The 110709-nt window shown below is 45.1% G+C and carries 102 protein-coding genes and 3 pseudogenes (1 of these 105 only partly in view); 40 read left to right on the top strand and 65 right to left on the bottom strand.

Annotation, left to right across the window (positions count from 1 at the left end; all coding sequences use genetic code 11):
• Window positions 1-261: the start of a pimeloyl-ACP methyl ester esterase BioH gene (bioH, locus tag IUA53_RS19690; RefSeq protein ID WP_196897666.1), read on the bottom strand. Its footprint begins 549 nt before the window's first position; 261 of the gene's 810 nt are visible here — the first part of the coding sequence; its start codon is at window positions 259-261; its stop codon lies off the left edge, out of view.
• 311 nt (window positions 262-572) lie between these two features.
• Between bioH and IUA53_RS19695 the strand changes: the two genes are divergently transcribed.
• A complete protein-coding gene (locus IUA53_RS19695; protein WP_231401206.1) occupies window positions 573-1076 on the top strand; it encodes a ComF family protein in 504 nt (167 codons plus the stop codon).
• Here the strand turns inward: IUA53_RS19695 and IUA53_RS19700 are convergent.
• Window positions 1048-3681, bottom strand: coding sequence for a M14 family zinc carboxypeptidase (locus IUA53_RS19700; protein ID WP_196897667.1), 2634 nt, complete (start codon window positions 3679-3681; stop codon window positions 1048-1050). The two genes, IUA53_RS19695 and IUA53_RS19700, sit on opposite strands and share 29 nt — an antisense overlap.
• Before the next feature lie 114 nt (window positions 3682-3795).
• Between IUA53_RS19700 and nfuA the strand changes: the two genes are divergently transcribed.
• From nfuA to IUA53_RS19720, 4 genes are all read left to right on the top strand, one after another.
• Window positions 3796-4374, top strand: a complete 579-nt coding sequence (nfuA, locus tag IUA53_RS19705) for a Fe-S biogenesis protein NfuA (protein ID WP_044058540.1) — start codon at window positions 3796-3798, stop codon at window positions 4372-4374.
• A 339-nt stretch (window positions 4375-4713) separates the two neighbouring features.
• On the top strand, window positions 4714-5406 hold the full coding sequence (locus IUA53_RS19710; RefSeq protein WP_044449090.1) for an aspartate/glutamate racemase family protein: 693 nt from the start codon (window positions 4714-4716) through the stop codon (window positions 5404-5406).
• A gap of 34 nt (window positions 5407-5440) precedes the next feature.
• The gene (locus IUA53_RS19715; RefSeq protein ID WP_044058543.1) at window positions 5441-6055 is read left to right on the top strand and encodes a class I SAM-dependent DNA methyltransferase; all 615 of its coding nucleotides are present in this window, start codon (window positions 5441-5443) and stop codon (window positions 6053-6055) included.
• Window positions 6056-6144: 89 nt separating this feature from the next.
• Window positions 6145-7041, top strand: coding sequence for an AraC family transcriptional regulator (locus tag IUA53_RS19720; RefSeq protein WP_196897668.1), 897 nt, complete (start codon window positions 6145-6147; stop codon window positions 7039-7041).
• Between the two features lie 8 nt (window positions 7042-7049).
• Here IUA53_RS19720 and IUA53_RS19725 read toward each other — a convergent pair whose 3' ends face one another.
• Window positions 7050-8315, bottom strand: a complete 1266-nt coding sequence (locus tag IUA53_RS19725; RefSeq protein WP_196899631.1) for an MATE family efflux transporter — start codon at window positions 8313-8315, stop codon at window positions 7050-7052.
• A gap of 174 nt (window positions 8316-8489) precedes the next feature.
• Between IUA53_RS19725 and IUA53_RS19730 the strand changes: the two genes are divergently transcribed.
• Complete coding sequence (locus tag IUA53_RS19730; protein WP_196897669.1) at window positions 8490-9617, top strand: polysaccharide deacetylase family protein; 1128 nt, start codon at window positions 8490-8492, stop codon at window positions 9615-9617.
• Window positions 9618-9639: 22 nt separating this feature from the next.
• Here IUA53_RS19730 and IUA53_RS19735 read toward each other — a convergent pair whose 3' ends face one another.
• Genes IUA53_RS19735 through IUA53_RS19760 form a run of 6 tightly spaced genes read right to left on the bottom strand, consistent with a single transcriptional unit; the run spans window position 9640 to window position 14099 of the window.
• Window positions 9640-10227 (bottom strand): GNAT family N-acetyltransferase, encoded by a 588-nt coding sequence (locus IUA53_RS19735; protein WP_196897670.1) that lies wholly within the window; start codon window positions 10225-10227, stop codon window positions 9640-9642.
• Window position 10228: 1 nt separating this feature from the next.
• The gene (locus IUA53_RS19740; RefSeq protein WP_196897671.1) at window positions 10229-10876 is read right to left on the bottom strand and encodes an SCO family protein; all 648 of its coding nucleotides are present in this window, start codon (window positions 10874-10876) and stop codon (window positions 10229-10231) included.
• A complete protein-coding gene (gene cyoE, locus IUA53_RS19745) occupies window positions 10873-11787 on the bottom strand; it encodes a heme o synthase (RefSeq protein WP_044058548.1) in 915 nt (304 codons plus the stop codon). The genes IUA53_RS19740 and cyoE overlap by 4 nt, the downstream gene beginning before the upstream one ends.
• Window positions 11780-12844: a COX15/CtaA family protein gene (locus tag IUA53_RS19750; protein WP_196897672.1), complete on the bottom strand. Its 1065-nt coding sequence runs from the start codon at window positions 12842-12844 to the stop codon at window positions 11780-11782. The genes cyoE and IUA53_RS19750 overlap by 8 nt, the downstream gene beginning before the upstream one ends.
• A 9-nt stretch (window positions 12845-12853) precedes the next feature.
• Window positions 12854-13399 carry a hypothetical protein gene (locus IUA53_RS19755; protein ID WP_044058549.1) on the bottom strand — a complete coding sequence of 182 codons (546 nt, stop codon included), beginning with the start codon at window positions 13397-13399 and terminating at the stop codon, window positions 12854-12856.
• Entirely contained in the window at window positions 13392-14099 is a 708-nt protein-coding gene (locus tag IUA53_RS19760) for an SURF1 family protein (protein WP_196897673.1), read from the bottom strand. Before IUA53_RS19760 ends, IUA53_RS19755 begins: the two co-directional genes overlap by 8 nt.
• 32 nt (window positions 14100-14131) lie before the next feature.
• Between IUA53_RS19760 and IUA53_RS19765 the strand changes: the two genes are divergently transcribed.
• Complete coding sequence (locus IUA53_RS19765; RefSeq protein WP_044058550.1) at window positions 14132-14341, top strand: DUF2909 domain-containing protein; 210 nt, start codon at window positions 14132-14134, stop codon at window positions 14339-14341.
• Between the two features lie 12 nt (window positions 14342-14353).
• Here IUA53_RS19765 and IUA53_RS19770 read toward each other — a convergent pair whose 3' ends face one another.
• The 6 genes from IUA53_RS19770 to IUA53_RS19795 all read right to left on the bottom strand — a co-directional run bounded on the left by IUA53_RS19770 (window position 14354) and on the right by IUA53_RS19795 (window position 22118).
• Window positions 14354-15235 carry a cytochrome c oxidase subunit 3 gene (locus IUA53_RS19770; RefSeq protein ID WP_196897674.1) on the bottom strand — a complete coding sequence of 294 codons (882 nt, stop codon included), beginning with the start codon at window positions 15233-15235 and terminating at the stop codon, window positions 14354-14356.
• A gap of 21 nt (window positions 15236-15256) precedes the next feature.
• The gene (locus IUA53_RS19775) at window positions 15257-15844 is read right to left on the bottom strand and encodes a cytochrome c oxidase assembly protein (RefSeq protein ID WP_044058552.1); all 588 of its coding nucleotides are present in this window, start codon (window positions 15842-15844) and stop codon (window positions 15257-15259) included.
• Between the two features lie 18 nt (window positions 15845-15862).
• On the bottom strand, window positions 15863-17476 hold the full coding sequence (gene ctaD, locus IUA53_RS19780; protein WP_044058553.1) for a cytochrome c oxidase subunit I: 1614 nt from the start codon (window positions 17474-17476) through the stop codon (window positions 15863-15865).
• A 9-nt stretch (window positions 17477-17485) separates the two neighbouring features.
• On the bottom strand, window positions 17486-18562 hold the full coding sequence (gene coxB / locus IUA53_RS19785; RefSeq protein WP_156026871.1) for a cytochrome c oxidase subunit II: 1077 nt from the start codon (window positions 18560-18562) through the stop codon (window positions 17486-17488).
• A 678-nt stretch (window positions 18563-19240) separates the two neighbouring features.
• On the bottom strand, window positions 19241-19867 hold the full coding sequence (gene lexA / locus IUA53_RS19790; protein WP_044058554.1) for a transcriptional repressor LexA: 627 nt from the start codon (window positions 19865-19867) through the stop codon (window positions 19241-19243).
• Between the two features lie 139 nt (window positions 19868-20006).
• A complete protein-coding gene (locus IUA53_RS19795) occupies window positions 20007-22118 on the bottom strand; it encodes a TonB-dependent receptor (protein ID WP_196897675.1) in 2112 nt (703 codons plus the stop codon).
• Window positions 22119-22341: 223 nt separating this feature from the next.
• Between IUA53_RS19795 and IUA53_RS19800 the strand changes: the two genes are divergently transcribed.
• Window positions 22342-22824 (top strand): GNAT family N-acetyltransferase, encoded by a 483-nt coding sequence (locus tag IUA53_RS19800; RefSeq protein WP_044449103.1) that lies wholly within the window; start codon window positions 22342-22344, stop codon window positions 22822-22824.
• A 125-nt stretch (window positions 22825-22949) separates the two neighbouring features.
• A complete protein-coding gene (gene plsB / locus IUA53_RS19805) occupies window positions 22950-25397 on the top strand; it encodes a glycerol-3-phosphate 1-O-acyltransferase PlsB (RefSeq protein WP_196897676.1) in 2448 nt (815 codons plus the stop codon).
• 91 nt (window positions 25398-25488) lie between these two features.
• Here plsB and ilvA read toward each other — a convergent pair whose 3' ends face one another.
• Both ilvA and ilvD read right to left on the bottom strand, forming a co-directional pair.
• On the bottom strand, window positions 25489-27027 hold the full coding sequence (gene ilvA, locus IUA53_RS19810) for a threonine ammonia-lyase, biosynthetic (protein WP_196897677.1): 1539 nt from the start codon (window positions 27025-27027) through the stop codon (window positions 25489-25491).
• Window positions 27024-28874, bottom strand: coding sequence for a dihydroxy-acid dehydratase (gene ilvD, locus IUA53_RS19815; protein ID WP_044058558.1), 1851 nt, complete (start codon window positions 28872-28874; stop codon window positions 27024-27026). Before ilvD ends, ilvA begins: the two co-directional genes overlap by 4 nt.
• A 541-nt stretch (window positions 28875-29415) precedes the next feature.
• Between ilvD and IUA53_RS19820 the strand changes: the two genes are divergently transcribed.
• Together IUA53_RS19820 and IUA53_RS19825 are read left to right on the top strand one after the other, a co-directional pair.
• Window positions 29416-30030, top strand: coding sequence for a trimeric intracellular cation channel family protein (locus tag IUA53_RS19820; protein ID WP_044059151.1), 615 nt, complete (start codon window positions 29416-29418; stop codon window positions 30028-30030).
• 90 nt (window positions 30031-30120) lie between these two features.
• Window positions 30121-31635: a YifB family Mg chelatase-like AAA ATPase gene (locus IUA53_RS19825; RefSeq protein ID WP_044058559.1), complete on the top strand. Its 1515-nt coding sequence runs from the start codon at window positions 30121-30123 to the stop codon at window positions 31633-31635.
• Here IUA53_RS19825 and ilvY read toward each other — a convergent pair.
• Window positions 31632-32504 carry an HTH-type transcriptional activator IlvY gene (ilvY, locus tag IUA53_RS19830; RefSeq protein WP_044058560.1) on the bottom strand — a complete coding sequence of 291 codons (873 nt, stop codon included), beginning with the start codon at window positions 32502-32504 and terminating at the stop codon, window positions 31632-31634. The two genes, IUA53_RS19825 and ilvY, sit on opposite strands and share 4 nt — an antisense overlap.
• A 155-nt stretch (window positions 32505-32659) precedes the next feature.
• On the opposite strand from ilvY, the gene ilvC reads away from it, so the two are divergent.
• A complete protein-coding gene (gene ilvC / locus IUA53_RS19835) occupies window positions 32660-34138 on the top strand; it encodes a ketol-acid reductoisomerase (RefSeq protein WP_196897678.1) in 1479 nt (492 codons plus the stop codon).
• Between the two features lie 76 nt (window positions 34139-34214).
• Here ilvC and IUA53_RS19840 read toward each other — a convergent pair whose 3' ends face one another.
• Window positions 34215-35462 (bottom strand): multidrug effflux MFS transporter, encoded by a 1248-nt coding sequence (locus tag IUA53_RS19840; protein WP_052364490.1) that lies wholly within the window; start codon window positions 35460-35462, stop codon window positions 34215-34217.
• A 592-nt stretch (window positions 35463-36054) separates the two neighbouring features.
• Here IUA53_RS19840 and IUA53_RS19845 point away from each other — a divergent pair.
• Together IUA53_RS19845 and IUA53_RS19850 are read left to right on the top strand one after the other, a co-directional pair.
• Window positions 36055-37875, top strand: a complete 1821-nt coding sequence (locus IUA53_RS19845) for an autotransporter assembly complex protein TamA (RefSeq protein ID WP_196897679.1) — start codon at window positions 36055-36057, stop codon at window positions 37873-37875.
• Window positions 37872-41615 carry a translocation/assembly module TamB domain-containing protein gene (locus IUA53_RS19850; RefSeq protein ID WP_196897680.1) on the top strand — a complete coding sequence of 1248 codons (3744 nt, stop codon included), beginning with the start codon at window positions 37872-37874 and terminating at the stop codon, window positions 41613-41615. The genes IUA53_RS19845 and IUA53_RS19850 overlap by 4 nt, the downstream gene beginning before the upstream one ends.
• 66 nt (window positions 41616-41681) lie before the next feature.
• Here the strand turns inward: IUA53_RS19850 and IUA53_RS19855 are convergent, their stop codons facing one another.
• Together IUA53_RS19855 and IUA53_RS19860 are read right to left on the bottom strand one after the other, a co-directional pair.
• Window positions 41682-42260: a hypothetical protein gene (locus tag IUA53_RS19855; RefSeq protein ID WP_196897681.1), complete on the bottom strand. Its 579-nt coding sequence runs from the start codon at window positions 42258-42260 to the stop codon at window positions 41682-41684.
• Window positions 42253-42759, bottom strand: a complete 507-nt coding sequence (locus tag IUA53_RS19860; RefSeq protein ID WP_196897682.1) for an RNA polymerase sigma factor — start codon at window positions 42757-42759, stop codon at window positions 42253-42255. Before IUA53_RS19860 ends, IUA53_RS19855 begins: the two co-directional genes overlap by 8 nt.
• Window positions 42760-42984: 225 nt before the next feature.
• On the opposite strand from IUA53_RS19860, the gene IUA53_RS19865 reads away from it, so the two are divergent.
• Window positions 42985-43257 carry a hypothetical protein gene (locus tag IUA53_RS19865; protein ID WP_196897683.1) on the top strand — a complete coding sequence of 91 codons (273 nt, stop codon included), beginning with the start codon at window positions 42985-42987 and terminating at the stop codon, window positions 43255-43257.
• A gap of 14 nt (window positions 43258-43271) precedes the next feature.
• Here the strand turns inward: IUA53_RS19865 and IUA53_RS19870 are convergent, their stop codons facing one another.
• Genes IUA53_RS19870 through proB form a run of 3 tightly spaced genes read right to left on the bottom strand, consistent with a single transcriptional unit; the run spans window position 43272 to window position 45772 of the window.
• Complete coding sequence (locus IUA53_RS19870; protein WP_196897684.1) at window positions 43272-44207, bottom strand: D-2-hydroxyacid dehydrogenase; 936 nt, start codon at window positions 44205-44207, stop codon at window positions 43272-43274.
• On the bottom strand, window positions 44200-44649 hold the full coding sequence (locus tag IUA53_RS19875; protein ID WP_044058567.1) for an acyl-CoA thioesterase: 450 nt from the start codon (window positions 44647-44649) through the stop codon (window positions 44200-44202). Before IUA53_RS19875 ends, IUA53_RS19870 begins: the two co-directional genes overlap by 8 nt.
• A 22-nt stretch (window positions 44650-44671) precedes the next feature.
• Window positions 44672-45772, bottom strand: coding sequence for a glutamate 5-kinase (gene proB / locus IUA53_RS19880; protein ID WP_196897686.1), 1101 nt, complete (start codon window positions 45770-45772; stop codon window positions 44672-44674).
• Between the two features lie 193 nt (window positions 45773-45965).
• Here proB and IUA53_RS19885 point away from each other — a divergent pair, with 193 nt between their 5' ends.
• From IUA53_RS19885 to IUA53_RS19900, 4 genes are all read left to right on the top strand, one after another.
• Complete coding sequence (locus IUA53_RS19885; protein ID WP_081869543.1) at window positions 45966-48431, top strand: M1 family metallopeptidase; 2466 nt, start codon at window positions 45966-45968, stop codon at window positions 48429-48431.
• A complete protein-coding gene (locus tag IUA53_RS19890) occupies window positions 48421-48960 on the top strand; it encodes a DUF6702 family protein (protein ID WP_231401208.1) in 540 nt (179 codons plus the stop codon). The genes IUA53_RS19885 and IUA53_RS19890 overlap by 11 nt, the downstream gene beginning before the upstream one ends.
• A 140-nt stretch (window positions 48961-49100) precedes the next feature.
• The gene (locus IUA53_RS19895) at window positions 49101-49373 is read left to right on the top strand and encodes a hypothetical protein (RefSeq protein ID WP_044058569.1); all 273 of its coding nucleotides are present in this window, start codon (window positions 49101-49103) and stop codon (window positions 49371-49373) included.
• A gap of 112 nt (window positions 49374-49485) precedes the next feature.
• Complete coding sequence (locus IUA53_RS19900) at window positions 49486-50898, top strand: ABC1 kinase family protein (RefSeq protein WP_196897688.1); 1413 nt, start codon at window positions 49486-49488, stop codon at window positions 50896-50898.
• Window positions 50899-50925: 27 nt separating this feature from the next.
• On the opposite strand, the gene IUA53_RS19905 is transcribed toward IUA53_RS19900, so the two are convergent.
• Window positions 50926-51234, bottom strand: a complete 309-nt coding sequence (locus IUA53_RS19905; protein WP_196897690.1) for a DUF6482 family protein — start codon at window positions 51232-51234, stop codon at window positions 50926-50928.
• Window positions 51235-51594: 360 nt separating this feature from the next.
• Here IUA53_RS19905 and IUA53_RS19910 point away from each other — a divergent pair, with 360 nt between their 5' ends.
• From IUA53_RS19910 to IUA53_RS19940, 7 genes are all read left to right on the top strand, one after another.
• The gene (locus IUA53_RS19910) at window positions 51595-52452 is read left to right on the top strand and encodes a DUF3014 domain-containing protein (protein ID WP_196897692.1); all 858 of its coding nucleotides are present in this window, start codon (window positions 51595-51597) and stop codon (window positions 52450-52452) included.
• Window positions 52439-53017, top strand: coding sequence for a DUF1285 domain-containing protein (locus tag IUA53_RS19915; RefSeq protein WP_044449120.1), 579 nt, complete (start codon window positions 52439-52441; stop codon window positions 53015-53017). Before IUA53_RS19910 ends, IUA53_RS19915 begins: the two co-directional genes overlap by 14 nt.
• A 177-nt stretch (window positions 53018-53194) precedes the next feature.
• Window positions 53195-54475: a metal-dependent hydrolase family protein gene (locus IUA53_RS19920; protein WP_231401340.1), complete on the top strand. Its 1281-nt coding sequence runs from the start codon at window positions 53195-53197 to the stop codon at window positions 54473-54475.
• A 9-nt stretch (window positions 54476-54484) separates the two neighbouring features.
• A complete protein-coding gene (locus tag IUA53_RS19925) occupies window positions 54485-55075 on the top strand; it encodes a YqaA family protein (protein ID WP_196897696.1) in 591 nt (196 codons plus the stop codon).
• A 111-nt stretch (window positions 55076-55186) separates the two neighbouring features.
• Window positions 55187-55681 carry a hypothetical protein gene (locus tag IUA53_RS19930; protein ID WP_231401209.1) on the top strand — a complete coding sequence of 165 codons (495 nt, stop codon included), beginning with the start codon at window positions 55187-55189 and terminating at the stop codon, window positions 55679-55681.
• 23 nt (window positions 55682-55704) lie between these two features.
• Entirely contained in the window at window positions 55705-55887 is a 183-nt protein-coding gene (locus tag IUA53_RS19935) for a hypothetical protein (RefSeq protein ID WP_196897698.1), read from the top strand.
• Window positions 55888-55969: 82 nt separating this feature from the next.
• Complete coding sequence (locus IUA53_RS19940) at window positions 55970-56767, top strand: DUF1206 domain-containing protein (protein WP_044058576.1); 798 nt, start codon at window positions 55970-55972, stop codon at window positions 56765-56767.
• 60 nt (window positions 56768-56827) lie between these two features.
• Here IUA53_RS19940 and tusA read toward each other — a convergent pair whose 3' ends face one another.
• From tusA to rph, 3 genes are read right to left on the bottom strand one after another with little or no spacing between them, the layout of a single operon-like run.
• The gene (gene tusA, locus IUA53_RS19945; RefSeq protein WP_196897700.1) at window positions 56828-57085 is read right to left on the bottom strand and encodes a sulfurtransferase TusA; all 258 of its coding nucleotides are present in this window, start codon (window positions 57083-57085) and stop codon (window positions 56828-56830) included.
• On the bottom strand, window positions 57075-57716 hold the full coding sequence (gene pyrE, locus IUA53_RS19950) for an orotate phosphoribosyltransferase (RefSeq protein WP_044058577.1): 642 nt from the start codon (window positions 57714-57716) through the stop codon (window positions 57075-57077). The genes tusA and pyrE overlap by 11 nt, the downstream gene beginning before the upstream one ends.
• 9 nt (window positions 57717-57725) lie before the next feature.
• Entirely contained in the window at window positions 57726-58439 is a 714-nt protein-coding gene (gene rph / locus IUA53_RS19955) for a ribonuclease PH (protein ID WP_044058578.1), read from the bottom strand.
• Window positions 58440-58706: 267 nt separating this feature from the next.
• Between rph and IUA53_RS19960 the strand changes: the two genes are divergently transcribed.
• Together IUA53_RS19960 and IUA53_RS19965 are read left to right on the top strand one after the other, a co-directional pair.
• On the top strand, window positions 58707-59570 hold the full coding sequence (locus tag IUA53_RS19960) for a YicC/YloC family endoribonuclease (protein WP_044058579.1): 864 nt from the start codon (window positions 58707-58709) through the stop codon (window positions 59568-59570).
• A gap of 100 nt (window positions 59571-59670) precedes the next feature.
• Window positions 59671-59834 (top strand): annotated as a pseudogene (locus tag IUA53_RS19965) (AAA family ATPase); the annotation flags it as partial.
• 286 nt (window positions 59835-60120) lie between these two features.
• On the opposite strand, the gene IUA53_RS19970 reads toward IUA53_RS19965, so the two are convergent.
• The 3 genes from IUA53_RS19970 to IUA53_RS19980 are packed head-to-tail and all read right to left on the bottom strand — an operon-like array spanning window position 60121 to window position 62773.
• On the bottom strand, window positions 60121-61125 hold the full coding sequence (locus tag IUA53_RS19970; RefSeq protein WP_196897702.1) for a YecA family protein: 1005 nt from the start codon (window positions 61123-61125) through the stop codon (window positions 60121-60123).
• A gap of 18 nt (window positions 61126-61143) precedes the next feature.
• Window positions 61144-62493, bottom strand: a complete 1350-nt coding sequence (locus IUA53_RS19975) for a type II toxin-antitoxin system HipA family toxin (RefSeq protein ID WP_196897704.1) — start codon at window positions 62491-62493, stop codon at window positions 61144-61146.
• A complete protein-coding gene (locus IUA53_RS19980; RefSeq protein WP_044449140.1) occupies window positions 62483-62773 on the bottom strand; it encodes a helix-turn-helix domain-containing protein in 291 nt (96 codons plus the stop codon). The genes IUA53_RS19975 and IUA53_RS19980 overlap by 11 nt, the downstream gene beginning before the upstream one ends.
• Window positions 62774-63199: 426 nt before the next feature.
• Between IUA53_RS19980 and IUA53_RS19985 the strand changes: the two genes are divergently transcribed.
• The 4 genes and pseudogenes from IUA53_RS19985 to IUA53_RS20000 all read left to right on the top strand — a co-directional run.
• Entirely contained in the window at window positions 63200-63385 is a 186-nt protein-coding gene (locus IUA53_RS19985; protein WP_196897706.1) for an integrase arm-type DNA-binding domain-containing protein, read from the top strand.
• A 489-nt stretch (window positions 63386-63874) separates the two neighbouring features.
• Window positions 63875-64165 (top strand): helix-turn-helix domain-containing protein, encoded by a 291-nt coding sequence (locus tag IUA53_RS19990; protein ID WP_044449143.1) that lies wholly within the window; start codon window positions 63875-63877, stop codon window positions 64163-64165.
• Window positions 64166-64170: 5 nt separating this feature from the next.
• Window positions 64171-65529: a HipA domain-containing protein gene (locus tag IUA53_RS19995; RefSeq protein WP_196897708.1), complete on the top strand. Its 1359-nt coding sequence runs from the start codon at window positions 64171-64173 to the stop codon at window positions 65527-65529.
• Between the two features lie 202 nt (window positions 65530-65731).
• Window positions 65732-68216 (top strand): annotated as a pseudogene (locus IUA53_RS20000) (DEAD/DEAH box helicase family protein); the annotation flags it as partial.
• Between the two features lie 119 nt (window positions 68217-68335).
• On the opposite strand, the gene istB reads toward IUA53_RS20000, so the two are convergent.
• Both istB and istA read right to left on the bottom strand, forming a co-directional pair.
• Window positions 68336-69082 (bottom strand): IS21-like element helper ATPase IstB, encoded by a 747-nt coding sequence (gene istB, locus IUA53_RS20005; protein WP_015066349.1) that lies wholly within the window; start codon window positions 69080-69082, stop codon window positions 68336-68338.
• An 8-nt stretch (window positions 69083-69090) separates the two neighbouring features.
• Window positions 69091-70629: an IS21 family transposase gene (istA, locus tag IUA53_RS20010; protein WP_272965909.1), complete on the bottom strand. Its 1539-nt coding sequence runs from the start codon at window positions 70627-70629 to the stop codon at window positions 69091-69093.
• Window positions 70630-70823: 194 nt separating this feature from the next.
• On the opposite strand from istA, the pseudogene IUA53_RS20015 reads away from it, so the two are divergent.
• Window positions 70824-71516: pseudogene (locus tag IUA53_RS20015) on the top strand (DUF3427 domain-containing protein); the annotation flags it as partial.
• Window positions 71517-71584: 68 nt separating this feature from the next.
• Here the strand turns inward: IUA53_RS20015 and IUA53_RS20020 are convergent.
• Window positions 71585-72376 carry a TetR/AcrR family transcriptional regulator gene (locus IUA53_RS20020; protein ID WP_196897713.1) on the bottom strand — a complete coding sequence of 264 codons (792 nt, stop codon included), beginning with the start codon at window positions 72374-72376 and terminating at the stop codon, window positions 71585-71587.
• Window positions 72377-72497: 121 nt separating this feature from the next.
• Between IUA53_RS20020 and IUA53_RS20025 the strand changes: the two genes are divergently transcribed.
• Both IUA53_RS20025 and IUA53_RS20030 read left to right on the top strand, forming a co-directional pair.
• The gene (locus IUA53_RS20025) at window positions 72498-73691 is read left to right on the top strand and encodes an MFS transporter (protein ID WP_196897715.1); all 1194 of its coding nucleotides are present in this window, start codon (window positions 72498-72500) and stop codon (window positions 73689-73691) included.
• Window positions 73691-74857, top strand: coding sequence for a serine hydrolase (locus IUA53_RS20030; RefSeq protein WP_196897717.1), 1167 nt, complete (start codon window positions 73691-73693; stop codon window positions 74855-74857). Before IUA53_RS20025 ends, IUA53_RS20030 begins: the two co-directional genes overlap by 1 nt.
• Window positions 74858-74875: 18 nt before the next feature.
• Here the strand turns inward: IUA53_RS20030 and IUA53_RS20035 are convergent, their stop codons facing one another.
• The 3 genes from IUA53_RS20035 to IUA53_RS20045 form a co-directional block, all read right to left on the bottom strand.
• A complete protein-coding gene (locus IUA53_RS20035; protein ID WP_196897719.1) occupies window positions 74876-76375 on the bottom strand; it encodes a tryptophan halogenase family protein in 1500 nt (499 codons plus the stop codon).
• Window positions 76362-77948 carry a tryptophan halogenase family protein gene (locus IUA53_RS20040; protein ID WP_196897721.1) on the bottom strand — a complete coding sequence of 529 codons (1587 nt, stop codon included), beginning with the start codon at window positions 77946-77948 and terminating at the stop codon, window positions 76362-76364. The genes IUA53_RS20035 and IUA53_RS20040 overlap by 14 nt, the downstream gene beginning before the upstream one ends.
• Window positions 77949-78047: 99 nt before the next feature.
• A complete protein-coding gene (locus IUA53_RS20045; RefSeq protein WP_044058583.1) occupies window positions 78048-81047 on the bottom strand; it encodes a TonB-dependent receptor in 3000 nt (999 codons plus the stop codon).
• A gap of 430 nt (window positions 81048-81477) precedes the next feature.
• Between IUA53_RS20045 and IUA53_RS20050 the strand changes: the two genes are divergently transcribed.
• From IUA53_RS20050 to IUA53_RS20065, 4 genes are all read left to right on the top strand, one after another.
• On the top strand, window positions 81478-82818 hold the full coding sequence (locus IUA53_RS20050; protein ID WP_196897723.1) for a GH1 family beta-glucosidase: 1341 nt from the start codon (window positions 81478-81480) through the stop codon (window positions 82816-82818).
• A gap of 22 nt (window positions 82819-82840) precedes the next feature.
• Window positions 82841-84385 (top strand): MFS transporter, encoded by a 1545-nt coding sequence (locus IUA53_RS20055; protein WP_196897725.1) that lies wholly within the window; start codon window positions 82841-82843, stop codon window positions 84383-84385.
• 47 nt (window positions 84386-84432) lie between these two features.
• Entirely contained in the window at window positions 84433-85434 is a 1002-nt protein-coding gene (locus IUA53_RS20060) for a LacI family DNA-binding transcriptional regulator (RefSeq protein WP_044058586.1), read from the top strand.
• A 94-nt stretch (window positions 85435-85528) separates the two neighbouring features.
• A complete protein-coding gene (locus IUA53_RS20065) occupies window positions 85529-85999 on the top strand; it encodes a nuclear transport factor 2 family protein (RefSeq protein ID WP_196897727.1) in 471 nt (156 codons plus the stop codon).
• Window positions 86000-86048: 49 nt separating this feature from the next.
• Here the strand turns inward: IUA53_RS20065 and IUA53_RS20070 are convergent, their stop codons facing one another.
• From IUA53_RS20070 to IUA53_RS20080, 3 genes are all read right to left on the bottom strand, one after another.
• On the bottom strand, window positions 86049-86690 hold the full coding sequence (locus IUA53_RS20070; protein WP_044058587.1) for an OmpA family protein: 642 nt from the start codon (window positions 86688-86690) through the stop codon (window positions 86049-86051).
• 231 nt (window positions 86691-86921) lie between these two features.
• Window positions 86922-88115: an HD-GYP domain-containing protein gene (locus IUA53_RS20075; protein WP_196899635.1), complete on the bottom strand. Its 1194-nt coding sequence runs from the start codon at window positions 88113-88115 to the stop codon at window positions 86922-86924.
• A 58-nt stretch (window positions 88116-88173) separates the two neighbouring features.
• Window positions 88174-88512 (bottom strand): MGMT family protein, encoded by a 339-nt coding sequence (locus tag IUA53_RS20080; protein ID WP_196897729.1) that lies wholly within the window; start codon window positions 88510-88512, stop codon window positions 88174-88176.
• A 100-nt stretch (window positions 88513-88612) separates the two neighbouring features.
• Here IUA53_RS20080 and IUA53_RS20085 point away from each other — a divergent pair, with 100 nt between their 5' ends.
• Window positions 88613-89203 (top strand): tRNA-uridine aminocarboxypropyltransferase, encoded by a 591-nt coding sequence (locus tag IUA53_RS20085; protein WP_196897730.1) that lies wholly within the window; start codon window positions 88613-88615, stop codon window positions 89201-89203.
• On the opposite strand, the gene IUA53_RS20090 is transcribed toward IUA53_RS20085, so the two are convergent.
• The 25 genes from IUA53_RS20090 to rpmH form a co-directional block, all read right to left on the bottom strand.
• Window positions 89200-89799: a glutathione S-transferase family protein gene (locus tag IUA53_RS20090; RefSeq protein ID WP_044058590.1), complete on the bottom strand. Its 600-nt coding sequence runs from the start codon at window positions 89797-89799 to the stop codon at window positions 89200-89202. The two genes, IUA53_RS20085 and IUA53_RS20090, sit on opposite strands and share 4 nt — an antisense overlap.
• Window positions 89800-89835: 36 nt before the next feature.
• Window positions 89836-90798: a hypothetical protein gene (locus IUA53_RS20095; protein ID WP_196897732.1), complete on the bottom strand. Its 963-nt coding sequence runs from the start codon at window positions 90796-90798 to the stop codon at window positions 89836-89838.
• A 66-nt stretch (window positions 90799-90864) separates the two neighbouring features.
• Window positions 90865-91848: a hypothetical protein gene (locus tag IUA53_RS20100; protein WP_196897734.1), complete on the bottom strand. Its 984-nt coding sequence runs from the start codon at window positions 91846-91848 to the stop codon at window positions 90865-90867.
• 221 nt (window positions 91849-92069) lie between these two features.
• Window positions 92070-92483 carry a F0F1 ATP synthase subunit epsilon gene (locus IUA53_RS20105; protein WP_044058593.1) on the bottom strand — a complete coding sequence of 138 codons (414 nt, stop codon included), beginning with the start codon at window positions 92481-92483 and terminating at the stop codon, window positions 92070-92072.
• 59 nt (window positions 92484-92542) lie between these two features.
• The gene (atpD, locus tag IUA53_RS20110) at window positions 92543-93928 is read right to left on the bottom strand and encodes a F0F1 ATP synthase subunit beta (RefSeq protein ID WP_044058594.1); all 1386 of its coding nucleotides are present in this window, start codon (window positions 93926-93928) and stop codon (window positions 92543-92545) included.
• Window positions 93929-93961: 33 nt separating this feature from the next.
• Window positions 93962-94822: a F0F1 ATP synthase subunit gamma gene (gene atpG / locus IUA53_RS20115; RefSeq protein WP_196897735.1), complete on the bottom strand. Its 861-nt coding sequence runs from the start codon at window positions 94820-94822 to the stop codon at window positions 93962-93964.
• 57 nt (window positions 94823-94879) lie between these two features.
• Window positions 94880-96421, bottom strand: a complete 1542-nt coding sequence (gene atpA, locus IUA53_RS20120) for a F0F1 ATP synthase subunit alpha (protein ID WP_044058596.1) — start codon at window positions 96419-96421, stop codon at window positions 94880-94882.
• A 13-nt stretch (window positions 96422-96434) separates the two neighbouring features.
• Entirely contained in the window at window positions 96435-96968 is a 534-nt protein-coding gene (atpH, locus tag IUA53_RS20125) for a F0F1 ATP synthase subunit delta (RefSeq protein ID WP_044058597.1), read from the bottom strand.
• A gap of 14 nt (window positions 96969-96982) precedes the next feature.
• Complete coding sequence (atpF, locus tag IUA53_RS20130; RefSeq protein WP_014951452.1) at window positions 96983-97453, bottom strand: F0F1 ATP synthase subunit B; 471 nt, start codon at window positions 97451-97453, stop codon at window positions 96983-96985.
• Between the two features lie 45 nt (window positions 97454-97498).
• Window positions 97499-97720: a F0F1 ATP synthase subunit C gene (atpE, locus tag IUA53_RS20135; RefSeq protein WP_012520222.1), complete on the bottom strand. Its 222-nt coding sequence runs from the start codon at window positions 97718-97720 to the stop codon at window positions 97499-97501.
• Between the two features lie 104 nt (window positions 97721-97824).
• Complete coding sequence (atpB, locus tag IUA53_RS20140) at window positions 97825-98658, bottom strand: F0F1 ATP synthase subunit A (RefSeq protein WP_044058598.1); 834 nt, start codon at window positions 98656-98658, stop codon at window positions 97825-97827.
• 71 nt (window positions 98659-98729) lie between these two features.
• Window positions 98730-99125, bottom strand: a complete 396-nt coding sequence (locus IUA53_RS20145) for an ATP synthase subunit I (protein ID WP_044058599.1) — start codon at window positions 99123-99125, stop codon at window positions 98730-98732.
• A 206-nt stretch (window positions 99126-99331) separates the two neighbouring features.
• Window positions 99332-100210 carry a ParB/RepB/Spo0J family partition protein gene (locus IUA53_RS20150; protein ID WP_196897737.1) on the bottom strand — a complete coding sequence of 293 codons (879 nt, stop codon included), beginning with the start codon at window positions 100208-100210 and terminating at the stop codon, window positions 99332-99334.
• Between the two features lie 44 nt (window positions 100211-100254).
• Window positions 100255-101049 carry a ParA family protein gene (locus tag IUA53_RS20155; RefSeq protein WP_044058601.1) on the bottom strand — a complete coding sequence of 265 codons (795 nt, stop codon included), beginning with the start codon at window positions 101047-101049 and terminating at the stop codon, window positions 100255-100257.
• Window positions 101050-101060: 11 nt separating this feature from the next.
• On the bottom strand, window positions 101061-101696 hold the full coding sequence (gene rsmG / locus IUA53_RS20160) for a 16S rRNA (guanine(527)-N(7))-methyltransferase RsmG (protein WP_044058602.1): 636 nt from the start codon (window positions 101694-101696) through the stop codon (window positions 101061-101063).
• Between the two features lie 50 nt (window positions 101697-101746).
• Complete coding sequence (gene mnmG, locus IUA53_RS20165; protein WP_196897739.1) at window positions 101747-103648, bottom strand: tRNA uridine-5-carboxymethylaminomethyl(34) synthesis enzyme MnmG; 1902 nt, start codon at window positions 103646-103648, stop codon at window positions 101747-101749.
• Between the two features lie 662 nt (window positions 103649-104310).
• Window positions 104311-105132, bottom strand: coding sequence for an ATP-binding protein (locus tag IUA53_RS20170; protein ID WP_044058604.1), 822 nt, complete (start codon window positions 105130-105132; stop codon window positions 104311-104313).
• Window positions 105133-105136: 4 nt separating this feature from the next.
• Window positions 105137-105808 carry a DnaT-like ssDNA-binding domain-containing protein gene (locus tag IUA53_RS20175; protein WP_044058605.1) on the bottom strand — a complete coding sequence of 224 codons (672 nt, stop codon included), beginning with the start codon at window positions 105806-105808 and terminating at the stop codon, window positions 105137-105139.
• Window positions 105805-106242: an FMN-binding protein MioC gene (gene mioC / locus IUA53_RS20180; protein ID WP_196897741.1), complete on the bottom strand. Its 438-nt coding sequence runs from the start codon at window positions 106240-106242 to the stop codon at window positions 105805-105807. The genes IUA53_RS20175 and mioC overlap by 4 nt, the downstream gene beginning before the upstream one ends.
• A gap of 3 nt (window positions 106243-106245) precedes the next feature.
• Window positions 106246-107634, bottom strand: a complete 1389-nt coding sequence (gene mnmE, locus IUA53_RS20185) for a tRNA uridine-5-carboxymethylaminomethyl(34) synthesis GTPase MnmE (RefSeq protein WP_044058607.1) — start codon at window positions 107632-107634, stop codon at window positions 106246-106248.
• Between the two features lie 3 nt (window positions 107635-107637).
• Complete coding sequence (locus tag IUA53_RS20190) at window positions 107638-108120, bottom strand: YajQ family cyclic di-GMP-binding protein (RefSeq protein ID WP_044058608.1); 483 nt, start codon at window positions 108118-108120, stop codon at window positions 107638-107640.
• A 65-nt stretch (window positions 108121-108185) separates the two neighbouring features.
• Window positions 108186-109847 carry a membrane protein insertase YidC gene (gene yidC / locus IUA53_RS20195; RefSeq protein WP_196897743.1) on the bottom strand — a complete coding sequence of 554 codons (1662 nt, stop codon included), beginning with the start codon at window positions 109845-109847 and terminating at the stop codon, window positions 108186-108188.
• Between the two features lie 10 nt (window positions 109848-109857).
• Window positions 109858-110106 (bottom strand): membrane protein insertion efficiency factor YidD, encoded by a 249-nt coding sequence (yidD, locus tag IUA53_RS20200; RefSeq protein WP_196899637.1) that lies wholly within the window; start codon window positions 110104-110106, stop codon window positions 109858-109860.
• Entirely contained in the window at window positions 110091-110450 is a 360-nt protein-coding gene (gene rnpA, locus IUA53_RS20205; protein ID WP_044449170.1) for a ribonuclease P protein component, read from the bottom strand. Before rnpA ends, yidD begins: the two co-directional genes overlap by 16 nt.
• Before the next feature lie 16 nt (window positions 110451-110466).
• Entirely contained in the window at window positions 110467-110601 is a 135-nt protein-coding gene (gene rpmH / locus IUA53_RS20210; protein WP_014290886.1) for a 50S ribosomal protein L34, read from the bottom strand.
• Between the last annotated feature and the right edge of the window lie 108 nt (window positions 110602-110709).

Below are 110709 nucleotides of genomic sequence, written 5' to 3' on the forward strand. Positions count from 1 at the left end.
GCCAACCACGATACTTTGAGGGGGCATTAAAGGTGCGACCATTTCACTTAAGTTAGCCACCGTATAGGGCGTGGGTACATGCGCGGCATTTTCACCAAAACCGGGCAGATCGATGGTGGTAATTCGGAAATCGGCACTTAAATAGGGAATAAATGAGGTGAATGCGCCACTGTTCATTCCCCACCCATGAAGGAAAACCAGATCTTTTCCTGTGCCTAGAGTACGGGTGACAAGCGGAGTGTTTGTATGCAAATCTTTCACTGTATACATCCTTAAACTGTTGCAAGACGCGACTTAGGAGCAAGTCTATCTGCGCGTTGACCCAATTCTTTAAAGCTCGTGTTGCGTCCATTAAACGTGCTTTAAATGTTTCCTGCTTACTATGCTATCAGGCAAGTCCCACGCCAGTATGTCAGTGGTGTGAAGATGACATATTTTCTTTTGATACCCGCAAGTATAAAGAAAATTTACTGTCCTTTGGTCTTATCAGTCGGCATGTGCGGCACTGCCGCTACCAACGACTTTGCGTGTATGGCTTGTACACACCGCCTCTTTCAAGCCTAATTCACTTAATGAAGTTTCGCCATTCTCTCACCGCAAGCCAAGAGATTGGCAGGCTGTTTGTCGACAAATGGCAACAGCATACTGGGCCAAAACCAGATTTGTTATTACCCGTTCCTCTAGGCGCGCGGCGCTTTGCTCAGCGGCAATTTAATCAATCTGCTGTACTGGCTTTATACATAGGGCGCAAGCTAGGTATACCGGTGTATCAGCACTGGGCAATTCGTCAAACAGATACCGCCCAACACTTACTCGACAAACAAGCCCGTTACGTCAACGCGAAACACAGTTATGCACTGACAAAACATGGAATAGATGGCTATGTAAGCGAACCTAGCGCCGTGCTTCGGGTCGCCATTGTTGACGATGTTATCACCACGGGGATAACGGTGGATAGGTTAGCTGGTTTATTAAGCGCCCGTTACCCTCACCTAAATATTGAAGTATGGGCAGTGGCGTTTACACCACCGCCTAAAAGCCATTTACTTAATGTAGAAAATGGGATTGGTAAATAGCATTACTAAGCATCTTATTCGTGCCATACCAGTACCCCCTAAATTGGGTGTTATCCACAAAGCCAATAATCAGCCCTTTCCCTTTATTGGTGGTGACTACCGCGGGGGTCTTTGCGATGAGTTTCACTATTGGGTCTGCGCTAAACCCCGCCATTAACGGCGCTTCGGTGTAACGGGCAGGCGTGGTAAACGGTGAGTAGTGATTGTCGATGATCATATTGCTGGTTTTAAACATGGCCAATGTTTCACCTGTATAACCAAAAAACAGAGGGTGACTGGTGTCTATTTCTGCTTCGTATACCGCACCAGCTACCAACTTTTGTGCGCCATGAGACGCCCTGTCTTTGTAAGACAAACCTTCTTCTTTAAAGAGATTATCAATTTCCTCACGCAGTAAAACATCGATGTTTAACCAACTATTCGCGGAAAAATACCGTAGCGCTGATTTTTGACCTATCAGTACCCCGCCTTGTTTCACCCAGTCGATAAGGATGTCCTTGGTATTCTGAGACAATTCGAAGCGACCACTTGGAAATAGAATATGAGTGTAATCCCCTTGCAGCGCTTGAAGAAGATTTCGTTGCTCAATAATGGTGGTGGGTAGGCCAACACGAGTATCAAAGTAATGCCACATTTCACCGACTTCATACTCACGGGTTCCCTTTCCACCCACTATTAACACTTTGGGCATGCTGATAGGTGAAATCCCGCGACTTCCCAGATCGCTCCCTGCAGGCGTTAAACCACTTTTGATGCCATATACACTCATGCCAAGGGGTTGCGCCTTTTGTTTAATGAGTGAAACCAAATTGTTGGGCTGCTTTAAGCGCGCTGGGCCTGCTGGAATAACAATACTGCCTGGCGGGAACTCTACCTCCCCACTAAATTGCGTACGCGCGGTGAAACTGTTCTGGCTACTGCGAACTTTTACACCAGCCTCGAGTAAAGACTGCAGTAGTGCAGGTGCATAGTAATCGTGCCAAGAAAACGCGTAGGCATACGCGTTGCTGTCAAACTTAAGCATTGGATTAGCCTGCACGAGTTTAGCGTTAGCATCCCATTTGACGCTACTGCTTTGACGGCGGGTAACAGGGGTGTAATCAACATTAAATGCCAGCGCAATATGCCAACTAGAGACATCATAAAAGGTGTTATCCTCAAACGAGGTTTGGGTTGAAAATAGCGATTTAACTAAGCGATATTGGTATTGCTCTAATGGAATATAAATGGCGCGATTGGCTTGAAAGGTTTGACTGTCCACTGTGACATCACGGGTAACAACATGAAACACAACCTGGTGTTGTGATAGTAATTCGGTAAGCGCACTAAATCTGCCTAAATCGTCAGGCATGGCCAACAGGTAGCCACCTAACTTGTCTTGCTTTGCCAATTTTTGTGCTTCACCCACAAAGCTGCTCTGGTATTGCAATAGCGCCGGTTTGTTGGCAACGGCCCCAGCAAAGGTGCTAAGCGATGTGGTGACCTGGTTTGCAATTGTGTCGGCGAACGCAAGATTGCCATTTATCGACGCTTGAAGATGGCCCCTTGACCTTGCCTGTTCAAACAAAATCCCCACACTGCCATGAAGATCAGGGTATGTAGAGCCTTTACCTGCGTAAAAATCGTCGTAGGCTTCTTCGGTAAAATACAGCTCGTTTTGACCGTCTAAAGCGCGAGCGTGAAACGACGCAAGTGCTTCGGTGAGGGTTACGTTGGCGTCTGGCGTTAGCGGGTTTTTTCTAGCGCGTACACCAGGCTGAAAGAAATAGCTGCTGTTCGTGCCCATTTCATGAAAATCAGTTAACACATGGGGGCGCCAGCGATGAAACTGTGCAATACGTGCCTTAGATTCCGGGTGCGCCAGTAATAACCAGTCTCGATTTAAATCGAACCAATAGTGATTGGTTCTTCCCGATGGCCAACCTTCGTTATGCTCCCGGTGCAAACTATCAGCCACCAGTTGGGTGCCCTTATGCATATTAGCCCATTGTGCAAAACGAGATAGGCCGTCGGGGTTGAAAGAAGGGTCAAGCAACACAACATTATTGGTTAGCAAAGTATCAATGGCTTCGCCTTGGGCAGCGGCTAAGTAATAGGCTACCGCCAGCGCGGCATTTGAACCGGAGGGTTCGTTGCCGTGAATGCTATACCCCATGTATAGAATGAGGGGGGCGTTTTCACTGGGCTCTGAGCCTGACGCGAGTTGTGATAAGTGACGTTGTCGAAGGGTTTCTATCTCAGCGTGATTGTGTGGCGCAGTAATGGTTAACAGGAGGAGAGGCCTGTTTTCATGCGTACGACCCATCTCTTTGATTGTCATACGGTCAGAGGCGTCAGCAAGTACATTAAGGTAATGTACGAGTTGGTCATGCCTAACATGCCATTCGCCCAATTGCATACCCAGTACAGATTCTGGGGTAGGAATTGCCGGGTTATAGTCGACATTTTCAGGAAGATAATCGAGTACGGGACGTCCTCCCGTATCTACGTCGATATCAATGGCATAGGAGGGTAACGAGGTTACCATTAGTAAACTAAAAGCCGCGCCAATTAGAGACGCACTGCGTAGTAGGGTAAGAGCAGCGTGTGAGAATGAAGCTAACATAGCGTTCCCGTCTTGTTGTTTTGCTAGTACATCGAAAACAAAAAATACTTGACTGATTTACTCAAGTTAATTTGTTATCATAGATAAAATTTTAATCGTATGTAGGACTTGCTGATGATCACTATATCAGAAGATGCTCAGGCTCACTTTGTAAAATTACTGAGTAAACAAGAGCCTGGCACAAATATTCGCGTATTCGTCGTAAACCCAGGCACATCAAGCGCAGAGTGCGGTGTGTCCTATTGCCCACCTGACGCGGTGGAAGAAAGCGACACGCGCCTTGAATTTAACGGCTTTGACGCCGTAGTAGATGAAGAAAGTGTTCCTTATTTAGACGAAGCGGAAATTGACTACGTTACAGACCAAATGGGCTCTCAACTGACCCTGAAAGCACCTAACGCTAAGGCACGCAAGGTTGCTGACGATGCTCCGCTAGTTGAGCGTATCAACTACATGATAGAGTCTGAAATTAACCCGCAATTGGCCAGCCATGGCGGACAAGTCATGTTGGTAGAAGTGACTGAAGAAGGCTATGCCATCTTACAATTTGGCGGCGGTTGTAACGGCTGCTCAATGGTAGATGTCACCTTAAAAGACGGTATTGAAAAACAAATGCTAGAACACTTTGCCGGTGAGCTTAAAGGCGTGCGAGATGCAACAGAGCACGAAGCTGGCGAACACTCTTATTACTAACCGCCATTCAGCGCAATGAGAGACGTAAATACAAGCTGGCAACGTTTTAAAATCGGGCTATCGATTTTCGTTGTCGGCGCTGTATGTTTGCTGCTTTTAAGCCAATATCACATTGTTATATACCTATTTTCTCTAGCCACATTGTTTATTGGCTTTGCCTTCGCCATGTATGGCTATGTAGGTATTTTTCTCTCTCGTTTTTCCTCCTTAAAAAGTAAAAAGCCCCCTGATGACATTTAACAGTTTCTCACGTATCGTAAATATCCCTTATTGATAAAGCGTGCTCTTTGACGGCCAATTCCCCTAGCCCTTGAGCCATCGCAAAGAGGAAGGCCACCAATGAAAACACTTGGATTAATTGGCGGGATGAGTTGGGAGTCTACCGTCTCGTATTATCAATTTATCAATCGCGGAGTGAATCACCAATTAGGTGGCTTACACAGCGCTAAACTTTGTCTTTACAGTGTCGACTTTGCCGATATTGCGCGATACCAGCACGATGGGAATTGGAAAGGTGCTGCTGATATTCTCATTAGTGCAGCGAAAAGCTTGGAAGCCATGGGTGCTGAGGGAATCGTTATTTGTACCAATACAATGCACAAGGTGGCTAACATTGTACAGAACGCGATAACCATACCATTACTTCATATTGCAGATGCCACCGGCGAAAAGCTGAAAACCGATGGCGTCAAACATGTAGGGCTATTGGGGACAGCGTTTACCATGTCAGAGCGCTTTTATTCCTCACACCTCACTGATAAATTCGATTTAAATGTTCTTACCCCAACGACAGATGAGCAAACAACTGTTCATGAAATTATCTACAATGAATTATGTAAAGGTGTCGTTTGCGAGGCCTCCAGAAATTGCTATATCGAGATTATAAATAACTTAAAGCAACGAGGCGCGGAGGCAATCATTTTGGGATGCACTGAGATTGCTTTACTGATTTCTCAGACCGATACCCCACTGCCTTTGTACGATACCACGCAAATTCATGCGGATGCGGCAGTGGCATTCGCCATCACTTAATCGACTTATGCTTTGAAGGAAGCAAGGACACCCCATGAGCCCAGAAGAAACTGGACAAGCCTATAATAGTATTACCCACTTATGGACGTCTGAGGAATTTAATCGCAGCAATGGCATGAACGCATTAGAGCAAGCGCTAGCCTATTTACCCCAGCTCCCTAAAGATGCGAAAGCCCTTGATGTTGGTTGCGGCTGCACCTGCCGCTTTTATCCGCGCCTGGCTGAACAAGGATTATCGATAGAAGGCATAGATGTGTCATCTGGCATGCTTGCCATTGCACAAAAAAACTACCCCGAAGCCACCTTCACCCACGCCGATATTTGTACCTATCCCCTCAAGCCAAACACTTATCACTTTATAATGGCCTGGGATAGCATTTGGCATGTCCCGTTAACTCAACAACCGCCATTAATTAAAAAGCTGAGTGATGCATTGGCGCCTAATGGCGTGTTTATTTTTAGTTTTGGCGGCGTTGAAAGCGCGGGTGAACACTACGATAATTATATGGGCCCTAGGGTTTACTATGCTTCTCTTGGGATTCATGGTTTTATTGAACTAGCAATGCAAACAGACTGCATCATTAAACACCTCAATGTGGGAAAAGGGGATGAACCTCACAGTTTTATAGTGCTTCAACGTAAATCTTAGCAAAATCGGTAGGGCAAGGCGCTTAAAATTGGGTTAGTTTGATACTGGTTTAGTCATTCACCTAACTGAGTAGCGAATAAGTACTTTTTATGAATCCCCTATTTCAACGACTGGTTAACGTTGCCGAAGCCATAGAGAGAGAGCCATCTCTTGCCAGTGATTTACAGGCCCTTAGCGACGTTGCAGCATTATCCCCCTTTCATTTGCACCGGCTTTTTGCCTCGCACTTTAATCAAAACATAGGGGCTTATGGCAGGAAAGTACGGGTATATCGCGCCGCTTATCAGTTGGCATTTCGAAATGACATTCCTATTTTAACCGTGGCGTTAGATGCTGGCTTCTCAAGTGCAGAAGGTTTCGCCCGCGCGTTTAAGAAGCTTTTCGACGTCGCGCCATCCACATTTCGAGCACAACCTCAATGGGAGTTACTGCATCAACGCTTTACTCCTTTATCATCCCTTACCGTCCATAGAGGAAACCCCATGAATAACCCACCGTTCTCTGCTCAACAGGTCAACGTTCAACACTTCCCTACCATCCCTATTGCCGAATGGGTACATCAAGGCCAACCCAATTTAGTGCTGAAGACCGTAAAATCCTTCATTGACTGGCGCAAACAGGAAACCTTACCGCCCTCTGCTTATCGCACCTTCAACGTGCTTTATGATGACCCTAATGCCACCCGCGACGAAGACTATCGTTTTGGCGTTGCATGTGAAATTCCGCAAGAAAAGACGATTGATCACAGCAACATTGAAAAAAAACACATTCCAGCTGGCCTGTGCGCGACAGTGAGGCTTATCGGCGATGACAGTCAAATTGGATCCTATGTGCATGAATTATATGCCTCGTGGCTGCCTAGTACCCTTTTTGTTTTGCGAGACTTCCCAATATTTATAGAGCGTGTCCGCTTTTACCCAGAGGTGGGGGCAGCCGATGCTATTACCGACATCTACTTACCCATAGAAGAAGCACAATCGAAGTAAGTTTTTCGTTATTCAGTCAGGCGTTGGCGTTTGTCTAAGCGAGCAAACACCCACGCTAAGCTGATACCTCGGGCAAACAAAAAGCCCAACAAGGCATACCATAAACTGATATTGCCAAGTGCTTGAGTTACGTACCAAAGAGGGAAGAAAACCCCTAACGCGCTAAATATCATGGTATTTCGCATCGCTGCCGCCTTGGTCAATCCGACAAAAACGCCATCGTAAAGAAAGCACCAGTGAGCAAGCAGGGGTAAAACGATCATCAGCGGTAAATAGGCGACTGCTTGAGAGACCAAGTGCGTATGCGTAGTAAGGGCACCAATAATAGATTCACCCGCCACGTAAAAAGTCATCGCGTAGAGAATCGCAAATAGGCTTGACCACACTAGCCCTTGATAGGTTCTGCGTTTTATTTCACGGGCATTATGTGCACCTTTTGCCTCGCCAACTAGCGCTTCTACAGCATAAGCAATACCGTCTAGCCCCAACGCAATAAGCACGAAAAATTGCATCAATATGGCGTTAGTGGCGGCTGCCGTCTCGCCAAATCTTGCGCCTTGAATAGTAAGAAACGCCAAACAGCCTTGCAGTGCTAAATTTCTTAGCAGCATGTCGCCATTTAGTTTCATGAGTATTTTTCGGGCGGCTTTGTTGAACCAAGAGGGCTGAGGAGTAATGCCCAGGGTGAGTTTCATTGCCACAATTAAGGCGAGAATCGCCATGGTGTACTCTGCCATTACGCTCGCTAGAGCAACACCGGACACCGACAAATCAAACCCGTACACAAACAGCATGTCTAACCCTGCATTGAGAAGGTTCCCCACCACTTGGATGGCCAGCACGGTACGTGTTTTTTGTTGCCCTACTAACCATCCAATAAGGGCTAAGTTCAACATGGCGGCTGGTGCGCCCCACACCCGTACATTGAAGTAAGCGGTTAAGTGGCCCTGTACATCATCGGCCGGATTAGAGAGCGCGATGCCCGCGTGCAAAACAGGCATCTGCAGCGCCCACAGCATTAAGCCTAAAAGCGCCGCAACCAGTGCGGTTTGCCATAACACTTTGGCCGAGGCTAGCTTTGCATTTTGCTGACCTTTAGCCTGCGCGCTAAGACCTGTAGAAGACATGCGAAGAAAGCCACACACCCAGTAGATTTGCGTAATAATCAGCGCCCCTACAGACGCGCCCGCTAGCATAGCGGTAGATTGCATATGACCAAGCACAGCAGTATCCACTAAGCCTAACAAAGGTGTGGTAACATTCGCGATGATCATAGGCACGGCCAATGCAATAAGGCGGGTATTGTCTTGCCAAAAGCGCTTTTGTTGGCGCGGTGTTTGCTGTTGAATTTGCTGAGCATGTTGCTCAGTCTTTTGGTTTTGGTGCATTAACCTTGTGCCCAATAGCCCTTATCCGGTAAGGGTGAGAAAATTAAACAGGAATAAAAAATGAAGTGTATCACGCTCTTTTCTCTCTGCGCTTGTCTTCGTTCAACCTACGCCATACTGATATTACTGCTTGCTAGTACTACTGCAGTGTCAGCCGCAGATACGCCCGACAACAGTGTGTTAAAACACAATACCGTGATATTGCTTTATCATCATGTTTCAGAAGAAACGCCCGCGAGTACCAGTATTAGTCCCGATACGTTCGAGTCACATATGGCGTACCTCAGCAAGCACCATACTGTAATCGCATTAACCCAAGCCGTTGATGCCATTACTGGCGGTGCCAGTTTGCCTGAGAACAGCGTGGTAATTACATTTGACGACGGCTATGCGAATATTTTACATAATGCCCATCCAATTTTAGCCAAATACGGATTTCCGTACACCGTATTTATAAATCCAAACGAAATAGGGGCTCATCGTCAGCAGCTAACTTGGCAACAGGTCGACGCTATGCACAACGAAGGCGTCACCTTTGCGAATCACACGCTAGATCATATTCATATGTTGGATAACAGCCAAACAAATACACACTGGCTAGCAGATGTTTGGCAAAATGTTGAACAGGCAGAAGCCACTTTAAAAGACAAAGTAGGCGTCTCACTTCAGTATTTAGCATACCCTTTTGGTGAATTTAACGAACCGCTAGCAGCTCAAGTCAAACGCGCAAATTATATAGGCTTTGGCCAGCATTCAGGCGCAGTAGGCCCGTTAAGTGACACCAGCGCTTTACCTCGCTTCCCTGCTGCCGGCCCTTATTCCAATCTTGCCACGTTAAAAACCAAGTTAAAAAGTATTGCCATGCCGGTGGTTAATAGCACCGTGGTGAATCCAGCGTTAACGTCTCACACTCCGCCGGCATCAGTGACATTAACCATTGGCAATGCAGATACGGGGTTAGATATTGCTTCAGATGTCAGCATTACACAAACACAGTGCTTCTTTGGTGGAGAAAAAATCTCGACAAAAACCAGCTCAAATAAAATTACCTTTTACCTAGAAACTCAATTGCCCACCGGGCGCTCGCGAGTGAACTGTACTGCCCCTTCAAAGGCTCACAGAGGCAGATATTACTGGTATTCTCAGCCCTTTTTTGTGGCTAACGAACAGGGACGTTACCCGGATTAAGGCGACACAGTCGACAGTAAAGCTACACGTTTAAAGAAAAGCGAACAAAGCCACTATTTACCGCCAATTCGCTAAAATTAAGCCGTTGATAGAAGCGAATGGCGGGAATGTTCGACAACTGCACATCCAACACGATTGTCTGTTTTTTCAGTGTGCGCGCGTGAGTAAGCATGTGCGCTATCATAAAGCGGCCGATACCTGTTTTTCTATGCGCTGTATCCACCGCGATATGCCCAAGCATGAGTTCATGTGGTGTGGGCGGAACTAGCCCAACAGACACCGCTTGATTGCGCATGAGTACAAGCATAGATTCATCGAGGGAGTAAAAGGTGGTAATGCTGTCTAAGGTGGCGCGGTCAAATGCGCTCCCTAGCTTGGTATGCCAGGCCGTTACCACACCGACAACGTTATTATCCTTCACAGCTACCCAATGGTTTTGACAACCATACTGGCCTTGCGCTTTACACCATGCATGATGCAGAAAAGCGCGCGTCTTTTCCTCGTCTTCGTCGCCGAAGATAGAGACTAATAATTCGTATGCGGCCGACAGAATTAGAGGTACAGCCGATGCCGCGTCTGTTGGCACGCCCTTTCTTATAGTTAATGTCATACTACTTTGTAGAGGTAATTACAGGCATATCAGCAAGTATTTGCTGTGCATCACTAATTGATAACGTGCCAATTTCTCGTTTAGGTTTAAAACGACCCAGCACTTCTCCGGTTGGGTTAACAAGTACAACCGACGCACTGTGATCCACCAGATAATTAGGATTATCTGTACTCTCAGCTATAGCGTACATCATGCCAAGGCTTCTCGCGAAAGGAAATAAATCTTTGTGTTCACCTGTAAGCCCAATAAAGTCTTTATTGAAGTAACGAACATAATCGTTAAGACGTGCAGGCGTGTCTCGCTTAGGATCCACAGAGACAAACACAACCTTGATAGGGTGAGTCGTATCTAACGCTTGTAGCTGAGGATAAATGCCATTTAATTCGGCCATTGTGGTGGGGCAAATATCTGGGCAAAAAGTATAACCTAAAAACAACAAGGTCCATTGCCCTTTCAAATTCTCTTCTGTAAAGGGAGCTTCATGGGTGTCGAGCAGCGAAAAAGGGGCAACCGTACGAGGCGTGGGATAAGGCTGAAAATACTGAACTTGCTTCACATCGTGAGATGGCGGGGCAATATATATTGCCCCTATAATGCCTGCAACCAGTGCAAAAAATGCAACAATTCCTACGAAAATGCGTTGATTCATAAACTTAATGGTACATAGTGATCCAAGAGTAATATCACAAACAATACCATGAGATGAATAATAGAAAACCTAAAAGTTTGCATCGCCGTTTGGTTAGTCGGTGCAAATTTGAGTTTTAACGCGTAATACAAGAAACCGCCATTAAGCATAGTTGAGCCAATTAAATAAATGAGGTCACTCATGCCGATTAAATATGGCAGTAAGCACACAAGGCTCAGCAGCACTGTGTATAAAAGGACAGAGGTTTTGGTAAATGCGACGCCATGGGTGACGGGCAACATGGGAATCTTCGCTTTCGCGTAATCCTTCTCCCTATGGATGGCTAATGCCCAAAAATGTGGTGGTGTCCAAGTAAACACAATAAGCACCAACAACAGAGCATGCGAATGCACTTCGCCGGTCACCGCCGTCCAACCTAACAAAGGTGGGGCGGCACCCGCCAACCCACCAATAACGATATTTTGTGGAGTAGCACGCTTCAGAAACATGGTGTATACAAAGGCGTAGCCCACTAAGCTTGCGAGTGTTAGCCAGGCAGTTAACATATTGACCCATAACGCTAAAATGGCGAACCCAACCACTGCCAAACATACCGCAAACACTAACGCGTTAGGAATACTCACTTTTCCTTTCGCCACTGGACGGTTAAAAGTTCTTGCCATCATGCTATCAATGCGATGGTCCACCACATGGTTAATGACTGCCGCCGATGCCGACAGCATCCCAATCCCTAATAAACCCGCTAAGAGCACAGTGGTCTCTACCCATTGAGGCGTGGCCAAGCACATCCCCACCAATGCCGTTAACAAGAGGAGCATAACCACATTGGGTTTCGTTAATTCGTAATAGTCGCGCCAAGTGGCGGCTTCGTAGCGTGCTGAACGTGATGATATAGATAAAGATTTAGCCATAATGACCTCGTAGCCTACCGGCGTTTAACGAATAAGAAGAAGACGGACGTGAACTGAATAAACGATGACTAGCCTGTAAAGTGTGAACTTTCCACGTTAATCCCACTAAACAGAGCAACAAAATAGCGGCCACAGCATTGTGTGCCACCGCCACAAAAAGGGGTAAACTCAATACGACATTACTTACCCCTAACGCCACTTGAGCACAAAGCGCAGTTAGCATTACGCCTACGCCTTTTTTTAACTGCCCTGAAGCACTGTGGCGCAAACAAAGTATGGCGAAGAGCAATAAATAGGCAGAGGTGATGAGTGCGCCTGCGCGATGAACAATATGCATGGTCATCCTTTGCCCATAGTCGTGCGCACCGTATTCATAATTATCAGCTTCCGGAATCGTATAGGCACCTGAAAAATCCAGACGCTGCTGCCAACCGTCTTCACATATGGGCATATCGGTACATGCTAACGCAGCGTAGTTCGCAGACGTCCACCCGCCCAATGCAATTTGAGCAACGAGAATCATCACAGCCAGTGCACTGGCGAAGCCTAACTGGCGCAATCCCTTGGGCTGAGTCACTCGGCGATGTTCGCCGGAAGAGGGAAGGCGCAAGTAAAGTAAATAGAGACAAGCAATGACACTAAACCCCCCTAATAAATGGCCCATGACCACCACGGGTAAGAGATTCAGGGTGACTGTCCACATACCTAACACCGCCTGAAAGGTAACCAAAGCTAGCAGGAGCAAGGGTAACTTAACCGGTGTGCCTTCCTTTCGCTTAATCACCGCCAGTGTGGCAATGGCTAAAATGCACAACCCCAATGCCCCCGCAAAATAACGATGAATCATTTCATTCCACGCTTTATGCGTTTCCACTGGGCGATGGGGAAACGCCTGATTGGCGGCATCAATTTTCGCCTCCGAGGTCGGTACGGTCAAATGACCGTAACACCCCGGCCAATCAGGACACCCCAATCCAGCATCAGTCAAACGGGTATAGGCACCCAATACAATCACTACCGCGGCCAAAAACAAACTAAATAGCACTAATTTTTTCATAGTCTTCACCTAGCCAATACGTGAAAGCTTTAGCAACTTTTTCATGTCGGCCAGTATGTTGCGACTCTCCATAACCGCCACGTCTTTATCGTCATCCATTTGGTATAGCAACACCGCATTGTTTAAGGTATCGACTATATATACCTTGCTATCGAGTAGTGGCGTGTCTGGTTTTTCAGAGAGTGGCTTAACCACAACATTGGGGTAATCCTTTGCCCAATCGAATGAGGTGGTATCGCTGTTGGCCGTGACAAATACCACGGGTTCTGCGCGACTAGACTCCCGCCCTAATGCAAGCCACACTTGATTGATACTAAAAAGCGCGTTCTTACATGCTTGATCGCAGTCAGTGGGCAACACATACACGAGTCGCCACTTAGGTTTACTGTCCTGCACCATGCTAGAAACATTAATGGTAGGTTGTAATAACTGCCCTTTGTTAGTGGCTGCTTGCTCAAACCAGCCGTGGTCTAAAGCCAGCTTTGCCAGAACTACAGGAAGCACAAACACAGTCACCATTAGGATGAGGGTTTTCTTTGACGCTTTATTACTCATGGCTTGATTCCTTTTTAACAATAGCAAGGCCACCCACCACTACCGCTGCAACTGCAAGGGCAAACCATTGAATGGCATAACCAAGGTGTTTTTCTGGAGGCATGACAACAGGTGTGTAACGACGCAAAAAGACGCTATCTTCACCGGTTAACTCGATAACATAGGGTTGCAGTTTTCTGTCTAGCATCTGCTGAATCCGCGGTATAGACACTTGCTGCACCAGCGCGGGAAAGGTTTGATTAACAGAAGCTGGGTCGCGTACAAAGGGATTAAGACTCGGCTCACTAACTTTCCCTCTTAAATGAGACTCACCTGCCGCCACCTCCACGATAGGTAGAGTACGGGTTAAATTCGGTGCTGCCACCCAGCCAAAATTCACCAGTATCCAGCCCACATTGGTCAGTACCGGGGCAATCACATCAAACCCAACTTGACTATCAACCACTTGATTATCCACCAAAATAAGATGCTGGTTATCGACGTTACCGGTGAAATTAACGTCCACATCTCGGGGGTCGTTCAGCTGCAAGGCGGTTAATAAACCAACGGTTTCTTTTTGTTGCTTTTCCGTTATGCTATCCAAACGTTGTTGCTTTTGAGCCATGCGCTGTAACTGCCAAAAACCCAGAGAACTCAACGCAATGACGACAATAAGAATAAACGTTGCAGCAAGCCAAATCCCGGGAGTACGTTGTGTCATCAGCAACTCCTCCCGCTTACTGAGAGGTCATAATGCTGATTAAAATTGTGTTATTTGCTTTAGTTCTATACATGGTGGTAAACCTCTTTTTAGCGATGCGGGTCATGATTAAAAATGACCACAAAAAAGGGCCAATGAGCAAATACATTGGTCGCAGAGTGCTCACGTCAGCCATTATTGTGATTGTTATCTTGCTGGCCATAAGCACCGGATTAATTACGCCAAACCCTCGTCCTTATTAAGGACGTATAGCGCTACAGCACATACACAAACAAGAAGAGCATGACCCACACCACATCGACAAAATGCCAATACCAACTGCCTGCTTGAAAGGCGAAATGGTTTTCAGGGGTAAAGTGCCCTTTAAGCACACGGAAAAACAGCACAATAAGTATTAGAGTACCCAAGGTAACGTGCATGCCATGAAAGCCTGTAAGCATAAAGAAGGTATTGCCATAAATGCCCGACTGAAGGGTAAGCCCAAGATCACGATATGCGTGGATATATTCTTCAACTTGCAGGAACAAGAAACCCATCCCCAATAAAATGGTAATACCCAACATGACGGTAAGCTGCTTGCGTTTGTTTTGTTCTAAACCCACATGTGCAAAATGTAAGGTTATGGAGGACACCAGCAAAATGACCGTATTAATGGTAGGCAAGCCAGCGGCACTCATGCGCTCTGTGGTTATGCCACCAGGGGTAGTCGTTAAGGGCCACATAGCTTCAAAAGTAGGCCACAATACTTCATTGGTCATGGCATTGTTTGATGCGCCTCCCAGCCAGGGCACAGCAATAAAACGTGCATAGTAGAGCGCGCCGAAAAATGCAGCAAAGAACATGACTTCCGAGAAAATAAACCAACTCATACCTTGGCGATAGGAACGGCCCAGTTGATCGCTGTACAGGCCTGACATAGACTCATCAATTTGGTTTTTAAACCACCCCACCAACATCACCAATAATACGGCGATGCCAGCAAGTAAAATATGCCCACCGTAACCCGACTCACCTTTGGTTGATTCAATCACATAGTTTCCCGCCCCTACCGCAATGAGGAAAAGGGCAACTGCACCTACTATAGGCCAAGGGCTTTGCGCAGGTACGTAATATTTTTGATACTCTTGTTGCATCATGCTCTCCTTATCTCAGCTTAGTTACTTTCCAGTTTCAGGCTGAGGGACAATAAAGGGGTTCTGTTTTGGTTTGAGGTCGCCCGCTCTGGCGGTGACGTCATAAAGGGTGTATTGCAACGTAAAATAGGTAATGTCTTCTGGGAGTTGAGGATCCACATAAAACTGCATGGGCATATACGCCTCTGCCCCGGCTTCTAAAGGTTGTTGATTAAAGCAAAAACATTCCGTTTTGTTTAAATACAAGGCCGCGGTGCCAGGCGACACAGAGGGAATAGCTTGCGCGACTATATTTGTTGAAGCGGGATTTCTTACATAGAAATTAACGGTACTCAATTCCCCCGGATGAACGTTTACCCGAGCGGTTTCAGCTCTGAATTCCCACGGCATACCCGTATTAGTCCGAGTGATAAACTCCACCGTGACGTGACGGTTTTCATCTATTTCTATGGACTGATAAGAGGCTGCTGAGTTCTCCGTTTTACCATTAATGCCAGCAATATCACAAAATACATCGTAGAGGGGGACTAAGGCGAAACCAAACCCAAACATACCAACCACAATAATCAGTAATTTAACGACCATTTTGTTGTTTGCGTTTGCCTGAGTCATGATTTCGCCCCTCTCGTCTTATTTCACTGTGGGAGGTGTTTCAAACGTGTGATAAGGCGCTGGAGATGGGATTTCCCATTCTAGTCCTTCGGCGCCTTCCCATACTTGGTTTGACACAGGCTCACCTTGTTTCTTACAAGCCTTAATTAGCAGGGCCAAGAAAATAAGCTGTGACAAACCAAAGGCGAAGCCCCCTAAGCTAATCCACTTATTAAAGTCTGCAAATTGCAATGCATAGTCGGGTATACGGCGGGGCATACCTGCCAAACCTACAAAATGCATAGGGAAAAAGAGCACATTGACGGAAATTAAAGAGCACCAAAAATGCCATTTCGCCAATCCTGTGTCGTACATTTTGCCAGTCCATTTCGGCAGCCAGTAATACACCGCCGCCATGATGGAAAACACAGCTCCCGTCACAAGAACATAGTGGAAATGCGCTACCACGAAATAGGTGTCGTGATACTGGAAATCCACAGGCGTAATAGCCAGCATTAGCCCAGACAAACCACCGATAGTGAACAACACGATAAACGCAATGGCGAACATCATCGGTATTTCGAAGGTAAGTGACCCACGCCACATAGTGGCCACCCAGTTGAATACTTTAACGCCGGTGGGCACCGATATAAGCATAGTGGCGAACATGAAAAACATTTCCATGTAGACTGGCATACCCGTGGTAAACATATGGTGAGCCCAAACCACAAACGACAGTAGCGCAATGGAGGCTGTCGCGTAGACCATAGAGGCATAACCGAAGAGTTTCTTGCGAGAAAACGTCGGTACTATCTGCGAAATAATGCCAAATGCAGGCAAAATCATAATGTAAACTTCTGGGTGACCAAAGAACCAGAAAATGTGCTGGAACATAACGGGGTCGCCACCGCCGGCTGCATCGAAGAAACTTGTACCGAAAAACTTATCCGTTAGTACCATGGTAACAGCGCCTGCCAGGACTGGCATCACAGCAATCAACAGAAAGGCGGTGATAAGCCAAGTCCATACAAACAAAGGCATTTTCATCCAAGTCATGCCCGGCGCGCGCATATTGAATATGGTAACAATCACGTTAATCGCACCCATAATGGAGGAGATACCCATGATGTGTACCGAAAACACAAACAAGCCCGTTGAATCGTTGCTGTAAGTGGTAGAAAGTGGTGCGTAAAACGTCCATCCAAACGCAGGACCACCGCCTTCCATAAATAGTGAACTTAACAGAATTAAGAAGGCACCCGGAAGTATCCAAAAACTCCAGTTATTCATGCGTGGTAACGCCATATCTGGAGCACCAATCATCATAGGTATTAGCCAGTTTGCCAAACCGGTAAATGCCGGCATGACAGCCCCAAATACCATGATGAGGCCATGAACTGTTGTCATTTGATTAAAGAAGTTCGGTTCTACAATTTGTAATCCAGGCTGAAATAACTCAGCGCGGATCACCATGGCCATGGCCCCGCCGACTAAAAACATAATAAAAGCGAACCACAGGTATAAGGTACCTATGTCTTTATGGTTGGTGGTAAATAACCACCTCGTTATTCCTTTAGGGATGTGATCATGGTGATCATCGTGTGTGTCAGTCGCCGCAGAACCCGGCGCGATAATATCGGTAGCTTTACTCATCATGCGCTCCTAGTTTCCGTTGGCCACGTCGTTAACATCTTTAGCTTGCACCATATCCCCAGTGTTGTTCCCCCATGCATTCCTCTCATAGGTCACCACCGCAGCAATATCTTTTAAGCTCAACATTTTTCCGAACGCCTGCATGGCAGTACCGGCTTTTCCATGCAGCACGATATTGATATGTCCTTCTTGATCTTCCAGAGCCATCTTACTGCCCTTGAGGGCGGGGAATACGCCAGGTAAGCCTTCACCATTAGGCATATGACAAGCGGCACATGTGGCGTTATATACCCGCTCTCCCTCTCGCATAAGCTCATCCATAGACATGTTCATAGACAACAAGCGTTGCTCTTCTTCTTTTGCTCGAATTGCCATGGCCTCTTGTTCGGCCATCCAGGCATCGAACTCTTCGGGGGGCTTAGCAATAACCACTACCGGCATGTAGCCATGGTCTTTTCCACACAGTTCCGCACACTGACCACGGTATATGCCTGGTTCATTCACTTTTGCCCAAGATTCGTTAATAAACCCTGGGTTAGCATCTTTTTTAACGGCAAAATCAGGCACCCACCAAGAGTGAATGACATCGTCGGAGGTAATTAAGAAACGGACTTTTTTCCCTGTAGGGATAACAAGAGGGCGGTCCACCTCAAGTAAGTAGTTTTTACCTTTATCAAACTTGTTTTCTATTTGTTCCCGCTGGGTCGCCAGCAGAGAATAAAACTCCACATCTCTGTCTTGGTATTTGTAGTGCCACTTCCATTGAGAGCCTGTAACGACGACTGTCAAATCGGCCTCGCTGGTATCTTCCATAGCAATCAGGGTTTTGGCGGCGGGAACCGCCATGAAGATAAGAATGAGAAAAGGCACTATGGTCCAAGCAATTTCCACTTTGACATTCTCATGAAAGTTGGCTGGCTTGGCACCGCGAGATTTACGGTGTAGGTACATAGAGGCAAACATAACACCAAACACCACCACCGCAATTGCCACACAGATGAAAAACATCAACATGTGTAAGTCGTAAACCTGGCCGCTAATGTCTGTGGCGCCGTAACGCAAATTAAGAGAGGAGTTTTCACTCATCTCGCTGTCGGCAAATATAGCAGTAGAAAACAGTATACTGGGTATACTTGCCCCCAGCGCGACCAGTCGGGTTATGTGTCGTTTCACTCAGCACCTCCGTAATGGCAGAATTTTTGACGCAACATGTGCGTGCGTTACCCCTGCCTCGTGGTTTTTTGTAAACGAACTCTATCTTTCACTACTTTCCAATCACACAATGATTGTAAAATTAAGTTAGAGCCATTGTTATTATTTTGTTAATCACAGTATAAGAATTGCGCAATAAAACCGCTACGTCTAGTCTTTTCTCAGAAAAAACCATTAAATTGCTCATTTATTGATCAGCAAGATAGGTAAAAACCCGTTGTGCGGGCGAGGTGGAAAGGCGTTTAGGGCAACGTTAAAAGGCTGTTTGAAACGGCTATTTAGAACAAGTTGTTTTTCAAGAAAGGCAAACATAAACTCAGCAATCAGACACTAACAGCATTTATGTGGATGTTTTCAAACATAAACCGAAGACATTCAGGCGGAAGGTATAGAAAATGAAAATAGGCACATTTCCCATGCTTTTCTTTTTCTGTGTGTACGCGTACTCAAAGTACAAAGCGGTGTTTGATTAGGGTGTTATCCACCAATCGCAATGAGATAGGTAACAAAAAAGCGACCTAAAGGTCGCTTTTTCATCAAACAGGATGAATCTTACATCCAGTCAGCATTTCTAATTACGCCAACGGCAATACCTTCAATAGAGAAAGGTTCAGAGGCAAGATCGACTTTTATGGGTGAAAACTCTTCGTTTTCAGCATGCAAAAGCACTTCACGACCGCGTTTTTCAAGACGCTTTACCGTAACATCTTCATCCACTCTGGCGACCACAACCTGGCCATTGTGCACGTCGGTGGTTTTGTGCACGGCAAGTAAATCACCGTCCAAAATACCGATATCCTTCATACTCATGCCATTAACACGCAGTAAAAAGTCGGCCTGAGGCTGAAATAACGCAGGGTCTACTTTGTAATGAGACTCAATGTGCTCTTGCGCAAGAATAGGCTCACCCGCAGCAACACGACCAATAAGGGGAAGCCCTGCTTCTTCTATCGATTCTTCTTCAAGAGGAATATTTAATTTTATTCCTCGAGACGTACCAGGAAGAATTTCGATGACCCCTTTACGAGCAAGGGCTTTCAAATGTTCTTCAGCTGCATTCGCTGAACGAAACCCCAACTGACGTGCAATTTCTGCACGGGTTGGCGGCATGCCAGTTTCTTGCATGGTAGTTTTTATAAGCTCAAGAACTTCCGTTTGTCTAGCTGTGAGTGGGCGCATAAAAGACCTGTCTGTCTATACAGTTCCTGTAAGTATATACACCTACATATAAATGGCAAGCAGCAAAACAAATTAGTGGCATGATCAAAAAAGGCAACCTCGTCACTGAGGTTGCCTTGTTGAAGGGGCTAACCGATGATTAAAAGCTGTACTGTAAACTAATACGTGCGTTTAACGGTTCACCCGTTGAGATGTTGTTATCGTTATGTGCTGATGGGAAGTAATCCTCATCAAACAGGTTTTCTACGTTAAGTTGGAACTTCAAGTCCTCGCTATAGTTGTAATACACAGCCGCATCAACCCGAGTGAAATCAGGCAGAGTAACACTGTTACTTAACGAGGCGTATTGCTCAGATTGATAAATTACCCCTAAGGCAACCCGCCACTGTGTGTTCACTTGATACTGGTTCCAAACGGTAAGCATATGCTCGGGTAGCTGCGCAAGATCTCGGTTTGCAAGTTCACCGTCACTAATACGACCCATTTCTTGCCCATCTAGATTGCTATACCCTGCATTGATAGTCCATTTTTCACTAAGCGAACCCACCACCTGAATTTCGTATCCCGAGGTTTCAGTACCGGTCAGTATTGACGCTTCTGGATTGTTAGGATCCTGCGCTGTGCCGTTTTCTCGTTCCACTTCAAACGCAGCAGCGGTCACGCTTAAACTGTCTGATACATTCCACTTCACACCAATTTCTTTATTTTCAAATTCTTCAGCGTCTAAGGCTTGAGAAGTAAGCGAAAGGGTTAAGAATTGATCTCCCGAGCGTGGCAGAAACGATTTGCTATAGCTTGCGTACAAAGACACTGATTCGGCTGGCTTATAAATCACACCGGCTCGAGGAGATACCTGAGAGTCTGAGCTCGTTAATAATCCATTGTTACCATCGTCCGCGCCATTATTCACTTCGATGGTATCCACTACATCTATGTCAAAGTTGTCATAGCGTAGGCCAGCAACCACGATCCAGTGATCACTGAGCTTGATTTCATCTTGCAAAAATACTGAGGTAAAAGTGACATCTGAGGATCTGTCGCGAACCGCATCGGTTAACGTCATCTCTGGAATCACTAGTGGATCAGAAAACCCAAAGGTTACCTGATCATCTTGGCTATCAGCGAAAAACGCATCTCGACGATCGTTAGCGGTTTCTTGATTACCATATTCCACACCGGTTAACACCGTATGCTCTATGTTACCTGAGGTGATTTGACCAATTAAGTTCACTTGCACTAGCGCATTTTCACGCGCAGTGGTGTCGCGATAACCATCGAGAGTGACGGTACCCGCTTGATCGTCAAAATTAACCGGATAAAGATTTTGGTACGCTTTGTCATAATCGGCAAATTGCACAGAGCCGTTAAGATTCCAGTTTTGAGAAAGACTGTGATCAACGCGAACCCTTGCTATATGTGCTTCAAGCGTCGTATTGTTAAAGTCAGGATCACCAAAATATGTGTTGTCGTAACCTTCTAACGGCGCACCATTAAGTGACGGAACGCCCCGGTCCACCAATCGGTCATCATTAACGTATTCATAAGACGCGACTACACGAGTATCTTCGCCCGCATGCCATGTGTAAGTAGGGTTAAACGCGTAACGCTCGCCGTCTTTGAAGTCGCGATGGTTATCAATGGCATCGAACACGCCGTTAAATCGAAACGCATTTTTTTCGTCGATCACCTTGTTGGTATCAACGCTAATTGACCCTGCAGAAAACGTATCAATCCCTGCTGACAAGGTGGTGAAGTTTTCTTGGGTGTCGGCCACCTTAGTCACACGGTTAACCACACCACCGCCGCCGCCACGGCCAAACAATAACGCATTGGCACCGCGTAATATTTCTACACGCTCTAAGTTATAAAGTGGGCGAAAATACTGAACATCATCACGTAAGCCGTCCACAAAAAAATCTGCTGTCGTATTTTGACCTCGAATCGTGACTTGGTCCCGATGATCTTCGCCTAACCCAATGCTCACGCCAGGTGTGTACTGCATTACATCTGAAATACTAAATAACGCTTGCTGCGCAATTTGCTCAGCGCTTACGACAGATACTGATTGAGGTACATTTATCAGTAAGGTTGGCGTTTTTACTGCGGTAGCCACCTGCTGACCAAAGAACGCGCCTCTTACGGTAATACGTTCTACGCTTTCTTCTTTACTGTCGGTTTCGTCAGCCAGTGCCACGTTGCCATATAAGGCCAATAACACAGCGGCAGAAATTGCTTTGGTGCTAAGTTTCAAGAATGTCTCCCCAATGCTCAGATGAACATAAACGTTTTTATTAAAGTGTTGATGACGCGAATGATAATAGTTATTAATAACAATTAAAAGTACATTTAGCAAAAGTTAAACTAATTTATATATTGATGCCATCTCACACGTCTGGGCGATACCGTGGCATACGTACGCCAAGGCCATTTTTCATGCTATATTTGCGCAATGATAAGAATACCCTCAACAATCTATGCTACGTTTTCATAGTTACACTGATGCACATGCCCCGTATTTCGACGCCATAAATCGACAATGGATAACCGAAATGTTTGTGCTAGAAGCCATAGACGAGCAGGTTATCAGCGACCCTGCTACCTACGTTATTGCGCCGGGCGGGCATATTTGGTTCGCAGAACATCCTGACCTTGGCATAGTAGGCACCTGTGCATTGATGAAAAAAAGTCCAGGGGTCTTCGAACTTACTAAGATGGGCGTGGTCGGTACTGCTAGAGGATTAAAAGTCGGTGAGGCGCTGTTACAGCATGTATTGAGTCAGGCTCCTTCAATTGCTTACAACACCCTTTTTCTTCTCACCAATAGAAAGTGTGAGGCGGCTATCCACTTGTACGAAAAACTAGGATTTAGACACTGCCCAGATATTATGCAACGCTTTGGCGCAGCGTATGAGCGATGTGATGTAGCCATGCGTTATACAACGCCCAAAACAGCCTAACATTCGTGACGAAAATAACCGTCTATACTGAGCCTTGTATCGCCGTCGCCTAGGTTGGGAATGCGTGTATTTCCTTAAGGTGTGATACACTTTCTCCGTTTTAATTTCATAGGATCACTTAATTCATGTCGTGGATGCGAAAAGTCCTTTTATCGGTATTTCATTATCCTGTTAAATTGTTAGTAAAAGCGCACAGTATTCCCGTCAATGTGGAGACCGAGCTTGGCATAGATAAGGGCAAGCCCATTGTTTACTTGTTGCCGACTAACTCAGTCACTGATCAGTTGGCTTTAAAAATGTCTACACAAGCACTCGGACTCCCCGTGCCCACAGACACATTAACACTAGCAGGCCGCGAATATCCGTCTACCTTATTTTTACGCAAAACGCCGCCAATCTTTAGAAGCGCGGCAAAAGACACGGGAATTGAGGATGTATTTACCGACCTATTCCACCTTCATCGCGATCATGAAAACCTTGACCTTCAGGTGGTTCCCGTTTTTGTGTCTTGGGGCAGAGCTCCGGGCAAGGGCAAACCAGGCCTAAGCGATTTAATTGCCGATAATGCCGCAGCAAGTTGGCTACGAAAACTATTCATCGTGTTGTTTTTAGGCCGCGATAATTTTATTAATTACTCAAAGGCCGTATCTGCCCGTGCCATGTCTAATCAGCACGGTAGTGATCAACGAATAGCCCACAAACTTGTTAGGGTAGCGAGTACTCACTTTCAAAGAAAACGTCAAAGTATGACAGGGCCTACGTTACTTGAACGTCAAGAATTAAACAATAGCGTTTTAGGGTCTGATGCGGTACGTCGCGCCATGGCAGAAGAGTCTCGCAGCAAAAAAATCAGCCATGAACAAGCCAAAGCGCGCGCACAATCTTATGTGACAGAAATCGCCGCTGATTATCGAGAGGGGCTCATTCGCTTCGGCGACCGCTTGCTAACGCGCATTTGGAACAAAATTTACAACGGTATTAGTGTTGGTCACGCTGAGCGCATACGCGAACTCGCCGCCAATGGCCACGAAATTGTCTATGTTCCCTGTCACCGAAGCCACATGGACTACCTGCTACTCACCTACGTTATTTACCACGAAGGCATGGTAACACCGCATATCGCCGCGGGGATCAACCTTAACTTCTGGCCAGTAGGTAAGGTTTTTCGACGAGGTGGCGCCTTCTTTTTGCGTAGGAGCTTTGCTGGCAATAAGTTGTATACCGCCGTGTTCAGAGAATATTTAGAATTGCTATTTAACAAAGGCTATTCGGTAAAATATTACCCTGAGGGCGGTCGTAGTCGCACAGGCCGTCTTATCCCTCCCAAAACCGGCATGCTCGCCATGACAATTCAAGCCATGCTGAAAGGCGTCAACCGGCCAGTCAGTATCGTACCTGTCTACATTGGCTACGAAAACGTCATGGAAGTCAAAAGCTACCTTAACGAATTAAAAGGCTCGAAGAAGAAAAAAGAGTCGAATTGGCAGGTGTTTTCAGCCATTAGAAAACTGAAAAACTACGGCCATGGATACGTTAATTTTGGTGAGCCCATTCAGCTAAATCAGTTCTTAGAGAGCCACGTACCCAACTGGCGAGATTGCAGAAATGCTGAACCTGAGAAAAAGCCAGCCTGGCTCACCCCAGCGGTTAACGAGTTGGCTAATAATGTGATGACGCGGATTAATCGTGCGGCGGCGTTAAACGGAATGGCGTTGTCGTCTCTGTGCTTATTGTCATCGAAAACTCACACAATGAGTGAAGCTGAGCTGAAACAGTCTATGGGCGATTTTGTTGCCCTGTTTAACACTGTGCCATTTAGTGACGATGCAACTATCCCAGACCTCAGTGTTGACGATCTTTATGCTGAAACCATGAAGTTAGGACGGTTTGATATTAAAGAAGACGACTACGGTCGACTCATTAGCCCTCAACCTAAGTCGGCAATTTACCTCACCTACTATCGCAACAACATTCTGCATTTGTTTGCATTGCCAGGATTGATAATGGCCTGCGTATTTGCCCATAAAGGCACATCGAAAAATGCAATATTGCAGCTTATTGCGGCACTTTACCCTCTTTTACAACGAGAGCTTTTCTTGCATTTATCACAAGACGAAGCGCTTTCACACACCGATGCGTTAGTGACAGCTTTGCTGGATTTAGGGTTGTTGCGGCAAAAAGGTGATGATTTGCTGCCTCCCGGAGCGCAACAAAAGCAATTTCATTCCGCATGGCTATTGAGTCGCTGTATGCAGGAAACCTTACAACGCTATGCGGTGGTGTTAACTATCTTAGATAGAGAAAAGACGATTAGTCGCTCCACCCTTGAACGCACAAGTAAACAAGTTGCAGAGCGCTTATCAACATTATATGGCTTAAGCTCCCCTGAGTTTTACGACAAGAACGTACTGTCTAGCTTTATTTCAGCCCTTAAAGACAATCACTGGCTAGATTCCGCTGAAGACGGTAGCTTAAAGTATTCGGAAGAATGTGAAGGCTTACGAGAAGATGTCATGGCGCTAATTTGGCCTGAAATGGCCCAGCACTTAGAGAATGTGGCATTCCATCATTGATGTTGTAAAGCGTAGATGAGTGCACTTTGTGTCGCCCCAGGGTAAACAATGCTTAACCTGGAACGGCACAAAGTGCAAAAAATATTACACCCTAATTGGGTTGTGAAAGGAAAAACTGATAAGCAGGGTCGTTGGTCACTTCCTCTACCTTGTAACCCAGCTCAGCCACATGGGTATTGAAAGCGTCACGACTGTCTGGCGCAATATCGAACCCAGCCAACACTAAGCCCTCTGCCGCACCATGGTTACGATAATGGAACAATGTGATGTTCCACTGTTCACCTATGGTACTCAAAAAGTTGAGTAATGCGCCTGGTCGCTCGGGAAACTCAAAACTAAATACTTGTTCATTCAAAATGGTCGGGGGTCTGCCACCGACCATATGCCGAACATGCAATTTAGCCAGTTCATTGTCTGTTAAATTAAAACAATCGTAGCCTTTCGTCGCGAGGTCAGTTTGTAACGTGGCAAACTCTTGCTGCCCGCCTTTTAACTTCACGCCAACGAATATGTGAGCTTCACTGTCACTGGCATAGCGATAGTTAAATTCAGTAATCGCTTTAGCACCAACACACTCACAAAATTGCTTAAAGGCGCCTTTTTTCTCTGGGATTTTAACCGCAAACACGGCTTCTTTTTGCTCGCCTAATTCGCAGCGCTCCGACACATAACGCAATGTGTGGAAGTTGATATTCGCGCCGCATAAAATGCCGCCAAGCTTCTTGCCTTTTAGGTTATGCTGTTTCACGTATTTACGGATTGCCGCCACAGACAAAGCCCCGGCAGGTTCAGCGATAACTCGGGTGTCATCAAAAATATCTTTAATTGCGCCGCAAATTTCGTCGTTAGTCACAGTGAGGGTTTCATCAACAAGTCGGTTGCATAAACGAAAGGTTTCTTGCCCCATCACTTTCACCGCTACACCATCAGCAAAAATACCAACACTGTCTAACTCGGTGGGCTGTCCAGCTTCTTTTGCTTTGATAAAGCACGCCGACTCTTCTGATTCTACCGCAACTATTTTTATACTCGGCTTTAACTGTTTAAGATAAACCGCAATTCCGGCGGCCAATCCACCGCCACCCACAGCAACAAATAGAATGTCTAAATTTGGGTTTTGCTCAAGTAATTCCCGGGCGACCGTGCCTTGACCCGCAATAACGTCGGGGTCATCAAACGGCGGTACAAACGTGTACCCATGAGTGTCGCATAAATGCTTCGCATGGCTACTTGCTTGGTCGAAGCTCGTGCCATGCAGTACCACATTTACATTGTCACCACCGAAACGTCGCACGGCATCTACTTTAATATCTGGGGTGGTTTGCGGCATAACGATGGTGGCTTTTATGCCTTTCATCTTGGCACTATAAGCCAACCCTTGTGCGTGGTTACCCGCAGAAGCCCCAATCACCCCAGCATCTAGTTGCGCTTGTGATAGCGAACATATGCGGTTATACGCACCACGCAACTTAAAGCTCTTTACCGGTTGTTGATCTTCCCGTTTTAGAAAGACGTCATTACCCAATTCTGCCGACAAAAGTGACATGTAGGATAACTCACTGGCCACGGCCACTTCATAAACAGGTGCCAGCAGTATCTTTTTTAGATAGTCGTGATCGCTGACGGTCATAGGTTCTCCAATTTCGTCACATCACGCACAGCCCCTTTATCTGCACTTGTCGCTAGGGCCGCAAATGTTTTCAACGAGGTAGACACTTCACGGACACGGTTTTTCGGGCGCCAAGGTTTTTCACTGGCTTCCATTTTCGCTCTTCGTGCTGAAAGCTCTTCATCGCTTATGGCAATGTTGATGCTACGATTTGGAATATCAATTTCAATCTTATCGCCATCTTCCACTAAGCCAATACCACCGCCACTGGCTGCTTCAGGCGAACAGTGTCCAATAGACAAGCCACTGGTGCCACCACTAAAGCGACCATCAGTCACTAAGGCACAGTGCTTACCAAGGCCTTTAGATTTCAGGTATGACGTGGGATAAAGCATTTCTTGCATACCCGGTCCGCCACGAGGGCCTTCATAACGAATGAACACCACATCGCCAGCTTTCACTTCATCACCTAAAATGCCTGCCACAGCGTCATCTTGGCTTTCGTAAATGCGCGCTGTGCCGTTGAATTTCAAGATAGATTCATCAACACCAGCTGTTTTTACGATACAACCATCTTCGGCCAAATTACCGTATAGCACGGCAAGTCCACCTTCTTGGCTGAAAGCATGCTCAATGGAGCGAATACAACCATTTTCTCTATCATCATCCGCGGTATCCCAGCGGCAATCCTGACTGAATGCCTGAGTGGTTCTAATACCCGCAGGACCAGCACGGAAAAACTTAATGGCGTCTTTATTCTCAGGGTTGGTGATATCCCAGTCGCTAATAACCTCTGTAAGCGGCTTACCCAGTACGTGCTGAACGTCGGTATTTAATAAACCCGCTTTGTGAAGCTCACCTAAAATACCTAAAACACCACCGGCTCGGTGCACATCTTCCATATGGTATTTTGGCGTAGATGGCGCAACTTTGCATAGATGAGGCACGCTACGTGAAAGACGATCGATATCATCCATAGTGAAAGGCACTTCCCCTTCCATTGCTGCGGCCAACAAATGCAAAATAGTATTGGTTGAGCCACCCATTGCAATATCGAGGCTCATGGCGTTTTCAAAAGCACTAAAATTGGCAATATTTCTTGGCAACACGCTTTCGTCATCGTCACCGTAGTAACGCTTACACAATTCTACAATTTGCTCTCCGGCTTTTTTGAACAAGCTTTCACGATCGGCATGGGTTGCCAACATTGAGCCATTACCAGGCAGCGAAAGGCCAAGCGCTTCCGTTAGGCAGTTCATTGAGTTTGCGGTAAACATCCCTGAACATGAACCACAGGTAGGGCAGGCAGAACGTTCGATTTCATCGGTGTCGGCATCGCTAACTTTATCGTCAGCAGCGGCCACCATTGCATCCACTAAATCGAGCTTAATAAGCTGATCAGATAACTTTGTCTTTCCCGCTTCCATGGGGCCACCTGACACGAAAATAACCGGAACATTCAGACGCATGGATGCCATCAGCATTCCCGGCGTTATTTTGTCGCAGTTCGAGATGCAAACAATTGCATCCGCACAGTGTGCATTTACCATGTACTCAACGGCATCAGCTATGATTTCACGCGAAGGTAAACTATACAGCATACCGCTATGCCCCATTGCAATACCGTCATCTACGGCAATGGTATTAAACTCTTTCGCGACACCGCCGGCCGCTTCAACGCTTCGAGCAACCAATTGCCCCATATCTTTAAGATGAACGTGTCCCGGCACGAACTGCGTGAATGAATTCGCGATAGCGATAATGGGCTTTCCGAAATCAGAATCTTTCATACCAGTGGCGCGCCATAACGCGCGCGCTCCTGCCATATTTCTACCTTGGGTAGTGGTTGCAGATCGTAACTTGGGCATAAATCCTTCCCGTTTTAAATAAGCTTAAAAATGTATTTGTTCGACAGTGTCGTCAACATCTCAGTTGTTTGCTATTGGTGCGTATAACCCCATTAATGGGTTATGAACAAGATGAGCGAGTATCATAGCTTGTTCAATGACGTCTTACTTCTTTAAACGCTATGAGACAATATGCCTACGCGCCGACGTACATAATAGCGATATAACATGAGTGACTAGACTATGCTTAGCACTGTCGCAATTAAATGTTTTAGGTCGTTCACGATTGAGTAAAAGCGAGAATACAAGGTAGCAAATTCATGCTAAACCTTTCTTTCGCATAACTAATTTGACGAGTAATAACAGCGTCCTTTTGCTATTACTTAAATGAATGGTTGCTCATTAGGGCTTATGGCTTTTACCCTGAAATTACAGTGCGCTTTTTAACGTCTGTATTGTAACGGCAAGAAATAGCATGAAAGTAGGGCCAAAATCAAGTATTTTGCGGCCTTTCGCCTATATCTATGGGCAAATTAACAAGAAGAAAACGGTAAATAATAAGATGATAGATTGGTTTCATTGGGCGAATCTGGCGGGTGTGGCAGTATGCGCCATCTCAGGCACCTTAATGGCATATCAAAAGCGAATGGACGGATTCGGCGTTATTGTACTTGCCAGTGCCACCGCAATTGGCGGCGGCACACTAAGAGACATGATGCTAGATGTTCCCGTCTTTTGGATTGCCGACACCGATTACCTTTACACCACATTAATTGCCGCTTTTATTCCTATCATTTGGTTGCGAGTGAGCCCTAGATTCCCTTATCACTATTTGCTTATTGCAGACGCATTTGGCTTAGCGCTTTTTAACGTAGTCGGCATTGAAAAAGCATTAGCCAACGACACCGGTATTGCGGTAGCCATTGCTATGGGCACCATTACCGGGGTTTTCGGAGGCCTATTGCGAGACGTCATTTGCCGAGAAGTTCCCTTGGTATTGCACGGTGAACTTTACGCGACCACCTGCATAGTAGGCGGCGTTGTGTATGGCCTAGCAGCCTACTTTGGTTTTGCCACCCAATGGTGTGGTATTGCTGCACTCTCCACCACCGTATGCTTTCGCCTAGGTGCCATGCGATGGCATTGGGAAATGCCCGTATTTAATAGAGAGCATTAAACGGGTTACCCCCTAAAATACCATCCGAAGTACAGTATTAACTGACGCCCAACTTACATACATTACTCTTCTTATTAAGGAGAGTTGTTAATGAGTATGGCAGTTGTAAAAACCTTCGCAGGGCAGGGTGTGTCTGCCCCAGAGGTCTCAGTAGAAGTACACTTGGCAAACGGTTTGCCTGCCTTTCAATTGGTGGGCATGGCAGAAACCAGTGTCAAAGAAGCTCGCGAGCGCGTACGCAGTGCATTAATAAACAGTGGGTTTGACTTTCCCGCCAAGCGAATTACGGTCAACCTCGCGCCAGCGGATATTCCTAAATACGGCGGACGATTCGATTTACCTATTGCCGTAGGTATATTAGTGGCTTCAGGATACCTTCCTGATACCTGTTTATACGATATCGCCTTAGTGGGTGAGCTAGGCTTAAACGGCGAAATAAAATCCGTAGGCGGATTAATTCCTATTTTAATGGCCAGCGCCCATGAAGGGCTGCCGCTTATTTTTCCAGGGGTAAATGATGTAGAGGCTGCCATGGTTTCTTATGCCACGCGCTTTCCCGCGTTTGATTTACTCTCAGTCTACGAGCACCTCGCCAAAAACACACGCTTACAAGAAGGGCAGCCTTATAAAGAACCTAGTCGTGCTAGCGAGATTAAGGGCTGGGATGACATAATAGGTCAAGCACAGGCCAAACGCGCCCTAATCATTGCGGCCGCAGGCGCGCATAATCTACTTATGGTAGGCCCTCAAGGTACAGGAAAAAGTCTTTTAGCCAGCCGCCTACTTAGCTTACTCCCTCCGTTGTCAGAACAAGAAGCGTTAGAAGTTGCCGCGATACACTCGGTAAAAGGCGAAACCATAAAACCCACAAACTTCAAAACACGAAACATGCGTTCGCCTCACCATACAAGTTCTGCAGTAGCCCTCACCGGCGGAGGTTCGCACCCGATTCCGGGTGAAATTTCGCTAGCTCATCATGGCGTTCTGTTTCTAGACGAATTACCTGAATTTGGGCGAAAAGCATTGGATGTGCTGCGGGAGCCCCTTGAAACCGGTGATGTACATATATCCCGCGCTTCAGGAAGCGCCACGTATCCGGCTAACTTTCAATTAATTGCAGCAATGAACCCCAGTCCCACTGGCGATATTGACGACAACCGGCTTACGCCTCAACAGCAACTCAATTATTTGAATCGCCTCTCTGGTCCATTGCTCGATCGCATCGATATTCAAGTTGAAGTTCCCAGGCTTGCTAGCTACGACTTGTCGGTACCGATTTCACAACACGATGATTCCATTCATCAGGCAAAAAAACAGGTTATGGATGCCCAATCTCTACAACTGACACGCCAAGGAAAAACCAATGCTCAGCTTAGTGGCGCGGAACTCGCTACCTTATGTCAGCTAAACGATACCGATTTGCGATTTTTACAAGCAGCAGCCAAGCAGCTCAATCTTTCTATGCGAGTGTTTCATCGTACGTTAAAAGTAGCACGCACTATTGCAGATATAGAAGGGCAAACACAGGTGCTTCGGCCGCACTTAAGTGAAGCATTGGGCTATCGGGCCTTAGACAACTTAATCAAACAGTTAAGCAGTCATTAACCACGAGGTATAAAATCCAGCTTCAAAAATGCATCAATAAGCGGTTCTTGCTGCTTATCTTGCAGGCAGCATAGACCTAGCGCATAAGGCTCTATATCTTCTACAGCAATCTGGGTCACGAGACTTGCCATACTCGAGTGATCAAGCACCACTTTGGGCACAAAACCAATACCACATTCTAACGCCACCATACTAACAATGGCTTCATTGCCCCCCACTGATGCGTACACATTCGGCCTAACACCATGTTCGGCAAACCAATGGTAAGCAATACGTCGGGTAGGGCCATGCTCAGGCATAATCACTTGATGTTGTGTCCAGTTTATTTGCGCCAATTGGGTGAGCCGCCACTCTCTCGGCGCAATAAGCACTAGAGGTACATTGTCGAGTGGAGAGAAGTACAAATCAGTGGGCAAATCAGGCGTATGAATGGCTATTGCCAGATCACATTGCTTCTGCTTAATTTTTTCAATAGACAATGCCGGGTCACCTGTTATTAAGCGGATATCCACACCGGGGTGTTGCTGTCTAAATTGCCGTAAAATGGCGGGTAAGTGGCTTTGGCTAGCGGTGACTGAACAGAAAAGACTAATCTCACCTTGCAGCGCTTCCGTATCTTCTTTTAAATCTGCTTTTAATTGTTGCCAATCCTTTAACGCCTGCGTAGAGAAAGACAGCAACTTATGACCACTGTGGGTTAATGCCACTTTGCGGTTGTCTCGCTTAAACAGAGTACACCCTAATTCGTCCTCAAGCCTTTGTATCACGCGGCTTAGCGTAGATGGGGAAACATACATTGCCTCAGCGGTATCGCCGAAATGTAAGCTTGTGGCAAGGTGCTTAAACAACTGAAGACTACGAAAATCCATAGCATTTCACTTTTTGCAATATTATCTTGCAAATATATCATTTTCCAAAACAAAATAAATCCCTTAATCTCTCCATCAAGTCGTCATAGACGAGGTAATCAACGCCACGGTTGGACGTTGATAATGACGAAAATGAATGTTGTTCGGAAATTTTTATGGCTAATTATTTCAACACCCTGTCACTTCGCCAGCAGCTAGATCAATTAGGCCGCTGCCGTTTCATGGCACGCGAAGAATTTGCTGACGGTTGTCAGTTTTTAAAAGGCAAAAAAATCGTAATCGTAGGTTGCGGCGCGCAAGGTCTTAATCAAGGTCTAAATATGCGTGATTCAGGGTTAAATGTTTCTTATGCGTTGCGTCAAGCAGCGATCGATGAGCAACGAGACTCTTACAAACGTGCTACCAGCAACGGCTTTACCGTTGGCACGTATCAGGATCTTATTCCTGAAGCTGATTTAGTTTACAACTTAACCCCAGATAAGCAGCACGCTAGCGTAGTAGAAGCCGTCATGCCGCTTATGAAGAAAGGGGCTACCTTGGGCTACTCTCACGGTTTCAACATTGTTGAAGAGGGTCAGCAAATTCGTAGCGACATTACCGTGGTAATGTGTGCGCCGAAAAGCCCAGGTTCTGAAGTACGTGAAGAATATAAGCGTGGCTTCGGTGTACCAACATTGATTGCTGTACACCCAGAAAATGACCCTGAAGGTAAAGGTTGGGATCAAGCCAAAGCACTAGCAAGTGCAACAGGCGGTGACCGCGCAGGTGTACTTGAGTCATCATTTGTGGCTGAAGTGAAATCTGACCTTATGGGTGAGCAAACCATCTTATGTGGTATGCAACAAGTTGCAGCGGTGCTTGCTTTTGAAAAAATGGTTGATGATGGTATTGACCCAGGCTATGCAGGTGCACTTATTCAGTATGGCTTAGAAGCGATTACTGAAGCACTTAAGATTGGCGGTGTTACCAACATGATGGACCGTCTTTCAAACCCTGCAAAAGTGAAGGCATTTGAGCTTTCTGAGCAGCTAACAGATTTACTTCGTCCGTTGTTTGAAAAGCACCAAGACGACATTATCAGCGGTGAGTTCTCTCGCACTATGATGGAAGATTGGGCAAACGGCGACGCAAATCTACTTAAGTGGCGCGAAGAAACCGGTGAAACCGCGTTTGAAAATGCCCCCACTTATGAAGGCGAAATCAGCGAGCAAGAGTTTTTTGACCACGGCATTCTATTAGTTGCCATGATCAAATGTGGTGTAGAAGTGGCCTTTGACGTGATGGTTGAAGCAGGCATTTTACCTGAGTCAGCGTACTACGAGTCACTACATGAAACACCACTAATTTCAAACACAATCGCGCGAAAGCGCTTGTATGAAATGAACGTAGTAATTTCTGATACCGCAGAATATGGTAATTATTTGTTTGCTAACGCAGCCATTCCAATTTTGCGCGAGAAGTTTATGCCTACTATTGATACTTCAGTTATCGGCAAAGGCTTGTCAGCTACTTCTAACCAAGTAGAAAACAAGCGCCTTGTAGATATTAACGAAGCCATCCGTTCACACGGTGTGGAATCGGTAGGTAAAACCTTACGTGGCTACATGACTGACATGAAAGCCATTATAGGTTAGGACAGTTTCTGTCGTTAGGTGCTTAACTAAGCCCTCTTGCCCGACCATTTTGGTCGGGCTTTTTTATGCCTAATGCTTATACGTGACCTTCACGCACTTTTTCCGCAAAGCGCACGGCAACATAAGACAACGCAAAAAACACGCTAAAACCATAGCCTATTGGCAGCAAATTTCCCGCCAAAAAACTATCGACAAAAAGCGCAATTGGCACTGAGAACAAGCTAGAAAAAGAGCCAATAATAGCCGCCCCTAAACCTGCCATTTCGCCAAGAGGTTGCATAGCCATGGCATTCAAATTACCAAACAGAATTCCCACAAAAAAGAACCCCACGAACATAGTAGAAACCGTTAACCATAAAGGTGGCAAGCCATCGAAGATGAGTAACAACGCCAAATAGACACAGGCAAACCCATTTGCCCCTTTCAGGGCAAAGCGACATAGTCTTCGCATCCCAAACTTCATCACCATTTTACCGTTGAAGTAAGAGGCAAGGCCGATGGAAAACGCTAAGGTTGCAAAAATATAGGGAAACATATCTCCTACATTATAAAACACCTGAAAAATGGTTTGAGACGCACTCAAGTACGCCAGAAACGCACCAAATATACACGCCATAGCAAAGGTGTACCCCATTACCTCAGGGTGGGTAAGAATAAAGCGAGATGAAGCAATGAACTGTTGTACTGAAAACGGTTTACGTTTACTCCGTGGCAGTGTTTCACCTTGTCGAGTGAAAAACCAAGCCCCGGTAAGCGAAGCAACCACTAAGAACAAAGTGAAAATATGGAACCATGAAGATAAGTCCATCACAGTTTGTCCGATAATGGGGGCTAACATAGGCACAAGAATAAACACCATCATAATAAATGACATTACCCGCGCCATGGCGTCCCCCACATAAAGGTCTCGAATAATCGCCATAGATGCTATTCGCGGGCCCGATACGCCAAATGCTTGAATCACTCTGCCAACCAACATGGTTTCTAAATTAGTAGCGGACATGCATACAAAGGTGCCTAACGCAAAAATACACAAGCCGACTAAGATGGTCAGTCGCCTACCGCGACTATCTGAGAATGGCCCAAAGAACATTTGACCCAAAGCCATCCCTACAAAGAAAAAAGTCACAATTAAATGGGTGTGATGCGCCTCTTCTACATTTAATGACTCGCCAATTTGCAACAATGCCGGCAGCATAGCGTCGATACTGAGGGCAACCAATGAAGTCAGTGATGCCATTAATGCGACAAACTCAATCAAACCTAACACCGGACGTGTGCCATGGCGTGCTTGTTCTACAGATTTATCACTGATATTTGACATAAGGTCTCACATAACGAAATTGAAGGCTGCCCAGAGTTTTACGTAAAGTGACATAATGCTGGATGACTAAGGCAGTAATAAGGGTGAGGATTTTAACGCAATTTAGCGCAAAAAGCCGCCAGTAATACAACCACTTGTCGTGTTAACTAACGGCCTCAACGGTTTGACCTAGGCGCATTGCACCTAGCTAAGTATTACATAAGTAATAAATTGCTTTTTATTTAAGATGTTTAGATAGAAAAGCATCCATTTCTTCAAAAAACGCGTGTCGGTTTCTTTTGATTGAAGTCATTCTATCGAAACCTTCGTTAAAAACTAACACCAGTCAATTGGCCCCGTTACGGTGATCTTGTAAATTTTTACGTGATGTTGATCCCTAATAAGGGGGTAATAACTAAAAAGCGGGTAACACAGGGAAATTGGCTTCGTCGCAACGTTTAATTTGCTGACCTTAGCAGGCTAGGGCTTAGGAAGGGATGTGCTATCATGAAGTGACGCGATATCATTGTTGATACCTGTAGCATTTGCATCGCCACAAGCGATGTTCACTGACCGAACTCACTATTTGCGCAAGAAGGAATTGCATTTCTAGATGCCACCGCACTTATCTTCGTTCTACATTATAACTTACACCCATACTATTTCGTGGTGTCGTTCCGTTTGTTCTTTAGCAAAACCTATTTTCCTGAGTGCGTTTCTTATTCTTTTACCGTTAAATGTCTACGCAATTTCCTATTCAATAAAAGGCGTAAAGCAAGATGCTATAAAGGACAATATTCGCCTGCATCTTAATAACCTAGACGTTGAAACTGCCCTTTTGGACGACCCTTTTTGGCAAGATGAAGTTAAATCAACAATAAGCACGGCCGTTGAGCCCTTTGGGTATTACAACAGCGACGCTGAAATTACTATTGACGGCAACGACAAAGTGGTTGTTACCGTCACACTTAACAGCCCACTCATTGTGGCAAATGTCACTCGTGAGATTATCGGTAAGGGGCGAGACGACCCAGCGTTTAGGCAACGCTTTAATGGGTTTAGCCTCAAGCAAGGCGATGTACTTCACCAGCCTACATACACTTCATTTAAGTCTTCTATGTTTAACTATGCGTTATCCCACGGATATTTTGACTTTCACTGGCAGGCTACCCGCTTAGATTTAGTGCGCGAAAACAAAGAAGCCAATATTCTAATAATTGCGCAAAGTGGCCCTCAATATCAATTCGGCCCTTTAATCTTTGTCGGCGAAGACAAAGCAAAAGACATAATTCAACGGCTAGCCCCTTTTTCAGAAGGCGAGCCCTATTCTTCAGCCGCTTTGACTGACTTTAATCGCAAACTAAATCAGTCTGGTTACTTTAACCGAGTTATCGCGCGGCCCGTCGTCAGTGAAGCCGAGGGCTTATTGGTGCCCATTGAGGTCTCACTCGCCCATAGACCAAAAGACGCGTTTAATGTGTCAGTAGGCGCAGCAACAGATACGGGCCCTAGGGTACGTTTAGGTTGGGAGCGTCCGTGGGTAAACGACAAAGGCCACTCCGTGAGTGCGGATATCTTTATCTCTGCACCAGAGCAGTCTATTACTGCAGACTACCGAATTCCACGACGCAATATTACCCGCGACTACGTCAGTATCGAAGCCGGTTATCAATTCATTGATTACACCAATACATCCATAGAAAGTGAAACGCTCTCGCTATCTGCCCATCGCTACTGGCAATATGACGAATCACCTTGGCAGCACGACTTTTCAATCACTTACTTGCAAGAAACCTACAATGAAGGCGATGAAATTGATACCACGACCTCGCTCATCATGCCCGGCTACGCCATTAATTATCTTGAGAAGGATAACGATTTACTCATTAATTTCGCGCGCTACTTTAAGTTCTCTACCCAAGTTGGTAGAGATAACGCCGGTTCAGATATTAATATTGTTAAGTCCTTTGCCGAAGGCATGTTTATCCATACGCTCAACGAGAATCACCGCTTTACCGTGCGCGCTGAAATCGGCGCCATAAAAGCCAACGACTTCTCCCAGGTACCAACGTCTATTCGTTTCTATGCTGGGGGCGATCAGAGTATTCGCGGGTTTGAATACAGAGATATTTCACCTAAAGACGAAGTTACCGACCCTGAAACGGGGGAAACCTCCATTGAGTCCATTGGCGGAAAATACCTGGCTACCGCAAGCGTAGAATACGCTTACCGTGTGGCTGAAAATTGGCGAGTGGCCGCCTTTACCGATGCAGGCACTGCAACAAACGATACGAGCACTTCACTCACCTACAGTGTCGGGTCGGGCTTTCATTGGTTGTCTCCAATCGGCCCTGTTCGCGTGTATGTGGCCCGGGGCTTTTCTCCAGACGAAACCACCTGGAGACTGCACCTGATGTTGGGGCCTGAACTATGAGGAAGCGTACCACTACGGCTATTTTACTGACACCGGTCTTTCTTCTGGTTCTGATATACGGGTTACTGATTAGCCCATTAGCCGGCCCAATGATAAAGCTTATTGCGAATCAATTTGTTGCTGGTCTCAGTGTTGAAAAAATGGAGGGCGGGCTAGCTGACTCGCTGTCGTTTCAACAAGTAGATTACCGCAATGAACAATGGCATGTACATCTAGAAAAAGCAGACTTAGATGCCACGTGGCGCTGTTTATTTGAGCCCCGTGTGTGTATCAATAATATATCCATAAACGGGCTGACCGTCACACAACTAGGTTCTGCCCCTGCGCAACCCCAAAAGAGCAATGCCCCCTTTAGTTTGCCGCTGCCCATCGACATAACGCAGGGCAACATGGAGAACTTTACCCTTACGTTACCCGACCAAACCATTAGCATCGGCACCCTTGCGCTCTCCCAAGTGCAAGGCGATCGTGAGATTAGCATTGATGAAATTGCCTTAGACACCGTGGTTGTGACGCTACTCACCCAAGAGGAAGAAACTGCCGCACCCAAAACATCCACACTTCCGACGCGTTACTCTCTTTCGTATTCTGCGCCTCAGTTACCCACATTAAGTAGCCCTATTCCGGTCAGTATCAACGGGTTTGAAATGACTCAAGCAACACTCATTCAAAAGGGCGATACTGATGAGATTCAAACCTTACAGGTTGTATCTTTCGACGCTTTGTCGTTTGAACAGAGCCAGCTGGTGTTACGGTCACTCTATCTATCCCACCCGCGCGGAAAGGTAAGCGGCAACATTCACACAACACTGTCTGCAAATTTCCCCCTTGAAATAGATCTACAGGGCGAAGGTTACTTAGGCGATAACACCCAAGAACAGGTGTTTGAATTAAGCGCTTCTGGCGCCCTTGATGACTTGACAGTAGAGGCTTCCACCGAAGGTGAATTTAATGGTGTGTTGTCGTTAAACACAAACCTATTAAGTGACCAGTTACCCGTTTCTTTTTCTGCAAACTGGCAAACACAACCTATCCCCACCCTGAAAGGGGGCACCTTGCATGACGGCGAGGTGGTGCTAGAAGGCACCATGGGTAATTACCTACTTAAAGGAAACGGGGGAGCTACCCTTCCTGATGTGGGTAATGTCCCAGTGGCGCTTGATGTGGTGCTGAAGAGGAAAAATATTTTCGTCAATCAAGCCGAGGTTAGCGCCCTAGGCGGGAGTTTACGTAATACAGGCACCTTGCACCTTGGTGACGCTATATTCTGGGAAGGTGAAACTCAACTAACCGAAATTTCTGCTACTGATTTTTCACCTTATGCCCCAGAGTCGCTATCAGGGCAATTCGAAAGCATTATGCAATGGTCTCCAGCCGGATTAGAAATGAGTATTCGCAACTTAAACGTAGAAGGGCGATTACAGCAAAAGCCGTTGTCTATGGCTGGCGCGTTTGTGTATTCAGGATCAAACGATTTAGCGGTGGCTAACCTCACCATGAAGCAGGGCAGTAACGAAGTGGCTGTGACCGGACAGGTGCTAAACAATCGCTATTTAAATGCAGATATCCACGTTAATGTTGCTGCGATTTCAAGCTTGTACCCTGATGTATCAGGCACGATAAAGGGAAATGTGGTTGCCAGAGGCCCGTGGAACAACCCCAATGCAACTGGCTCGCTGGCCTTTAACGATATTAACGTCGCTAGCCAACTGTCAGCTCCCTTGTCACAGCAAGGGCCGTTAAACGGTGAATTAGAAATAAGTGGCCGCTATACCGACCACACCCTTAATGTAAACCTCATTCTTCCAGATCATGAAGCGGACATTCGCCTAAAAGGACAATGGCAAAACCACGTTTGGCGCGGGCAACTAGAAAGTAGCGCACTAAAACTGGCAAATACTGAATGGCAGTTAACCAGCCCTTTTGCGCTATCAGTAGGTACCAGCCCACTAAAAGCCGATGTCAGTAGCCATTGTTGGGCATCGCGGGGCAATGGCGAACTGTGCATCGATGCTGTGCATTACCAAGACAATACAGCGAAATGGCACGTGTTTGCCAAGGCATTACCGGTTGGTCTGTGGGCAAACGAGCTAGCCCCAGACATTGTCTCAGCGCCCTCTAAAGCAACTTTGTCTTTTAATTCGAAAGGGCAATACGCCCCGCAAGACCCTATTGACGCCACTTTTGATGTTTCCCTTTCTTCTGCAGATTGGCAGTTGGGTGTTTCACGCCCGCTCACTATAAGGGTTAATAACATCACCACCACAGGTACCTTTAAGCAAGGACAGTTACAATCGCAGTCACTGATCACCAGTGCAGACTTAGGCGAGGCCGAGCTTAACTTTAACGCCAATGTACTGGGCGAAGAAAAAGACATCGATGGCCAATTGACGCTCAAGAACATAGATGTTGCGCCGCTGAAGCCTTTGTCTCCGGCCATCCGCACCCTAACGGGCGTGCTCAATGGTGAAGTAGATATTGGCGGAAATTTAGCCTCTCCTACCCTAAATGGTGAAATGCAAATAAACAACGGAGCCATTGATATTCAAGACACACCGGTCTCGTTGGAAAACTGGCAACAACGCATTGTATTAAATAATCAACAAGCAGATTTCAATGGCAGCTTTATTCTTGGTGGCGGGGAAGGCGCGCTTAATGGCAACCTAAGTTGGCAAGATACGCCGTCGGTTAACTTCAACCTTAAAGGCAGTAAATTTGAAGTTCGCCAGCCTAATATGCGCTTGCGGGTGTCACCCGATATTACAGTGAACGCTAACGCTGAGCGGGTAGATATTACCGGTAGTGTGAATATACCTTGGGCAAGAATCGAAGTGGAGTCACTGCCAGAAAGTGCGGTTTCTCCTTCCAAAGATGTTCATCTTCGAGGTGAACCGCCAAAAGAAGAGCCACTTGATATTGTACATGCGTCTGTCATGGTGAATATTGATAAGGCCAAAACCAAAGAAGTGAAGTTTGAGGCTTTTGGGCTAAGTGCAAGTTTGTATGGTGGCGTAAAAGTGAATACCCAACCCGCGCTGGTGGGCTTTGGCGACTTGCAAATTCTAGATGGCCTTTATAGCGCCTATGGCCAGCAATTGGTGATTCAAACCGGTGAAATCCAATTTAATGGCCCGCTAGACCAACCTTTACTGCTGGTAGAAGCTATTCGAGACCCCGATAAAACCGACGATGACGTTATTGCCGGTATTCGTATTGATGGGGCAGCAGATGCGCCCAGCATCAACCTGTTCTCTGAACCCGCAATGGATCAACAAAACGTTTTGTCGTACTTGCTTACTGGGCAAGGCGCAGATGCCTCCTCTGGTAGTCAAGACCCTAACTATGGAGCCATACTCTTAGGCCTTGGCCTATCTAATACTAAAACCTTGACCGGTCAAGTGGGTGAGGCGCTAGGTATTGATGATTTTAGTTTAAGTACAAACGAGTCAAAACTGTCCGTAACAGGGCAAATTAATCAACGCCTTTCTGTAGAATACAATGTGGATGTAGGATTAAGTAACAATGACACCAGCTCTACACTCAGACGTAGACAAGACCCGCCGGATTTAGCATTACGCTATCAACTTTTGCCTCGCCTATTCTTAGAAGCCGTGCAAACCACCATTGAAGATCAATCAGAATTTGCATTAGATTTATATTACGAATTCTTCTTAGGGGAAAGTCAGGTACTGCCGGATAGCGATAACGAGGCCGAACAAGACGACAGTAAAAACGAGTAGTCACTAATCGGCCTAGAGCATCACTATGGCAAGCCAGCGTTCGTTTGCTGGCCATAGTGTATCCCCTTAGTATTGGCTGCTTCGCATGGTTTTCAGCCCATCTAATTGACGCCTAAATCGCTGTTCTCTTTTTGCTGCCCAAATATACCACACCCCCATGATAAAGGCGGTCGCGGCAAGCACCCCAAACATAAAGGACAACTTCGATGTGCTCACATCGTCAACAACATACTGCAATGCCATGGTTAGCATCACCAACACCATTGAAATCCATGTAGAGTGTTTGGTAATGATGGCGATACGTACGTTGTTTTTAATTTGTTTGGTCAGTACGTCCAAGTGATCCAAGGTTGACACATTTCGTGAAAACGCGGCAACACGCCTAAGCCATAGCTGATAAATTAATAGCGGCAATGCAATAACACCAACAGTAAGATTCACCGCCTTCACAGTAAAGGACAGTTCGCTCCAAAAGTGATAAAGCAGGAACAATGCTGGAATAAAAGCACCGATATCAACAGCCATATAAAGCCGTTGCTTTTTCCGCTGACTCATAAAGCCTTGTTTCACTGCCGCCAAGTCTATGTCGTTCACAGTTTGCGCTTGCCACAGCGATGATAACTCGGTGTGCACTTGCTCAGACATTAGATACCTCCTGCAGAATACGTTGCTTTGCTCGTTTTAAAATGACACCCACGTGGTTTTTAGTTAACCCACAAACATCCCCAATTTCGTCGTAGCTAAGCCCCTCTAAAGACAAGGTAAGTACTTGCCTTGGTTGAACGGGCAGCCCACGTACCGCATTGAGTAATTGCCCCAGTGACTGATGGTGACTGATGGAGATCTCAGGAGAGCATTGTTGACTCACGTATGCTTCTGCGCCTTTGTCTTGGTCGTCGTAGGGATGGGTATCTACGCGCTTCACTTGCTTGGCGACATGGGACACCGCTCTATTATGCGCAATTTTTAAAATATAGGTTTTCACACTGCTATCACCTTTAAATCGCGACAACCCTTGCCAAACCGCAATAGCAATCTCTTGTAAGAGTTCTTGCTGCATTGCTTCATTGGCTTCATAACTATTTGCAACACGACCCAGTAAGGCGCCGTATTGCGCAAATACATCCTCAAACCCTTGGCCCAACGTTCCATTTCCCCATAACCACTAACCGATTGGCGCAGCACATCATTTCGATTCTACGCCTTGCCTATTCTTGTTTTCATTGACCGCTTGCTTACTAGAGTCTGCGCGTTGAATAAAAAATTACATCTAAACAGAAAGTCACTGTAATTTTTTCTTCGTATCAGCGACTAGCTTAGTAAATCCGAACACACACTGAGTTCATTACCACAGCATGAGGATAACCAAATGTCGACACTAAGCCTTTTAATGTTATTTAGCGGTATTGCCACCATTGCGCTCATCGCATGTTATTTGGATGCAAAATTTCAATGGCGATTGCATGATTGGTTGAACGGACGATGCGATAACCCCTTCATATCCTCAGAAACCAAAACACTAAAGGCATGCATACAGGAAAAAGATGAGAAAATTGATGCCCTTACCCAGCGCATTGAGACGCTTGAAGCCATAGTGACAGAGCCCGCCTATGAGCTAAACAAGAAAATCAATGCACTGTGACAGTAAGCCCCTCGTTAAGCGATAAATGCAGCGAGATGCTCCACCACTTTATTAAGTAAACGCTGGCGTGACGCATTGGCTATCCAGGCGTTGTGGGGAGTAATCAATAAGTTAGGCAACGAAGCTTGCATCAATGGGTGATTTTCAGGTGGAGGCTCTACCGTTAATACGTCTAATGCCGCGCCGCCAATGGTCTGAGCTTTTAATGCTTGAAGGAGTGCGGCTTCATCAATAAGGCCACCACGGGCGGTGTTAATTAAAAAGCAGGTCGGTTTCATCAACGATAAAGTGTCACGGTTAATGAGCTTCTCGGTGTCACGGGTAAGCGGGCAGTGTAAGGAAACCACATCAGCCTTAGGTAACAGTGTGTTTAATGAAGGCCGCGTGTCATTAGGGTTTCCAGGGCGCGCGGCAATACTCACTTGCATTCCCAATGCTTCAAATAAACCTTCTACTCGCTTCCCCAGTTCACCGTGCCCCACAATAACGGCATGCTTTCCCGCAAGCTCCATCACGTCGTACTGGGACAAACAAAAGTGAGGCGATTTCGACCAGCGTCCCGCCTTTATATCCCTTTGGTACTGGCTGAAATTCGTGGCCAAATTCAGTAACAACATGAGGGTATGTTGGGCAACACTATCGGTACCATAGCCTTCCACATTCTGAACACGAATGCCGTTTGTCTTGCAGTACTCCAGGTCGATATTATTGGTGCCCGTGGCCGTCACCCCGATGTACTTTAGGTGCGGCGCATGACATAAACTGGCGCCCTCTAATTGCACCTTGTTGACCAATATAATGTCTGCGTCAGCAATACGTGCTAGCAAGTTTGCTTCAGACGTCTGCTGATAACATGTCAGCGATAAATTAAGCTGATTGAGCGCGCGGGTATCGAGAGAGTCGAGTCCAAGGGTTTCTGCATCTAAAAAGACACTACGCCACTTAGACATTCTCAATGCTCTCGTCAAAAATAGCCGCTAACGCTTCTTTGGTATTCACAGGAATAGGCACCGCTTTGTCAGACAAACGTTCAACAAAAACATGTACAAATTGACCGTGCGCTACTCGCCGCTTGGCTTCCCCAGCGTAAACACTCAATCCGTAGGTGACTGAACTTCTACCTACCTTAATGACCCGCACGCCGACAAAGATTGTTTCTGGGTAGGAGGCTGGCGTTATGTATTGACACTGACTGCTCACCACATAGGCCACAATATTGCCTTTGTGAATATTTAAGCCACCTTCTTCAATTAAAAAGCGATTTACCGCGGTATCGAAAAAGCTGTAATACATCACATTGTTAATATGGCCGTAGGCATCATTGTCTTGCCAACGTGTGGCAATTTCTACGTGATAAGGATAATCGCTAAGCGATGGGGTTATGTCAGTCATCGTAGGCTTTTCTTCCCTTTTGCTATTTGAGTAACACGAGGTCGTCTCGGTGAACTACCACATGGGCTGTTTCATACCCTAACACATCAGCAATCTGAGACGATTTTTTTCCTTTAATAAGGGCTAAATCTCTACTGTCGTAAAGTGATAACCCTTTCGCCAACACCTTTCCAGTGCACCATATTTCTATGGCATCCCCTTGGTTGAATGTCCCCTCAACCCCGGTTATACCCGAGGGAAGCAATGAAGCCCCTTTTTCTACAAGTGCACGCATTGCCCCTTCATCCACGTTAATAGTGCCACAGGTTTTTAACGTATGAGACAACCAAAGCCGTCGTGCCTTTTTCGGTGTTTGCGTGGCCTTAAACAACGTACCTAGTACTTCACCTTTCAGCAAGCTATCGAAGGTGTCGGCCTTTTTGCCATTAACAATGAGGGTTTGAATGCCACTGGTGGTGCTTTTATCTGCTGCTTGAATTTTTGTGCGCATTCCCCCTGTACCTACGGCAGTACCAGCGCCCCCGGCTAATGCGTAAATGGTTTCATCGATATGCTCAACGGTTGGGATCAGAGTGGCGGAGGCATCTTTACGGGGGTCGGCCGTATACAGGCCGTCAATGTCAGAACAAATAATTAGCGTATCAGCTTGGGCGACGAGCGCGGTATAAGCGGCAAGATTGTCGTTGTCTCCCACTTTAAGCTCGTTCACCGCCACGGTGTCATTCTCGTTTACAATAGGAATGGCTTTGTGGTTAAGAATTTCTCGAAGGGTATTTTTAATGTTCACGTAACGGGTTCTATCACGTAAATCATCTGCCGTAAGAAGCACTTGCGCACAGGGGAAGTCGAAGAAACGTTGCCAATTCGCCATCATCTGCATCTGCCCAATAGCGGCCATCGCCTGTTTTTCAGCAATAGAAGCATTGTGGTTGACTTTTACTTTACTTCGACCCGCGGCCACACTGCCAGACGACACTAAAATAACGTCTTTTCCAGCGCGGCGACTGGCTGTAATAAAACGCGCTAAATCTAAAATATAACGGGCACTGCACTGATCGCCATCGGGGGCTATCAACGCACTTCCCACTTTAATGACAGCTCGCTGCCAGGTAAAACGGTTCATAGGCGATGGGAAATAAATAAAAGTGGAATAAGAATACGACAGTTAAATCATGAAACAAAAGAAATGTTACAGATTTTTTGCGTTAAAACAGGGGTAGTTTACGATCAAAAACTAGGATTCACCGATCCACCCTTATATACTAAAGATTGTTATTGTATAACAATTCTAATTTACAATGTTGCAAGGAAACTGCATGAACAAGCACAAACGACACTTTTTCTGGCTAGCGCCAGTTCTGTCTATGCTGATATGTCTTCCCACAAGCGCCGCAATAAAACAAACAAAAGGCGACTTTGAAGATAAATTCCGTCAGCTAGACGAAGTTTTACCTACCCCTAATGTATACCGTAATGCTGCTGGTGAACCTGGCCATGAATATTGGCAGCAGCAGGTTGACTACAAAATTGACGTTAAACTTTTAGAAGACAAGCGTCGAATTGAAGCTAGTGAAACCATTACGTATCACAACAATTCTCCAGATACACTGAAATACCTTTGGATTCAGTTAGATCAAAACAAATTCCGTGACGACTCGATGTCCGCGCTTACCACCACCTTTGGTGGTATAGGCAACCGTGGGCCAGCGACGCAATCTGCAAGTGGAAGCGCCCCAGCCAAGCTAAGCATGGGTGCATTACGCCGTCAGCAATTCGTTGAAGACAACGAACTGGGTTACACCATTTCTCGTGTAGAAAACAAATCAGGCACCGACCTACATCACGTAGTAGTGGGTACCTTAATGCGTGTTGACTTAGCCAAACCATTAAAGCCAGGTAAGAAAGTTACCTTTGATATCGATTTTGCATTCAACATTGTTGAAGAAGATGCCGTATCTGCCCGTGCAGGTTATGAACACTTCCCTGATGATGAGCGCGAAGGTGGTAATGATATCTTCTTGCTAGCACAATGGTTTCCGCGCCTTGCGGCGTACACCGACTATGAAGCATGGACCAACAAAGAATTTATTGGCCGTGGTGAGTTCACACTAGAGTTCGGTAACTATGAAGTTGACATCACCGTTCCTGCTGATCACATTGTTTCATCTACAGGCGTACTTCAAAACCCGAAAGACGTACTAACAAAAACACAGCGTGATCGCCTTAAAAAAGCAGAAAAAGCTGACCGTATTGTTTTTGTTGTCACGCCAGAAGAAGCCATTGAAAACGAAAAAGAAGGCACATCTAAGTTAAAAACCTGGCGTTTTAAAGCAGAAAACGTCCGTGATTTCGCTTGGGCGTCGTCACGTAAGTTTGCTTGGGATGCCCGTGGTTACCAACAAGGTGGAGACACTCAACCTCTTGTTATGGCCATGTCTTTCTACCCGAAAGAAGGCGGAGAGCTATGGCAGAAGTACTCTACTGAGTCGATTATCCATACCATGGAAGTGTATAGCCGCTTCAGCTTCGACTACCCCTATCCCGTTGCACAGTCAGTTAACGGCCCAGTAGGTGGAATGGAATATCCAATGATTACCTTTAACGGCCCACGCACCGAGCTTCGTGACGATGGTTCTCGTACCTATTCATTGGCAGAAAAGCGTTTCCTTATTGGTGTTGTTATTCACGAAGTAGGGCATATCTACTTCCCTATGACGGTAAACTCTGATGAACGTCAATGGACTTGGATGGATGAAGGCCTCAACAGCTTCCTAGATGGTGTTGCTGGTCGTGAATGGGATCCAACCATTCCATGGGGTGTTGAGCCTCGTGACATTACAGGCTACATGAAGTCTCAGACTCAAGTGCCTATTATGACGCAATCTGACTCGGTTTTACGTTTAGGTCCTAATGCCTATACAAAACCAGCAGCAGCATTAAACATTTTGCGTGAAACCATTCTTGGCCGTGAGTTGTTCGACTTTGCGTTTAAAGAATATGCACAACGTTGGATGTTTAAGCGTCCTACGCCATCCGATTTTTTCCGCACTATGGAAGAAGCTTCGGGTGTTGACCTTGATTGGTTCTGGCGTGGGTGGTTCTACACCACTGATCACGTAGACATTAGCTTAGACAGCGTATACAAGTTGCGTCTAAATACAGAAGACCCAGATATTGATTTCGCCCGTGAGCGCGAAGCTGAAATGGACAAACCTAAATCACTTACCGATATTCGTAACAAAGAAGAAGGTAAAAAGCTTTGGGTTGACCGTTTTGAAGATATCAGCGACTTCTATGACGAAAACGACCGTTACACTGTAACCAACAAAGAGCGTAACAAGTACCGTAGTTTCTTAAAGAAACTTGAACCTTGGGAACGTGAAGCGTTTGAACGTGCTGTTCGTGAAGACAAAAACTACTACGTACTGGATTTCAGTAACAAAGGTGGTTTGGTTATGCCTATTATCCTAGAGCTAGCCTTCACTGATGGTACTACGGAAGAAATGCGCATTCCTGCTGAAATTTGGCGCCGTACACCAAAAGCCGTTAGCAAGCTTATTGTGACGGATAAAGACAAAGAGCTAGTTAGCGTAACCGTTGACCCACACTGGGAAACCGCTGATGTAGACGTGGAAAATAACCATTACCCTCGTCGTATTATTCCATCACGTATTGAAGCTTATAAGTCTAAGCCTCGCAGCACTTACGAGTACCGCGATTTAATGCATGATGTAAAAACAGAGCTGAAGACAGATGATGACGAGGAAAGCGATGACAAGTAAGTTATCGGCTTTTCGTAAGACACAGCGCTTATTTGCGCTGTGTCTTATTGTTTTTGGTTTTTTCGCGGGTACCGCACAAGCACACCAAATTAAAGCGGCTATTACCACAGTACTGTTTAATCCACGAACAGAAAACATTGAAGTAATGCACCGCTTTAATTTGCATGATGCAGAGCACGCTGTGAAAGCCCTGTTCGATAAGCACGCTGACATTATGGATGATGCTAAGACTCAGCAAGATTTCGCTGACTATGTGAGTAAGCACTTCGCGCTGTTAAACAGCGAAGAAGTGCCCTTGGCGTTAACCCAAGTGGGTTTTGAAGTAGAAGGTAAGCACTTTTGGGTTTATCAAGAAACGGCTCAACCACCTGAGATAGAAGGGCTTAAAATACGTCATGATGCACTTCGTGACTTATGGCCTTCACAAGTTAACACCATCAACGTAGAAGGTAACGGGCCTCTTAAGACCCTTACCTTTACCGACAACGTGACCTTGCTTGAAGTTAGCTTTAACAGCGAGCACCATTAATAGTGATCATTAAATAATTGTAAGGTGCGGGCGCCTCCCGCCCCTTATGGTTTTCTGGCTTTCTACTCCTGAAGTCTTATTTCCTTTCTTTGATTTGTCATTTAACGTAACTGTAGGATTATCGAACAGACGACGATTTTATGGCGACGAATACAACTGAAGCTCCATTCTCAAACCGCAAAAATAGTATATGGGTTACCTTAAGCGGTGCCATGGCACTCACTTTTGTTTCCATGCTGTTTTTACCTAATAGTGGTGCAGGTGAAGGAATGGTGGCAACTTATTCATCAATGTTGTGGTGCGGAATCTTTGGCGCATCGCTAGCCCGTTACTTAAGTCACAGCGGCTGGATTGGTTTTGCCATAGGCAGCGTAGTGGGTTTTACGCTTCAACTCGTTTCACAGCTTATTTAAACTTTTTATCCGCTTCATCCAACAATAAATGTCTGGCGTATACACTAGGTAAATCGAACTAGGCGCATCTTGCATCTAGCCATTTGTCGACAACAAGGTATTTCGCCCGCCCATGACGGATAAATTTAACGCTAACGCCAGTCACCCTAATACAACGCAGGATGATAAAGCAGCTAGGCCCACAAAAGCGGTGCCTTCATCTCGACTAGGTCGAGTGAGCAGGCTTGGATTTCTCGCCACCAAAGTGGCGGGTAATGTAGTCGCTAAGGGTGCCGAACAATGGTTAAAAGGTGAAAAGCCCGCCTTATCCTCTTTACTGCTAACCCCCAAAAACATCGCCAACATTGCCGATGAGTTAGCCAGTATGCGTGGCGCCGCCATGAAACTTGGCCAACTTATCTCTATGGATACGGGCGACTTCCTCCCTCCCGAATTGGCGAATATTCTGGCGCGGTTAAGAGACGACGCCGATCCCATGCCAAAATCACAACTCGTCGAAGTGTTAAATGAAGCGTGGGGAAACGATTGGCAAGATAAGCTTCTGTATTTTTCATTTGCCCCCGTGGCCGCAGCCTCTATTGGTCAGGTACACAAAGCCATTACGCTTGATGGCGTAACACTCGCCATTAAGGTGCAATACCCTGGTGTGAAAAAAAGTATTGATAGCGATGTGGATAATGTGGCTACGCTTATTAAGCTCACCGGGTTAGTCCCGTCTTCCCTAGACATACAACCGCTACTTGAACAAGCCAAGCAACAATTACATCAAGAAGCCGACTATAGCCGCGAAGCTAACATGCTTACCCGCTACCGCTCAGCGCTAAGCCATGCCGATAGCGAGAATGTACTAGGAGATGAAGCTAGCAGTGAGGCTCCCAGCCGATTTATTGTGCCCCAGGTTTACGAGTCACTCACCACTAATACGGTACTGGCAATGGATTTTGTAAAGGGAGAAGCTGCAGACGTGCTGTTGTCACAACCCCAAGAGATGCGTGATCAAGCGATGACCCAATTGATGGCGTTGTTCTTTCAAGAAATCTTTGAGTTCAAGTTACTTCAAAGTGACCCTAACCTAGCTAACTACTTATTCGATACGCAAACTCAGCGCTGGGTATTACTCGACTTTGGTGCCACTCGCGATATCCCTGACAACATTGCACAGGGCTACCAGCAACTGTTAAAAAGCGCGGCACTGAATAACGCCGATATGATGCGCGAAGCGGCTTTAGATATTGGGTTAATTCATGCAACGCATTGCCAGCAACAACAAGAGGCCGTGGTGAATATAGGTTTAGAGGCCTGTGAAGCTATTCGAGTATCGGGGGCCTACGATTTTGGAAAGAGCGATCTTATCGCCCGGTTGCATGACAAAGGCATGGCATTAACGAATGAACATGATTTTTGGCACACGCCACCTATTGACGCTCTTTTTATTCACCGAAAACTAGGCGGCCTGTATTTATTAGCAAAGCGCTTGGGTGCGCGGGTGAATATGCAAGACGCCGCGGCAAAGTGGCTGGTATAGCAAAGTGAGCAATTCGAGTACGCTGATTTAATAAGGCAATGCCATACTGAATGGCAGCGCCATTTGCTCGGCGCTTTTAGGCGGGTTACCAATCATTTCGTCATAGGGTGAGTCGTGCTTCATCACGGCGGTTTTTACCGTGCAATGAGCAAACGCTTCTCGGATATGACTGGTACTAAAAAAACGCATAGGCTTATCTAGCTTGTCGTACACCATACCGCTTTTATCCCCAACCGTGAGATAGACTAAGTACACATTCATTTCGTACGATTGCACTTCAAGGTAGTCTATTTCCCACGCAGCGTGTTCAATATTTGTGTAAGGGAATTTGATCATACTTGCCTCTGTAGCCGCCTTATCACCACATGTTCGTAAGCGTTTTATTACACGCCCTACTTAATTACGTTACAGTGCGTTATCGGGTTCAAAGACAGTGCTTATATTTCTCGAAGTCAAAGACTCATCGCGCTGGCGCACGGCATGATTTGCTGTATCGACGTCATCCTCCCCCCTAGCACTATGTAAATGCACGTAAATACGGAATAATTTCGATCGATTTAGGGTCATAGTTCGTTCAAAGAGGGACAAAAAAAGAAAATTACACGATGAGAAGTATATTTCTCTTGCTTGAATTTCAATTTTTGGGTGTTATCTCTGATAGTATAAAAGAAAGGACAATTTTTCAGCGGAGACATTATGAGCGAAACCTCAGAAAAACGTACGTTGGTTCCCCATTTTCTCATTATTGGGGTGATCATTGTGATCATACTGGCCATAGTATTTTGGCCAACAGAAGACGAATCTCCGGTAGCGCCAGAGCCTGAAGTGATTCAGCCCGAGCTTGAAGTGCCAGAAGAACCCGAGGTATTTGAAACTCGACCTACTCCGCCTCCCGTGGAATTGGAAGAAAAAGATGAAGTAGAGCCATTACCAGAACCTGAGCCTACAGAGCCAGAACCGCTGGATGTGAGCGACCCCGCCATTAAGGCATCGTTACGGGATATTTCTACCGCCAACGATAACAGTGTTAATCGCATGCTGGTTAACGAAGGTCTACTGCAGCGTTTTGTGGTAACCGTCACTAATTTAGCAAATGACGAAATGGCACCTAATCATCAACTACTTAATCCACCAGAGCAGTCGTTCCGCGTATATTCGCAGGCGGGCAAGCAATGGATTGACGCCGCTAGCTACAAGCGGTATACCCCCTATGTAGATATGCTGGAGTCATTCGACAATCAAGCGTTACTTAGTGTGTATAACCTGTACAAAGACGACGTACAAAATAAATATGCGGAAATAAGTGATGAGCCTGACCAAGATTTCAATGAGGTACTTTTAATGGCGATTGACGAATTGCTAGATACTCCAGAAGTCCCTGTACCTGTCGAAGTTTATACTGACTCTGTTGCCTATAAGTATGCTGATTCTCGTCTAGAAAACCTTAACGAGCCTCAAAAGCAACTGCTTCGAACCGGCCCAGACAATATGCGTCGTATTAAAGCGAAGTTACGAGAGTTGAAAACCTTGATTCAAGCAGATGGATCTCAGTAGATTTCAGCAACAATTGAAGGGCGCGTCTAGCGAGGCGCGCGCACTTCCGCCAGTCGATAAATGGGATCCTCCTTTTTGCGGTGATATTAACCTTGAAATAGCGCTGGACGGACGTTGGTTTTATGAAGGCAGCCCTATTGGTCGAGCCAGCTTGGTTCGCCTATTCTCAACCGTGCTTAAACGAGAAGGTGACAACTACTTCTTAGTCACCCCAGTAGAGAAAGTGGGGATCCGCGTCGAAGATACCCCATTTATTATCGTAGAATGGGAAAACAATGGTGACACCTTAGTGTTTACCACACAAAGTGGCGACACCATCCCTCTTACCGACCTATCTCAAATTGAATTACGTGTTCCCCCTAGCGCGCTTAGAGACGACAACGCCACAGCTATTCCTTACCTTTGCGTAAGACGAAACCTGTGGGCGCGGCTACACCAGAATGTTTACTACCAATTATTGGCACAGGCGAAAGAAGTCAGGAAGAAAGAGAATAACACCACAATAACGCAATTTAGCCTAGACTCCGCCGGCAAGCAGTTTGTCATAGGTGAAGTAACGTCGTAAGCCCGCCTCGGCCACCCTTGCAACTAAGAAACATAAGCACAATCAACGACGCCCCATCTCGAAAACCCCAAGAATTCATTCACGTTTTTCCACTTCTCTTTTGCCTTCTCCTGCTGCCTCATTTACATTAGCTGTACAATATACATTCAATCATTAAGAAGAATACTTATGAAAAGCATGCCGTTCACCTTGCTATACGCTGCTATTAGTGCACTTTCATTTAACGTAAGTGCAGACACTGTGATTCATGCAGGCAGTGTTTTTACCGGTACGTCAGATACCTTAAAACACCAGGTCACGATTGTCGTTAACGGCAACAAGATTGAAGCCATTGAGGAGGGTTTTACTCCCCCATCACAAGGCGATACCCTCATTGATTTAAAACATGCCACCGTATTACCTGGTTTAATGGATATGCATGTCCACTTGTCTTCCCAGCACGGCGGACCACAAACATACCTTGAACGTTTCTCGTTAAATGAAGCTGACTATGCGCTGCGCGCGGCTAATTACGCAAAGATAACGCTGGATGCAGGCTTCACCACTGTGCGTAACCTCGGCGACAGCTACCATGAAACTGTGGCGTTAAGAAACGCCATTAATAAAGGTTATGCGGTTGGCCCTCGAATTTATACTGTAGGCAAATCTATAGCCACTACTGGCGGGCACGCGGATCCTAGTAATGGCATGTCACACATGATTAGGCCTGATGTTGGACCAAAACAAGGCGTAGTGAACGGCGAAGTAGAAGCAAGAGCAGCGGTTCGTTCTCGATATCAAGATGGCGCCGACCTTATTAAAATTACTGCCACAGGCGGAGTATTGAGTGTGGCAAAAAGCGGCCAAAATCCACAGTTCATGACAGACGAACTGGGCGCCATTGTAGACACTGCAAAAGACTACGGCATGACAGTGGCAGTGCATGCGCATGGAAAGGAAGGGATGAAACGCGCTGTCATTGCAGGTGTAGACTCTATTGAACACGGTACCTACATGGACGATGAAATTCGTAACCTAATGAAAAAACATGGTACCTACTATGTGCCTACCATTCTGGCAGGTAAATTCGTGGCAGACAAAGCTAAGATAGACGGTTATTTTCCGGCGTTGGTTCAACCTAAAGCCGCTGCCATTGGGCCGTTAATACAAAGTACATTTGCCAAAGCTCACAAATCGGGCGTAAAAATTGCTTTTGGTACAGACAGCGGTGTATCAGCTCATGGTGATAATGCCCAAGAATTTGCTCTGATGGTTGAAGCCGGCATGTCACCTGCAGATGCTATTTTGAGCGCAACGGTAAACAGTGCGGACCTTCTAGGTGTCAGTGAAACACTGGGCTCCTTAGAGCCAGGAAAGCTAGCTGATATGATTGCCGTAAAAGGCAACCCACTCGAAAATATACGGTTACTTGAAAGCGTGGCCTTTGTCATGAAGGACGGTAAAATTTACAAGCAATAAGTAGGCACTATGGCATTAGGCACAAAGGTTAAGCGCAAAACACAGCAACTTGTTGACTCTAAACATATGCTTAAAGGCATTACCACCGCCTCCTTTCTTGAGTCCACCATTGTGCCTGTGCCGCTTGAAGCCATCATGGTTCCTTTGATGCAAGCTAGGCGAGATAGCTTGTGGAAAATTGCTTTTATGGCCACCTTAGGCTGTGTAATCGGTGCCATCTTTGGTTATGCATTAGGGTATTACCTATTCGACCTGATTGGCCAATGGGTGATTGACACCTTTTTCAGTCAGTCGCAATTTGAAAACGTAAAACAACAAATGCGAAACCAAGGTTTTTGGTTTGTAATGACACTCGGCATTGCCCCCATACCTTTTCAAGTGGCCATGCTTGCTGCCGGCGCAACGCAATATTCACTCCCTTTATTTTTACTGGCGACTATCATTGCAAGAGCCATCCGCTATTTCGGCTTAGCGCTCGTGGTATATTACGCAGGCGATAGAGCAGAGCACTTGATTAAACGCTACAAAGCAAAAGCAATTATTGCCTTATCGCTTGCCGTTATTATTCTTTGGTGGGCAAGCAATCAGCTGGCTGGCTAAGGATGAGAGCCTCCTCTAAAAAATTATTTAGATGATCATCATCGTTTTTTTGAACTTTACATTTGATAATGATTCTTATTTGCACTAGTGTAGTTATTAGGAGGTGCAAATATGAAGACACACCATTTATGTCCCGTTTATCGCAAGTGGTTACAGCTTAACCCCCTTGTTGCGCGAGAGCATCGCTGCGCTCTGCAAAAACAAACACAGCAGGCACACCTGAGAGGCGATACGCAGGAAGCGAAGTATTTAGGCTATCAAACCTTTGAAGCGGCCAGGGTTATTTTAACTGCGCTCCAACCGGTATCGTCAGATAGCGTTAAACCTATACAAGAGGATGTTTTGGCGTTCGGCACCATGGGCATGTACTTGGCTAATTTGCTCATAAAAAGCGACAATATTGAAGAAGCTCATCGAGTACTTCAAGAATGTCAGCAGCAGTTAATGACTATTTTGCCCCTACATGCCACAAACCCCTCGGTATGTAAGATGATTGTCACACTTCAGCAATCCCTTGAGGTGGGAAGCCAACGCCTTCTTACCACAAAAAATCGAGTACCACCTACTTCCATATACCCCCAGCTTGCTTCTGTAAATATACATTAGCAATACAAAGAGGATGCACAAAAATGGCAACTAAATCGAACGTAAACAGTAACGATTTTATATCAGTCAACGTTAAAGCCTCGGTGCTTCGTAAAATGTTAAGTGGTCAGAACATTCACCTCACCGACATTCATTGCACCTGCACCCATAGCAAAAGGCAATTACAGCAGCTGCTATTACAAGCCGTAAGCGGAGAAGAACACTAACAGCCTAAATTATGCTGCAACCGAGATAAGATGGTTTAAATCTTGATTACCTAATAACATATTTATTATTAGGAGAAGAGGAATGTCATCATCTACAAACTGGCTCAATGTGATTGCTAGCGCGGGCTACAGCGCGAAAACCGTGATGTATTCACTACTTGGTTTGTTTATCCTTTCCTCTGTAATAACTGCCGCTGAACGTGAAAAAGCCACACAGAAACACGTTTTTGAAACTCTTCAATCCCAACCTTTTGGCAAAGCACTGTTATTTGGCCTTATTGTAGGGCTAGTGTGTTATGCATTGTGGCGCTGGCTACAAGGCTTTTTAAATACCGAGTCGTTAAAAATGGACAAGGCGAAAGACATTGTGATGCGAGGTTTTCTGTTTATATCCGGTTTGTTCTATTTTGCGGCGGCTTACCTAGGGGCAAACGTACTTATGGGTACCGACCAAAAAAGTGATGGGTCGAACAGTAAGCACGTAAGCCAACAGCTTATGCAATACGAATGGGGGATATTGCTGGTGGCCGCGGTAGGTGCAGCGATTATTACTTTCGCGTTTATCCAGTTCAAACACGCCTACACAGCAGATTTTTTGAAAAAGTTTGATCAAAACCAGCTGACAGGAACCCGTCAACAGGCCACCAAAACGGCTGGTCGCTTAGGCTATTTCGCACGAGGCGTGGTGTATTTATTCGTAGGCAGTTTCTTTGCACTTTCTGCCTTTCAAAGTGACCCGTCAGAAGCCGGAGGCTTGCAAAAAGCACTCACCACCTTAACCCAACAACCTTTTGGATTATACCTTCTCGCCGCCGTAGGCGCAGGATTCATCATGTTTGGGATCTATTGTGGTTTTGAAGCCAAGTACCGACGAACCTAGCCGACGGAATTTCTGAAACCTAGCTCAATTCAGCTAAATAAAGACAAAAAAGGGCGTTTCTTAAACGCCCTTTTTAATTACATATTGGTAGGGCATGTTTTCGGTTTGCGAAGCAACAAGGGTATGCTCCATAAACCGACAAAAACTAGGGATATCTCGTGCAGTAGAAGGGTCGTCTGCCACCACAGATAAGGTCTCACCTTCTGCTAATTTGCGTATTTGAAGGCGTACCATCATAACGGGTTCAGGGCATCGTAAACCTAGCGCATCAAGATGCGCGCTGGCTTCATCGAATAGCATTTGAATATCAGATGCCATAACGCTCTCGGTATGCATTAATCCCGTTTATTTGCTCCTCGTGCCCCCCTTTTTCATCAAGGTAAGCCACTACGTCTGCAAGTGACACAATAGAGATAACCTGAGTATTGAAGTCGCGCTCTACTTCTTGAATAGCCGACAGTTCGCCTTTACCACGCTCTTGCCTGTCTAGCGCAATTAGCACACCCGATAAGCTGGCTTGCTGTTGTTCGATAAGCGTCATAGATTCACGAATAGCCGTACCCGCTGTTATTACATCGTCAACAAGCATCACTTTTCCGCTGAGCGGACTTCCCACTAAATTACCGCCCTCACCATGGGTTTTTGCTTCCTTGCGATTAAAGCAATAAGGCACGTCTTGACCATGGCTATCGGCCAGCGCTACCGCGGTAGTGGTGGCAATGGGAATGCCTTTATACGCTGGGCCAAATAGCACATCGAATTCAACCCCTGCATCCACTAATGCATTCGCGTAAAAGCGGCCCAACTTAGCCAAATCACCGCCACGGTTAAATAGACCCGCGTTGAAAAAATACGGACTTACACGGCCAGACTTCAGGGTAAATTCACCAAACTTTAAAACACCACGGGCAATAGCAAATTCAATAAAATCACGTTGGAACGCCTTCATGCTAACTCCTTACGCCAATGCTGCTTTTTGAATGTCGAACAATTCACGTAGACCATGCTTCGCGATAGTTAGCATTTCATCTAGTTCTTGGAAATCAAAAGGTTCGCCTTCAGCGGTGCCTTGCACTTCAATCAGTTTGCCGGTTTCCGTCATAACGATATTCATGTCTGTTTCAGCTTCAGAATCTTCGGTATATTCTAAATCAGCAATAGGCGTACCTTTGTAGATACCCACCGACAAGGCTGCAATCATGTGTTTAAGCGGGTTAGCTTTCAAAATTCCCTTTGCACGCATATAAGTTAGCGCATCCACAAGTGCCACACATGCCCCTGTAATAGACGCAGTACGCGTACCACCATCTGCTTGAATAACATCACAATCAAGCGTGATAGTATTTTCACCTAAGAGCTTTAAATCTACCGCCGCACGTAGCGAGCGAGCAATTAAGCGTTGAATTTCTAGGGTGCGTCCACCTTGTTTGCCTCTGGCAGCTTCACGGCCGCTACGCGTATGGGTAGCACGAGGAAGCATACTGTATTCTGCGGTAATCCAGCCCTTACCTTGGCCTTTCATAAAACGAGGCACGCCTTCTTCAACCGTTGCGTTACATAGCACTTTGGTGTTTCCGAACTCCACCAATACAGACCCCTCAGCATGGCAGGTATACTGACGAGTAATAGTAACTGGACGAATTTGACTGGCGGTTCTGCCGCTTGGACGCATAGTGTTCTCCACAACGTAAATGCTTAAAAATGAGTGTGGCCTAACAAAATTTGTACGTATAACGACAACCGCTAGGCACTGAAGGAGCAAGTATAACGCACTAAGGGCGGGTGGCAAAAATGAACTTTTAGCCTTTTAACTTACCGGTTTATTTCATTTGTGCGCTACTATAGAAGGAACGAGAAATCCTGCCTTTAAAAATTTGAACACAATGTGCTTTCGGCCCGTTGTTTTTGCAGGCTTTCATTGACCAGCAAAAGGAAAATTATGATTTACAGCATGACAGCGTTTGCGCGCGTAGAGACAAAAAAAGAATGGGGTTCAGCGGTATGGGAAATACGTTCTGTAAACCAACGCTTTTTAGAGACCTATTTTCGTTTGCCCGAACAGTTTCGCTCGTTAGAGCCCGTTTTGCGAGAGCGCTTCAGAAAGAAACTAGCACGTGGAAAAGTTGAATGTGCTTTGCGATTTACCGCAAACGATGCCGCTGTCACTAAGCTAAGCCTTAATGAAGACCTAGCAAAACAAGTGTTGCACGCCGCCGACTGGGTACAAGCCCATGGTCAGTCCACCGGCGTAAACCCTCTCGATGTTCTTCGTTGGCCCGGCGTAATAGCGGCTGAAGAAGCCGACATGGACACCATACACGCCGACGTAATGGCCGCATTTGACCAAGCGCTTTCCGACTTTATTAGCGCACGAGCAAGTGAAGGCGACGCACTTAAAGGCATGATTACGCAGCGATTAGATGCCATTGAAAAAGAAGTGGAAAAGGTCACTGCGCGCATGCCTGAGATAATGGTGTGGCAACGAGAGAAAGTACAAAACCGCTTTGAAGAAGCCAAAGTAGAGCTAGACGCTGGCCGCTTTGAACAAGAAATGATTATGTTGGCGCAAAAGGTAGATGTGGCAGAAGAATTAGATCGCCTAAATACCCACGTGAAAGAAACTCGTAATATCCTGAAAAAAGGCGGGGCAGTGGGCCGCAGGCTAGATTTCATGATGCAGGAGTTTAACCGTGAGTCTAACACCCTTGGGTCTAAATCTATTAGCACAGACATCACTCAATCAGCTGTTGAACTTAAAGTTTTGATTGAGCAGATGCGCGAGCAGATCCAGAATATTGAATAATATCCATTAGAGTCCAAACACCTCCGCTAGGGCCCATTTATACTGGGCTTTTGTGTTTTTAACACCCACATTATGTAGGTTTTTAAGCTACAAAGCGCAAAAAAGTGGTAAACGTACAAGAGCAAAATCGTTGGCATCCTATGTTGAAAAATGTACTCCAAGTAAAACCTTTAAGTTAACGGGTACACAAGGCTCTTCAGCGTTAGAACAAACCAACATCGTGATGCTTTGTATTTCACGCAATATTTACCTGATAGAGGGTAAAAGCGCGTTGCTTAGCCCCTGAGGTCTACACAAAGTTACCGTATGGGTAACAATTTGTAGACCTCATGCCAACCAGTCGACATTCAGCCTTACTTCTCTTGGATACCATAGCATCCATATTGAGCCTATTTGTATTAAAATGGATGCCATAATATCCATTTTAGGCCATATGAGATTTTTGCTTTTTAGTGGTTGTTGTTCCGGCACCTTTTATATTGTTTATGGCTGGTGAGATAGCCTCTCGATACATTTGGGGCAATCTAAACCAAGTCACTGGTTGACCTTATTACTCGCTAATAGTGAATTTAAAAGTTTGTTTTAATAACGGCTGTATCTTAACCATACTGGCGGCAGGCTCAGTGCTAAAAACACGCCTCTGGTCAATAATCAAAAATCCCCAAAACTGCAAAAAACGTTCAATAAACCTGGTTTCGATGAGCATGCCTAAGTTTCTTTCTGGTAAGAAGTAATCTTTAGTAGGGAACGCCAACAGTAAATCTGGGAAAGCTGTCACAACCTCTTCAGTCAGCTGATCTACACTGCTGTGGTTCTGAATGCGCCACAACATAAACAACCAAAAAGTGCGCAAATCGACATCAAACTCAAAACCGTCCAAATAGCCCCAGTTATATTGGCTGATGGCTGCTTCTAACATAGGTTTAAAAAATGCTTGTATACCTGACGCCTGATATTGTTTCTGCGCAGATTTTTTTACATAGTATCGACCGCTGCGCCGATAAATAATACCACTAATTTCAGCTAACACTCGGGTGTAGTGCAAGGCATTGAATTTGTCTTCGTTACTGCCCGCAAACTCACTGATACTTATTTCACGTTCGAATTGAGCAACGGCAAACTCAGGTAATAACTCACTGGCCTGTTTGACTAATTTAGTCGGTAAGTTGCCTTTACTTGTGGCTTTAAAGGAGCCTTCTTGGTTCATGGCTTCGTCAAGAATGAGGGCTAAATAGCGCATCACCGGGCTGGGAGAAAGTTCGTCTGGCGTGCTGATTGTCACCCACTGTAATTCAGCAAAAGGCGCATACAGCCAATTTGCCATTTGCGTTGGCGTTACACCACAAAAATCGGGATGAGGTTGATTATTGCGATCGTGCACTTTGTGCTGCAAGGCTGCGTTGAGTTCATCAATACTCAAATCTGGGTTCATTGCCAGCATGGTTTCAACATCATCGAAAACTTGGTCAAGTTGCTTGGAAGCGCTGCCCATACAACAACGTTTAAATTTTTTACCACTGCCACAATGGCAAGGATCGTTTCGACCGAGCTTCATTGCTGTCCTTCCTTATTGTTAGAGAAAAAGCGCGGCATTTTCCTGCTTGCGCTGATCCAATGTCTTAGCAATCGCAGACACTGTTGTTTTACTGATCCCTTGCTGCTGTGCCAGATACGTAAATTGGCTGATGGCTTCTGCGACTTCTTCAATGACTTGCCTTGCATCATTCCAATTCGAAAAGCCAGCGCTGGTCGCTAGTTTTTGCATCACCTTAAGCGGTGGCGCTTTACCATAACCTCCGAACGCAGTGGCGTGTTCGTTGAATGGATGTGGGCTGTAGGTAACATCGTAAAAAGGTGCAGGATCCCATTGACCGTCATCCGCTTGCAAAAACGCCCAGTTTTTACTGTGGTCGTCTTGATTAGACGACAGCAGATTAAATACGGCACGGCGAAATTGCAGCTGCCCGGCGGCTGGAGATTTACACAACTGACGGCTGGCTTTAATTAAATCAATGTAATCTAAACTTGGCGTTCTAAAGTCTGCATCCAGCAGCCCGCAAGCGCTGTGCATATGCAATCGGCCTGAACTACGATTGCTATCGAAATTGCTCTGTTCAGTGACATAATCAAAACGCTTGAGCGCCAACCAGGCAGGCGCACCGCTTGCAGTTGGCGCTTCAATGAGTTGCCATTGCGGCGGTTGACACTTTGCTTGCTCAGCCATTTGCAAATAGACCGCCTCGCATAAACCTTCTTCATGCCCGAGCGCGAGATTATTTGAGGTAAATTTAATCAGCCACGCTTCATCACTAGGCTTTGCAAAGGTTCGACAATGCCGAGCTTCTCCAGCAGGCATATAAATCTGTGCCTTTGGCCTTGCCCCACCCGAACTACCTCCGGCGACTAATGCGGCCAACACCTGTTGCGTATGCCCATCTAACTCATCGTGGTTCTCGTCCATACAATCTGACATTGAAGCATCGAACAGCGTTTGTGCTTCTAAGCCTAAAGTAGCTAAATCAATGTCAGCGTGCGTGGTGGCTGAAAACTCAGACACTGGAGAAAAAGACAATGCTCCCATGCCTTTATCACCGACAAAGGCCAGTCTATCCATCGCCGTTAATTGATTAGGTAGGATGCCCTTTTGTCGGAAAATACGATCTTGTAACATCATGCCCCAGCCATCGGGTAAACAATCTCCAAATACGCCATGTACACCTTGATGTGGCGCTTTAGGCGCGGCTTGGACTTGCGTATTCGGTTGCAAAGTTAAAGGTGATAAATTGCCAAACTGCTGCAAATAGCTGTCTTCATACTGAAAAAAAACGCCTTGCCGATTCTGCGCCAAGACCCCTACAGCAACCTGCTCACCTGAGCTTAACGTACGAGTTACCATGAGTTTTTGAATGGGTTTAAAACTCATCTTTTAGCACCTCATCAATACTCGCGGGTACAGCAGCGCGTTCTTTGCTAGGTTGTGTGAGCTGATATAGCCTATCCAATGAGTCGAGGGTCTGCCAAAGCAACAACAATTGGCGAAATGAAATTTGCCCAGTTAGCTCAAATTTCTTAATGGTGGACGCAGGTACACAACTTCGTTCAGCAAGCGCCGTACGTGAAAGCTTTGACCGCTTGCGTAACTCACGTAAATGAGCCGCATAGGCTTGGCTTACATCGGTATCATCAAGTAAGGTAAAATTCATCCGCAAAGACTAAGTGGACACAGTTATATCCATTATAGCGAAATAAAACAGAAAGTGGATATTATTGTATCCATTACTGGGTGAAGTGTTGAAAAAGTTACTCGATAAAGCCTTTCAAAAAGGCTATGTTTTAGCTCTAACAGCAGCATAAAAACGGCACTGTTTTTCCGTAGTTTTAGCCAAGAAGCACCACTAAGATTTAGTAAAAGCCATAGGCAAGTGGTGGGCAGTGTTAATAAAAAAACAAGCTAATTTAGGACCAAAGTGGTGACTTTTGGTCCAGCTTTCCCCTCTTTTTGTTCGCAATTTTGTTCCGAATAATGAGGGAAAGTTGATGAATATCTCACAAACGGCAAAACATATTGAAGCGCTGGTGCAATCCGGCCACCCACTTTCGAAAAAGTCTACCCTAGTATGTATCTTTATTTGAAATCCAAAGGCACGGCCAGTTGGATCATTCGTTACCAATTATTTGGAAAACGACGTCAGTATAAAATTTGTGGTTATGGCAAGGGGCATGAAGAGCTGCTTGATCTTGAAGATGCCATCAAATTCAGAATTGATTGCCGACAAAAGCTTAATGATGGCCTCGATCCGAAACTAGACTTTTAACGTCAACAACAACGACTCCCTATCCACGAAGGAACATTTAACTTTGGATTACAGATTTCTTCACACTTTCAACATTCCAAAAAACACGGCACTTTTACGGCAGATTGACTATGAAGCCAGTCCCTCGAAGAATGAAGCGAATATGTTGTTCAAGCTTAAACGTATCGTAAAGTTAGTACCGTAGAAATATCAAAAGAGATTTTCTAAAGAAAGGGAGATAAACGCTGATTGCGTACGACTTAACCCAGAGCATACAGATGATACTTGGGTTGTTGCTGCCTGGACGGTTTTGCGCCTCTGTGGTATTCAACAATGATAGTGAACGATTAACAATAACCTGTCCAACCACCTAATAATTCACCGATATGGATGAATTATTAAGCCGAAATGCACCAATCAGACATAAAATCACCGTTAACGGTGAACAAACTTGTCATTTATTAATATCTGCCTATAATCACTGATACTAATGAATATTAGAGTAGACTGATGGCAAAGAAAGTCACTACCTCAAAAATGCCTGAGACAGAGTTTATTGATGACGCACATGTGTTAGGGCAATTGATTAAAGCTAAGCGAACAGAGATGGGTATGAAGCTCGCAGATTGCGCCGCGCTGTGTAATGTAGGGATCAATACCTTATCTCGCATTGAAAATGGCAATGATAATTGCACCCTCGCTGCCGCATTTGCCGTGCTACATGGGCTGGGAATCAAACTTACGTCACCTTCGCTTGAAAAACGACATGGCTCAAGTGTCAGCGATGACGAGTGGGTATAGCAAGAATGCCAGCAGACAATATCAACCAGCCCTCAGCATACACTTTGCTCATCTATTTGGCAGAGCAACATATTGGCACGTTAACTGTGGATAAAAGTACCAGTCTGCTCAAACTGGAATATGAGCCGGATTGGCAACAAACAGGCTACCCACTTTCTCCCGCGTTAACACTAGACAACACCCATTCTCGTGAAGTCGCCTATAACTACCTTGATAATGCATTACCTGAAGGAGAAGCTCGAAAACTCTTAGTGGAGCATCTCGGCGTCTCTGAAAAGAATGTTTACTCCCAAGTGCGAGCTATTGGCAATGATCTGGCAGGAGCCATTTCATTTAGGGCGAGAGGACAAGGCTCAGATAATTTACGCGAAGCACGCGAGCCGAAATTTAGACTGATAGAGCAGGATGAGTTGGTAGAGCGGCTTGCCAGGAAGGAAGATATTGGGTTGTTAGCATGGGATGACAAACCACGTCTGAGTGTCGCCGGAGTACAAGATAAGCTCAATATATTCATAAACGAGGAAGGCCAAATTGGGTTTGGCGATGGGACGTTATGTTCAACGCTAATTCTCAAGTTTGAAAAGCCTAACTGCCCCAACCTTGTACTCAACGAATACTTTTGTATGAAGCTGTCAAAGGCAGTGGGACTGCCCACCGCAGAAGTCCAGTTCACTCGCTTCGAACAATACCCAGCGCTAATTGTGGAGCGTTTTGATCGTAAGTATGCGCCCGAACAGGCCAAAGTTTTTCGTAGACATGTCATTGATGGCTGCCAAGCACTTAACCTACCACGAGACTACAAATACGAGCGGAACCTAGGTGATGGCAGAGACGTGCAGCATATTCGAGATGGCGCTAGCTTACCCCGACTCTTTGAACTGGCGAAAACTATGTCGTCGCCCGTAGAGAGTCTTCAATGGCTTATCAACTGGCAGCTATTTAATTTGATGATCAGCAATTACGACAGTCACGGCAAAAACATTTCGCTGTTTTTTGATAAGCGTAATAGTCGATTCACGCCAGCTTATGACTTAGTGAATGTTGCCATGTTCCCGCAGTTCAAGCATGTACTTGCTATGGCGATGGGCAATGAGTTTGACCCCGAAAATATAAATGCATACCAATTAGCTGATTTCGCAGAAACCTGCGGGGTGAATAAAAAGCTCTTATCTCGCCAGTTAAGTGATTTGGCAGATAAAGTCATAGCCATACTTACGCAGCAATCATTTATCGAAAAGTTAACTCAAGAACAGCATTTTACCGAAGACGACCGACATTACATGGCTGAGGTACAAGCGCATATATTGGTACGAACACAGCACCTAAGATCACAAGCGTCCGATATACCGGATATTGAAGTATGAGTGTAGAATAAGTGGACGTAGCAGAACAATTCCCCCGCTAGGCACTCTCGTGAAAGAGCCCCGCAATATCCTGAAAAAGTCGAGGCTGTGGGCCGCTGGTTGGATTTCATGTGGAACTTAACCGATACCCCAATTCACTAAACTTTTACCACTATTCACTTTTCAGTTATGCTCGAAAAAGCGATGACTGAAAAGGAACTTTATGAATCAAGCTGGCATATATGAACAACTAATTACTCAATTGGTTGAGCAAAATTTAGATCGTGAAACTTTTTATGTGGGTGAGCGTTCCTTAGAAAATGGAGAAGCCACGTCTTGGTTATCTCGATTTCTAACTCGAATTATCGACATTGCTATGGATTCAGTGCCTAACGGTGAGAATAGAATTCTTGAGCAAATAAACTTAGCCAATAGCGTCATTGAATGGTTAAGTGACAATATTGGTGATAAAGAACTTATCACTGACAATTTAATTGATACGCAAGGCAAGATACTGACTGCACTCCTAGACAAACAAAACCCTGTTGCGTCTAATCTTCCTAAATACGTCGAATCAATAATGCCCCCTGACTGGACTAACTCAAAGTGAATTGTTTTGCGGCAGTAACGTTGGCATTTCGCTCGAAACTGAAATTAAAAGAGAAATTCAGTCGTCAGACAAAATTTATTGGTTAGTTTCATTTATAAAGTGGGCTGGAATTAGGATTTTTAAGAAGGAGCTTGAGGAATTTACTCGCAGTGGTAAGCAACTAAAAGTTATCACCACATCCTATATGGGAGCCACTGATGCAAAGGCCGTAGAGTTTTTAGCATCACTACCTAATACAGAAGTAAAACTCAGTTACAATACGAATAGGGAACGATTACACGCTAAGTCATATCTGTTTATGCGTGATACCAGCTTTCACACTGGTTACATTGGATCATCGAATTTATCTCACTCAGCCTTAACCAGTGGCTTAGAATGGAATTTAAAAATAACTTCTAAAGAAATTCCTCATATTATTGAGAAATCTCTCAGCACCTTTGAAACTTACTGGGAATCGCCAGATTTCGAACGATTTGATGGCAAAGCACAAAGCAAGGAAAGGCTTAATATTGCCCTTCAAACTGCCAGAGGTTCGTTTGATAGCAATCTGCCTAGCTTTTATTTTGATATTAAACCGCACTCTCATCAAAAAAATATCTTAGAGAAATTAAAGGTCGAAAGAGAGCTGCACGGAAGATATAAAAACCTTGTGGTCGCCGCTACAGGAACAGGCAAAACAATCATTTCAGCTTTTGACTTTGCAAAGTTTTACAATGAAAACCCTGAGGCTAAATTTCTATTTTTAGCCCATAGAGAGGAAATACTTAAGCAGGCCAGAAGCGCATATCGTGGAGTGCTTAAAAACAGCCAGTTTGGTGAGCTATTGGTAGGCCAATATAAGCCTGAAAAGTTTAATCACCTATTTGCTTCCATCCAGAGTTTCAATAATCAACTTTCCAGTTTGAACTTATCTAACGATTACTTTGACTATATTGTTATTGATGAGGTTCACCATATAACAGCGAATAGTTATCGCCCAATTTTAGAGCACTTTGAGCCAACTATACTCATTGGCTTAACTGCAACACCGGAACGCCATGATGGTGCTGACATCCTCAAAGATTTCTGCAATGTTATTGCCGCTGAAATTCGGTTACCAGAAGCAATAAATCAACGCCATTTATCGCCATTTCAGTACTTTGGCATTGATGATGAAACAGATCTTACGAAAATTTCATGGTCAAAAGGTCGATATGATGTTGCAGAGCTTACTAACTTGTATACGTTGAATGATCAACGGGTAATTAGAATTATTCAAAGCCTCAATGAAATTATTACTGACATTTCTCAAATGCGAGCGCTAGCGTTCTGCGTAAGCAAAGCGCATGCGAATTATATGGCTAAGAAATTTACCTTGAGTAATATTCCTTGTGGAGTGCTTATTAGTGATAATTCTAAAGATCGGGATATTCAGCAGCAGCGTTTAAGATCGAAAGAAATTAATGTTCTATTTGTAGTGGATATCTTTAATGAAGGTGTCGATATTCCAGAACTAGATACCCTACTATTTTTAAGACCAACAGAAAGTTTAACTATATTCTTGCAACAATTAGGTCGAGGACTCCGGTTAATCGAAAACAAGGAATGCTGTACCATTTTAGATTTTGTTGGCAACTCTAGACCTGAATATGATTTTTCACATAAATTTAGGGCGTTAGTTGGCAAAACAAACCAAGCAATTTCAAAAGAGGTCAAACAAGGTTTTCCTCACCTTCCTCTTGGCTGCCGTATTGAGTTACAAGAGAAAACTCAGCAAATGATCTTGAGGAACATATCTCAAGCAACATTAAATAAAAACAAGTTGCTTAACCTTATCTCTAACTATCCTCACGTTACAGATTTACCACTTACTCTGACAAAATTTTTACGTATCTATCCAGACATTACTTTAGAAGATATTTATAAAATAAAAGTTGGCAAGTTTGGAGGATGGAACGCTCTAATTGCTGCAAGCAATCAGGATGATATAAATGAAGCTGACTTTCCCATATACGCAGCTTATTACCGTGCAATCAATAATCGAATTCTAGTCAATACATCTTTTTCATATTTAAGGTTTGTTAAAGCGCTATGCGAGTCTAACTTTTCCCTAACTAACCTAGTCAATATTCAATCTGTGCCTGAAAGGCACTGCCAACTGCGTATTTCGGTGAATCCGAACGGTCATTTCGGTTTTATCCGATCACTTTTTCTTCTTCTTTTTCGTCCTTGCCAGTTTTACCTTAAGTGATCGGATTGGTCTAGTTTTCTCATCGATTCGCCAGCCAGTTCAATTCGATGGCTGTTGTGCAGTAAACGGTCGAGTAATGCATCTGCCACGGTGGGGTTACTGATGAGTTTGTACCATTCGGTAACGGGCAACTGGCTAGCGATAATGGTGCTGGTGTTTTGATATCGTTCTTCCATCACGTCAAGTAAGTCATTGGCCTGTCTTGCACTCAGTTTTTCCATTCCCCAGTCATCTAGGATGAGCAGCTCTTTCTTAGCGAGTTGTGCAAGCTGTTGTCGGTAACTTCCATCGGCGTGGCCGATATTCAGCTCATCTAGAAGCTGGCCGAGCCGGTAATATCGTACTGTATGATGCTGTTCACAGGCTTGTCTGGCTAATGCGCAAGCGAAGTACGTTTTACCGCACCCCGTTGCGCCAGTAACGATAATGTTATGGGCATGATGTAAGTATTGGCCGCTCAACAGTGTGGCGACTTTATCTTTGCGTAGACCGCGCTCTGCGCGGTATTCCAATCGGCTGGCGTGAGCTTCTAAGCGCAAGGTTGCCTGACGCAGTAAACGCTTCACTTTGCTGTCTTGCCGACAGTGGATTTCATGCTGTGCCAGTAATCCTAAGCGTTCTTCGAAGCTCATCTCGTCGTAGGTTGTCGCTTGGCTTTGTTGTTGCAGTAACGCTTGAGCGAAGTGTCCAAGCCGTAAGCTACGCAGTTGCTCTTGTAATTGAGATTGTGTCATGGGTTGTCCTATTGATAGTAATGTTGGCCGCGGATATTGTGGTGGGTTACAGGTTGCTCATCGTGTTCGACAGCGGTGCTCGGTACGCTTTCTTGGTGATGTTTGAGTAAGTTCATCACAACGCTTCTGTGAGGGCGTTCTAGCAGTAACGCCTTTTGGCAAGCGGCTTCAAGTCGCGCAGCACCATGCTGTTTAGTGAGATTTAGAATGGCTAGGCAGCTTTTTATCGCTTGCTCTGGATGTTGACGGCTATGGATGTGCCACTGCACCACACCGCGCGTACCTACACCAATATTCTCCGCCCAGTGCAATAAGCGTTCAGCGCTGAAGCGCTGTTTTACATGGCTGTCCGGCATGTGTTCTTTTTGCGTTGAGAAGCCGCCGTCTTTTGCTGATTTAGCGTGCTGTGTCACCAGTTGATTTTGGTGATAGATACTGACCACACTGCCACTTGCCTCGATGGTCACCGTGTTGCCTACTAAGGTGTGCGGTACAGAGTAAGCGTGCTTTTGGTACAGCACATGGTAATCCGGCCCCACCTTTGCTCGTTTACTGTCGATGTACTCATACGTGGTGCCAGGCAATGGCATTAACGCGGGTTTATCGAGCAGTTCAAACTGCTCTCGGCGAGAGCCTGGATGTAAGCGCTGCGGCCGATTATTTAACTCTTCCATTAACACTTTGATACGTGCGTTAAGGCCCGCTAAAGTGTAAAAGCACTCCCGTCGCAATCGCATTAGTATCCAGCGTTCAACAATCAGTACCGCATTTTCTGCTTTAGCCTTATCCTTCGGTTTATAAGGCCGTGCAGGCACAATGGCGCAGCCGTAATGCCGCGCCATTTTGGCGTAGTTTTCATTCAGCGTGGGCGCGTAACGATGGGCTTTGGTAACGGCTGATTTCAGGTTATCCGGCACAAGTAAACGGGGTACACCGCCAAGGTAGCGGAACGTTCTTACGTGCGCCATTATCCAGTCTTCTTCACGCTGAGAGCGGCCAGCTTCAACATACGTGTAGTTGGTCGCGCCTAAAGTCGCAACAAAGATTTGTGCATGATAACGCACTTCGCCTGTGTAGGGATTAACAATCGGTACTGTCGGCCCGCAGTAGTCAATAAACAACTTGTCGCCCGCAATATGATGCTGGCGCATACTACGCTTCTGCTTTTTAAGCCATCGCTGATAATGCTCGCAGAACTGCGTATAACCGTAGGCTGACGCACTATCTTCGGCGCAATACTCTTCCCACAGCAACAGCTTAGTCATGCCTTTACGCTTCAACTCTTGCTGCATAAGCATAAAGTCAGGCAGCCGTTTTTGGCGCTGAACGGGACCAGTGTTATACAACTGAGCCTCGAGCGTTTTATCATTGAGCGCTTCCGGCAACGGCCACGATAAATCACTGGATTTAAAGCGCGAGAGTATTTCACTCACGGTTGAAGGGCCGAGACTTAAGCATTGGCCGATGTCTCGATGGCTTAATCCTACTTCGAATTTGAGACGCAGGACGTCTTTAATCTTTCTCATATCGGTTCTCTTTCTCGCCATGGCAGCTCGTTCCTTCAATAAAGTGATGAAGTTGAGCTTACCAATTGATTTAGTGAGAAAAAGAAGAAGATTTCGGGATTCCGAACAGTGATTTCGGAAAAACGTCATTTTTGATCGGATAACGCCGAAATAAGCGATCGGATTAGACCGAAATCACTGATCGGATTGAACCGAAATGGGTGATCGGAATGGGCCGGAACATGCACCAACTATTTGCCGTTATGTGTCATTATGATTTTTGGGATAAAACAGCTAAGCAAGCAGGGTTTAGTTCGATATCATCGAGTATAGCGACATTAAACATCTCACCGCTTAAAGAAGAGTTACTTGAAGTCATCACATTGCTGATAGAGCGCCTTGAAACACAAGAGTTTTCAATGCCATCAGTGGAAAATGAGATAGTTGATAACTCCCCTCTTAAAATGCATGTGAGATACCCTAAAGAACATATATTGATAGCATTTGGTGACACTACAATTGATAGAAAATCTTCAAGTCGTGAAGGTGTTTTAAATATAACATCCACAAATACAGAGCTGCTATTTGTGACGCTCAATAAATGTGAAAAACAGTTTTCTGTAACGACCATGTATCATGACTATGCTATTAGTCCAACATTATTTCACTGGCAAACGCAAAACAGTTCAAAACCTACATCAGGAAAAGGCCTTAGCTATATTGAACACAAGCAGAATAAAAAAACATTGATTCTGTTTGTAAGAGAACAAGCGAAAGACGCATATGGCAAAACAATGGGCTTCGTGAACTTCGGGCCTGTTGAACTTGTAAAGTATGAAGGTTCACAACCGATGAATATAACATGGCGGTTAAAGCACCCCATGCCTACATACATGTGGCACAACTCAGCCAAGCTGGCTGTTGGGTAAATATATTGGGGCTTTTTACCTCGGGCAACCCTTAATCTCCCCCCTTCGCCCAACTATCCCTACTAACGTTATTTTTTCAAGTAGCGAATTGCTAAATCATAAATATCGTCTTTTACACTGTCTTTTTGAGTGCGGGAGAAGCCTTCAACTAATGAGGTATCAGAAGGGAAGAGAAGTTGAATAAGTAACGAAGAGTAAATAAGCCTGTAAAACGCAATATTGTCTACTTTTCTGTAAGGAGAGGTATTGCTTTCAGCGGTATCTAGCAAGGTTTTTACCCGCGAGTGCATAACCGACAACACACCGGATGTAATATTCTCTTCAAAGTTACCACCAGAGGCTGCCGTCACGTACTCCATTCCGCCTTTTGGAGTCGCAAAATCAATGATAGCGAGTCGTACAAAGGCAGGATGCTGAATATGAAAGTCAACAAACGTGTCTAAGCATTGCCGCAGTTGCACAGTAAAGGGTAGCCCATCTTCTAACTGAAACTGAAGTGACAAGAGCTCCACAAAACGCTTTGACACGCCCATTAACACTTCATCTTTATTTTTAAAGTGCTTGTAGATCGAAGGCACCTTTATACCTACTTTCTCTGCTATGTCATGAAGGTTAAATCCATACACACCTTTTAGAGTAATTAACTGCTCTGCCGCATTCAATATTTTGTCTTTAGTGTGTATTACACTGGGTCTATAAAAGGTTTGGTCTGTCACTGCACTACCTAGCATTGGTTGTGTTAATAGGGCGCCATTGGCATGGGAATAGTGCCAGTCACATTGCGTTTTTACTAGCTGTACTTGATATTTTGCATTGGTAAATAACGTAAACTTCGCATTTTGTGGAGACTTAACCCTCATATTATTTTACTGAGCTATTGACGATAAAATAAACTTTGGCTAATTTGGTTAGCCAAAAGCTAATTATGTTCGCCTGCTTGTTTTTTGCGAACCACGTTTCGATACCGTACAGGCAACGTTTATGAAGGCGAATCTCATCAATATAAATAACCGATTCTCTATTTTGGCGCTTATTGTGGGGGCTACCGTAACCGAAGCAATGTTACTTTTACTGCCCATTTACATTGGCGCGCTTAACGATTTGTTAGCGCTAAGTGCAACAGAAATAGGCCTAATTGGTTCAGCCGATCTTGCTGGTATCGCCCTAAGTGTTACAACTGCTATGGTATGGCTACGTAAATATCCTTGGCGCAGCGCTGTACTTTGGGCGCTGACGCTTTTTTTTGCCACCAATATTGTCTCTATCCATCAAACCAATTTCACTGTATTAATGGCGCTTAGATTTGCAGGTGGACTAGGGGCGGGGGCGGCCTATGCAATTGCGCTGGCCGGTATTTGCGATAGTCACAACCCCGCGAGAAACAGTGCGTTGATGGTATGTAGCCAGGTTATTTTTGGAGCCATAGGATTATTTGTATTGCCAAGTTTAGCCCATGAGTGGCGCTTGGATGGCATTTACCTATATATCTCGCTAGGGGCGATATTGGCCATTGTGCTGAGTTACTTTTATTTCCCTAATAATACGCAGACTCAGCCTAGTTCTCACTTCCCTCCAGTACGAAAATTTGGCTGGCAAGGCACATTAGCATTTGCTGGTACAAGCCTATATTTCGTTACCATTGGTGTGGTGTGGAGTTATTTAGAAAGAATAGCGCTTAATACAGGGCTTTCTTTGGAGGACGTAGGGTTTAGTTTAAGTGCGGGATACATTATCAGTTTACTTGGCTCATTTAGCGCTGCTTATTTTGGTGTAAAATGGGGTACAGCATGGCCAATGATTGTTGCCGGAAGCGTTCAATTTATGATGCTGGTGGTCTTTTATGTGCTTGATGTATTTCCTCACAGTGCCCTTATATTTTTCGCCGCCAATGCTGTTTTCCAGTTTTTCTGGAGCTATATTATTTCTTATCAAGTTGTCATTTTTAGCGATGCAGATAAGGATGGGCGCTTTCTGCCTCTGTACGGTACCAGTGTTCATATTGCGCTAGCGGTGGGACCATTTTTAGGCGCCAATATGGTAAAAGACGATCATTACTTAAATGTTCTCACGTTTGGTATGGTGTCGTTAACACTCTGCTACCTCTCTTTTTTAGGTTCCGTTTATCTGGGTAAAAAATCCGCTTTATCAGGGCCTACAACCGTAGGATCACACTAATGACTATTCCTTTATCACCCGCCCATCACCTTCACGTTAGAGGCGGCAAGAAAGGTGAGTGGGATTTACCCCACAACCGTAGAAGTGGGTTTAAGAATCTCTATAAAAATCATCGTTACGGCATGTCTTGCCGGGCGCCCCAGATGGTTCCATTGTCAGTTAATATCGATTTTAAGCTGCATGATATAGATACAGTGCGATGGTATAGCAGCCATCCTTTTTTCGATGGGCTTTGTGTAACGAAGGGTAGCGATGTTGTATTTGAGCACTATGCTAGCGATTGTCATGCTGACGATATTCATTCTATCCAATCAATATCTAAAACCTTAGTTCACCTGATAGCTGGCAAGCTTCATGAACAAGGTAAGTTGGATACAAGCTTACCGGTTAACCACTTTATCAAACACATTGGAAGTGGGTATGCCAATGCTTCAGTGCAACAAGTAATGGATATGGCAGTGGCAAATGAATACAGCGAAGACTATTACGATGCTACCGCAATGCTAAACCAACTTGAAGATGCCCATGGTTGGCGAATTGACTCCTCAATTCCCCATCGCACTATGCGTGAGTTCTTTCCTACAATCCACAATGGCGGCGTGAGTGCAGTACCTGGGGAACACCACTACAAAACCGCAAACACAGATATTGTGGCGTGGATTTGTGAAGTATGTTGTGGCATTGATATTCGCTCACTGGTACTCGATATTGTCGATGCTTTTGCCCCTGAACACAGTATTTTTGTCTCTACCGATCGCAGCGGCGTTCCTTTTCTTGGTGGCGGTCTTCACATGACGCTAAGGGATTTATGTCGTTATGGCAGGCTATTGGGGCGCGGCGGTCAAGGGTATACCGGCCAGCATGTAGGCAGCACCTCGTTCACGCAACAAACTATGCATAGTCGCGTTGATGGAACACAAAGCCACTTGGGTGTGAGCTATCACAACTTTCTAGAAACCAATGGTCGTTGGATAGGTCATTTGGGGTATGGCGGCCAATTACTGATGGTGTACCCTGAGCACGACATTGTCATCGCATGTTTCAGTAGTTTGCTCGATGACGGAGGTTTAGATCCTGCATTCAGCCAGCGGCAGGTCGCCATGGCTGAACATATTGCGGATTACCTTATCAAGAAACCTTCACAAAAGAGTAGCTACGCGTTATAGGCAGTTTTATTCAGTGTGTTACGCTTTTAAATATTGTTCAAGAAAAGCAGCGTGGCTAGACAACTTGTTGATGTTTTGGGTAACCTGTTGCTTCAATCCCATCATAAATCGTTCTAATTCCGCTTCGGACATCTCATCGGCCACCTTATGGTATTGATTAGGCGTTAAACCTTGCCCCAACATCACTTGTGTCCAAGAATCTACGCGAAAAATATCACCATCATCTAGGAAAACTCGCCCTGTATCTTTGAACAAATTGAGCTTGTGGGTGAGGGAAGGGGGAATAGGCATGTTTTTACAGTGCTGCCAAAAAGGTGAGTCTTCTCTATTGGTCACCTTGTAGTGCATAACAATAAAATCGAGAATAGCGGCCATTTCACTGTCGTATTTGGTGTTGTATTCGTCTATGGCCGACTGGGTAATCCCATCGAATGGGAATAACCGCATTAGCCTGACGATACCTGTCATAATGAGATGAATACTGGTCGACTCCAAAGGTTCGATAAACCCACTGGCAAGGCCAAGCGCTACACAGTTTTTATTCCAGCCTAACCGACGTTTTCCCGGTGTAAACTTAATAAAGCGAGCGTCGTTAACGGGTTCACCTTCTACCTGTTGCACAAGGGTCGATTTTGCCTCGTCATCGCTCATGTATTTGCTGCAATACACGAGTCCATTTCCCACCCGATGTTGTAAGGGAATTTGCCAACGCCAACCCGCCTTATGGGCACTACTTTTTGTGTAGGGAACGGGCGCAGCAACAGTCTCAGTTTGCATTGCCACCGCGCTATCACAAGGCAAATAGTGGCTCCAGTTGTCATACCCTGTATGAAGGGCTTGTTCAATCAGCAAACCTTTAAACCCGGTACAATCGATGAAGAAGTCACCGTTTACTTCTTGAGACTCATCAACTTCTAAACTGGTGATATTTCCAGTTTGCGAACACTTACTTACGTTAGTTATATTACCCACGATATGGTGAACGCCGGCCTCTGTGGCGAGCGTGCGAAGGAATCTTCCGTAGGCCACTGCGTCAAAGTGATAAGCAAAATTGAGTGGCATAGACTCATTGGTGAAAAACTTATTGGCTCTAGCCGCCTGCAATTCAGGGCAATAATCACCAAACTCACCACCAAACCCTAACTTCTGGGCTCGCAGCCAAAAGTGGTGAAACTCGCCAGCCCAGCATTCTCTACCGGTTACCCCAAATGAGTGTATATAACTATGGTTTTCTTCGCGCCAGCCTTCAAATTCAATGCCCAATTTAAATGTTGCCTGCGTCGCTTTCATAAAGGCTTTTTCGTCAATATTAAGCAGTTTATGAAAGGTTCTAATAGGGGGGATGGTCGCTTCGCCAACACCAATAATGCCAATATCTTTAGATTCAACAAGGGTAATATTGAGTGATTTGCCTAATAGTTTGACAAGCGCAATGGCAGCCATCCAACCGGCAGTGCCTCCACCTGCAATAACCACGTTTTTCACCGGCGGTAACGTCGCGCTATCAAATGTGGACATGGTTATGCTCCTTATTACCCTTTTCTTCGTTTAACCCACAAAGCTCATCAAGTAGCGCTCTGTTATTTGGCAATGCGTGTAAGTAGGCTTGTTTCATTTGCGTCATTTTGCTGCGTATTGCTTTCGCTTTTGAAAGATCGGCATCACTTAGCGCAATAGCGGGTAACGCCGTGTTATACCCCATACCATACAATACATATTGGTAGCTGGCTGAGGGAAATATTTCTTCGTTTTCTATTAAATCTAAGCGTGATGGGCTTTGATATTTCCAAATTTCTAATAGTGTGGATAGCGAGGGTGGAGTGCGACTTTCATGACGCTGGGCAAGCCAGTAAGGTTCATTTCTTTCGCTCAGTACATAGTGAAGTTTTAAGAAATCCACCACGCGCTGCCAGCGATATTCAAAACGTTGATTGTAACGTTGACTAACATGCTCCATATGTTCTGCGTTGTGCGGGAAGGATTCGCACAACATACGTAGCCCTAATTCCACCATGGCAATGGCTGAGGCTTCTAAAGGCTCAACAAACCCTGAGGACATACCTAAACTTAAGCAGTTCTTTACCCAGAAGTCTTTGCGATAGCCAGGTTCAAAGGAAAGGGTTCTTACACTTAAATCCTGCGCTTTGGCATGGCGTAAGCGTTGGCTTACTTGTTTGAATAATATGTCTATTGCAGCGTCTTCATTGCAGAACTCACTGGCATAAACTAACCCCACACCACGCCTATGTTGTAAGCCTATATCCCATGTCCAACCCACACGTTGAGCAGTCGCTACTGTAGTACTGTTTATGGCTTGATCGTCGGGAGCATAGGGGGCTTGAACCGCCATGGCACGATTGTTTAGCATGGTGGTTTCAAGTGACAACCAAGGTACATTAAAGTGTTGCTGAATGAGTAATCCGCTTTTGCCAGAACAGTCTATAAATAAATCGCCTGATATTGCCTGACCATTATCGGTGAGGAGTTGGCGAATATATCCATTGGGGTGTTCTTCAACCTTACTGACATGGGCTGATACGTAATGTACACCAAGCGTTTCAAGGCAGTGTTTTTTCAGCAAATTCGCTAGTGCCGTGGCATCAAAGTGGTAACCATAATTAAGCACATGAGCGTAATCTGGGGTAGTGGCTTGCTTTGGCGCCTTCCCTTGCGTACACATCAGGCTTTGTAGGGAAAAACTGTTTTCGTAGCTTTCATGCTTCGCTATTGATTGCCAGCAAGCATGAATATCTAACTCATTGTATGCCGTAGGCACCGTAAAAGGATGGTGATATTGGTGGGTAAAGGTTTGCGAGTTAGCAGCACAAGCGCGCCAGTTGACGAATGAAGAGCCTTGCTTAAACGTGCCCTTGCAGGCCGTTAAAAACTCCCGTTCGTTAATACCAATGTCCAGTAGTGTGTCTCTAAGCGATGGCCACGAACCTTCGCCAACACCTATTGTAGGTACATTAGGTGATTCTATAAGGGTAACTTTGTAGTCAGGCTTTAGCTTTGCCGCCAGTATGCCTGCGCTTAACCAACCTGCCGTACCGCCGCCTACAATAACAACGTGTTTCACCAATTTATTCATAACACCGCGTGGTTTATCATTTATGGCTTGTTTCACTATGAAAAAAAACCCGCCCAAGTGCAATAAAAATACACGAGAGCGGGTTAATACACCCTACAACTAAAACTGGTATCTAACGCCTAATGCGTAACGGGCACCAAGTTCATCTAACTTCCATAGCATGGCACTGGTTCTTCCATGTCTACGAATGTTTTCATCGGTAATATTGATACCTTCAAAAGACACCGTTAATGCATCCGAAATATCATAGGAAACACTAAAGTCTATTTGTGAATAGGCTTCTGTGTAACCCGGTTCGTTTACGTACTGAGAAGTAGTATCTAGGAACTTGTCTCGCCAGTTATAGGCGATACGAGCCTGTAAACCTTCATTTTCATACATGAGCACAAGGTTCGCCGTATCACTTAAACCCACTAAAGCAAACTGTGTGATGGAAGGGTCGGCGTCGTTGTCAAAGCCAATATCCCCCGTAACCGTGGTGTAGTTACCCAAAACACCAAAACCGGTATCACCAAAGAAGTGCTGTGCGGCAAGCTCGAAGCCATAGATGTTGGCACTTTTGTTATTCACCGGTTTAGAGTTAATGAACGTAAGCGTTGGGTCGTCGCTATTTGGCAAAATATCGTAAGCCGCTTCAAATTGCTCATCTGTCATCGAGTCGTAGTCAACACCATTTTCCATGGCTGCAACCATGTTAAATAATGACGTATCGCTGATGGGTATACCTCGCGCTTCAAGCTCTTCCATTGCCGCTTGTGCTCTTGGCCCGGCGGTGGCATCACGTAAATCGTAAATACTTTCTTCAACCTGTTCGTTACCAATAAAGTTCTTCACGCGCTTATCGTAAAAACCTAACGATACATAACTGGTTTCATCAAAGTAGTATTCTACTGAAACATCTACGTTGTCCGATTCTAACGGCACTAATGTTGGGTTACCTGAACTGGCAGTGGCGGTAGCGCCATCAGTTAATAGTGTTGGACCACTCGGTGTATTCACCGTTGCTGCCGCACTTAAGCTGTTGTAAGTAGGTCTAGCAATGGTTTTACTGTAGGAGAAACGGGCAATCACGTTTTCAACTACTTCAATATCAAAGTCTAGCGCAGGAAGAATGTGGTCGTAACTCGACTTAACTTCCACGTCTTCCATCGCGCTACCAAAGCGAACGTTAAAGTCGTTATTGCCTTCCCATGCAATACCACTGGGCAAGCTGATGTTGGCGATAGACGTCACATCGGTATTTTCGTAACGTAGACCTGTTAGTAGGTTATATTCCATCCCGTTTAGTTCGCCAGAAAGGTCGAACTCGAAATACAATGCAGTTATATCTTCTTCTATGGTTCTATTGGTTGCATAGGGGTTATCCGCCACCAAATTGAAACCGTAGGCTTGCGCTGCGAATGCGCCAATTTCTGCCACGCTTCCTGTAAAGCCTTCTGAGTACATGCCATCAGTATTGAAATCGCTAAATTCACTCGCAAAATCTAACGGTGTTAAAGAACCTGCTGGCAATTCACCCGGGTTTTCAATACCCCAGTTACCCATAGTGTGGCGGGTAAGTGACTGTAATGAGGTACTTTCCATTGCGCGCGATTCAATACCGAAGTTAATGCTGCCGGTGTCTAAAACATAGGTTCCGTCAATTCTGGCTTGGGTAATTTCGGTATCTTGTGACGAGAAGTTCATGTCTAAGATAGACGTACCCACATCATCTTGATCTAGCATGCCATTTCCGTTGAGGTTATCTCTTGCGGCATCATCGAAATCAACGAGCATGATGGGGAAGTCGCCGGTGAAATCGACACCCTGACCCTTAACCACGTTTGCCCCTAAACCTAAGTTTGTCCATGTTCCATAAGGGGAATCAGGGCGGCCTTCAGCAGATGAATTGTGTAAGTCAAAGATCAACGTTAAATCATCGTTCACAAAGTACTCAATGTTTAAACCCACAGACTTGTTTTCATTAACTTGGTTCAGCTCCTGTAGGGCTAAACCCAAGTCTCTTGGCAATAAGTCACGTCTCTCTTGCGTGATCAAAACAGGCGTTTTTACATTCTCATCGTCAAAGGTTAACTCGGTGAAATACCTGTCATCCATCCAAATTGACTGCTCTGCGCGTGCTTCGTAAAGATCCTGCTTAGAGTAGGTATAATCTAGCGTAGCAACGAGGTTTTCACTCGGTGCATACTGGAATGTTAATTGTGCATTTGTTCTTTCACGCTCTCTGTCTGCCATGTAATAGCGTAAATCGGAAGGGATCGCGAACAGCTGACCCATTGCTGGCGCATTGTTTAATACAATAGGGTCGCCGCTATCTGGGTTAGCAGGGTCTGGGGACTGTGGAATACTGCCGTCAAACGGGTTCACACGCCACTCGTTTACAAAAGCACCTTGAGCTGCGCTGTCTCGCTGTTGGAAAGACCCAGTAAAAGTCACACCAAATTTTTCATCGTCGGCAAGGTAATTAATATAGCCCGATACTTCAGGGGTAACATCATCGCCCACGCGGTTTGTGGTGTCATGCAGCGCTTTAGCACCTACACTGGCCATAAAACCTGTTTCAGGAGCGTCAAAGGGGCGCGCCGTGCGAATGTTGATCGTTGCACCAATCCCCCCAGTTGCAATGCTCGCTCTTCCTGTTTTGTACACTTCTACAGCACGAACACTTTCAGAAGCTAAGTCGGAAAAGTCATAGGCTCGCGAATTAGGTGTACCACCGCCGCCCGGCAGTGCCGAACCTGGCATGGTTCGTCCATTAAGGGTAACCATGTTGAAATCTGGTCCAAAACCCCGTGCCGTGACTTGGCTACCTTCACCGTTATTTCTGCTTATTGAAATACCGGTAATACGCTGAAGCGACTCAGCAAGGTTGGTGTCTGGGAACTTACCAATGTCTTCCGCAGAAATGGCATCTACCACGCCGGCTGAATCTCGCTTAATTCCCATGGATTCTTGCACACTACTTCGTATGCCTGATACCTGTATAACTTCTACGTCTTCGGGAGACTCCTGTGCATTAACGGGGAATAACAATCCTGTTCCCAATATTAAAGACAGACTCTTAGCAATTTTCGATTTGTTTAAGTGTGTGTGTGTCACTGTCTTTCTCTCTTTGTTGTATTGAGTGATATGCGCCTACCCAAGAAAGGGCTTTCTCGCTTAAAGGTCATTCTTCAACCCACAAGAGAAAGCGCTTTCTCAAAGTTAAGATAAAATAGACCAAAGTTCAACATGTTTTTTACAGTAAATTTACACAAGCCATTTCCTTTCGCTCAAATAAACACAAAAATCCATTACTAACAATAATTTATTGTAGTAAATATTTACTCAACTGCTAGTTCGCCAAAACATAAAATTTACATAAAAATAAATAACTTTGGTTATAAACGTAAAAAAATAACTGGAAAGCGCTTTCTCAAAATACGATGATTGTGCTATAACTCGGCGTAACTAAGAGATACCAACGAAATACAAGGAAACTGATTTCGCGCTATGCGAATTATCTGTAAGCCTTACTAGGAACCCAGTAATGACTAAAAAACTATCGCTTTCCTCTACCAGTCCTATGATGCAACCCTCCTTTTTATTTGGTACAGCAACTTCCTCTTTCCAAATAGAAGGGGATGCCGAGGGTAGGTTAGAATGCATTTGGGATGTATTTTGTCGGCAAGCGGGGGCTATCGCTGACAAGTCAGATGGTTTGAGGGCTTGCGAGCACGTTGAACGCTGGGAAGAAGACGTAAACCTTATTCATAGCCTTGGGGTGGATGCCTACCGATTATCAATTTCTTGGCCCCGGGTCATGCATGCAAATGGCGAAATAAATGAACAAGGTTTAGCATTTTATAAGCAGCTAATAGACAAACTTAATAGCTTGAATATAAAAGCGTTTGTTACGCTTTATCACTGGGATTTACCGCAGCACTTAGAACAACGAGGTGGCTGGCTAAACCGTCAGACGGCATATGAGTTTGAAAACTATGTTGATAAAATATCAGCGGCACTCGGCGAGCGGGTATACTCTTATGCGACATTTAATGAACCTTTCTGTTCAGCCTATTTAGGCTACGAAATTGGCGTTCATGCGCCTGGTAAAACAGGCAGGGAGCACGGTAGAACAGCTGCACATCATATTTTATTGGCGCATGGGTTAGGCATGAAAATGTTGAAGAAGAACGTACCAAATGCCCAAAATGGTATCGTACTTAACTTTACGCCCTGCTACAGTGCCAGCGATAGCCCTGCGGACATAGCGGCAACAGAAAAAGCAGATCAGTATATAAATCAGTGGTATATGCAACCCGTCATGGAAGGTTGTTACCCTGACGTTATTCATGAACTGGCTGAAAAAGACAAACCTCCTATTCAAGATGGAGACATGGAAACTATATGTCAGCCCCTCGATTTTCTCGGCATTAATTTTTATACGCGTCTTCACTACTCAGCGCCTAGAAACCACGATGAACTTTACTTCGAACACCCGCATTACGAACCGAAAACTGACATTGGCTGGGAAATTCATCCACCCGCACTCACACACTTACTGACTTCGCTACATCAACGATACGCATTGCCACCTGTATACATCACAGAAAATGGAGCCGCGATGGCAGATGAGGTTGTCGATGGACGAGTAGAAGATAATGACAGGATTGAATACTACCAAAACCACCTACTCGCCGTAGAGAAAGCCATGGACGAAGGAGTGAAAGTAAGTGGTTACTTCGCCTGGAGCCTTATGGATAATTTTGAATGGGCAGAAGGCTACGAAAAACGATTTGGTATTGTTTATGTCGATTTTGACACACAATCCCGCATACTCAAAGATAGCGCGAAAGCGTTTAAAGCGCTGCTAGCACAACGCACATAACAATAAGACGAAAGGCGCCACCATGGAACAAAAATTAGCAATTAAAGAAAAGATTGGATACGGTTTAGGTGATGCAGCTGCCAACTTAGTGTGGCGCGGTGCATTAGCCTACCTTGCGGTATTCTATACTGACACCTTTGGCCTAAGTGCCGCTGCCGCGGCCATGTTGTTCCTTATCGTGCGCTTATCTGACGGTGTTACCGATATCATTATGGGCATGATTGCTGACAGAACTAAAACCAAGATGGGTAAATTTCGCCCATGGATTTTAGGGTCAACCCCATTTCTCGGGCTTTTTATGGTGCTGTGTTTTACCACGCCTAATTTTGGCAGTACCGGTATGCTGGTGTATGCCTATCTCACCTATATTGGATTAACCCTAGCTTATACCGTTAACAACGTTCCCTATTCCGCGCTAATGGGCGTAATCACTAGCGATGATCGAGAGCGTACCAGCTTGTCTGGCTTTCGGTTCGCCGGTGCGTTCTTAGGAGGGCTTTTAGTTATGGGTTGCCTACCTATGATGGTGGAATACTTTGGCGCAGGAAATGATGCCAGAGGCTATCAATACACCATGTATGTATTCGCCACTTTATTAGTCGCATTAATGCTGATTACCGTCTACTCCACCAAAGAGCGAGTGCCTGTAGCATTAGATAGTACAGCAACCTTAAAACAAGAACTGATAGACTTGAGCAGACACTTGCCCCTTATCCTCATTCCTCTAGGGTCTATCACAGCATTCTTCTACTTCCGTAACCTGTTGACCGCGGCCATCTTTGTCGCCGTGATGATGATTTGTGCTGTCTTCGTGAGAAAATTAATTGCACGCCCTGAGTCTTCGAATAGCCGATCCCAACAAGATATTATTGATTTACTGACGAACAAGCCCTGGTTGATCCTACTCGGTATGGGTTTTCTAACCATGATGTTCAATGGCATAAAATACGGCGTTATTGCCTATTATTTTAAATACTATATTGGTGAAGAACTGCTTATTGGTTACTACTTTATTAGCCTTCTTGTGGTGTCAATTTTTGGTGCGCTCGCTACGCCTTGGTTATCCGTTAAATTTGGGCGCAAGAACCTTTTTATCATTTCTTTGATAGTTAGCAGCTTATTTACGAGTGCCATCTTTTTTGTGCCGTTTGGGTCAACCATGGGTATTTTCGCGCTAGGCTGCGCAGCAGAGTTTTTTGCCGCTATTATGCCCACGTTGTTTTTCTCCATGTTAGGAGACTCAGCAGATTACAATGAATGGCGTACTGGCCGACGTGCAACGGGTCTCATTTACTCTGCAGGCTCGTTTGTACAAAAAACCGGGGGCGGGTTCGCTGGCGCACTAGTATTGCTAGTGTTAGGTAGCTATGGTTACAACGGTATGCAGCCGGAGACCATAAGCCAAAGCCTTCCCGGAATGCGCGCACTTATGAGTTGGATCCCTGCATGTTTTGGTTTTGCCGGCGCGCTGCTTATCTTGCTTTATCCATTAAACGATAAAAAACAACAGGAAGTCACAGAAACCCTACTAAAGCGACGTAGCGAACAGGCAACAATACCGGCATAATGGACTATTACGTTTTAATGGGCATTCACCGGAAGGAGCAGTAGTACGTGGCTACCATATATCAAGTTGCAGAACGTGCGGGGGTATCACTATCAACGGTATCTCGCGTGTTAAATGGAAAAACCACCGTAAACGCTACTCTAAAGGCGAAAGTCGAAAAAGCGATGTTGGAGCTAAACTACCGCCCTAATTCGGTAGCGCGCTCTCTCGCCACCAGCCGTTCTGACAGTGTCGGCATTTTAGTGTCTGAATTAAACACCCCCTTCTTCGGCGATTTAATGCAAGGGGTAGAATCCACCCTGAGAGTAGCTGATAAGCACGTTATTATTACCGTAGGCCATAACAACCTTGAGACCGAGCAAGACGCGGTTGAATTTTTGATCAGTAGAAATTGTGACGCGCTAATCATGCATGCAGAAGCCATGCGAGATGAAGATCTTGTTGCGCTTAATGAAAAGCGTTTGCCTATCGCTTTGGTGAATAGGCAAGTCACTGGCCTTGAGAATAATTGTATTGCCCTTGATAACGAGAAAGGCGGTTACCTTGCAACCTCACATCTGCTTGAATTGGGACACAAGGATATCGCCTACATATCTGGCCCCATGAAAATTCGTGACGCCTGTCACCGTTTGAAAGGGCACAAACGGGCACTTGAAGAAGCAGGTGTCCCTTATAACCCTATGCTCACTTACGAGGGTAACTATGAGGAAGAAGACGGGAAAATAGGCTTACTCGAGCTACTATCTAGAGATACCCCTTTCTCTGCCTTGGTGTGTGCAAATGACTGGATGGCGTCTGGAGCGATGAGCTGCGCGCGAGACCTTGGAATGAGCTTACCGCAAGATTTATCCATTGTGGGATTCGACGACGTGGTATTCGCTCATCACGTTTACCCTCGGTTAACGACGGTAAGCAACCCGATTGCAGATATGGCGAAAATGTCAGCCCAATATATCCTCAATACGTTGTACGGCCATACCCATCACGTTCAGCACCTATTTGAACCTACCTTGGTGGTGCGGGAGTCAACGATGGCGCACGATGGCTAGCAAAACGTCCATCAAGGGATTGATGGCACAGTGAAGACTTATTTTACAAATGCCGTTATGCTGGTGGAAACACGCCAGTAAAGCGAAGGATAAAATGAGGTATATAACACTGTGTATATCGTTGTTCATCAGCACGGCAGGATGGGCCAACACGGATAGCAAAGCAGACATAAACCACGTATTAGATGAATTACACGCCCAAGCTGCAGCCGCAAACTTTGATAAATACTTCGCGGTTTATACCCCTGATGCCATTTTCATCGGAACCGATGCTGAGGAAGTATGGTCCATTCACGCCTTCAAAGCATACGCAAAGCCGTATTTTGACCAGGGGAAAGGTTGGACCTATCACCCAAGAAATCGCCATATTTACTTGTCAGAAAATCAACAAATCGCTTGGTTTGATGAGCTATTAGACAATGTGAACTTAGGTGAAACCCGTGGCACGGGCGTGTTAGTCAATGAAAATGGCCAATGGAAGGTCGCTCAGTACCATCTGGCTATTCCCATTCCTAATGCGCTTGCAGATGACATCGCTTCGCAAATAAAGGCACATCAGCGCTAACAAAAAACGCCGCGTAAAGCGGCGTTGTATTGATGACTCTCAACATCAATTACGTATTCGATTGTGTGAGTGGTTGAATTTCAAGTTCTACACGACGGTTCATTGACCGGTTCGCCGCACTACTGTTAGGTACTTTAGGCGCGTACTCACCCATACCTACAGTGGTAATTCGCGTAGGGTTAACCGAATAGTTAGTGAGTACATTTTTAACTGCGCTAGCTCTACGCTCTGACAATGCTTGGTTGTACTGCTCCGACCCCGTGTCATCGGTATGACCTTTAATCATTAGCACCGTTTTTTCGTAGTTATTTACCACGTTCGCCACATCTTGCAGCACAGGGTTAAAGTTTGGGCTAATGGTTGAACTGTCTGTTGCAAACGTGATGTCGCCAGGCATGATTAAACGTAAGTTATCGCCTTCACGTACCACCTGCACACCGGTGTCTGATAATTCGCTACGCAGCTCTTCTTCTTGTTTATCCATGTAGTTACCAATTGCTCCACCGGCAATTGCCCCTACAGCCGCACCCCATGCGTAACGGCTCTTATCATTGTCACCTGTCGCCTTACCCAGTAATGCGCCTACTACAGCGCCTATTGCGGCACCTTTTTGCGTATTGTTAGGATCATTAGCACAGCCAGCCACACTAAGTGATGCTGCAATCAAACCTACTGCTATTGTCTTTTTCATAAATTTCACTCCATTGTAATTTGCGTATTTGCAAAAATGTTAATTGGAATTGCAATTAGCGTTCCAATCAATGTTTATGCGTTAACAAGGATAACGATGCTTAATAAGAATAGCGCCATAATACGCTATGTTATATGAACGTACGCTAAACGGGGGAGATATTGGTACCTATGCCAGGTAAATTCTACACGTGGCTTGTAAGCTCAACCTGTCGCTGTTTAAAGACAAGCATTACCCAATAGAGACTGAGCGCTCAAAAAACGCGTTCACATCAATATTATAATCTGCCGCTATCACCGCTTTTGAGACTTTTACATTTTTCTCTGTGGTCAAATTCACATCTTTTGGCTCTAAGAAGTGACTGTTTCTGACTGAGTAGAACACTTTCACTATTGGCGCGAGTGGGGCATTGGTTTGTTCAACCACCATCGCTAATCGTTCGTTTGAAAGTAATACAAGGCTGCCCACAGGATAAACGCCCATGCACTTTATGAACTGCTGCACCAATGCGAGGTCAAGCCGCTCTGGGGCGTCTGACATTAAGATCGAAAATGCCTTTTGGCTCGACATACCGGCTTTATAAACTCGATCTGCGGTAAGGGCATCGTACATATCGGCAATGGCCAGCATACGGCCAGCTTGACTGATATTCTCCCCTTTTGTTCCTGCTGGGTAGCCAAGCCCATCTAACCTTTCATGATGCTCGCTAATCGCTTGAATTAACCCCACATCTAGTTCCGTTTGCTTCAAGAAATCCACGCCATGTACTACGTGTCCTTTCATGATTTCCATTTCAGGATCGGTAAGACGTCCAGGTTTATGCAGAATTTCATCCGGAATTTTTATTTTGCCTAAGTCATGCAGAAAACCTGCGTATGAGAGATCTTGTACATCGTCTTCAGACATCCCCAAATAGCGGGCAAAATTAGCCAGTAAAATCGCAACGTTTAATGAATGCTCTAGGAGATAGTCGTCTTTCTCCCTAATTTTAGTCAGGCACAAGAGGGCATCAGGGTTTCTATCTATTGAACTCACAAGGGATTGTGAAAATGCTTTTGGGATACTACTGTCAAACGGTTGCTCTTTTTTAACGCTATTTAACAATAGCTTCTGGATGGCCTTACCTTGTTTATGGAGTTTGGTGGCCCGGACCAACTCACTTTCTAAACTGGCGCTCTTTCGTGGTGTATCCTCAACAGCTTCTTTTTTGTTTTCTTGCTCGCTTTCATCCTGTTCTGACGCCACTTTAAACGCTTTTGATGTATCAATAACTAAAGAAACCACCCCCCGTTTTATTAGGGTATCAACAATTGCATCAGAAGTGACCCGACCTTGGTTCTTCACCGAAAGCTGCCCTTTTTGTTCTACAATTTTATGCACAAACATGCCGGGCTTAAGTTGATTAATCGATATTTTTTTTAAAATATTGGGTGTCATAGTTGTCCTAAGCTCATCACTTGCACCACACGGGTAAAGTATGAACCTAATAGCGTAGCTTTTCCAAAAGAGTATACATATCTGGCTGCCATTGAAAGGAAGCCATGCGCACCCTGTTATTTGTCACAAGCACCCCTTCTGATAAAAGTCGGCGCCGCTGATCATTAGCCTGTTCAGAGTTCTCGGGAAACGCAATTTTACCGTCACTTCGAATAACACGGTGCCAATTAATTTGCGTTTCGCTGGATTTTAAATATTTTGCAATAAGCCTGGCCTTTCCCGGCAACCCTGCCAGATCAGCTAACTGGCCGTAGCTCACAACCACGCCAACAGGCACCATAGAAAGTGTAGATTCGATCCGCTGCTGATATTGTATATTAACCATATCACATATTATTCCTTTCCCTTGTGGCTAGCAAGGAACGTGGTATTACACATTAGGCGTATTATAATGAATGTCCAACAGCTTAAAGAGGCGTACTGATATGCGGGCATATTGCGATAGTTGTCACTATCCCAAATCTACCTGTATTTGCAACAGCATCACCACGTTCGCATCACCAGTGCGTATTTTCATACTACAGCATAAACGCGAAGCCTCTCATGCTAAAAACACGGCCCGGCTAATCCGGCTATGCATCCCCGATAAGGCTCACATCATCAATGTCAGTGATGATGAGGCTATGGCTAGGTTACAAGAAACTTTGGATATTGAATCCACGGCAATCCTCTATCCCAGTGAGCGTAGTGAAATTCTGGAAATGAAAGCGGCGAAACTACGTAGTGAACTAACCACGTTAATTCTCATAGACGGGAGCTGGAAGCAAGCCTACGGTATTATGAATAGCCATACATGGTTAGCCAACATACCCGCCTATAAATTTGATCAAGCGCCTTTATCTGACTATCGAATTCGTCATACCCAAGTTGCCAATAGCCTTTCTACGTTAGAAGTCACCGCCTACGCGCTCAACATTTTATACGGCTGTAGCACGCAACCGCTGTTATCGGCGCAAGCGGCCATGCAGCAACATTGGCAGGCGCCTTCTTGTCATCACAGATTTCATCGAGATTAAGCCTGCATTGCCACAAACCCTTTTTGCTCTTTTATTAACCCTATCCAGTTTCTTATGGCTGGATAAGCGGATAAATCAAAGCCACCTTCGTGCGCAACATGGGTATACGCAAAGAGCGAAATATCCGCTAATGTGATGGTATTTGCGATAAGAAAAGGCGAGGTGGAAAGCTGCTGCTCCATCACTTCTAACGCTTTGTAGCCCCCAGCCTGTTTAGCCTCAAATTCCTGTATTCTAGATGCCGGCATCCCTAGGTAGATATTGATATAGCGTGCTACAGCAATATAGGGTTCATGGCTGTACTGCTCGAAAAACTGCCATTGCAGCAGTTGAGCAAAGTCAAAAGGAGACGTCGGAATTAGAGGCGTGCCAGCAGCAAGGTAATGCATAATGGCGTTAGACTCCGATAATATACGGCCGTCATCTAACTCTAATACTGGGATTTTACCATTCGCAGATTTTTCGATAAATTCAGGGGTGCGACTTTCTCCCTTCATAATATCAATATCAATCCACTCACACCCTTTGCCCAGTAACGCTAGCAACAGTTGAAGCTTGTAACAATTACCTGAGCGTTTATCACCGTAAATTCGCATCGTTTATCTTCCAGTAGTCACATTGGACTCATTAAACTATCGCCACCAAAAGAACTCAACACATTTGAACAGAAACCAAGAAATGGGAAAAGGCGCTAAACAAAGTACCACTAAAAGCCGGCGTATTTTCTTTAACGATAGCATCAGTGCCTCTTTTTTAGTTTCTAGCGATTCTATGCGTTCACTAACCACACTAGGAGGCAAAACCACGTGCTTAGACGCTATCAGGGTATTAATTTCATTTTCTTGGTCTGCAACAATTATTTTTGAGACCTGGTGGATTCTTCGACTTAATTGCACCATAGGCCAAAGCAGATACATGGATGCACTAATGAAAAACATAAACAGCACAATTAAATCAAAAAGAGGGACCACCTTGTTTATCCAAAACACGGGGGCAATGGCTAAACCTGTTAATGCCATCACTGAATTCGCTAGCGCCATAGATAACACGCTTTTTAGCAGCACCAGCTCTTGCTGAGGCTCAGAAATAGTGCGGGTTACCAAGCGCCTAAGGTAAAATGTGTTGGTAAAAATCTGTAATAAGAATAAGACAAACAACAGCCAAAAGAGGATAGAGGTAATAGCAATAATGAACACTTCTGGCTCGTGAATGCGCGAAATAAGGTTTTCCGCAACCATATAGAATATGGGCATACACAACCCTATTCCTGTGGCCACTATGACATGGTGAATAAACTGATGGGACAGTCGGTTTTTGTGCAATGTAAAATGACTTAATTGATTGGTTGCCACCAGAATTGATATGAGCGTACTGGCCACATTTTTATGAATAATGCGAATGGTCAACCAAAACAAGGAGGTTAGGAGTGATGTGCCTAACGCAGTGTTGAAGTGCCGCTGAGCATCTTCACCATGAATAGGCCATGTCAGAACGCCAACGTAATAATGAACGCACAGGAGAACAACGAGCAAACACAATGGATACGCCCACATGCTCGTAGATTGGTTGGTTTTTTCGTAAGCACTAAATTTCATTTTTATAATATATCGAAATGACAGCTGACGGGTAAGCGAAGGCAAGCACTTAATTGCATGCAATGATCAGGAAAATGGGGACGCGACTAACCATTCAAGGAGCATTATCAGCGACCATGAAAAAGGAATCGCGCTTAAGCAAGAAAATATCCGCGACCAATCTCTAACATCCATCACACGCGTCGACAGCGTTGCAATGGATTCTTTTTCGTTTTCCAAAAGCTCTACACTTTCATATTCAGTATCAGTATTTTTATGTCTATAGGCGCTGATGGCCTTATTTATTTTTTCATCTAACGTGGTTAGCACACGTGCTTTTTCGCTTCTCACCTTTGCTATCAGTTTTACCACCGGCCAAAACAGATAGAGCGCAAAGCTGCCGCTAAATAGTGCCAGTATAAAAATGTCTATTGATGGCACATCTTTTCTAAACCAAAAGATAGGGATCAACGCTATTGCGCCCATTGAAAATATAGCGTTCGTCAGCCCCAACTTTATAAGTACCATTAAAGATGCCAAATAGTCTTTTGTACTATTGGTGTCAGGTAAGACGTTATTGATGATGTAGCGCGTATTCGAGGTAATTTGAAACAAAAATAGCCAGGTAAAGAACCAAAATGGCACTGCGGCAGCGGTTAAAATAAACACGTGCAACTCTTGGGTAACGGTGAGTAACTCTTCTAATACACAATAAATAACCGTGAGTAATATTGCGATGACTGCTGCATTAAATAAATGATGCTTAAACTCGTTTGAAAGACGGGTACGGTGTACTGAAAAGCGGCTCAATTGATTGGTTTTTACCAATAGTGATATTAAGCTGCTAGCCACATTTTGATGTAATACGCGAAGTGCAATCCAAAAATAACCCGTGAGAATAGACATTCCAATAGCGGAATTAAAGTCACGTTGAGCACGAACGTCACCTTCTGCGGGCCAATCGAGAGCCCCTGAATAGTAGTGAAGTGCTAACAGAAATAACATGGTAAGAAGAGGGTACAACGCAATACCGGCGTTATATTGCACATTCGTGTAAGGATTAAATTTCATTTTTTAGTATCAGTGTACACATACTTCGTTCAATCGCATTCACTATGAAGTGCAAGTTACACTCAGTAGTGTAAACGTCGTCGCATAATAAACCAATACGATATTTTCGGTGAATTGAGAATAGTTGTAACGAATCTTTTCAACCCATTGATTATCACTAAAAAGCTAGCCATAAAAAAACCCGCAAAATGCGGGTTTTTATGTATATAGTGCTGCTTTTCTTACTTACGTAACTTCTGAATAAGACGAAGTTGCGCGATAGCTTCTGCCAGCTCATGAGCGGCTTCTGCGTAGTTAAAGTCAGCGCCTGGGTTGGCGATGTGCTCTTCTGCACGTCGTTTGGCTTCTTCTGCTGCCTGCTCGTCAAGATCTTCAGCTCGAACGGCAGTATCAGCTAGAACGGTGACATTACCAGGTTGTACTTCAAGTACACCACCAGCAACGTAAATAACTTCTTCTTCACCGTGCTGTTTAACCAAACGCACCATACCAGGTTTAATAGCAGAGATAAGTGGCGCGTGACCTGGGTGGATACCCAATTCACCTTCGCTACCTGTCACTTGAATCGTTTCAACTAAACCAGAAAAAATTTCTTTTTCGGCGCTTACTACGTCCAAATGTACTGTCATTGCCATGTGAACCTCCTGATTAGGTACGTTAGCATGAATAAGGGCTAGCTACGCTAGCCACTCAATTATGCTTTTTTGGCTTTCTCTAGCGCTTCTTCGATTGAACCAACCATGTAGAAGGCTTGCTCTGGCAGGTGATCGTACTCGCCATCCAGGATACCTTTAAAGCCACTGATAGTGTCTTTAAGCGATACATATTTACCTGGTGAACCGGTGAATACTTCTGCTACGAAGAACGGCTGAGAAAGGAATCGCTGAATTTTACGAGCACGTGAAACCACTTGCTTATCTTCTTCAGACAATTCGTCCATACCTAGGATCGCGATGATGTCTTTCAGCTCTTTATAACGCTGAAGAACAGTCTGCACGCCACGTGCTACGTCATAGTGCTCTTGACCAATGACTAGTGGGTCTAGCTGACGAGACGTTGAATCTAGTGGGTCTACCGCAGGGTAGATACCAAGAGAGGCGATATCACGAGAAAGTACTACCGTTGCATCTAAGTGAGCAAAGGTTGTCGCAGGAGACGGATCAGTCAAGTCATCCGCAGGTACGTATACCGCTTGGATTGACGTGATTGAACCTGTCTTTGTTGACGTAATACGTTCTTGAAGTACACCCATCTCTTCTGCAAGCGTAGGCTGATAACCTACCGCAGATGGCATACGACCTAGAAGTGCTGATACTTCAGTACCTGCTAGGGTATAACGATAGATGTTATCGACGAAGAATAGTACGTCACGGCCTTCGTCACGGAACTTCTCAGCCATGGTTAGACCGGTAAGTGCAACACGTAGACGGTTCCCCGGTGGCTCGTTCATCTGACCGTAAACCAACGATACTTTATCAAGTACGTTAGAGTCGTTCATTTCGTGGTAGAAATCGTTACCTTCACGTGTACGCTCACCTACACCGGCGAATACAGAGAAACCACTGTGTTCGATAGCGATGTTACGGATAAGCTCCATCATGTTTACGGTTTTACCAACACCAGCACCACCAAATAGACCTACTTTACCACCCTTAGCGAATGGACAAACCAAGTCGATTACTTTGATACCAGTCTCTAGTAGTTCTACCGAGCTAGACTGTTCTTCGTAGCTAGGCGCTTCACGGTGAATAGACATACGCTCTTCTTCACCAATTGGGCCTGCTTCGTCGATTGGGTTACCCAATACGTCCATGATACGACCAAGTGTCTTCGTACCCACTGGAACCATAATTGGGTTACCGGTGTTTTCTACTGCAAGACCACGTTTTAGTCCGTCAGTAGTACCTAGTGCGATGCCACGAACAACACCGCCACCTAATTGCTGTTGCACTTCCAGGGTTAGCCCTGACAAGTCACCTTCGGTAACTCGTAGTGCGTCATAAACTCTTGGTACCGCATCTTGTGGAAACTCAATGTCCACAACGGCGCCAATGATTTGGACGACCTTACCTTGACTCATAATTAGTCCTCGTTATCTCTTTTAAACCTTTGCCTACACCGCTGCGGCACCGCTAACAATCTCACTAATTTCTTGTGTGATTGCAGCTTGACGCGCTTTGTTATATACCAATTGCAACTCATCAATAAGGTTGCCGGCATTGTCGGTTGCTGCCTTCATGGCAACCATTCGCGCAGCTTGTTCTGACGCTGCGTTTTCTACAACACCTTGGTACACCTGAGATTCAATGTAACGTACCATTAATGCTTCCAAAATTTCTTTTGGATCTGGCTCGTAAATGTAATCCCAACGATGTTGATATTCTTCGTCTTCCGACTTTGGCAAAGGCAATAACTGATTGATCACAGGCTTCTGTGTCATGGTGTTAACGAAGTCATTGAATACCAAGAATACTCGGTCAATCTTACCTTCGTCGTACGCTTTAAGCATAACGCGTACAACACCGACTACATCGCTCACAGACGGCTTATCACCCAATCCAGATTCAGCAGCAAGCAAAGTGCCGCCAAAACGGTTGAAGAAAGAGCACGCTTTAGAGCCTAGTGCAGCAAAATCCACCTCTACACCCTGGTCGCGCCATTTCTTCACGTCCTGAGTGACAAGCTTAAATTCGTTGGTGTTCAAGCCACCACATAAGCCTCGGTCAGTGGAAATCACAATGTAACCAACACGCTTGATTTCACGCTCTTCCAAATAAGGATGGCGATATTCAAGGTTACCGTTAGCAATGTGACCAATCACTTTAAGCATATTTTGTGCATATGGACGACCAGAGGCCATGCGTTCCTGTGCCTTTTTCATTTTAGACGCAGCAACCATTTCCATCGCACTGGTAATTTTTTGAGTATTTTTAATACTCCCAATCTTACCTTTTATTTCTTTACCGCTGGCCATGACTATCTCTCCGATTACTCAACGAGTGCGCTGGTGGTTAAACACCAGCACCATTGATTACCAAGTTTGTGTCGCTTTAAAACTAGTTAAAGCGTCGTTCAACTTAGAGGCAATCTCGTCGTTGTAGTTACCTGTTTCGTTGATAGTCTTCATAAGGTCAGCATGTTCGCTGTTCATATAAGAGTGAAGCGCCGCTTCAAAATCTAGGATCTTGTTAAGCTCGATACCCTTAAGGAAACCTTTTTCTACCGCGAACAGGGAAACACCCATATCAGCAATTGAAAGTGGCGCATATTGCTTCTGCTTCATTAGCTCTGTTACGCGCTCACCGTGTTCAAGTTGCTCACGAGTTGCATCATCAAGGTCAGAAGCGAACTGCGAGAACGCCGCCAGTTCACGATACTGAGCTAGGGCTAGACGAATACCGCCACCCAACTTCTTGATGATCTTAGTTTGCGCAGCACCACCAACACGAGATACTGAGATACCAGCGTTAACTGCAGGGCGGATACCGGCATTAAACAAGTCAGTTTCTAGGAAGATCTGACCATCAGTAATCGAGATTACGTTAGTAGGTACGAAGGCTGACACGTCGCCCGCTTGCGTTTCAATAATTGGAAGCGCAGTCAGTGAACCCGTTTTACCTTTCACTTCGCCGTCTGTGTAACGCTCAACGTATTGCTCGTTTACACGTGCAGCACGCTCTAGTAGGCGTGAGTGAAGATAGAAAACATCACCAGGGTAAGCTTCACGACCAGGAGGACGCTTAAGTAGTAGTGAGATTTGACGGTAAGCAACAGCTTGCTTAGACAAATCATCATATACGATGAGTGCGTCTTCACCGCGGTCACGGAAGTATTCACCCATAGTACAACCAGAGTAAGGCGCTAAGTATTGAAGCGCAGCAGACTCAGATGCAGATGCTGCAACCACGATAGTGTGGTCTAGGGCACCATGCTCTTCTAGTTTACGTACTACGTTAGCGATAGTAGATGCTTTTTGACCAACCGCAACGTACACACATTTAATGCCTGTACCTTTTTGGTTGATGATTGCATCAACAGCCATTGCTGTCTTACCACACTGGCGGTCGCCGATGATAAGTTCACGCTGACCACGACCTACTGGGATCATGGCGTCAACAGACTTATAACCGGTTTGAATAGGCTGGTCTACCGACTGACGTTCAATTACGCCAGGTGCAATTTTTTCTACTGGTTCGAAACCAGCAGCGTCAATAGCACCTTTGCCGTCGATAGGCTCACCCAGTGTATTTACAACACGTCCTAGAAGTGCGTTACCTACTGGTACTTCAAGAATACGGCCAGTAGATTGTACTTTATCGCCTTCTTTAAGATCCGCGTACGGACCCATTACAACCGCACCTACTGAGTCGCGCTCAAGGTTTAGTGCAATTGCGTAACGGCTTCCAGGAAGCTCTATCATTTCACCTTGCATTACATCGGCAAGGCCATGAATGCGGATAATACCGTCAGTAACTGCGACGATAGTACCTTCATTGCGTGCTTCACTGCTTACATTGAACTGTTCAATTCTTTTCTTGATCAGTTCAGCAATTTCAGTGGAATTAAGTTGCATGCTCTTATCCCCGTTATGCTTGCAACGCGTCTGCGAGACGGTTCAATTTCGACTTTACGGAACCATCAATAACTGTATCACCGGCGTTTATTACCATTCCAGCGATCAGGGCAGGGTCCACGTTACAATTAAGCTTCACTTTACGTGCCAAACGTTTCTCCAACGACGCAATCAAGTCTGATTGTTGTGCATCGGTCAGCGTAGATGCTGACGTTACGTCTACGTCAATTTCTTTATCGTACTCTGCTTTAAAGGCATCGAACATTGTTGAAATTTCCGGTAACGCGGCTAAACGTTTATTCTCAGCCAGCACCTTAATTAGGTTTTGACCATGTTCATCGAGTTGCTCACCGCACACATTATTAAAAATGTCGGCAAGTGTGTCTGCAGCAACAGCACCCGTTAGTAACGCGTGCATTTCGTCGTTTGCAGCAACAGCGCCTGCGAAGGTTAGCATTTCTTGCCATTTCGCTACGACGCCTTTCTCAATGGCGAAATCGAAAGCAGCTTTAGCGTAAGGACGAGCAACGGTTGTCAATTCAGACATGGCTCATCTCCCCTTTAAAGCTCTGCGACAAGTTTTTCAACAATGTCGTTTTGCGCGTTAGCATCGATTTCACGTTGTAAGATTTGTTGTGCACCAGCTACTGCCAGGGCAGATACCTGCTTGCGCAAATCCTCTTTGGCACGATTGCGTTCTGCTTCAATTTCGGCATAACCAGACGCGATAATTTTCTCGCGTTCTGCGTGACCTTTCTGCGTTTCTTCGTCAACCAATTGGTTGGCGCGCTTTTTGGCCTGCTCGATAATTTCAGCTGCTTGCGCTTTCGCATCTTTCAATTGCTCAGTGGCTTTCGCTTGAGCAAGTTCTAGGTCTTTCTCTGCGCGTTCAGAAGCTTCTAGCCCATCAGCTATTTTCTTTTGACGCTCTTCAATCGCTGCCATCAGCGGTGGCCATACATATTTCATGCAGAACACCACGAACACAGCGAAGGCGATTAATTGACCAATAAAAGTGGCGTTAAAATTCACTATCGCCCCTCCTCTTAAAGTTCGCTAAAAAAGTGTTTAGTAATATTAGGCACCAACAGCGAACAATAGGTATAGAGCGATACCAACACCGATCATCGCGATGGCGTCGATAAGACCCGCTACGATGAACATCTTAACTTGTAGTTGAGGTGCTAGTTCAGGTTGACGAGCAGCAGATTCTAGGAATTTGCCACCTAGTAGACCGAAACCAATAGCGGTACCTAGGGCACCAAGACCGATCAGTAGTGCAACAGCGATGTATAACATGTACGTCTCCGATTTAAGTTAAATTTAAAGTTAATGTTAAAAGTAAAACTCGGTTATCAACCGTGCTGACATTTCCAGGTGATATCAACACGGGTCAATGCTTATTAATGGTCTTCGCAAGCCAAGCTTAAGTACACGATGGTTAGCATCATGAAAATAAACGCCTGTAGCGGAAGTACCAGAATATGGAACACAGCCCACATAAAGTGCAGTGGAAGCTGGAAGTAACCAATGGTAGCTATCAAGATAAAGATTAGCTCACTGGCGTACAGGTTACCGAACAAACGCAGTGCTAATGAAAGCGGACGTGCAAGTAAGGTAACGGTTTCCAGAATGAAGTTCACTGGAATGAAAATAGGGTGGCCGAAAGGCTGCATGGTAAGTTCTTTAGCAAAACCACCAATCCCTTTCATTTTGATTGAATAGAAAAGAATAAGGATAAACACGCCGGCCGCCAGAGCAAACGTTAGGTTAAGGTCCGTTGTTGGTACGGCCTTATTGTATACGTCGTGTGGATCCATACCGAAGGCGGCTTGACCGATAAGGCCAGATACCCAAGGGATTAAATCAACCGGCACTAAGTCCATTAAGTTCATAAGCAACACCCATACGAAGATGGTCAGTGCTAATGGTGCAATCAGGGTGCTTTTACCGTGGAATGTGCTTTTCACGTTATCGTCAACGAACTCCACCACCAATTCAACAAACGCCTGCATTTTACCAGGTACGCCTGTAGTGGCTTTTGAAGCTACGCTTCTAAAAATAACGAGGAACAAGATGCCAAGGCCAATAGACCAGGCTAGTGTGTCGACATGCCATGCCCAAAAACCAGCATCAGAACACGCTTTGTTAAACGCGATTCCGTTGTCAGTTGAGCACATAGTGGCATTGGTCAAGTGGTGCTTGATATATTCTGAGGTAGTGTATTCAGATGCCATTGTTTAACCTAAGTTGTAAAGTGTAAAAATTGGTGACTGGTTCCAGTGCATATTCACAGCAAGACACATTGTTAGTTTTCATTATTTTTAGTGCCGTAATGGAACATGGCCAGTCCATGACTGGCGGTTGTAACGACATAGGCCAAAAATACTTCTATCGGCGCGGCATTTAAGCCTGCAAATGTCACTACAAATAAAATGATTGTCAGTGCCAGTTTCATTTTAGAACCCTGGCTAAAACTTTTTGCTACCAGTGCATTCTTTCTTGCACCCGAATAACGAAACGCGAACCACGAAAATACGCTTGTTGGCAGTATGCTAATAAGTGCACCTGCCGCCGCCGACATTGCCGAGTGACGGTTGAACATCACCGCAACAATCACAACGAGACAGACAGCAGTAATAACCTGAACAATAAAGCCTCTTCTGGCTAACGCTTTACCTTGTCCAGCTAGTGTAATATTCACTTTTCTCCGCTGCGTGTTCACGACTAACAAAAAGCGTCAGAAGTATACTGTTTTATCGGCAATTTTCAACAGTACATCGCATTTTGAAAGTTATTCTGAAAATTTTCTATTGCTATAACCGGAAAGGAGACTATCCAAAGAGATGGTCTATTTACCGAGGGTTCGCGAAAAGGGCGCACATATAGCCTTACGCCATTAAAGTTAACCTATTGTATTTTAGATAAAATTCCATCTAATTGCTGCAAATCACTAAAGCTAATGACTAGCTTACCTTTTCCTTTTGCATTGTGGTCGATAGTCACAGGTGCGCCTAAATTTTCTGAAAGTCGCGTCATAAGTTTTTGAACATCGGGATCAGTTTGCTTTTCTTGTTTAGGTTTTGCCGGCTCAAGCAACTTTTTTACTAACTTTTCAGTATCTCTAACGGTTAACCCTTTTCCTGATACCACGTGGGCAGCTTCCGATTGGGACTCTCCATCAAGTGCTAACAACGCACGTGCATGTCCCATTTCAATATCACCATGTTCAACTAACAACTTAACGTCGTCATTCAGGTTATTTAAACGTAGAAGATTAGTGACCGTAGTGCGAGATTTTCCTACCGCTTCTGCCACTTCTTGATGGGTAAGCGCAAATTCGTTCATCAATCGGTCAAGGGCTTGCGCCTCTTCCATCGCGTTTAGATCTTCCCGTTGAATATTTTCAATTAACGCAATGGCAACCGCCGCCTCATCTGGCACGTCTTTAACTAAACAGGGAACTTCATCAAGTTGCGCCAATTGAGACGCACGCCAGCGACGTTCACCGGCAATGATTTCATAGCGATTTTGATCAATTTTTCTTACCACTATGGGCTGAATCACCCCTTGTGCACGAATGGATGACGCTAATTCCTCGAGGGCCTCGGGTGACATGTCTTTACGAGGCTGGTACTTACCCGGCACCAAAAATTCGATGGGAATTTTGCTTAATTCGCTTTGCCTGGCTTCAACCGACGCCGACTCCCTATCTTTTTGCGACGATGATTGGCTGGTAGCTAGTAGTGCGTCCAAACCACGGCCTAGCCCTCTTTTACGTGCTGACATAGTCCCCTCAATGGCATCTTTCGATGCGTTCAGCTTATTATGATTTAACTTGCTTTCGCTTGCGCTGGCGCTAATTTGTCTCGGCGGCGTAGAATTTCACCAGCCAGAGCTAAATAGGCTTTAGCCCCCGTGGAAGATTTATCGTAATACATGGCCGGTGTGCCGAAACTCGGCGCTTCGGCTAAACGTACATTTCTAGGAATAACCGTTCGATATACCTGCTCACCAAAGTGACGTTTTAACTGTTCTGAAACGTCATTTGCCAGCCGATTTCGCGGGTCGTACATAGTACGCAATACGCCTTCAATCTTCAATTCAGGATTCACCACCGATGCTAATTTTTGAATGGTATCCATTAGGGCAGTTAACCCTTCTAATGCATAGTATTCACATTGCATGGGTACCATCACTGAATCTGCGGCGGCCAAGGCGTTTACCGTTAACTGATTTAACGACGGCGGGCAATCAATAAAAATGAAATCGTAATAGTCCATCACAGGTTTAAGTGAGTTGCGTAAACGCACTTCTCGGGCAAACATTTCCATCAACTTGATTTCAGCCGCCGTGACATCACCATTTGCGGCAATTAAATCATATTTGCCAGAGGTATTTTTTACGATGACTTCATCAATGGGTTTATCTTCGATGAGAAGTTCAAAAGCGGTAGCGTCAACCTCGTACTTATCTACACCACTACCCATGGTAGCATTGCCTTGGGGATCTAAATCGATAAGCAGTACTTTGCGCTTTGTTGCTGCCATTGAAGCAGCAACGTTGACGGCAGTGGTTGTTTTTCCCACTCCACCTTTTTGATTCGCGATTGCGATTACCTTAGCCAAAATGAATCCTGTTATGCTTTTTTAATCCAAACCAGATGTCTTTCGCCCACCAAATTCGGCACAGTGAGATTTTCCGTTCTAATCACCTGGTAGTGATTACTCACTTCTTCAATTTCATCTTGCGGATATTGCCCTTTGAGTGCCAAAAATAGCCCTTCTGAATCTACCAGATGTTCGCACCAGTGCAACATATCTTTTAGAGAAGCAAACGCGCGACTAAGCACAATATCGTAAGGTTTTATTGGTTGGTGCGCTTCAACACGACTCTGAAGAGGCGTGACATTTTGCAATTTAAGCGAATGTGCGCATTGTGTCATAAAGCGTACCCGTTTACCTAAACTATCAAGCAAGGTAAATTGTTTTTCTGGAAACGCGATAGCGAGGGGCATACCCGGTAAGCCCGGACCCGTTCCTACATCAATAATATTCGATTCAGGCAAATGGGGCATAATGGCTAACGAATCTAGAATATGTTTCACCATCATCTGTTTGGGGCATCTTACCGAAGTAAGGTTGTACGCTTTGTTCCATTTATCCATCAACAACACATATTCAACGAGTTGTGCTTGTTGATGACTATCGATATCTAATGCAAGGGCCTCAATACCCGAGGCCAATATTTCGTGTAATTCTTGCTTTAAGCTCATTAAGTTGGCTCTTATTGTAGACGGTAAGCCGTGGTAAGCGAGTGAATACCTTACGCGCTGATCTTATCTTGTTTTCTTAGCATGCCATGCTTTTTCAAATAAACTAGTAGCAACGAGATAGCAGCCGGCGTGATGCCCGATATACGGGAGGCCTTGCCAATAGTTTCAGGGCGCGCTTCGGTTAATTTTGCTACCACTTCGTTTGACAGCCCAGATATTTTACCAAAATCCAGATCAATTGGCAGTAGGGTGTTTTCATGGCGTTGCGTTTTGGCAATCTCATCCATCTGTCGAGCAATATAACCTGCATACTTAATTTGAATTTCGACCTGCTCAGCAGCAATAGGATCGCTTAACCCCGGACCCACACTTTCAATTTCCATCAACTGGCGATAGGTCATTTCTGGTCGACGAATGAGTTCTTCAAGAGAGTGTTCACGACTGACAGGATTTTTCAGTTTTGTGTTTAATTCAGGTGTAGCCGTGTGATCGGGATGGATCCATTGACCACGTAAACGTTGAAGTTCGCTTTCGACGGCGTCCATTTTTTGATTAAACTTAGCCCAACGATCATCATCAACCAACCCTATTTCGCGACCGAGGGCCGTTAATCGGCTATCTGCGTTATCTTCACGAAGCAGTAAGCGATATTCAGCACGACTGGTGAACATGCGATAGGGCTCTTTTGTTCCCATAGTGGCAAGGTCGTCAATAAGCACACCCATGTACGCCTGATCACGACGCAAAATTAATGGATCTTTTTGTTGTACTTGCAATGCCGCATTAGCGCCAGCCACTAAACCTTGCGCGCCAGCTTCTTCATAGCCAGTGGTTCCATTGATTTGCCCAGCAAAGAACAACCCTTTGATAAACTTCGTTTCTAAGGTTTGCTTGAGGTCTCGGGGATCGAAAAAGTCATATTCTATAGCGTAGCCAGGACGGACAATATGGGCATTTTCAAAACCTTTGATTGACCGAACTAAATTAACTTGAACGTCAAACGGTAAGCTCGTTGAAATTCCATTAGGATAAACTTCGATGCTGTTTAATCCTTCTGGCTCGACAAATATTTGATGCGAGTTTTTATCCGCAAAACGGGTAATTTTATCTTCAATGCTTGGGCAATAACGTGGCCCAATACCTTCAATAACCCCAGTAAACATGGGAGAGCGATCTAAACCACCACGAATAATGTCATGTGTTTTTTCATTGGTGTGGGTGATGTAGCAAGGAATTTGCGTAGGATGCATTTCCCTGTTACCCATGAACGAAAATACAGGTGTAGGGTTATCACCCGGCTGAGGCTGCATTTGCGTAAAATCAAGAGAGCGCGCATCTAAACGGGCAGGGGTACCTGTTTTCAAGCGATCAACCCTAAAGGGTAATGCGCGAAGGCGATCTGCCAGAGCAATGGAAGGAGGATCGCCTGCACGGCCTCCTCGGTAGTTTTCTAACCCTATGTGTATGGTGCCTCCAAGAAAGGTACCAACAGTCAGTACAACGCTCTTGGCTTTGAATTTTAAGCCCATTTGGGTGACTACACCCGTTACCTGATCGTTTTCAACAATGAGATCGTCAACACTTTGTTGAAACAAGGTTAGGTTTTCTTGGCTTTCTACTATTTTTCTGATCGCTTGGCGATATAGGGTTCTGTCAGCTTGTGCACGAGTCGCTCTAACTGCAGGTCCTTTACTCGAATTCAGCGTCCTAAATTGAATACCACCTTCATCAATCGCTAACGCCATAGCACCGCCAAGGGCATCAATTTCTTTAACCAAATGGCCTTTACCAATACCGCCAATTGCAGGGTTGCAAGACATTTGGCCAATGGTCTCAATATTATGGGTTAACAGCAAGGTACGTGAACCCATACGTGCGGCAGCAAGTGCTGCTTCTGTGCCAGCATGACCACCACCTACTACGATGACATCAAAGGCTTGGGTGTAAAACATGTAAAACCTCACAGTTAACCAAAATTGAAAAACGATATTTTTTCAGCAATACCTGAAAAAAGGGCGCGTATTTTATCTGACTTATTGCCTAAAGAAAATGGTTAAATTTTCTTCAATGGGTTTATTTATTTAGGCTCGATCGATTTTAATGATCTTAAGATCTCTTTTAGATCTGTTTATTTTTACTTTTATTAGGATCACCAAGATCTGTGGGTAAGCCATTAAAGCATTTTTAGATCATGATGTTACACGATCAATAACCTTGGGAAACACAGATCCATAACCCCCTCTTTATACTGTGCATAAACCCCCTATTTATCCACAATTGAATTTGTGGATAAAGTTATGCATTTCACGATCAAAGCTTATACACAGTGGTTTGTAGGATCCTATCCACAGGGCTGATCAAGATGTGATCGTTCTGGGGATAAAATGTTTGTTCTTTTCACTGTTGGATCTTATGATCGAGTAAATATAAGGGGTATAGCGCGATCATCTTGTGGAGGAGATCTTTCCACAATTCTAGTTCCGATCTCGTGATCACTACAATGTGATCAGGTTTAAATTCCAAATAATGTTGTGATTATTTTAGTTAATAATAAAAAAGACCCGAGATTAGGGTCTTTTTAGTCGTATTTATTGATTTATTATAACTATTATAATCATCTAACTTGATTAGGTTGATACCTCGGCGTCACATTTTGCGCTTCTGCTTCGTCTTGGATCAAGCCTTCACGTCTGCTTGGGCCCTGAAATCGAACTTTATAGGTGTCATATTCTTTGATCGATTCAAAACAATAACGGCCTAATGCGCTTTCGAGATCGGCTAAACTGTGATTTGTGATGATGATACAGTTCTTTTTATTTACCAAACGCTGGCGTAATAGGTTGCCTAACCAACTTTGGGTGTTCTTTTTAAGTACGGTTTCATTCACGCATACTTCATCGAGGATAAGTAAATCTACCTCTAATAGTTCTTGGTTTGCTTCTCTAAATTTCTGACCTACATTGTCTGTGGCACTGAAATCGTAAGAGAAATAGCGCATTTCCAACAACGTAGATAGCTGCCTGTAAAGCACTGATATTTCGTATTGTTCGATGAGTTGATGGGCAATTGCGCCAGCGATATGCGACTTTCCTCGGCCATAATCACCATAAAATAACATCATGTGTGAACCACTTTGACGCCAAGCAGGATCATCATGTGCCGCTATAAACGATTGGGCAATAGAAACGGCTTCTATCACGTCGTCGCTGTCTTCTACTAGATTCGCAAACGTCCACTTAGGGTTAAGATCTGAACGTCCGTGAATGGCTTGTACACGGGCTTTTTTACTGCGTTGCTGTAGTTGAGAAACCTCTTGATTCGCTTGCGTTTCGTAATGCTTTCGTAAGGTCTTATAGTCAATGTATTCGCCGTTGGGATCCACCGGCTTATTCAATGCTTTTGCTAAATTGGCAATTTTATCTGTAATGCGATCCATAAGCTCAACTCTTCTTTGTTGATGTGGCGTATTTTTCTACCAGCTTTCTTGCATTATCATCCGCTTCTATGCCTGGCGCAACTTTCACTTGTTGGCTGCCTATTTTTCGAGTGGGCTCATAGCCAGAAGCGACTCGTTTTCGTTTCATGGTATAGGCAAACTTTTGTGTCCATTGAAACTCACTAAATAGTGCGTTGGGACGCCCTAACCAGTAGGCGATAAACTCGCCTACATCTTCTTCATTATACTCAGCATCAATAATACCTATTAACCCTGCCATTTCTTCAAATAAGGCCAAATTAGGTTTCCATGAGGGTGACATGACGTAGTGAGATTTGTGTAAAGTATCAAAACTGTCATTGGATACGGTTAAAAGCGGTAAGAGGAGAGATTTACCGTTAATTGAGTGAGCTAAGTCTATTTCGCTGGGAAGTGCCACAAGTCCGGCTTGCTCTAGTTGCTTTAGCAAGCTATTGATTTGACGACCACGCTGATATGGTTGTTCTTTATTATCCCCATTTAGCAATGCTAATAACGGTTTGTAATCAATAGGCGCTGTGGCTGTTGTGGCTAAGTTGGCCGTGGGGCGTAATCCCAAGAAGTAGAGGACTCGCGCATCGTTTGCAAGGGGCGACGATAGGGCAGCGAGTTCTGCTTGGGTTAAGCCATTGCTCATGCGACGTCCACATTTGATTCAAACCAATGCACGGCTTCATCTTCAGGGATAGGGTGCTCTAGGACGTCAATATGCAAAGGGGCGGTAAGCAGTGTTGCGCCTGCATTGACTAACTTGGTTTCAATTTCTTTGGCACCGTAACAGAAGGTATCGTAGCTGGTATCGCCAAGGCCAATTATGACCACCTGGGTGCCGGGTAAATCCGCTGTGTTTAATGCTTTCGCGAACCCCTGAATATTGTCTGGTAGTTCTCCCGCACCATGTGTAGAAGTGCATACCACCCATGTGGCTTGGTGATTAATATCTTCAAGTTTGGGTTCTGTATGAATTGTGGTGGTGGCACCTTTTTCAGATAACGAGGCTGCAATGGCATCTGCCACATATTCAGCGGCACCTAACATAGTGCCAACAATTATTTCGTAGTGTTTAGTCATTGTTTATTTACCGATACAAAATGACGAAAAAATCTTACCTAGAAGGTCATCCGAGGTGAATTCGCCGGTAATTTCGCACAAAGCTTGATGAGCAAGCCTTAGTTCTTCCGCCAATAATTCCCCGGCCATGGCATCATTAAGCTGTTGATGGCCGGTGACCACATATTCATAGGCCTGTGCTAACGCATCGATATGACGTCGACGTGCGATAAACTGGCCTTCTGTGGTGGTGTCAAACCCCATGGTATTAGCCAAATGGGTTTTCAACGTTTCCACACCGTCGCCTTGTTTAGCTGACAAATTTATCACCGACACGTCGCCGTGGGCAGTGGTTACGGTAGTTAGCCCCACATTAAGGGTGCTTAAATCAGCTTTATTTCGGATCACGGTAACCGGCATACCTTGTGGTAGTTTGGCCATGAACTCTGGCCATATATCATAAGGATCGCTGCTAGAGGTAGTGGTGGAATCGATAACGAATAACACATGGTCAGCGTCTTTTATTGCTTGCCATGCCCGTTCAATACCTATTTGCTCTACTTTGTCAGGACTTTCTCGTAGGCCTGCGGTATCAATAATATGAAGGGGCATCCCTTGAATGTGAATATGTTCTTTTAAAACATCCCGTGTGGTACCTGCAATATCAGTCACTATGGCGCTATCTTTCCCTGCAAGCGCGTTTAATAAGCTAGATTTTCCGGCGTTTGGACGACCTGCAATCACCACCTGCATGCCTTCTCTTAACAGGCTACCTTGTTTCGCTTCTGCACTGACTTTTTTCAAGCTTTCCAAAATAGCATCTAAGTCACCCGCTACTTTCCCATCAGAAAGAAAATCAATTTCTTCTTCAGGGAAATCAATGGCAGCTTCAACATACATACGTAAATGGACAATTTGGTTGGATAGATGATTGATTTGCTGAGAAAACTCACCTTGTAATGAACGTAATGCACTGCGCGCTGCCTGTTGTGAACTCGCATCAATAAGGTCGGCAATGGCTTCAGCTTGTGCTAAGTCTAATTTGTCGTTTAAAAATGCTTGTTCACTAAATTCTCCGGGCTTTGCGAGTCGGGCTTTCCCTGTGGCGAGAATGGCGTCAAGCAACATGTCCATTACCACTTGTCCGCCATGGCCTTGCAGTTCTAGTACGTCTTCACCTGTAAATGAATTCGGCCCCTTAAAGAACAGAGCAATACCCTGATCTATCACATGCCCTTCTGCGTCCTCAAAGCGTGTGTAAGTGGCTAACCTAGGTGTTAAGGGTACTGGCACGAGTGCCTGGGCGATAACCTGAGCCTGAGGCCCTGAAACGCGAACAATACCCACACCACCACGACCGGGAGCTGTTGCCTGGGCAATGATGGTATCGGTTGATAGGGTGAGGTTTTCCATTAATTAATCACGAAAGTTTTTATATTGAAACGGTTGTCCTAAATCAGACGATTTAACTAAGCTAATGACTTGCTGCAAATCGTCACGCTTTTTCCCTGTAATTCTTAGTTCATCACCTTGGATAGCGGTTTGAACTTTGAGTTTCGCATCTTTCACTAATTTTACAATTTTCTTCGCCATTGGCTGTTCAATGCCTTCTTTAAACGCAATGGTTTGGCGATAGGTTTTACCATGAGCATCATAGGGCTTCACGTCAATGGCTGAGGTATCTACGCCTCGTTTAGCACAGGCGTTCCTAAACATGCTTTCCATTTGCTGAAGCTGAAATTCGGCTTCAGCTTTCATGACGACGGTTTTTTCTTTGTATTCAAAGCTAGCTTCAACACCACGAAAGTCAAAACGCGTAGATAGCTCTCTACTGGCGTTTTCGGTGGCGTTTCTCACTTCTTCCATATTAATTTCTGACACGATATCAAATGAAGGCATTTAACTTTTCCTCTTTAGACAAAACAGCCCGCAAGGGCGGGCTGTTTTTTAGTATTGCTAATAGCTTATTTGCTACTTATTCCCCGCTTCTCCATAGAAGCATATATCATTTTGGCTTGCACCAAGGTTATTACGTTACTGACTAGCCAGTAAAGTACTAATCCCGCTGGGAACCACAAGAAGAACACACTCATTGCTACCGGCATAAATTGCATTATTTTTTGCTGCATAGGGTCGGTAATGGTGGTCGGCTGTAGCTTCTGTAGTAGGTACATACTCAAACCGGTCAGGATAGGCAGTACGAAGTACGGGTCTTTCACTGACAAATCGGTAATCCATAATACAAAATCAGCGTGTCGCAATTCTACACTTTCCATCAGCACCCAATAAAGTGCTAGGAAAATAGGCATCTGTAGAAGCAGCGGTAAACAGCCACCCATAGGGTTAACTTTTTCTTTGCGATACAACTCCATCATGGCTTGTGACATTTTTTGTCTATCATCGCCAAAACGATCTTTTAGCTGCTGCATTTTAGGGGCTAGGTTACGCATGCGTGCCATCGACTCGTATTGTTTCTTGGTAAGCCAGTACATGGCACCTTTAACAATAACGGTAATCAGAATAATGGCCATACCCCAGTTATTCACTAAACTGTGTAGGAACGTCAGTAGTGCGAAAAGTGACTGTGAAATCCACCACAAAATACCATAGTCAACGGTAAGGTCTAAACCACGGGCAAGTTCAGCTAAGCTCTCTTGATCTTTCGGGCCCATGTACAGCTTCATACCGATGGTTTTGGTTTCGCCTGCAGTAATACTGTCGGCAGGGGGGAGTACGCCAATAACCGCATAACGGTCAGCTTGATTGCGAGAATACAACGTATTCACTTCGTCCTGTGAAGGTACCCATGCTGACACAAAGTAGTGTTCTAACATACCTACCCAACCCGCTGGCGTCGTCTCTTTTAAATCGTCATCGGCAATTTTGTCAAAAGAGTATTTGCTGTATTTGTCGTCTTCCGTTGAGTAGGCGGCACCACGATAAGTGGGCATAAACATGTTGCCATCGTCTTCAGCATCAATAACCTGCTTTAACTGACCATATTGTTGAACGTTAGCTGTCGTGCCAGTTTGGTTATTTATTGTATAGCTGACATCTACGTCGTAATGATTCTTCGTGAACGTGAAGGTTTTTGTTACGGTTAGACCATCATTGTTTTTCCATGTTAATGGAACTTCAAGGGTGTCACCTTTCATCTCGTAGAATGCAGATTGCGCACTGTAGACAGGACGGCCGCTAGCGCTTCCATCTGGACCCTGTGGGCCAGTTAATCCGCTTTGGGCGACGTAAAGGCCATTACCAGAACGCAATAAGCTGTATGGTTCTTCTGAACCTTGTTCAACGGGGAATTTCACCAGGTCAGCACTAACGACATCACCGCCGAGTAAATCTATGCGAAGATCGAGGGTATCAGTTTTTACTTCGATAATACGGTTGGTATTGGCAGCCTGATTACTTGGCACAGCAGCTGGTACGCTGTTGCCCGTGGGTACATCTTGTTGCGACTGAGTGTCATCAAAAGAAGGTACGCCTTGAGAAACAGGAGTGGTTTGCTGAGCTTCAATAGGTTGTACAGGCTGTGGGCCATAATCTTCTTGCCATTGTTGCCAAAGCATAAAGCTGACAAACGCCAAGCCAATTATCAGAAAACTACGTTGCGATTCCATATAGGTCTCTTTATTTTGAGTGTTTATCTTGTTGTTTTTCCGGTACTGGATCGTATCCACCGGCATGGAAAGGGTGGCATTTTAATATGCGTTTAATAGATAACCAACCGCCTTTTACCAATCCGTGTGTTTTTAATGCTTCGATAGCATACCATGAACATGATGGATGAAAGCGACATCGTTGCCCCAACACGGGTGAGATAAACCACTGGTACAGTTTTATCAGCACCAGAGGTAACGCAATTAAGATGCGTTGCAGCGCTTGGTTAATCTTTTCCATAGCTTATCCAAATTCGCATATACTTCCTGATTGCTGAGTTTGTCAGCGCCGGTTTTGCCAATTACGATGATGTCCACATTGGGTAAATCATGTTGCTTGTGACGAAAACTTTCGCGTATAAGGCGTTTCAACCTGTTTCGGTCGTGGGCTTTGCGAATGCGTTTTTTGGCTAGTGTTATGCCTAAACGTGGATTGTTACGGGAATTGGTTCTAGCTAGGATAGTAAAAGAAGGGGATACTGCTGGAATTGCGTTATCAAACACATAGGTAAAGTGGGTGGGAGTTAACAGACGTAACTCCCTCGAAAAATGATTCTCGCCCACTTTAGCGTCTTTCTAATTAAGCTGAAAGACGAGCGCGGCCTTTTGCACGGCGAGCTGCTAGTACTTTACGACCATTTTTGGTCGCCATACGTGCACGAAAACCGTGAGAACGCTTACGCTTCAAATTGCTCGGTTGAAATGTTCTTTTCATGACCAAAGTCTCACTTATATTTAGTTAAACATAGGCGTTTTTGGCATGCACGTTTCTCTGTTACCAGAGTCATGTGGTGTTCATCACCAGAAAAGCCCATCGAAAAAG

Origin of the sequence: Alteromonas sp. B31-7, assembly GCF_015767655.1 — a bacterium.
Classification (GTDB): domain Bacteria; phylum Pseudomonadota; class Gammaproteobacteria; order Enterobacterales; family Alteromonadaceae; genus Alteromonas; species Alteromonas australica.

Excerpts from the sequence above, each read along its gene's own strand:
- atpA (WP_044058596.1), bottom strand. The coding sequence starts at position 96,421 with ATGCAACTTAATTCCACTGAAATTGCTGAACTGATCAAGAAAAGAATT.
- IUA53_RS19910 (WP_196897692.1), top strand. The coding sequence starts at position 51,595 with ATGAGCGAAACCTCAGAAAAACGTACGTTGGTTCCCCATTTTCTCATT.
- IUA53_RS19770 (WP_196897674.1), bottom strand. The coding sequence starts at position 15,235 with ATGATGCAACAAGAGTATCAAAAATATTACGTACCTGCGCAAAGCCCT.
- IUA53_RS20030 (WP_196897717.1), top strand. The coding sequence starts at position 73,691 with ATGACTATTCCTTTATCACCCGCCCATCACCTTCACGTTAGAGGCGGC.
- IUA53_RS19960 (WP_044058579.1), top strand. The coding sequence starts at position 58,707 with ATGATTTACAGCATGACAGCGTTTGCGCGCGTAGAGACAAAAAAAGAA.
- IUA53_RS19825 (WP_044058559.1), top strand. The coding sequence starts at position 30,121 with ATGAGTATGGCAGTTGTAAAAACCTTCGCAGGGCAGGGTGTGTCTGCC.
- mnmG (WP_196897739.1), bottom strand. The coding sequence starts at position 103,648 with ATGTTTTACACCCAAGCCTTTGATGTCATCGTAGTAGGTGGTGGTCAT.
- ilvD (WP_044058558.1), bottom strand. The coding sequence starts at position 28,874 with ATGCCCAAGTTACGATCTGCAACCACTACCCAAGGTAGAAATATGGCA.
- IUA53_RS20095 (WP_196897732.1), bottom strand. The coding sequence starts at position 90,798 with ATGAAATTTAGTGCTTACGAAAAAACCAACCAATCTACGAGCATGTGG.
- rpmH (WP_014290886.1), bottom strand. The coding sequence starts at position 110,601 with ATGAAAAGAACATTTCAACCGAGCAATTTGAAGCGTAAGCGTTCTCAC.
- IUA53_RS20105 (WP_044058593.1), bottom strand. The coding sequence starts at position 92,483 with ATGGCAATGACAGTACATTTGGACGTAGTAAGCGCCGAAAAAGAAATT.
- mioC (WP_196897741.1), bottom strand. The coding sequence starts at position 106,242 with ATGACTAAACACTACGAAATAATTGTTGGCACTATGTTAGGTGCCGCT.
- IUA53_RS19940 (WP_044058576.1), top strand. The coding sequence starts at position 55,970 with ATGTCATCATCTACAAACTGGCTCAATGTGATTGCTAGCGCGGGCTAC.
- IUA53_RS19750 (WP_196897672.1), bottom strand. The coding sequence starts at position 12,844 with ATGAAAAAATTAGTGCTATTTAGTTTGTTTTTGGCCGCGGTAGTGATT.
- IUA53_RS19710 (WP_044449090.1), top strand. The coding sequence starts at position 4,714 with ATGAAAACACTTGGATTAATTGGCGGGATGAGTTGGGAGTCTACCGTC.
- ilvA (WP_196897677.1), bottom strand. The coding sequence starts at position 27,027 with ATGACCGTCAGCGATCACGACTATCTAAAAAAGATACTGCTGGCACCT.
- IUA53_RS19895 (WP_044058569.1), top strand. The coding sequence starts at position 49,101 with ATGGCGACGAATACAACTGAAGCTCCATTCTCAAACCGCAAAAATAGT.
- rsmG (WP_044058602.1), bottom strand. The coding sequence starts at position 101,696 with ATGAGCTTAAAGCAAGAATTACACGAAATATTGGCCTCGGGTATTGAG.
- IUA53_RS19980 (WP_044449140.1), bottom strand. The coding sequence starts at position 62,773 with ATGAATTTTACCTTACTTGATGATACCGATGTAAGCCAAGCCTATGCG.
- IUA53_RS19845 (WP_196897679.1), top strand. The coding sequence starts at position 36,055 with ATGCCACCGCACTTATCTTCGTTCTACATTATAACTTACACCCATACT.
- IUA53_RS19840 (WP_052364490.1), bottom strand. The coding sequence starts at position 35,462 with ATGTCAAATATCAGTGATAAATCTGTAGAACAAGCACGCCATGGCACA.
- IUA53_RS19765 (WP_044058550.1), top strand. The coding sequence starts at position 14,132 with ATGCTGATTAAAATTGTGTTATTTGCTTTAGTTCTATACATGGTGGTA.
- IUA53_RS19930 (WP_231401209.1), top strand. The coding sequence starts at position 55,187 with ATGAAGACACACCATTTATGTCCCGTTTATCGCAAGTGGTTACAGCTT.
- IUA53_RS19740 (WP_196897671.1), bottom strand. The coding sequence starts at position 10,876 with ATGAATCAACGCATTTTCGTAGGAATTGTTGCATTTTTTGCACTGGTT.
- IUA53_RS20055 (WP_196897725.1), top strand. The coding sequence starts at position 82,841 with ATGGAACAAAAATTAGCAATTAAAGAAAAGATTGGATACGGTTTAGGT.
- IUA53_RS20170 (WP_044058604.1), bottom strand. The coding sequence starts at position 105,132 with ATGGATCGCATTACAGATAAAATTGCCAATTTAGCAAAAGCATTGAAT.
- IUA53_RS20020 (WP_196897713.1), bottom strand. The coding sequence starts at position 72,376 with ATGAGGGTTAAGTCTCCACAAAATGCGAAGTTTACGTTATTTACCAAT.
- IUA53_RS19970 (WP_196897702.1), bottom strand. The coding sequence starts at position 61,125 with ATGAAGCTCGGTCGAAACGATCCTTGCCATTGTGGCAGTGGTAAAAAA.
- IUA53_RS19855 (WP_196897681.1), bottom strand. The coding sequence starts at position 42,260 with ATGTCTGAGCAAGTGCACACCGAGTTATCATCGCTGTGGCAAGCGCAA.
- atpG (WP_196897735.1), bottom strand. The coding sequence starts at position 94,822 with ATGGCCAGCGGTAAAGAAATAAAAGGTAAGATTGGGAGTATTAAAAAT.
- ilvY (WP_044058560.1), bottom strand. The coding sequence starts at position 32,504 with ATGGATTTTCGTAGTCTTCAGTTGTTTAAGCACCTTGCCACAAGCTTA.
- mnmE (WP_044058607.1), bottom strand. The coding sequence starts at position 107,634 with ATGGAAAACCTCACCCTATCAACCGATACCATCATTGCCCAGGCAACA.
- IUA53_RS19865 (WP_196897683.1), top strand. The coding sequence starts at position 42,985 with ATGTCGACACTAAGCCTTTTAATGTTATTTAGCGGTATTGCCACCATT.
- IUA53_RS19755 (WP_044058549.1), bottom strand. The coding sequence starts at position 13,399 with ATGAGTAATAAAGCGTCAAAGAAAACCCTCATCCTAATGGTGACTGTG.
- nfuA (WP_044058540.1), top strand. The coding sequence starts at position 3,796 with ATGATCACTATATCAGAAGATGCTCAGGCTCACTTTGTAAAATTACTG.
- IUA53_RS19990 (WP_044449143.1), top strand. The coding sequence starts at position 63,875 with ATGGCAAAGAAAGTCACTACCTCAAAAATGCCTGAGACAGAGTTTATT.
- atpD (WP_044058594.1), bottom strand. The coding sequence starts at position 93,928 with ATGAGTCAAGGTAAGGTCGTCCAAATCATTGGCGCCGTTGTGGACATT.
- IUA53_RS19800 (WP_044449103.1), top strand. The coding sequence starts at position 22,342 with ATGCTACGTTTTCATAGTTACACTGATGCACATGCCCCGTATTTCGAC.
- IUA53_RS20025 (WP_196897715.1), top strand. The coding sequence starts at position 72,498 with ATGAAGGCGAATCTCATCAATATAAATAACCGATTCTCTATTTTGGCG.
- cyoE (WP_044058548.1), bottom strand. The coding sequence starts at position 11,787 with ATGGCTAAATCTTTATCTATATCATCACGTTCAGCACGCTACGAAGCC.
- IUA53_RS19875 (WP_044058567.1), bottom strand. The coding sequence starts at position 44,649 with ATGACTGACATAACCCCATCGCTTAGCGATTATCCTTATCACGTAGAA.
- IUA53_RS19720 (WP_196897668.1), top strand. The coding sequence starts at position 6,145 with ATGAATCCCCTATTTCAACGACTGGTTAACGTTGCCGAAGCCATAGAG.
- IUA53_RS19890 (WP_231401208.1), top strand. The coding sequence starts at position 48,421 with ATGACAAGTAAGTTATCGGCTTTTCGTAAGACACAGCGCTTATTTGCG.
- lexA (WP_044058554.1), bottom strand. The coding sequence starts at position 19,867 with ATGCGCCCACTCACAGCTAGACAAACGGAAGTTCTTGAGCTTATAAAA.
- IUA53_RS19700 (WP_196897667.1), bottom strand. The coding sequence starts at position 3,681 with ATGTTAGCTTCATTCTCACACGCTGCTCTTACCCTACTACGCAGTGCG.
- IUA53_RS20085 (WP_196897730.1), top strand. The coding sequence starts at position 88,613 with ATGCGGGCATATTGCGATAGTTGTCACTATCCCAAATCTACCTGTATT.
- IUA53_RS20035 (WP_196897719.1), bottom strand. The coding sequence starts at position 76,375 with ATGTCCACATTTGATAGCGCGACGTTACCGCCGGTGAAAAACGTGGTT.
- IUA53_RS19915 (WP_044449120.1), top strand. The coding sequence starts at position 52,439 with ATGGATCTCAGTAGATTTCAGCAACAATTGAAGGGCGCGTCTAGCGAG.
- IUA53_RS19820 (WP_044059151.1), top strand. The coding sequence starts at position 29,416 with ATGATAGATTGGTTTCATTGGGCGAATCTGGCGGGTGTGGCAGTATGC.
- IUA53_RS19925 (WP_196897696.1), top strand. The coding sequence starts at position 54,485 with ATGGCATTAGGCACAAAGGTTAAGCGCAAAACACAGCAACTTGTTGAC.
- IUA53_RS19715 (WP_044058543.1), top strand. The coding sequence starts at position 5,441 with ATGAGCCCAGAAGAAACTGGACAAGCCTATAATAGTATTACCCACTTA.
- IUA53_RS19735 (WP_196897670.1), bottom strand. The coding sequence starts at position 10,227 with ATGACATTAACTATAAGAAAGGGCGTGCCAACAGACGCGGCATCGGCT.
- istB (WP_015066349.1), bottom strand. The coding sequence starts at position 69,082 with ATGACACAATCTCAATTACAAGAGCAACTGCGTAGCTTACGGCTTGGA.
- IUA53_RS20065 (WP_196897727.1), top strand. The coding sequence starts at position 85,529 with ATGAGGTATATAACACTGTGTATATCGTTGTTCATCAGCACGGCAGGA.
- IUA53_RS19775 (WP_044058552.1), bottom strand. The coding sequence starts at position 15,844 with ATGACTCAGGCAAACGCAAACAACAAAATGGTCGTTAAATTACTGATT.
- IUA53_RS20050 (WP_196897723.1), top strand. The coding sequence starts at position 81,478 with ATGACTAAAAAACTATCGCTTTCCTCTACCAGTCCTATGATGCAACCC.
- IUA53_RS19905 (WP_196897690.1), bottom strand. The coding sequence starts at position 51,234 with ATGATCAAATTCCCTTACACAAATATTGAACACGCTGCGTGGGAAATA.
- IUA53_RS19900 (WP_196897688.1), top strand. The coding sequence starts at position 49,486 with ATGACGGATAAATTTAACGCTAACGCCAGTCACCCTAATACAACGCAG.
- proB (WP_196897686.1), bottom strand. The coding sequence starts at position 45,772 with ATGAACCGTTTTACCTGGCAGCGAGCTGTCATTAAAGTGGGAAGTGCG.
- plsB (WP_196897676.1), top strand. The coding sequence starts at position 22,950 with ATGTCGTGGATGCGAAAAGTCCTTTTATCGGTATTTCATTATCCTGTT.
- IUA53_RS19885 (WP_081869543.1), top strand. The coding sequence starts at position 45,966 with ATGAACAAGCACAAACGACACTTTTTCTGGCTAGCGCCAGTTCTGTCT.
- IUA53_RS20070 (WP_044058587.1), bottom strand. The coding sequence starts at position 86,690 with ATGAAAAAGACAATAGCAGTAGGTTTGATTGCAGCATCACTTAGTGTG.
- IUA53_RS19760 (WP_196897673.1), bottom strand. The coding sequence starts at position 14,099 with ATGACACAACGTACTCCCGGGATTTGGCTTGCTGCAACGTTTATTCTT.
- IUA53_RS19870 (WP_196897684.1), bottom strand. The coding sequence starts at position 44,207 with ATGTCTAAGTGGCGTAGTGTCTTTTTAGATGCAGAAACCCTTGGACTC.
- coxB (WP_156026871.1), bottom strand. The coding sequence starts at position 18,562 with ATGAGTGAAAACTCCTCTCTTAATTTGCGTTACGGCGCCACAGACATT.
- tusA (WP_196897700.1), bottom strand. The coding sequence starts at position 57,085 with ATGGCATCTGATATTCAAATGCTATTCGATGAAGCCAGCGCGCATCTT.
- IUA53_RS20150 (WP_196897737.1), bottom strand. The coding sequence starts at position 100,210 with ATGTCAGCACGTAAAAGAGGGCTAGGCCGTGGTTTGGACGCACTACTA.
- IUA53_RS20190 (WP_044058608.1), bottom strand. The coding sequence starts at position 108,120 with ATGCCTTCATTTGATATCGTGTCAGAAATTAATATGGAAGAAGTGAGA.
- atpE (WP_012520222.1), bottom strand. The coding sequence starts at position 97,720 with ATGTTATACATCGCTGTTGCACTACTGATCGGTCTTGGTGCCCTAGGT.
- IUA53_RS19850 (WP_196897680.1), top strand. The coding sequence starts at position 37,872 with ATGAGGAAGCGTACCACTACGGCTATTTTACTGACACCGGTCTTTCTT.
- rph (WP_044058578.1), bottom strand. The coding sequence starts at position 58,439 with ATGCGTCCAAGCGGCAGAACCGCCAGTCAAATTCGTCCAGTTACTATT.
- IUA53_RS19725 (WP_196899631.1), bottom strand. The coding sequence starts at position 8,315 with ATGATCATCGCGAATGTTACCACACCTTTGTTAGGCTTAGTGGATACT.
- IUA53_RS19975 (WP_196897704.1), bottom strand. The coding sequence starts at position 62,493 with ATGAGTTTTAAACCCATTCAAAAACTCATGGTAACTCGTACGTTAAGC.
- IUA53_RS19730 (WP_196897669.1), top strand. The coding sequence starts at position 8,490 with ATGAAGTGTATCACGCTCTTTTCTCTCTGCGCTTGTCTTCGTTCAACC.
- IUA53_RS19995 (WP_196897708.1), top strand. The coding sequence starts at position 64,171 with ATGCCAGCAGACAATATCAACCAGCCCTCAGCATACACTTTGCTCATC.
- ctaD (WP_044058553.1), bottom strand. The coding sequence starts at position 17,476 with ATGAGTAAAGCTACCGATATTATCGCGCCGGGTTCTGCGGCGACTGAC.
- atpB (WP_044058598.1), bottom strand. The coding sequence starts at position 98,658 with ATGGCATCTGAATACACTACCTCAGAATATATCAAGCACCACTTGACC.
- pyrE (WP_044058577.1), bottom strand. The coding sequence starts at position 57,716 with ATGAAGGCGTTCCAACGTGATTTTATTGAATTTGCTATTGCCCGTGGT.
- IUA53_RS20080 (WP_196897729.1), bottom strand. The coding sequence starts at position 88,512 with ATGGTTAATATACAATATCAGCAGCGGATCGAATCTACACTTTCTATG.
- IUA53_RS20040 (WP_196897721.1), bottom strand. The coding sequence starts at position 77,948 with ATGAATAAATTGGTGAAACACGTTGTTATTGTAGGCGGCGGTACGGCA.
- ilvC (WP_196897678.1), top strand. The coding sequence starts at position 32,660 with ATGGCTAATTATTTCAACACCCTGTCACTTCGCCAGCAGCTAGATCAA.
- IUA53_RS20090 (WP_044058590.1), bottom strand. The coding sequence starts at position 89,799 with ATGCGAATTTACGGTGATAAACGCTCAGGTAATTGTTACAAGCTTCAA.
- IUA53_RS20175 (WP_044058605.1), bottom strand. The coding sequence starts at position 105,808 with ATGAGCAATGGCTTAACCCAAGCAGAACTCGCTGCCCTATCGTCGCCC.
- atpH (WP_044058597.1), bottom strand. The coding sequence starts at position 96,968 with ATGTCTGAATTGACAACCGTTGCTCGTCCTTACGCTAAAGCTGCTTTC.
- istA (WP_272965909.1), bottom strand. The coding sequence starts at position 70,629 with ATGGCGAGAAAGAGAACCGATATGAGAAAGATTAAAGACGTCCTGCGT.
- IUA53_RS19935 (WP_196897698.1), top strand. The coding sequence starts at position 55,705 with ATGGCAACTAAATCGAACGTAAACAGTAACGATTTTATATCAGTCAAC.
- IUA53_RS19920 (WP_231401340.1), top strand. The coding sequence starts at position 53,195 with ATGCCGTTCACCTTGCTATACGCTGCTATTAGTGCACTTTCATTTAAC.
- IUA53_RS20100 (WP_196897734.1), bottom strand. The coding sequence starts at position 91,848 with ATGAAATTTAATCCTTACACGAATGTGCAATATAACGCCGGTATTGCG.
- IUA53_RS19695 (WP_231401206.1), top strand. The coding sequence starts at position 573 with ATGAAGTTTCGCCATTCTCTCACCGCAAGCCAAGAGATTGGCAGGCTG.
- yidC (WP_196897743.1), bottom strand. The coding sequence starts at position 109,847 with ATGGAATCGCAACGTAGTTTTCTGATAATTGGCTTGGCGTTTGTCAGC.